This window comes from Streptomyces sp. NPDC037288 (genome assembly GCF_055603265.1).
Map to the genome: position 1 here is coordinate 1 of NZ_JBVJVY010000022.1, position 113,063 is coordinate 113,063.

The window sequence follows — 113,063 nt, forward strand, 5'->3', positions numbered from 1 at the left end:
AGGGCGATCTGGACGATCTCGAGCCAGACGTTGTTCTGGGCGGTGTCGTGCAGGGGAAGGTTGCGCAGGCCGGTCGAACGCGCGGCCCGGATGCGGTCCTCCGCGCGGGCCCGCAGCCGGTGGCGGAGTTCAAGCTCGGCGATCGGCCGGCCGGGGGTGTTGGTGGCGAAGCAGGTGATCCGCGTGCCGTCCGCGTCCGTGATTCTCAACTGGGCGCCGGGATGGGGCCGTTCCTTTCGGACGATCAGCCGCATGCCCTTGGGCCAGCCCATGAGCAGATCGCCGGTGAGTTCGGCGACCCAGGCACCGTCGCGGACCTCTCCGTCCGTCTCGACGGCTCGGGTCGAGGCCGATGCCGGGATCTTCAGAGCGTGGCTGTGGATGGCCTCGGTGATCACCATGCCGACTGAGTAGGACAGCCATCGGCCTCGCTTCGCGAGCCAGGACACGAAGTCGTGGGTGCCGCCCGCGGAGTCCGTGCGGATCAGCGTCCGCCGCCCCCGCCGGTAGCGTTTTGGTAGTTGAGCCAGGGCCAGTTGGGCGGTGGTGATGTGGTCAGCTGCCGTGTTCGAGCCCGCGTTTCCCGGTCGGAGGAGAGCGGCGACCGGCTCTCCGGTTCCGCCAGGGCCGTGGTCGACGAAGGCCGTCAGGGGGTGATGGCCGTAGGTCTTCTTCCAGGTCGCGGCCGCGTCCTGCTTGTCGGAGTGCGCGATCATGAGGACGCCGTCGAGGCCGACCGTGACCTGTCCGCCGGTGGCCGGGGCGTTCTTGCCCGCCAGAGACCAGACCAGACCCGGCTGCGGACTTCGGCCCGTGCCGACCGGATGGCGTGCAGGGCCTTCTCGCCGGAGGCGGCGAGGGTTTCGATCAGACGGGAGACCGTCGGGTCGGAGGCGACCGGGCCGAAGACGGCCGGCTCACACCGCAGCATCGCAACATCCGCGAGGCAGTCCCCGCCGAGCGCGACCGCCAGAGCAAGGTCCACAAAGACTTTCCCGGGATCGTGGACGGCCCGCGGCTTTCGCCACGGAGCCAGAGCTGCGGATATGGCCTGGCCAAGGCCAGTCTTGCGAACTGTTTCGACAAGCAGGACCGCACCGGCCTGCGTGACCACCCGTCGACCGTCTCCCTGGACACGGACACTGGGATCCGACTTGCTGGGATCCGACATGCTGGGGCGGGTGTCTGGGGCGGGTGCTGTCTTGTCCCCTGGGACGGGGCGAACGACGTTTGACATGGCGTATGGGTAAACGAGACGGGCGCTGAGATCGAGTGGCCCGGCCGACGGGTGCCCTGACCTGCATGTAGCCGGTCGTGCGACCCTTGGCTCGTGCGATGGAGCGAGGCGAAGGGAGCCGAAGTGCCGGAGGCCAGTCCGCGCGGAACCTACCTGATCATTGCGGAAGCGCTACGGAAAGAGATCGAAGAGGGGGAGCACCTGCCGTCTGAAGCGGCGCTGATGCGTTCGCACGACGTCTCGCGCAACACCATCCGTCGCGCGCTCAAGGTCCTCGAAGCCGACGGCCTGATCGAGTCCGCGCCCGGTATCGGATGGCGCGCCGCCCGGAGCGGCGATCGGCGATCCCTGGACGAACGCATGGTGGACGTGATCAAAGAAGACTCACTCTCGGTGGGCGACCCGTACCCATCGGAGGCGAAGCTGTGCGAGCGGTTCGGCACTTCCCGAACTGCCGTACGGCGTGTCTTGGCGCAGATGGAAGGGAACGGCTTGCTCGCCACTGTTCATGGAAAGGGGCGCACGGTCCGTGCCCTCCCGACTCCCACCGTGCGGCCGTAGCCTTGGCAGACATGGGACTGACTGAGTGGGCCTACGCGCTCTCCGAGACGATGCTGTCCGAACCCTTGCCGCGCCGTTGGGTGCACTCTCTCGGGGTGGCAAAGCGCGCTCGCTCCCTGAGCCCCCTCCTGGGCGCCGACGCAGAGCTGTTGGAAGCCGCCGCTGTGCTGCATGACGTTGGATACTCGCCAGCTATCGCCATCACGGGCTTCCACCCGTTGGACGGCGCTCGCTTCCTCCGGAACCAAGAACGAGCAGACGAACGGGTCGTTCGTCTCGTGGCCCACCACTCTTGTGCTCTCTTGGAAGCCGAGGAGCGGGGGCTGAGGCATGAGCTGGAGGACGAGTTCCAGCTCGAACGTCCGGACCTGGTCGACGCGCTCCTCTACTGCGACATGACCACAACGCCGGACGGGACGCAGACCACGCCGGCCGCACGACTGGATGAGATCGTGCAACGATACGGCCCGGACACGATCGTGGGGCGGTTCATCCAACGGGCCGCCCCCAAGATCCATGCGGCGGCCGGCCGCGTGGAGAAGCGGTTGGCGCAAGTCTCTGCCAGCGATCAGCCGATGTAGGGCTCTCGCCGCGTCTCGTCTAGCCCGTGCTGGATGCGGAGCATCATGGACGGGTGGATGTCCAAGCTGTCGAGGTCCGCTGGGTCCACCCAGCGGACCTCTTTTGATTCGCTGCTCGTACGCAGGGAACCGCTCAAGGGGTGAGCCCGGAAGCAGATGGAGAACTGCTGTCGAACCTCTCCGTCGTCGTAAGCGAGCACATGCTCAGGGTCGGTGTAGAGCCCGACGATGTCGTCGACCTCGACCTGAATCCCGGTCTCCTCCAAGACCTCGCGGACGACCGTGTCACCGATGCGCTCGCCGATGTCGTGACCGCCTCCCGGCAGCGCCCACAGATCGTTGTCTGTCTTGTGGATGAGCAGCAGTCGTCCTGAGTCGTCCCGGACGATCGCAGTGACCGAGGGCACGACTGAGTTGGCCTTCGGGGCGTTCGGGTCGCGGAAGTAGTCGATACGGCTCATCAGCGCGTGCCTTCCCAGTCGGCGGGTGAGGAGATCGGCCGGGCAGATTCCCAGACCCGTTCCACACTCTCAGCGTAGGCGTCAAAGAGTTCGCCGCCTGGCACACGCCGTAGGTGCAGCACAGGGGCCATGTAGGCGCCGACGCCGTAGATATGGCCGTTCGCCAGCATCTCGTCATCGGCCCGGTAAATCGAGTTGTAGAGGGTGGTGTCGTGAAGACGGAACTCGACACCGGGGAGGCCGAAGAGCGGGCCGTAGTTGACGAGGGCATTTCGGATCTTCGCTGCCATCGCTGGGCCGATCCCCTCGTCGTCCCCCCGTACAGCGACCGCTTGCGACGCGGGCTCCCCCAACAGGAAACGGATCGGTACTCCCTCGGCTGACTTCTCCTTCACTATGCGGTGGAACGTTGCGTCTTCGGTCAGCCAGAACCCGGAGTACACCAGCACGTCGAACCTTTGGCGCGCCTTGGAGTACAGGTCGGTCCAGAGGGTCTGCATCACCACGGAGCGGTGTGGATAGGGCCTGACCAACTCTGCGTTGCCAGAGGCGGTGACTTCTGCGGATGTCCGCTCGTCTGGCCACAGGTACGACACTTCGCACTTCAACAGCGAAGCTGTCGCGTACTGGAAGCGGCGGTATGGCTTGCGTTCAGGATCGTTGATCCACCGTTCGACCGTCTTGGACGCCACGCCGAGCCGTTGGGCCACCTCGTCGAGCGTCAGGCCCGAGTCCACGATGGCGCCCCTCAGTCGCTCGTTCGCCACACCAACCTCCGCCTGAGTAGGACGACTTGGTACGACTTCACGCTAGCTAAGAGCGACCCAAGTCGTACAGGTACGGGGTCGCTCGTCGTCTGCGCCAGCGCCAGTCTGTAGGTACATCGAGCGCGAGGGTCTCGCTGAACTCCACAAAGCCGAAGGGCTTGACGGGGCGAACCTTCCTCTGCAAGATGAGGAACACGTAATACATGTTCCTCATGTAGGACCCGGAGAGCTAGGCCCGGATTCCGTCCTGCGAAAAACTGAACAGTGATCGTGCGGGGCTGACGCGAGTCGGCGGTCGTGGTAGGTGCCTAGGGCGAGGGTCCGGGGGCAAACCGCCTTGCGATGCACGTCGGCTCTCCCCTACGCGCCTGGCAGGCGCCACCCGATCCCCGGGTGTGGGGAAGTGCAGCGGGGCCCCAACGCACGTGGCGGTAAGAGTGAGACCGCCCCCGCGGCGACCGGGTGATGTCGTCGGCGGCACGCCGCTCTGTACCGATTCGTGCAGGCCGCCCTGCTGGCGTCAGAGCAGTGACGATGACGCGTCCGATTTTCCCGGCTCGGGGCCGGTGCGCTGTGGCAACGGTGCGCCGGTGAAGCCGTGTCCCTGCGATCTGCAGGAGGTCGGTGTGATCCGACGACATACCTGAGGCGCCGCCGAGACCGGACCAGTTGGCGTCGCCTGAGCAACTTGCCGGTCCACCTTTCTGGCTTCGCAGCGCCCGCTCGCTGCGACCGGCTGCCTCTCCCGCCCGTACGGGCCGCCTTGCGCGGGACCGGACGGACGGGAGCGCGGGGAGCCGGATGTTCCGACCCCAACGGCGCGCGGCTCCCGGGGTGCCACCCGGGACCCGCTGTTCGGGCCGTTCCACGCTTCGAGAGGAACACGACCCATGAAGATTCTCTCCCTTCCCGTGCTGTCCGCGATCGACGCGGACGAGCTGGACCGCGAGCCGACGGTCGCGGAGCTGAACGCCATCAGCGCCGAGACGCCGCTGATCGACGCGGAAGTCGAGCTGCTGGACGTGCGGATCGCTTTGATGGACTGCACGCCGAACGAGCTGGACAAGCTGCGGTTGCGCAAGGCGCTGCACCGGGTGCTGAGTGCGCGAGCGGCGCTGGCCAACCGCGCCGTCTCGGGGGAGGCGGCATGAGCGAGGGGCTGATGCTGGACGACCTGTCCGTGCCGCTGGGGGCGCTGCGCCTGCTCTCGGTGGACTTCGGGCACTTGCCGGCACCTGTGCTGGAGGTGACCGACATCTTCCCGAACCGGCTCAAGCTGCGCTTTCACGACGGCTTGGGGACGTTCGAGTCGTGGCGTGCGGCGCTGGGCATCGCCCCCGACGCCGTGACCCACGGCACGCAGAACAGCGGCCGCACACGAGTCCTCCAGGCGTCGGTCGAGTACGCGGGCGCCACGCTGGAGCTGGTGGCCTTCGGCCAGATTCCTGCCCTGGAGACGGACGGGGGTGCGGCATGATCCGCCTGGTTACCGCCGGGCGTCTGCGCCGGCTGAGTGAGGACGTCGAACAGGCCCGCATTGGCGCCCGTGAGGTGCAGGGGCAGGCGGATGCCGCCTGGTCCCAGCACGTGCGGGAGCTGTACGCCGTCACCGACCGCGCGGAGCGGGCTGAAGCGGCCACGTCCGAGGTGGGCGCCATCCTTGCTTGCGCGATGGAGGAGCTGTCCGCCGCGCAGCAGGAACTCCTCTTGAAGGACATCGAGATCCGCCGTCTGCGCGAGGAGTTGAAGGGCGGGCCGGCGGAGGGGCGGACGCTGACGGTGCTGCTGCACCACGGCGAGCCGCACACCGTCTACGCCTCGCGCGAGGACGCCTACGCCGATACCGCCACCCATGGCGCGCCGACGGATCATGTGTGGCAGCGGTGCGATGAACGTCCGGCCGCCGCGTTCACGTGGCGCTGTGAGGCGTTCATCTACGACCCCGTCTCCAACGGTTTCCGCCGCGCTCACATGCCCGTGTCGAGGCCGGCGGAGGGTGCGGCATGAACAGCGTTCAGACTCGTTCAGCAGAACGCGCGCTGTCGGGCGGCACGTGGCTGATCGTGTGCGGGGCGATGCTCTACTCCATCCTCACCGTGACGCCGCTGATGGCTGAGCACACGGCGGATGAGTGGGCGTGGACGGCGCCGATCCTGCCGCTCGTGGTGGATGCCGCGGTGGTCATCGTGGTCAAGCTCGATGACGTGCTGGCCCGTCTGGGCGGGCACGGTGGCGGCTGGCCGATGACGCTGCGGTGGATGACCGGTCTGATGACGCTGGCGCTGAACACAGCGGACTCTGCGTTGAAGAAAGACCTGGTGGGCGTAGCTGTCCACTCGGTGGCACCGCTGTTGCTGATCGTCACAGCAGAGACCAGCTTGGCCTATAGGCGGGCGATCGCGGCGGCGGTGGCGCGGCTGGAAGAGCAGCGGCGCACCGAGCGTGAGGCAGCCGAGCAGGCGGCACGCGAGCGGGAGGAAGCCGCCCGCCACCAAGCCCGCGAGGAACGCGAGCACGCCGCGATGTTGGCGCGTGAACAGCGTGAGTACGAAGCGGCTTTGGCCCGTGAACAGGCCGAGCGGGAAGAGCGGCGCTGGCGCGAGGAACAGGAGCGCAGGGCCGCTCTGGAGATGGCCGAGCGGGCTGAGCGTGAACGCCGTGAACGCGAGCGTGAACAGCGCGAGCGGGAACGTGAACAGGCCGAGCGGGAAGCCATCGCCCGCCGTGCGCGTGAGCGTGCGGAGCAGGAGGCGCGTGAACGCCGTGAACAGCAAGAGCGTGAGGAGCGGGCCGAGCGTAAACGCGCCACGCTGCTTGCGCGGGGTCCGGCCGCGAGCAAGCTGCCCGAGGACGAGGCGCGCGCCATTGTGGCCGCCGCGTTCGGTGCGGAGCTGTCGGTGCGGTCCGCGGCGGAGCTGTGCGGCTGGTCGGTGGGTTGGGTCTCTGCCCGCTACGCCGAACACCGAGACCCGGCCACGGGCGGGGCTGAGCTGGTCATTGCGAGCCGCTGATGGCCGCCTTACCCGTCTACCCGTGGCGGCTTGCCCCTGACGGGCTGGCCACCCGCCGCCAGCTGCGCGCGAAGGGGCTTCGGCCGGGCGGGCAGGAAGTGGCCGCCCAGTTGGAGCGTCCGCGGCGCCGCCGCAGGCCGCTGGTGGCCTACCTGTACTCGATCGAGCACGCCAAGCCGGTCCGGCCGATGACGCCCGCGAAGCGGGCCGCCCTGGCCAAGGCGAACACCGCGCGCCGCACCTGCCCGCAGTGCCGGCGGGATGCCGGATACGTCATCCCCGCTTCGCTCGGCATGTGCGTGCCCTGCGCGTACCCCGAGGAACAGCGCGCCGCCTGAACCCCTCCTACCGATTGGAGAGTCGAGCGTGAACCTCAGTTCATCCCCGCGCCGCCGTCTGGTCCTGTCCGGCATCGTCGCCGCCTGCGCCGTGCTGGCCGTGGCGGTCGGCGTGCGGCTGTCCCGGTACGGCGTGCCCGCCGTGCTGCTGGTGGCCTGCTCGGCTTCGTGCCTGGCCACCTTCACCAGCCTGGCCTTTCGCTGCGCCGAGGCGCTGTCCACCCGGACGCACCAGTGCATGCAGCCGGGCTGTGACTTTCAGGTGCGGCTGACCAACGCCGACGCCGCTGAGAACCGGCGTTGGCAGGAGATCGCAGCTCAGCACCCGCACCGCACCGTGTGACCTTCGGCCTGCCCCTCATAGGCGGGCCCGGCCGGCACTTTCCACGGCCCCGGCCGGGCCCTACTCCACCAAGGAGTGCTCTCAGCATGACCGAACTCAGCACCGAGCCGGTAGCCGTCGAGGCTGCCGCACCCGAGACGTCCCCGCCCGCCCCGGCGCCGCCCGAGCAGACGTCGGCCGCGGCCGAGGTGGAGCACACGCCCGGCGGCTGGCCGGTCGTCCCCCTCGCCTTGTCGGGGGCGAACGCCACCGTCGGCACGGTCGCCGCCGCCTCCCTGGCCGGCGGCCCCGTCGCCGCGATCGTCGCCGCGACGGGCGTCGTCGTCCTGGGCACGTTCGCCACAACCCGTTCCCGCACCCCCAGCCCTCGGCGTGAGGCGCGGCGGGCCGCAGCACGCGCCGCCGGCCGGGCCGCGGCCTCCCGTACAACGTCCCGTAGGGCGACTGGCGGGGCCGGCCGTGCCGCGGGCCGCTCCGGGTCTTCCCGCGCGGGCGGCACGGGTGGCCGCTCCGGCCGGGTGCCCGGCCAGCACCGACGCGGCACCGGTGCCGCGTTCCGTCACGGCACCACCGTCGTGGGCGGGAAAACTCGCACCGGCACTGGTCACGGCCTGTCCGGCCGTGCGACTGGCGCTGCAGGCCGGGGCCTGGGCCGAGTGGGACAGGTGCGGGCCCTGCGGACGCAGCAGCGAGCCGCGGCCGGTTCGCGTGCGGACAGGCGGGCGCAGACCACAGCGGCCCGTCGCGCGGTCGCCGATGCCCGCCGCAACGGCCGCGCCACCAACGCCGCACGCCGCCCCGGCGGCACCGGTGGTCCCCGCGGTCTCGGCCGGCGGATGCTCGCAGGTGCCGCGGGCCGGGCCCGTGCCACGCGGGACGCTGCGATCGCCCGGAACCGGGCCCGGCGGGACGCCCGTACCGGTGCCGCCGTCGGCACCCAGCGCGCTGCGGTACGCCGGGCACCGGCCCGCAGGACAGCCCGCCGGGCGCTGCGGCGGTCCGCCGCGCGCTTCCAGCGTCGTCGGCTCCTTGCCGGCCTGCTCGCTCTGCCCGTCGGCCTGCTGGGCTGCCTGACCACCTGGATTGGCCGCAGGCTCAATATCCCGTGGCTGATCCACCCCGGCCGCCGTCTGTACCGGCGGATCGTGGGCGCCGCCGCCGAGCAGCGCGCCGAGCAGGACGCCGAGATCCGCGAACGCCTGCAGGAGCAGGAGGCCGCGGCGGATGCCGCCGCCGAGCAGGACGGCACCGACGGTATCGCCGACCGCGTCGAGCGGCCGGCCACTCACACCCCCGCCCCCGCCACACCCGACGTTGAGGAAGGAACACCGGTGTCAACCGCTTCCGGTTTCAGGTTCGAGGACCACGCCACCGAGATGCAGGCCGCCGCGATGCTCTACGAGCCCGACGGCTGCATGGAGATCCTCGCCATGGTCGAGGGCCTGCCCGAGGCCCTGAACATGGTCGCCCACGTGATGCAGATCCTCGCCGAGCGCTCCGACAGTGAGTTCCCGCTGGAGAAGGAGGTCGCCAACGGCTTCAACGACATCTACGAGCTGCTGCGCAAGGCCGCCGAGGGGGCCGAGGAGCTGCCCGGCATCTTCCGCCGCGTCCACGAGCAGGACATCGCCCGTCACGAGGACCCCCGCAACGGCACCGAGGCCGAGAAGGGATGGAACGTCTGACATGGCCAGCACCGCCACCGCCAACAACAGCAGTGGTCCGGTGCTGGACTGGAGCGCCGGTCACGGACCCGTGACCGGCGCCCTGTCCGCCACCACCGGAGCCTTCGCCGTCGCCACCACCGGCGCCGCAACCTCCATGCCGCCCGGGTGGGCGCTCGCCGTCGGCGCCGCCGGGGCCCTCGGACACACCGTCGCCGGCCTGCGGGTACGCAACGCCGGCCGCACCCTGGCCACCCGCGCCGCCTGCTGGCTCGTCGGCGCAGGCTGGACCACCTGGGCCATGACCCACGGCCCGCTGACCTGGGCCGCTCTCGGATCCCTCGCCGTCATCGGTGTCGGCATCGGCACCGCCGCCCGCTCCGCTGCCCTGCATGAGGAGGCGCGGGAGGAGGAAGCCATCGCAGCCGAGCAGCGGCAGATCGCCAGGGAGCTGTCCGCGGACCGGCGGGCGATCGCCGCGGAGTGGGCGGACCGGATCCAGCGGGTGTGCGGGATCACCGTGCGCGTCCTCGCGGTGGAGGCGTGGGCGACCGGGGCCGGGTTCTCCATCGACGCCGAACTCCCGTCCGGCGGCGCCACCTACACCAAGATCGCAGCCGAGTCGGCGAAGCTGTCGGCCGATGCCCACCTGCCGCACGGCTGCACCGCCACCGCCTCACCCGGCATCCACCAGGGCCGGGTCATCATCGACGTGACCACCGTCAACGTCCTGGAAGAAGAGCGCACCTACCCCACCGACTACACCACGCTGTCCGTGCTGACCGGGATCCCGTGGGGGTACCGCACCAACGCCGAACCCATCCCGGTCTACCTGCGCGAGCAGTGCGCATTGGTGGTCGGCCCGACCGGTTCGGGTAAGACCAACCTGGTCCACGGCATCCTCGCCGGGTTCGCCCGTGCCGAGGACGTCCTGACCTGGGTGATCGACCTCAACGCCGGAAGCGCGGGCCTGCCCTGGGTCCTCCCCGCGCTCAACGGCGAGATCAAAGCCCTGGACGGCGGCCCGGCGCGGCCGGGCATCGACTGGCTCGCCGGAACGTATGACGAGGCGATGCTCATGTTGGAGACCGCCGTACGGGTCGCCAAGCACCGCAAGATGGCCTACCAGGACCTGCTCGCCCGCCACAACACCGACCTGCTCCCCATCGGCTGGACCATTCCGCAGATCATGCTCGTGATCGATGAGGGCGCGGAGATCCTGGTCAGCACCGACCGGCAGATGCGCAAGCTGGCCGAGAAGATCCTCGAAGTCATCCGGATCGCCCGCGCCATGGGCCTGCGCACCGTCCTGACCGCGCTGGGAGCCACCGGCAGCGTGCTGGGCAACCTGATGATCCGCCGGGAAGGCAAGGTGCGCGTCGCGCTGACCGGTGGTGAGACCGAGGGCATGGACCTGGGCAAGATGTTCCCCAGCTCCCGCGGCCTGCGCGTCGAGCAAGCCCCGTACAAGGGCTCGGGGTTCATGGGCACCCCGGAGTCCCCGGCCGCCCTGTTCAAGGCGTGGCGGATCAAGCCGAACCAGATCCGCGAGATCATCGCCGCCACCTCCGACCGGCACCCCTGCCTGGACGACATCTCCGTCAAGGCCGCCGGACCGGCCTACGTCCGCCGCTGGGACGCCGACCGCACCGCCTGGATGCGCGACCACACCCCCGACAACGATGCTGCCCAGAACGAACCGACGCCGGGGCCGGGTAGCTCGGGGCTGAACCTGTCCGCGCTCCGGGGTGAGCCGGCACGGGATCCGGTCGAGGAGGAACTGGCCCGGTTCCGCGAGCAGATCGACGCCCAGTTCCCCACCGCCCCCGATCCGCACACCCCCCGCCCGACCAATGCGCCGGACCGGCGGGACGGGCTGAACCTGTCCGCGCTGCGCGAGGAGCGCGACAGCACCCCGGAGCCGCCGGCCGGGCGGGAGGACGGGCCGGACTGGCTGCCGGACGCGATCACCGCCATCCACGGGGCGGGGGCGGCCGGTATGAAACCGTCCGCTGTCGCTGACCGGGTCGGCCGGAGTCGGCAGGCCGTGCGCGATGCCCTCAAGGCCGCAGCCGCACGGGGCGAGTTGGTCTACCGGGACAACGGACCGCACTCGGTCTACGTCCACCCCGACCACGCCTGAACGCTCACAGACGGCTACCGGCTACTGCCTACCGGCAACTTGCCACTAGGCACTAGAACGGCCCGCTACCGGCCAACAGGGCCCCTCAACAGCCCTTTCCTGATCGCCAGTAGCCACTAGCCGGTAGCCACTACAACCACACACCGTAACTAAGCGGGCGGGCGGCATCACTCCGGATGCCGCCCGCTTCTCGTTCTCCGGGAGGCCGCTCGTGATCGTGACCCTGTCCGCCGTCGCCCTCTTCGGAGTGCTGACTTTCGTCCTCCTGCGCGGTCGTTACGTCGGCCCGTTCAGCGCCCTCGTGCTGTTCCTGTTCGGCTTCTTCACCGCCGGCAGCGGCGCCGCCGGTCCCGTGCGCGCCGTATGCGCCGCGCTCGCCGACGCCGCCCGCCACCTCACCTGACCCCGGCAGGAGATCCGCCATGCCCGACCACGACGCCGCGGCCTGGCAGCCGCGCATGAGCGACGCCGAAGCCACTGCGGAGGCCCGCCGGATCATCGCGGAGGCCTACAGGTCCGTGCCGCAGATACCGACCGCCTACCGCGATGACACCCCGCTGCCCGCCTACGGCAGCACACCCCCGGTCGCGCAGCCGGACCGCCGGATCGTCCCCGCCTGGGCCGCCGGGATGGCCGTCGCCGGAATCGGGGTCGGCGCCACCTGCGTCGGCATCGGCTGCGGCATCTGGCTCGCCTGCAAGGGATTCGCCGCCGTGACCCTGACCAGCGTCCTGTTCGTCACCCTCCCCATCGCCGCCGTGGCCGCGGTCGCCGCCGCCATCGGCTCCGCGGTGCGCTCGGTCAAGGCCACGCACACCGTCACCCATCACCACTACTCCGGCCAGGTCCGGCTGGAGAACAACACGATCACCGCGCCCGCGTACGGGCTGATCGCCCGCAACCGCAACGAACTCAACCGCTGAACCCGGAAGGAACCCCATGTCGTTCGGAGAGACCCCGATCACCCTCGTAGGCAACCTGACCGACGACCCGGAACTGAAGTTCACCGAGGGCGGCGCCGCTCTGGCGAAGTTCACCATCGCCGTCACCCCGCGCAGCTTCGACCGCAACACCAACCAGTGGAAGGACGGCACCACCGCCTTCTACCGCTGCGCCGCCTGGCGCACCCTCGCAGAACACGTCGCCGACAGCCTCAGCAAGGGCTCCCGCGTCGTCGCCATGGGCCGGATGCGGCAGCACGACTGGACCACCGAGCAGGGCGAGAAGCGCTCGATGCTCGCCGTCGAGGTCGATGACATCGGCGCGTCCGTCCGCTTCACCACCGTCCAGATCAACGCCAAGCGCACCACCGGTGGTGCCCCGTCCGGCGACCCGTGGAACACCGGGGACAACCGGCCTGAGCCGGGCAACGAGCCGCCGTTCTAACTGCGCCCGGGGCGACCGGCTCTCTCGCCAAAGACACGCGGTCGCCCCGGCAATCCAGTCCCATCCAAGAGATCTGGAGAACTCCAGCATGACTCATCCCTCGGGGGGCACGCTATGACCCCCATCAGCGTCACCGACATGCCGCTGGTCGACCTGGACAGCCTGCACCTTCTGGCCTCCGCCCTCCGCTCAGCCGAGCGCTGCTGGCCCGTCATCCCGCTCCACCCTGGCAGCAAGCGCCCGGCCGGGCACCCGGAGCGTTCCTGCCCCGGAACGGGGCGCTGTGCGGGCGGACACCGCACCCCGGAGCAGCGCGCCACCACCGACCCGGACCTGATCCATGCCGCGTGGGCGCGCACCCCGTACAACGTGGGGATCGCGACCGGTCCGGCCGGGCTGCTGGTGGTGGATCTGGACGTGTGCAAGCCGGGAGAGGAAGAAGGAGCGCCTGACGGCGCCGCTTCTTTGATCGCGCTCTGCGAGCGCGCCGACGAGGAACTTCCGCCCACGTACCAGGTGCGGACTCCCCGCGGGGGACGCCACCTGTACTTCACCGCCCCGCCTGACGGGAGGCTGCCCAGCAGTGTCAATCGGCTTGGGCCGCACATCGACACCCGCGCGTGGGGCGGCTACGTCGTCGCCCCCGGCAGCGCCACCGCCGACGGCGCCTACGAGCTGCTGGAGGACGCGCCGGTTGCCGCACTGCCCAACTGGCTAACGTCACTGCTCATTGAGCCGTCCCGACCCGCTACGGCGGCGTCCGCGCCGCTGCTCGTGCCAGGTTCGGTCACCCGGCGGGCCAGGGTCGCTCTTGACCGTGAGGTGGCCGCGGTCGCCGAGACCGGCGAGGGCGGCCGAAACACGCGGCTGCTGGAGGGCGCCCGCGCGCTGGGGCGGTTCGTCGCGTGGGGCGAGATCCCGCGGGATGTGGTGGAGGAGGCGTTTCAGGCGGGGGGAGAGGCGGCCGGACTGCCGGCGGCCGAGTGCCGTGCCACCATCCGAAGCGCCCTGGACTGGTCCATCCGCACCTGCCGGCCCAGGGACGCCGCATGACCCCCCGCCCTGAAAAGCCCACCCGATCCACCCCACCCGGTTCGCGCCCGGCCCAGGGCGGCGCTGATGGGGGCCGTGGCACGAAGAGCGACGGCCGCCAGGCCGTCCTTTCAGTTCTTCGTTCTGACCCGCACCCGACCGATCAGCCTCGCCGCACCCCCGACGACCCGACACCAGACAGGCCGGGCATCCGCATCTCCGCCCCGCCCGTCTACCGCCACCACTACGACGGCACCCGCTGGTCCAAGCGCTACGGCGCCACCCCCACCGCCGCCTACGCCTGTGCCTGCGGCCAGACCGGGACCGCCGTCGGACAACACGCCGTGGCCGCTCTGGTCACCGAGTACGAGGCGCACAGGGACTCCTGCACCAGCACGCCCGGCCAGCACACCGAAAGGAGGAACGCCGCATGACCAGCGTCAAGCCGCTTGCCTCGTCCATCGACGGCGCCGCCCTGCTCGATGAAGTCGAAGCGTTCCACCGCCGCTTCAACATCTTCCCCACCGAGGCCGCCTACGTCGCCGTCACCCTGTGGGACGCGCACGCCCACCTGATTGACGCATTCGACGGCACCGCCCGCCTCGCCTTCCTCTCCCCGGAGCCCGGATCGGGCAAGTCCCGCGCCCTGGAGATCGTGGAGACCCTCACCCCGCGTGCGGCCACCACCGTCAACGCCTCCGCCAACGCCCTGTTCCGGCTCGTGGAGGCTGAGGGCGGAACACCGACGCTGCTGTTCGATGAGATCGACACCGTCTTCGGACCCAAAGCCGGGGGCAACGAAGAGGTCCGCGGATTCCTGAACTCCGGCTACCGGCGCGGCGCCAAGTCCCTGCGCTGCGTCGGGGACGGCTCGAACCAGTCCACCGAGTGGTTCTCCTCGTTCTGCGCGGTCGCCATGGCCGGACTCGGCTCTCTGCCGGACACGATCCTGACCCGCTCGGTCATCATCCGGATGCGCAAGAAGGCCCCCAACGAGAAAGCCGAACCGTACCGCCGGCGCATCCACGAAAAGCAGGGCCACGTCCTGCGAGACCGGCTCGCCGACTGGGCCACCACCGTGCACGACCAGATTGCCGAAGCCTGGCCGGAAATGCCCGACGGGGTCTCCGACCGGCCCGCCGACGTGTGGGAACCGCTCCTCGCGGTCGCTGACGCAGCCGGCGGCCACTGGCCCAAGCGCGCCCGCGCCGCCTGCGTCGAACTCATCAAAGCCGCAGGAGAAGGCCACGAAGCCTCCCTCGGCGTCCGCCTGCTCAAAGACCTGCGGGACAAGGTGTTCTGCGGCGCCGACCGCATGCCCACCGCCGCCATCCTCGAAGTCCTCCTCGGACTCGATGACGCCCCCTGGGCCGACCTGAACGACGACGGCAAACCACTCACGACCCGCGGCCTGTCCAAGCTTCTGAAGCAGTACGTCCGCCCCGACAACACCCCCATCAAGCCCCGGAGTATCCGCATCGGCAGCGGCACCCCGAAGGGCTACTACGCGGACGACCTGACCGACGCCTGGGCCCGCTACTGCCCCCCTCCCCCCGAGAAGTCCGCAACAGCCGCAACAGCCGCAACACAGCAGGCCAGCGGGGGTGAATCTGTGGCGGAAGAGCCCCTCGAAAGCCGCCGCATGCACGCGGAAACCGACACACGCCAACTCCGCATGGCAGGCTGACCGCCCCACCAACCCAGAGTGCCGCCGCGCACCACGCGGCGGCACCTATCCGCAACACAACCGGCATCCGCAACAGATCCAAGCCGCTGACCTGCGATGTTGCGGCGTGGCGGATGTTGCGGACTCCCCGAGGGCTTACACAGCGAGCGATCTATGAGGGAGGAACCCATGGATTCGGCTGCCACCGCCTCTCCGGCACAGCGCCGTCTTCACAGCGTGGAAGCCGCAGCCGCGCTCATCGGGATCGGCCGCACCACGACCTACGACGAGATACGGCTCGGGCGACTTCGCACGGTCCGCTGTGGTCGCCGGCGTCTGGTCCCCAGCGAGTGGATCGACGAATACGTCGAACTACTCAAGCGCGAGGCTGAAGCCGCCGCTTAGCTCCAGCAACAACACAGGGCCACACCTCCGGGTGTGGCCCTGTTCTTCTTGGAAGGCGAGAGCGCATGACTGAGACGCCCAAGGGGCGTACCAGGGCCGGGCACGGCGACGACTCGATCTACTGGGACAAGTCCAAGAACAGGTACATCGGCGCCGTATCTCTGGGCTACACCCCAGCTGGCAAACGCAATCGGCCCAAGGTGTCGGGCAAGACGAAAGCCGAAGTTCGTCAGAAGCTCCGCCAGCTGAGAAAGGAGCTGGCTGCTGGCGTCAAGACGCCGGCCAATTACACCGTTGCTCAAGCAGTGACCGACTGGCTTGCCCAAGGACTTAAGGGGAGGGAAGTAACCAGCGTCGACACCTACAAGAGCCTCGCCGAGAACCACATCATCCCTCAGCTGGGCAAGGGCAAGCTGTGCGACCTCGAAGCTGACCATCTGGATGAGTGGTTGGAGGCTGAGGCCGAGGTTCTCGCAACCCAGTCCTTGAAGATGGTGCACTCTGTCCTTCGACGGTCGATCAGCCATGCTCAGAGGCGAGGTAGGGCCGTGCGCAACGTCGCTGAATTGGTCGAGGTACCGGAAGGGCGAGCCGGGCGGCCGAGTAAGTCGCTCTCCTTGGAGCAAGGTGCGGCTGTTCTTCGCGCGAAGCAAGGCACCTGGATCCACGCCTACGTGGTCCTCTCCCTGCTCGTGGGGGTTCGGCCGGAAGAGGCACGGCCCCTGACCTGGTCGCACGTTCATCTGACATGCTCCGGAAAGCAGAAGCCGCACGTGGACGTGTGGCGCTCGGTACGACGGCATGGCGACACGAAGACCCGGAGGAGCAGACGCTCGCTGGCGATGCCGCAGCAGACCGTCACCGTAATGAGGGCTCACAAGCGTCGCGAACAGGCTGCTTGCCTCGCGGCCGGCGATGAGTGGACCGATGAGCGACTGGTCTTCCCGACGGAGACAGGTGAACTCCGCAGTGCCTTGAACGTGCGCCGGAACTTCAGGACTCTGCTCAAGGAGGCTGGTTTCGAGAACCCGATGGAGTGGACCCCGCGTGAGCTACGGACAAGCTTCGTGTCCGTGCTGTCGGACCACGGGATCCCTATCGAAGTCATCTCTCGCCTCGTTGGACACAACGGCAGCGGAACGACCGAGAGGGTCTATCGGAAGCAACTGCGACCGGTCATCTCCGAGGGTGCGGAAGCCATGGATGACATCTTTGGGGACGACGACGATGTGATCGAGGACGAGACCCCAGACAGCCTCTGATTTCGGCGCCATGGCTCCCCGTTTGGCTCCCCCAAGGCTGGAAGAGCCCCCAAGGCCCCCCGCTGAACTGCAGAAACGCTGTTCCGATGGGCCTTTGGGATCTTACGGCGCCGGTATGACCACCGCCTGTGCGCCCATCCCGCTCCCCCACAAGAGTCCTCGGCTGATCCAGCGGCCGTGGACGGAGGCGGATGCCGAGACTCGTCGTGCGCTCGTCGCCGAGCGGGGCCGTGCGCAGGGGCGCGGCCATGCGACCGAGGCGGCCTCCGCCGTGCTCGACGCGGCTGTCGCGACCGGGCGGCGCCGGCTGTGGGCGACGGTGCGGACCTGGAACGCGCCGTCGTTCCGGGTCCTGGAGAAGAAGGTCGGCTTCCAGCGTGACCGCGTCTCCACGGACGACCGCGGCGCGTCGGCGTGGCCCACCGGGCGCGCCGCCGTGACGAACCGGCCCCGCGCGGCCGAGCCGCCGGTCACCCGGGTGAGGGCGCGGAGCGGGCACGCCGGTGGGCCGCGACCCGCTCGCGGGTCGCGCAGCGCCGGGAGCAGTAGCGGCGTTCGGGGCCCGGCCCTTGGGTGATGAAGACGTTCCGGCAGGCGCCCGACGCGCAGATCCTGCCGGGCGGGAGCTGGCGGTCCCACACGAGAACGGTCAGGGCCAGGCAGGACGAGGCGAGGAACCACTCGTCCCAGGGGGCGTCGTCGTCATGGTCGAGGTGGGGATGCCAGGGCGTGCCGCCCCCGTGTGAGGTCAGGCGGAGCCGACTGGTGTGGGCACCCAGGAGGCGGTTGAGGGCGACGGCCGCGTCGTCGGCGTGCTCGGCGGCGAAGACCTCCCGCAGCCGGTCGGCGGCGTCCCGCATCCGCGCGACCTCACCGGCCGTGAGGTCGGCAGGGCCCCTCTCGCCGTACGCGCGCAGGACCTCCGCCACGTCGCCGGGGGCGGGGCGGTCCTCGGCGAGGGCGTTGACGAGGGCGGCGGTGCGGCGAGCCATGGCCAGGACGGAGTGCCGGGTGGCCCAGTCGCCGTCGGCGGCGTTACGGGAGGACACCAGCGCAATGTAACGCATATTGCGAAGATTTGAGTTACCTCCGTAACGTCAAGTGCATGATTCGGCGTTACGCGATGGCTTCGTACTGCGCGGGGGCAGGGGTGGCCCGGGCCGGGGACGAGATGTCCGGACCGGCGCTCATGCTGGCGGGATTCGCCGTCGCCGGGTCGGTCTCCGAAGCGTCGGCGCTGCTCGCGGGTATCACGGTCGCGGCGGCAGCGGGGGGCCCGGTGCTCGGGGCGGCGCTCGACCGGCACCAGTGGCCGGGACGGCTGCTCGCCGTGGCGCTCGTCCTGTATGCGACCGGGCTGGTGGCGATCCTCGTGGGGCTCGGCCGGCTTCCGCCCACGGTCACGGTCGTCATCGCCGTACTGACCGGATCGCTGGGACCCGCGCTGTCGGGCGGCTGGACGGGGCAGCTGCCGCGCGTGGCGGCGGGTGACCGGCTGCCACGCGCCAACGCCCTCGATGCCATGACCTTCGGCATGGCGAGCCTGGCCGGTCCGAGTCTTGCCGGTGGCGTGGCCGAGGCCCTGGGCGCGTCAGCGGCCGTCGTGGTCTCGGCGGCACTCATCGGCGTGGCGGCGCCCGCCGCGTGGACCCTGCCGGGACGTCCTGAGCGGGTGCGGGAAGGGGAGCGGGGCTCGCTGGTCGGCGACCTGGCCGCCGGAATGCGGGTCATCGTCAGGAAACGCCGGCTGGCGCGGGCGACCCTGCTCTCGGTCCTGTGCTGTGCGGCGCAGGGCATGCTGACGGCCTGCGTCCCGCTGCTGGGTGAACGTGTTCTCGGCGGAGCGGGCCGAGGTGCGCTGCTGCTGTCCTGTGCGGCCGTCTCGGCTCTGACGGCCAACGCCGTACTGGCCCGGTTCCCTCAGGCCATGGCCCCCGACTCGATCATCTGGGCCGGCGCCCTGCTCCAGGCCGGCGCGCTCGCCCTGGCGGCGACGGCCCGGCCCGCCGTGCTCGTCCTGGCCCTGCTGCTGGCCGGAATCGGCGAAGGACCGCAGCTCACCGCCCTGTTCGCGGTACGCCACCGGGAGGCTCCGGACCGTCTGCGCGGCCAGATCTTCACCACCGGTGCCAGCCTGAAGATCACCGGTTTCGCATCGGGCGCGGCGATCGCCGGCCCGCTCACGGCCTGGTCCCTCCCCGGCGCCCTGGCAACCGCGGCGGGCGTGGCGGTCGCGGCGGCGCTGGTCTTCCGCGCCGTACCGCTGCACGCCGCCGGATCGCAGTCATCCGCCTCCTGTCCGGCACCAGGAATTGCGGCAACACGACCCTCGCCCGGACGGATGCCGGATGATACGTGTAAACCATAACGATCTCGGCCCAGCCCTTGTGTCCTCACCGATTCGCCCTAGCCTCCGGCCATGGCATTTCTTTCAAGTCGCCGCAGAAAAGCCCGCCTCGCTCCGGAGCTCGACGACCAGGAGCTGGGCAAGCTGCTGAAGTCTCTCGCGGCGACGACCAGGACCGGCACCTTCGGCACCACCGAGCTGTGTGTGGCGCAGATGTCCCGGCTCCTGGAGCAGGACCCGGGGGACTGGGACCGCCGGGCGCATCGCGTGGACGTCCTCGCGGGCTACCTCGCCGGATCCCATCTGCCGCGGTCCTGGGTCACGCGGGAGCCCCACAGCGCGAACGCGCTCGTCCTGCATGCCTGGACCCAGGTGGCGCAGGGCCGCGCCCAGGGGCGCCTGGAAGACCCCGACGGCACCATCGAGGCCTGTCTGCGGGCCGCCGAACTCGCTCCGGACGACCCCACTCCCTGGGTGGCTCTGCTCGCGGTGGCACGCCTGGAGCGCCGGGAGCAGTCCCAGGTCTTCGGGGTGTGGAACGAGGTGCTCGCACGCGATCGCTGGAACCGCGAGGCCTATCTGAGCATGCTGGCCTACCTCAGCCCACAGGAGGCGGGGTCGCGTATCCAGGTCCTGGAGTTCGTGGACAGCCTGGGCGCCCGCATGCCCGCCAACGCGCCGTGTGTCGCGACCGAACTCACCGCCCAGGTCCTCCAGTACCACTCCATCCTGGACCGCGGCGGATTCGAGGCACTGGTCGCGCGCAACCACTGGTCCCAGGCGATGGCCGCGCAGGCGCTCGACCGCGTGGCACACACATGGGGCCAGCCCGGCTTCCTCCGTCACGCCAAGGCGCTCGCCGACCTCAACCTCCTCGCCTACGCGCTGATGGCCGCGGACCGGCGCGCCGAGGCGCGCTCCGTCTTCGAGGTGATCAGTGGCGTCGTCACCACATGGCCCTGGCAGACCGCGGGCGACCCGGTGAACGAGTTCGACCAGACGCGACAGAGGGCCGGCGCCGGCCAGTGAGCCGCAGGCAGCGCCGACCATGTCTGACACTACGTCAGTTGGACCGGCTTCATGCGGGGCGCGGGGCGTACGGCCGTGCCGGACCGGCCCCGTCCCCGCGACTCGGCGACACCCTTCGATGCCGACCGGAACCCGCCCCGAGCGGGCTGAGGGCCGAGGTACCTCAACCGCGCTCAGATACGGTCAGGACGGGGCGAGGGGAACGCGGTCACTCGGCAGCGTCGGGCTGGGGCTCCTCCGCGTTCGCCGCCGTCGGCTCCGAACCGGCGGGAAAGGTGTAGAAGACGGACGAGCCCTGCTTGGTGCGCTGGGCGCTGTTGCGGGCCACGAGGTTCTCCAGAGTGGTGCGGATGACCTTGGTCTGGATCGCCCGGTCGGGATGTGCCTTCTCGAGCGCCTCGGTGACCTCCGCGGCGGAGCGCGGCTCCTGCTGGTCCGCGAGATGGCGCCGGACGAGCTCGACGAGCGTGGGCTGAGCCGTCTGAGTGGCCGCCTTCTTCGCCGCGGGCTTGGTCGCGGCGGGCTTGGTCACCGTGGGCTTGCTCACCGTCGGCTTGGTCGCCGCAGGCTTCTTGGCGGACCGCTTCCTCGGTTCGGACTGTTCCTTACGGGACTCGGACTGCTCCGCCGTCGCCTTCTTCGGCGCCCGGCGTGCGCCGGAGGTGGCGGTGGTCTGCTGCCGCGGGCCGGGCACCACGGCGCCGTCGGTGGTGGTGGGTGCGCCCACCGAGGTCACGCCGAGTGCCTGCTGCATGCTCGTGAGAATGGTGTGATCATGCTGCAGGGCCGTCAACTGTTCCTGCAGCGCCACGATTTCGGCGGAGATGCGCTCCTGCTCCTTGACGTTGCGCTCGAGGTCGTTGGTCACCTGGCTGACGTACTGCGAGGTCAACTCGGTGACGGGGGTGGTGGGCTCAGGCATCTGTCGCTCCGACGGTATGAGTGGGGTGCGCTCCTTTGCCTCCGGTTGCGGCAAGTGGGGAGCGGGAGTTGTACTGCGGGTTCCCCGGCAGAGCGGGGAGGCTTCCTGTGGGGGGTGTCCCGACACATGGATGATACGGGTGGGCCAACCTGTTTCTACTGAGTGAACCCTGTGCGTTGCGCCGAGGTGTGCCACTCCTCCTCGAGGACGCAGGCGAGCACCTCCCTGTCATCGCCCCCCTCTCCTGCGGCCGTTGGGGCGATGCGGCCCGGGCACTCAATGCCGCTCAGGAGGAACAGGTGGACCGGGACATCGCGGCTGGACGTCGCCGAGCGGACGGTACGACACGCACCGGGTGCGCCAGCGGCTGCGGGACGGGTTCGCGCCGGCGTACACCGAGGCGATCGAGGTGGACGGTGTCCTGGCCGCATGTGTGGCGCCGCGGCCGACGCACGAGCCCACTGGCGTGAGCACTTCTGCCTGGACCCGGAACACCACTGGAAGCCGACGGTCTCGCGCTCGTGACGGGGCTCAGCGCGGGGCGGAGGACCGGTTCGCGGAGCATGACACGTCCACCGGGTCCTCGCTGTCCTGCGGTGGCCGACCCGGTCAACAGTTGTATCCGAGCGGGTATCGCTGGTTACGCTGCCCGGTGTGAATCCCGTGATCGATGTTCTGGCGTCTCCTGACGTCGACCGCTTGGAGTTCCTCTGGAGGCAGTTGCTCGACCATCACAGCAGCAAGGCGGGACATCTGGCGAGTCTGGGGGCTGTTCGCTCACCCGCGGACTCATGGCGACTGCGGCGCGGGCAGTACCTCCGGTGGATGGGGGAGCCGCTCACCAGGGTGCTGGTCGCGCGGGACGTGGATCGTCTGCTCGGCTATGCGGTCGTGCGCGTCGTCGAGGGGGCCGGCTCGTGGCAGTGGGGAGATCAGGTCGGCGTGCTGGAAACCCTCGTGGTCGATGACGGGGCTCGCGACGCCGGCGTGGGGCGGGCCCTCATCGGCGCGGCGCGCGAGCATCTTGCCGAGTCGGGCGTCCAGGTCATGAAGATCTCCGTCATCGCGGGCAACGAGGACGCCGTGCGCTTCTACCAGCGAGAAGGCGCCGTCGACTTCGTGCAGACGTTGATCATGCCCGTCTGAGCCGACGACGGAAGGGCCGGGCCGCTGTCCGTGGCTCGTCGCGCAGCCCTGGGCGGGTGGGTCGAGGCAGCGCAGGGCCGCGAACCCGGACTCGGTCCATCGACGCGGGAGTCACTGTCGTCCAGCGGCTCAGGCAGAGCTGCGGGACAGCCGCTGGAGGACCTCCATGGCCCGCTCGGTGTCGTCGTAGGGCACGAAGAGGTGGTCGTGATGGAAACCGGCGACCACATTGCAGCTCAGGCCCGCGTCGGCGAGGGCGCGGGCGACGGCCGCGGTCAGCCCCACCGCGGCCAGCGCGGAGTGCACCCGCAAGGTGATCCATCCGGCCACGTAGTCGTACGCCATCCCCGCCGCGTCCGCCTCCGCCCGCGGAACGACGAGGGCCAGGCCCTCCTGCTCGGCGACCGTCACCACGGGGGTGACACCGGACGGCACGCCTCCCTCGGCCATGGTGAAGACATAGTGGCCCGGATTCAGTTCCGGACGCATGCCGCTGAGCAGTGTCTGCAGATCAGTCTCGCCGGTCACGGACCCAGCCTAGGGGGCGACCGGCCGTACGCGGTCAAACAGGAAGGCAGCAGCGGGCGTGTCGGTCGGGAAGGCCGGTTCAACGGGCGGCGCGCCGGGCCGTTCACGCGGCATGGGCCTTTCGGCGGTTGTGTGCATGGGCATCGTCATGCCGCGTGCGCGGCCCGGCGGCGCGGGCTCCGGTCCTCCTGCCGCGTCAGGTGTGTGCGGGTGTGCCCGCGGTCATGCCGTCGCTGATGTGCAGGACCGCGTCCACCGCGCCGAGGGTCGGCCGGTCGAGTGGGAAGTAGCCCTGCCTCGGCTGTGTGTCCGTGCGTGTGCGGGCGGACGGGTCCGCGGTGGCCGGTTCCAGGCCCCACGTGGTGATACGCCTCTGGAGGCGACCCTCATGGGTGTCCGGAGCGGGGTCCCGCAGTCCCAGAGCCTCACTGCGGCCCAGGCTGCCGGCGACGCAGACATACCGCTCGCCCAGCAGAGCGGCCACGATGGCGCCGGCACCGGACCACTGCGCGCCCAGGTCCCCCGGACGCCAGGCACTCGCGTTGCGCTGCAGGTGGAAGTTGTGCGTGAAGACCAGCGTCGCGCCCCGTTCCTCCTCGATGGCCCGTATGTCCAGGAGGTTCTGGGCCATGAGCGCGTCGCGGGTGGCGAGCAGGCAGGCTTCCCGGGAACCCGGTTCGAGGGGCTGCGCCGACTGCCTGTGGTAGCGCAGCAGGCCCAGGCCGGCGGTGAGATGTGTCCTGGCCCCGACCCAGTCCTCGCGGGATGTCGCCGCGATCAGTTCCGGGGCCCGTCCGTAGAGCGCGAGGTGCATGTCGTCGGCGATCGACCGCAGTCGCCCGGCCTCGGCCGTGGCGCCGGGTGACATGGTGTGGTCCAGGACCGCGTCCGGCCGGCTCCACCGTGTGTCGTCGCCGGTGAGTGCCGCGAGGTCGAGGTCGAGTCCCAGGTAGTCGCGGGCGTGTTCCAGATAGGTCCGGGGGCTGGGTGCGCTGAAGTTCTCCAGCGGCGCGTCGAAACCGTGGAAGGCCAGGCGCTCTTCCGGCGGCCGGTTCCTGTTGTGGTCGCGCATCCAGCTGACCAGCCGCCTGTTGGGCTCCTGGCCCCCGAAGCCGTGGGAGAAGCCTTCGCGCATGACCGCGTCGAGGTCTCCGGTTCCGTCCTGGACGTAGTCGTTCACGGCGAGGGCCGCCACGCGATCGGTTTCGAGGGCGATCGAGCGGAAGCCACGGTCGGCCAGCTGGGCGAACAGTTCGTTGCGGACCCGGGCGAACGCCGGTTCCCGGTGTGTGGGCTCACCGAGCGCCAAGAGGTCGCATGCCGGGGTCACGAAGTCTCGGATGTCCTGACTCATGGACCTCAATCGTATCTTTGAAAGAACAGTTGAGGCTTTGGCAGGCTGTTGCGCTCGGATCGGGCTGTTTCGGGGGCGACAGCTGGGATAAAGTCTCAACCGGTGATCACCTTGCGACCGACCGATCTCGCGCGCGAGCACGGCATCTCCACCCAGGCCGTGCGCAACTACGAGCGGCACGGATTCATCCCGCCCGCCGAGCGCACGCCCAGCGGCTACCGGATCTACACCGAGGTGCACGCGGCAGCACTGCACGCCTACCTCTCGCTGGTCCCGGCGTACGGGTACGCCGCCGCCGGCCAGATCATGAACGCCGTCCACCGGGACGAACGCGACGACGCCCTGACGATCATCGACCGCGGCCACGCCCAGCTGCTCCGCGACCGGGAGACCCTCGAAGCCGTGCGCGCAGCGGTGAACCACCTGACAGCAAAGCCCCCGGCTGCCGCAGATCCCGCACCCGGCCCCGGAACCCGCACCGTGGGCGAACTCGCGCACCAACTCGACGTCACCCCGGCGACCTTGCGCAACTGGGAAAGCGCCGGCATCCTCACGCCCGCCCGGGACCCGGCGACCGGATACCGTGTCTTCCACGCCGACGACATCCGTGACGCCGAACTGGCACACCTCCTGCGGCGCGGGGGTCATCTCCTCGACCACATCGCCACCGTGGTCCAGCAGATCCGCACGGCCGGCGGCACGGAGGCGCTGGCCGCCTCCCTGGACACCTGGCAACGAAAACTCACCGCCCAGGGCCTCGCCATGCTGCACGCCGCCACACGTCTCAGTGCCTACCTGACCCACCTCGACAGCGAGAACGGGGAACTCCACCCCTGCCCGCCGGAGAAGGCATGAAGGACGGGTACCGGCGGAGCCCTCGGAGATGCCCGGCGCCTGATAGTGCCGGGGCCCCGGTATGCCGACGAGGCCGCCGGGCACCCCGCCTCGGTCCGCCCGTCGCATCGCAGCCGCGTACGTGGGACCGGGGCCGCGCTCTGCGTTCCAGTTCCTGCGGGTGGGGAGGTGTGGGTGGCCGTCGCAGAGACCGGCGATCGCGGTTACGGCCGTGGCGCCGAGCCGGGTGATGTGGCGATCGCCCCTGTCCAGCCGTAGAGCCGCCGTCTTCTGCCGTGACGCCCCCGTCGTCCCGGTCGTCCCGCCCTGGCCGACGGCCCGGCCGTAGCGTGCCTGCTTCTCCTGGTCCGTCAGCCGGAGGTCATGTCAGGCGCCGGCGGCCGAGGCCTGGAAATAGTGCCCCTTCTCGAGGTCTTCGAGGAGGCCCGGCTGCGTCGGCTCCCAGTCCAGCAGTTCGCGGGTCAGGGTGCTCGACACCGGCGCGTCGAGGCCGAGGAAATCTGCCAGCCAGGTGAAGTGCCCGGCCGCGGCCTCGGGGGTCACGGAGGTCACCGGTACGTCGAGGTGCCGGGCGATCACCTCGGCGACGGCACGGATCGTGACGCCCTCCTCGGCGGCACCGTGCAGCACCGATCCGGCCGGGGCCCGTTCGACCGCCAGGCGGAAGAGGTGAGCGGCGTCGAGACGGTGGACGGCCGGCCAGCGGTTCGCGCCGTCGCCGATGTAGCCGGAGACGCCCTTTTCGCGGGCGAGCGCGACCAGCATGGTCATGAATCCGTTGTCTCCCTCGCCGTGACAGGTCGGCGCGAGCCGGACCACGGAGGAGCGGATGCCACGCGAGGCGAACGCGAGCACCTCCTGCGCGGTGACCGCCCGGATCGAGACCGGCGAGCCGTCGAACGAGGGCATGTCCCGCTCGGTCGCCACCCGTCCGGGCACGAGGCCTGCCACGCCGGAGGCGAGGACGAAGGGCCGGCCGGTACCGGCGAGCGCTTCCCCGAAGGCGTCGACGGCTCGGCGGTCCGCCTCGGCGGCGCCCTTGAAGTCGCCGCTGAAGGCGATGTCGTGCTTGAAGGCGAGGTGGATCACCCCGTCCGAGGCGGCGGCCGTGTCCCGCAGGACGTCGAGGTCGTCGACGGTGCCGCGGACGGCCTCGGCGCCCGCCGCGCCGAGCGCGGCGGCGGAGGCGTCGGAGCGGGCGAGCCCGGTGACCTGGTGCCCCGCCTCGATGAGTTCGGGTACGACGGCGGATCCGATCCAGCCGGAGGCGCCGGTGACGAAGATGCGCATGGGAGACCCCCCACTTGATGTCAGTGACTGTCATAGACGCTACACCTGATGTCAGCCCCTGTCATCACGTAGGATCTCCGCATGGGGAGATGGGAGCCGGACGCGCGTGGACGCCTGGCGAGGGCCGCACTGGCGCTCTACGCCGAGCGCGGGTACGAGCAGACCACCGTGGCGGAGATCGCCAAGAGTGCCGGGCTCACCGAGCGGACCTTCTTCCGGCACTACGCCGACAAGCGCGAGGTGCTGTTCGCCGGCGCCGGTGAGCTGGAGGACCTGTTCGTGGGGGCGGTGGCCGGTGCCCCCCGGTCCGCGGCGCCACTCGAGGCGCTGACGGTCGGGCTGGACGCCGTCGCGGAGATGTTCGCCGACCGGCGCGAGTTCGCCCGCCGACGGCATGCCGTGATCACGGCGAACGCGGAACTCCGGGAACGCGAACTGATCAAGCTCGCCTCATTGGCGGCGGCGCTCACCGGCACCCTGCGCGGCCGCGGCGTCGTGGAGCCGAACGCGAGCCTCGCCGCCGAGGCGGCGGTCGCCGTCTTCAAGGTCGCCTTCGAACGCTGGATCGCACCGGCCGAGGAACGCCCGATGGGGCAGCTGATCCGGGAGTCGCTGGCCGAACTCAAGACGGTGGCCTCGGGCGGCTAGACGACCGCACGGCAGGGCGTGACGTCCTCGGTGATGTCGGCGGTGTCGTCCGGGGCGGCCGGATGCGTCCCGTGCTTCGTGCGTCTGCCGATGAATGCGCAACCCCAATTTGACGTTCCGATAACGATCTCCCGGCTATCGGCACACGCTTTCATGGAACATCCATACGATCCCCTGCATGAACAGAGCTGTGAAGATCGGCCTCGCCGGTACGTGCACCGCGCTGCTCGCCCTCGGGGGAATCGGTACCTACAACATCATGCATGGCCTGACCTCCGGTTCAGCGGGTGACGACACGACCAAGGAAGCGCGCGGTTTCGACCCCTCGGCGGTGTCGGGTACGCCGCCGTCGGGCGCCGAGGCGAAGAACCTGACCCGCGCGTTCCTGGACAGCTGGTCCCAGCGGCACCTGGACGGCGCGGCGAGCGACACCGACGGACCGGACACCGCCTCGCAGGCGCTGCGGGCCTACGCCGACGGCCTGCACCTGAAGAAGCTGTCGTTCGATCACATCCTGTCCGCGGGGCCCTCATCCGTGACGCCGGGCGCCACCAAGGTCACCTTCGACGTCAGCGCCGAGGTCGCGGGCGGTACCTGGAGCTATCCGAGCGCGGTCGCGGTGCGCAAGAGCACGAACGGCCAGCTGGCGGTCCACTGGAACAACTCGGTGCTCTATCCGGGCCTGGGCGACGGCCAGTCGCTGACCGCGGGCAAGCTGCCGGCCGGCTCGACCAGCGCGAAGGTCGTCGCGAGCGACGGAAGGACCGACCTGTCCCGCTTCGCCTCGCTGCGGGACGCCGTGGCGACGATCGGCAAGAACGCGAAGCCCACGGGCGGCACCCCGGGAACGGGCGTGGCCGTGGTCGACGGCGGCGGCGCGGGTGTGAAGACGCTGAAGGTCTTCACCAAGGGCCGGCCGGCGATCGTCAGGACCACCATCGACGCCGGCCTGCAGGCGGTGGCCGAGCACGCCGTGGAGGACCCTCACCTCCAGCAGAAGCCCGCCGGGACCGTGGCGCTCGACTGGCGCAACGGTCACATCCTCGCGCTCGCGCACACGGGTGACGACGGCGACATCGCCATCAACGGCATCAAGTCCCCCGGCTCCACGATGAAGATCATCACGTCGGCGGCCCTCTTCGACAAGGCAGGCCTCACGCCGAACAGTCCCGCACCGTGCACGGACTCCCTGACGGCCAACAGCCAGCTCTTCCACAACGACTCCGGCGTGCGGGCCAACCCGGGCGCCTCCCTCGCGCAGGCGTTCACGGTGTCCTGCAACACCTCCTTCATCAAGGACGGTTTCCACCACCTCGTGCACGACGGCGACGCCTCCGCCCTGCACGACGAGGCCGTGAACGTCTTCGGCATGGGCAGCTGGTCCATCGGCGGCGGTGTCGCCACCACCGACCCGAGCATCCCGGCGGACGTGCAGGGCGGCGACCAGGCGGCCCAGTTCATCGGCCAGGGCAAGGTCACCGCCACGCCCCTGTTCATGGCATCCGTGGCGGCCACCGTCCGCAACACCGGCTTCGAGCAGCCGATCATCCTGCCGGGCCAGCACCAGGATCCCGCGCCCCGGCCCATCTCCGCCCGCACGGCCGGCTTTCTGCAGTCGATGATGCGCAACGTGGCCACCAGCGGTACGGCGGCTCCGCGGCTGGGCGGACTGGCGGGGGTCGGCGCCAAGACCGGCACCGCGGAGGAGGGGGACCACACCAACGGCTGGCTCACCGCCTACAACTCCCGCATCTCGGTCGCGGCCTTGGTCGAAGGAGGCAGCTCCGGTGTGGACTCTGCCGGATACGTGGTCCGGCGGCTGCTGACCGGCAGCTGACGGGGGAGTCGCCCGCGCGAGGGCCGATCCGGGGCTGGGGTCTGGCCCGTGTGAGCGCCGATGGCGTGCACGCGGGCCCGCCGATTCCCTCACCCGCCGATTCCCTCACCCCGTGACGAGGGCGAGGGTGAAGCCGTCGTAGCCCTTGGAGCCGACCGTCTGGAGTGTGGTGGCCGTCAACCGGGGATGTGCCGCGATGAGTTCGGTGAAGCGGCGCACGCCCTGGACACGGGGGTCGTCGCTGCCCGCGTCGGTGACGGCGCCGTCGCGGACGACGTTGTCGCCGACGATGACACTGCCCGGCCGGGTCAGCTTCAGGGACCACTCCAGGTACTCCGGGTTGGAGGGCTTGTCGGCGTCGATGAAGACCAGGTCGAACGGGCCCGCGGCTTCGGCTGCGAGCCGGGGCAGCGAGTCCCGGGCCTTGCCGACGCGGACGTCGACGACGTGCTCCAGGCCGGCGCGGGCGATGTTGGCGGCGGCGACGGCGGCGTAGTCCGGATCGCTCTCCAGCGTGACCAGGCGGCCGTCCTCGGGCAGGGCGCGCGCGAGCCAGATGGTGCTGTAGCCGCCGAGGGTGCCGATCTCCAGGATCCGGCGCGCGCCCTGGAGCCTGGCTAGCAGGTTCAGGAACTTGCCCTGGTTGGGGGCCACTTGTATCGCCGGGAGCCCGGCCGTGTCGCTGTTCTCGGCAGCCGCGAGCAGGGCGGTGTCCTCCTGAACGAGCAGGCCGTTGAAGTAGTCGTCGACCGCGGTCCACGTCTGCTGAGGCACAGTAGGTTCCCTTTCGGTACTCACCAAGTTCCGAAAGGGAACCTACTAGGGGAGTCCGGCAGCCTGTCAATGGCTTTCCCGGCAGTGTGCACATCGCCGATCCGCCGGACTCCGCCGCGCAGCGGGTGACGACGGCTTGGAGGCTGTCGGCGACGGCGCGCGAGGGCGGGTGCCGCGGTGCGGCGCCAAGGCGCCACAGCGGGCGCAGGGGCCGGCCCACGCGGCCGGTCGGACGGCGGTTCCGTCAGGTGCTGACCGCGTTGCTCCGCGGAGCCCGGCGGGCCGGTGGTGTCCGCCCCGGCACCGGCTCCGACGGCATCGCCGCGCTCGCCGCCGGCTGCCCGGCGACCCTCGCCGCCCACCGCGACCGGACGGCCGCGCCCAGGCTCGTCCGCCTGACGTCCGGCGCGCTGCTGCGGGGCGACCTCCGGCAAGGGGCCCGTCGGCGACGGCAGGCGGCCGACGGTCCCGAAGGAGCCGGTGGCGAGCCCGCACTATGCATGGGCATACGGAATGATGCATACTCTTCCTATGTCCAAGGTCCTCACTTCCCTTCCGGTCGGCGAGCGCGTTGGTATCGCCTTCTCCGGCGGTCTCGACACGTCGGTCGCCGTCGCGTGGATGCGCGACAAGGGTGCCGTCCCGTGCACCTACACCGCCGACATCGGCCAGTACGACGAGCCCGACATCGCCTCGGTGCCCGGCCGCGCAACGAGCTACGGTGCCGAGATCGCGCGCCTGGTCGACTGCCGCGCGGCCCTGGTCGAGGAGGGGCTGGCCGCGCTCGCCTGCGGCGCGTTCCACATTCGCTCGGGCGGTCGTTCCTACTTCAACACCACGCCCCTCGGCCGCGCCGTCACCGGGACCCTCCTGGTCCGGGCGATGCTCGAGGACGACGTACAGATCTGGGGCGACGGCTCCACCTTCAAGGGCAACGACATCGAGCGGTTCTACCGCTACGGCCTGCTCGCCAACCCGCACCTGCGCATCTACAAGCCGTGGCTGGACTCCGACTTCGTGACCGAGTTGGGCGGCCGCAAGGAGATGTCCGAGTGGCTGCTCGCGCACGGGCTGCCGTACCGCGACAGCACGGAGAAGGCGTACTCGACCGACGCCAACATCTGGGGCGCCACGCACGAGGCCAAGACCCTGGAGCACCTGGACACCGGCGTCGAGACGGTCGAGCCGATCATGGGCGTGCGGTTCTGGGACCCTTCGGTCGAGATCGCCCCCGAGGACGTGACGGTCGGCTTCGACCAGGGCCGTCCGGTGACGGTCAACGGCAAGGAGTTCGCCTCGCCGGTCGAACTGGTCATGGAGGCCAACGCCATCGGCGGCCGGCACGGCCTCGGCATGTCGGACCAGATCGAGAACCGGATCATCGAGGCCAAGAGCCGCGGCATCTACGAGGCGCCCGGCATGGCGCTGCTGCACGCGGCGTACGAGCGGCTGGTCAACGCCATCCACAACGAGGACACCCTCGCCCAGTACCACAACGAGGGCCGCAAGCTCGGCCGCCTCATGTACGAGGGCCGCTGGCTGGACCCGCAGGCGCTGATGATCCGGGAGTCGCTGCAGCGCTGGGTCGGCGCGGCGGTCACCGGCGAGGTGACGCTGCGGCTGCGGCGCGGTGAGGACTACTCGGTCCTCGACACCACGGGCCCGGCGTTCAGCTACCACCCGGACAAGCTGTCCATGGAGCGGACCGAGGACTCCGCGTTCGGTCCGTCCGACCGGATCGGCCAGCTCACCATGCGCAACCTCGACATCGCGGACTCCCGCGCGCGGCTGGAGCAGTACGCGGGGATCGGCATGGTCGGCACCGCGCACCCCGCCCTGATCGGCGCGGCCCAGGCGGCCTCCACCGGTCTGATCGGCGCCATGCCGCAGGGCGGCGCGGAGGCGATCGCCTCCCGCGGGGAGGTCTCGGACGAGGACGCGGCCCTGGACCGTGCCGCGATGGAGTCCGGCACGGACTGACACACCGACCGGCCACACGCCCTTGGGCAGCGGGCCCCGTCGGTTTCCCACCGGCGGGGCCCGTCGTCGTACGACGAAAGGGGCCCGCCGTCGTACGGCCCACTCTCGTACCCTGTGTCCCGTGCCGTCCCCCCGTCTGCAACGCGTCGCCGTCCTCGTGCTCGAAGGTGCCAAGCCGCTGGACGTCGGAATCCCGGCGCAGGTGTTCACGACGCGGGCCAGCATGCCGTACGAGGTGCGGGTGTGCGGGGCGGCGCCCGGGCTGGTGACGGGCGGTGACGGGCTGTCGTACCACGTCGCCCACGGCCTGGACGCGCTCGCGTGGGCGGACATCGTCTTCATCCCCGGGTACCGGTTTCCCGACCGTGAGGACCCGCCGCGGTCCGTCGTCGACGCGCTGCTCGCGGCCCACGCACGGGGCACGCGGCTCGCCGCCATCTCGACGGGGGCCTTCGCGCTCGCGGCCACGGGCCTGCTCGACGGCAAGCGCGCGACGACACACTGGCATTACGCGCGGGCCCTCGCGGCGAAGCACCCGCTCGTCCGGGTCGACGAGAACGTCCTCTTCGTCGACGAGGGCAGCGTCCTGACATCGGCAGGCGCCGCCTCCGGCATCGATCTGTGCCTGCACATCCTGCGCACGGACCTCGGTATCGCCGTGTCGAACCACGCGGCACGGCGCCTGGTCGCCGCCCCCTACCGCAGCGGAGGCCAGGCCCAGTACGTGCCGCGCAGCGTGCCCGAGCCGCTCGGCGAGCGGTTCGCCGCGACCCGCGAGTGGGCCCTGCACCGCCTCGGCGAGCACCTCACCCTCACGGTGCTCGCCCGGCACGCCGCGGTCTCACCGCGCACGCTCTCCCGGCGTTTCGTCGAGGACACCGGGTACACGCCGATGCAGTGGGTGATGCGGGCGCGAATCGACCTGGCCCGCGAACTGCTCGAGCGTTCGGAGCGCAGCATCGAGCAGATCGCCGCCGACGTCGGCCTCGGCACCGGCACGAATCTGCGGACCCACTTCCAGCGGATCCTCGGCACCACCCCGAGCGAGTACCGGCGCACCTTCAGCCAGGGCGAATAGCCGCCTGTACCCGCTGGCGCGATCCTTGCGAACCATGGCGCTCGCGACACGGTCATGAGCGCGGGCGGCACGCGACGCTGGTGGCGCACCGAAGGAACCGGCAGACGCCGGCGCAAGCCCGCGGAAACCCAGGGGAGACCACTCATGACTCGCATCGCCATCAATGGTTTCGGCCGTATCGGACGCAATGTGCTGCGCGCGCTGCTCGAACGCGGCAGCGCCCTGGAGGTCGTCGCCGTGAACGACCTCACGGAACCCGCCACCCTCGCGCGGCTGCTCGCCTACGACACCACAGCCGGCCGGCTCGGCCGTCCCGTGACCGTCGACGGGGACGCCCTCGTCGTCGACGGCCGCCGCATCACCGTCCTCGCCGAGCGCGAGCCCGCTCAGCTGCCGTGGGCCGAACTCGGTGTGGACATCGTCCTCGAGGCGACCGGCCGCTTCACGTCGGCGAAGGCCGCCCGCGCACACCTCGACGCAGGCGCGCGCAAGGTGCTCGTGAGCGCGCCGTCCGACGGAGCCGACGTCACGCTCGCGTACGGGGTCAACACCGACGCGTACGACCCGGACCTGCACACGATCGTCTCGAACGCCTCCTGCACCACGAACGCGCTCGCCCCGCTGGCCGCCGTGCTGGACGAACTCGCCGGGATCGAGCACGGGTTCATGACCACCGTGCACGCCTACACGCAGGAGCAGAACCTGCAGGACGGTCCGCACCGGGACGCCCGCCGGGCCCGCGCCGCCGCCGTCAACATCGTGCCGACCACGACGGGCGCGGCCAAGGCGATCGGTCTTGTGCTGCCGAACCTCGACGGCAAGCTGTCGGGCGACTCGATCCGGGTGCCCGTTCCGGTGGGCTCGATCGTCGAACTCAACACGACCGTCGCACGCGAGGTGACCCGCGACGACGTGCTGGCGGCCTACCGCACCGCGGCGCAGGGAGCACTCGCCGGCATCCTGGAGTACTCGGACGACCCGCTCGTGTCCTCCGACATCACCGGCAATCCGGCCTCCTCGGTCTTCGACTCCGCCCTCACCCGAGTCGACGGCCGCCACGTCAAGGTGGTCGCCTGGTACGACAACGAATGGGGCTTCTCCCACCGCGTGATCGACACACTCGAACTGCTCGCCGCGCGCTGACCGGAGACGCCGCACGTCGACCGGGACCCAGGAGCCCGAGAACACGGAGGTCAGCGGCGTGGAGTAGTGACAACACCCTGGACGTCGTAGGGAAAGCCCCCCATGCGGTCCGGTGACTGGCTGGCTGTTCCGGGCGAACGGGCGTGCCGAGACTCGACGGCATGACGATCTCCCCTCATGCCTCGGTCGCGGCCGAGGCGCCGGCCCGTTCCCGTCCGTCCGGTTCCGCAGCCGGCAGCGACTTCGCCCGGCTGTCCCGGCGTATCGCCGAGGCGGGTCTGCTGAAGCGGCGCCCCGGCTACTACACGGCACGGCTCGGTCTGGTGATCGCGCTGACGGTGGCGGGCTGGGGGGCCTTCCTCGCGCTCGGCGACACCTGGTGGCAGCTGGCGGTGGCGGCCTTCCTGGCGTTCCTGTTCGGTCAAGTCGCCCTGGTGGCACATGACCTGGCGCACCGGCAGGTGTTCCGGCGCGGCCGGCCGAGCGAAACGTGGGGCCGGCTCTTCGGCAATCTCGGGATCGGCATGAGCTACGGCTGGTGGATGAACAAGCACACCCGCCACCACGCCAACCCCAACCACGAGGAACTCGACCCGGATGTCGCCCCGGACATCCTCGTGTGGTCCACCGCCCAGGCCCGCGACAGCCGTGGTCTGGCCCGCCTCATCGGCGGCCACCAGGCGTGGCTTTTCTTTCCGCTGCTGACCCTGGAGGGCTTCAACCTGCACGTCGCGAGCGTGCGCGCGCTGCGCTCGCCGGCCGTGAAGCACCGGCTGCTGGAAGGCGGTCTGCTCTTTCTGCACCTCGCCGCCTATGTGTCCGCGCTCTTCCTCGTGCTCTCGCCCGGCAAGGCGGTGGCGTTCCTCGCCGTGCACCAGTGCCTCTTCGGTGTCTACCTCGGCTGCACCTTCGCACCGAACCACAAGGGCATGCCCACGTTCAGCGGTGACGAACGGCCCGACTTCCTGCGCCGCCAGGTCCTCACCTCCCGCAACGTACGCGGCGGCCGGTTCACCGACGTGATGCTCGGCGGGCTCAACTACCAGATCGAGCACCACCTGTTCCCGAGCATGCCCACACCCCATCTGCGGCGGGCCCAGGCCATCGTCCGTGAGTACTGCGCGGAGATCGGCGTGCCGTACCACGAGACCGGCCTGCTCCGGTCCTACCGCGAGGCCCTCACACACATGCACCGAGTGGGAGAACCGATCAGGCGGCAGCGCAAGGCATCATGACGGCAGCCCCGGAGTCCTCAGTGTCCGCCGGCAGTTCGCCGTCCGCCGCGGGCCCGCCTCAGCCCGCGAACAGCATCGCGAGCTCCACGGCGCCGAGCAGCGCGAGATACGCCCAGGCATGGGCGCGGTCCGGGATCCGGGGCGGCCGGCGCCGCAGCACCGCGATGACGGGCAGGGCGCCGACGAGCAGCGCCCCGGCGGCGCGGAGATCGACGAGACCGACCAGGTGCGGATGTGTGTGTCCGGCGACGGCGCCGGCGTCCGTGCCGGTCAGCGAGAGCACGGTGGCGGGGAGGGCGATGGCGAGGGTGAGGGGGTTGGCCAGTGCGGTCGCCGCCCGCATCGGGTGCCCGGCGCGTCGTAGCGCGGGGACCGTCATGACGCTTCCGCCCACGCCGAGGAAGGCCGCCACCGCGCCGACCGGCGCGCCGAGGGCGGCGGGCAGGGGCCGAGGCACCTCGCGGATCGCCCCCGCCCGAGCCGGGTGGGTCTGCTCCACCCGCCCTGCGCGGGTCTGCTCCACCTGGGCCTCGCGGGTCTGCTCCACCTGGGCCTCGCGGGTCTGCTCCACCTGAGCCGCGCCGCTCTCCTCGGCCGGTGTGCGCCGCCGCAGGAAGCCGGGGCGCAGGAGCAGGTCGGCGATGGTGAGAGCGACGTACGCGACGAAGCCCCAGTGGGCCTGGCCGGCCGGGGCGTGGCGGGTGGCGAGCGCACCGGCCGCGGCCCCGACCGCCAGCAGGAGCAGCAGCGTGCCGCTGCCGCGCAGGGCGGACAGGACGCGCCGGGGCGTGAGGGCCGTGGCGAGCCCCGCGTTCACCGTCATCACCAGGGCCGAGGTGGCGGTCGCCACCCGTATCGCGTCCGCGCCGAGTGCCGCGTTCGCCCACACCACGACCGGGACCGCGACGAAGCCGCCGCCGAACCCGAACAGGACCGTCGTGACCCCGGTGAGGAGCCCGACGCCGAGAAGTGCCAAGTCGTTCACAGAGCCACCTCACCAGCCGCGGTGAGCTTCCCGCATGCGATGCCCGGCACCATTCCTTCGAGACTCGGCCCCTACAGTGGCCGCGTGAAGAACGTCTCCCTGGACGACCTCGACCATGTGGACCGGGCCGTCCTGCCCATCGGCACCGACTACCCTCCCGGCCATGTGCTCGACTGGCACCAGCACCGGCGCGCGCAGTTCCTGTACGGCGCGACGGGTGTGATGGTCGTCGACACGCCCGAGGGCACCTGGACCGTTCCGCCGGAGCGGGCCGTGCTGATCCCGGCCACCACCCGGCACCGGGTCCGCATGCTGGAGGTGAGCACCCGAAGCCTCTACATCGAGCCGGACGCCGTGCCCTGGTGGCCGGCCACCTGCACGGTCGTGGACGTTCCGCCGCTGCTGCGTGAACTCCTCCTGGCCGCCGTCGAGTTCGAAGCCGACTACAGCCTCTCCGGCCGGGAAGGCTGCGTCGTGGCGCTCCTCCTGCACGAGATCGCCGCGCGCACCCCGCTCCCGTTCCACGTGGCGATCCCCGCCGCCGCGGACCTCGCGTCGATCTGCCGGGAGTACCTGGCCGCCCCGGACGCCGGCGTCACCAACGCGGCATGGGCCGCGCGGACCGCCATGAGCGAACGGGCCTTCACCCGGCGTTTCCGCGCCGAGACCGGGGAGAGTCCGGCGGTCTGGCGCACCCGCGCGCGTCTGCTCGCCGCCGTGCCGCTGCTGCGTACGGCCTCGGTCACCGAAGTCTCCGGCCGCCTCGGCTACGCCTCTCCCGCCGCGCTGACCGCCGCCTTCACCCGCGCTTTCGGCATGCCTCCGTCCCGTTTCACCGCGAGCCACCGCAACGGGGGTGGCGCGCCCCGCGAGGCTAGGCAGGCCTGAGCCGTCCCACTCCCGGCACTTGGCCGTGCCGCGCGTGACGTCTCCTCCGCACCCGCGGTTCGTCCAGATCGCCTTCGCCTTCGCCTTCGCCTTCGCCTTCGCCTTCGCCCGCATACCCGGAGCCGTCGCGGGACGGCTGCGGCCGCACGCGGGCGGCGCCTCGGCGGCGTACCCGTGCGTCCACGCCGTACACCCGCCGGTCCTCTCCCCATCGCTCTGCGTGACCGGCTCGGCGCCGAGCTGTGCCGCCCGCACCCCATCGCCACCCTCCGCTCCCGGTATCTCCGCACGCACCGCTCGTCACGCCGTCCCGGGCGGAGAACAATGTGTCCCAGAGGCAGACGGACCGCCGGGAGGCGTCATGAGCACATCAGCTGAGCCAAGGGTGTCCGGCCTCGAGGTCCGGTCCATCGACTACGTTCCCCTGAACGAGCGGCACGGCAAGCTCTGGCATCTGGGCCCGCTGTGGTTCATGTCCAACGCCCAGATCGCGACCCTGGCCGTGGGACTGATCAGCATCACCGAGGGCGGCAACCTGATCTGGTCCCTGCTGGCCATCGTCGCCGGCACCGTCATCGGCACCTTCTTCATGGCCTTCCACTCGGCTCAGGGACCCCAGCTGGGCCTGCCGCAGATGATCCAGTCGCGTCCCCAGTTCGGCTACGTCGGCGCCCTCCTGGTGTGGCTCTTCGCCTATGTGCAGTACGCCGGGTTCAACGTCTTCAACAGCATCCTCGCCGCGGACTCCCTGCACACCACCCTGCACGGCGGCGTCAAACTGTGGGTGGTCGTGGTCACCGTGGTCGCGCTCGTCATCGCGCTGGTCGGCTACGACGTCATCCACAAGGCCGAGCGGTTCCTGACGTACACCTTCCTGGTCATCTTCGGCGTCTTCACGGTCGGGGTCCTCGTCACCCTGCACTATCCGGCGGGCTCCTTCGACCTCGGCGCCTTCAAGTGGACCCCGTTCCTCGCACAGTTCGGTGTGGTCGCCGGCTACCAGATCAGCTGGGCCATCTACGTCTCCGACTACTCGCGCTACCTCCCGCCCGATGTGACGGTCCGCAAGACCTTCTACTGGACGTACTTCGGCTCCGCGCTCGGCGGCATCTGGCTGATGGTCCTCGGCTCGCTGCTGGCCGCCTGGGCGGGTACGAGCTTCGACACCATCACGTCGATCAACGCGGCCGGCGACAAGGTGTTCGACGGCTTCGGCGCGATCGTGCTGCTCTTCTCGGCCCTGGGCCTGGTGTCCGTCACCGCCCTGAACATGTACGGCGGTTCGCTGACCCTCATCAGCGGCATCGACTCGTTCAAACGGGTCCGGCCGACGCTGGCCGTACGACTGCTCAGCCTCGGCCTGACCGCGGCGCTCTCCCTGATCGGCGCACTGGCCGCGACCGCCAACTTCCTCACGAACTTCAACAACTTCCTGCTGCTGGTGCTCTACCTGTTCATCCCGTGGACCGCCGTGAACCTGATGGACTACTACGTCGTACGCCGCGGGCACTACGCCATCGCCGAGATCTTCAACCCGCACGGCATCTACGGCCGGTGGGGCTGGCACGGCATCATCTCCTACCTGGTCGGCTTCGCCGTCATGGTCCCCTTCTTCTCCGTCGGCACCCTGTACGTCGGCCCCGCCGCCAAGGCGCTGGGCGGCGCCGACATCTCGCTGTTCATCGGCCTTCCGGTCTCCGCGCTGCTGTACTGGTGGCTGACCCGCTCGATCGACGTGGCCGCCGAGACACGGCTGGCCGAGGCCGAGGCGGAGGCGCTGGAGCAGGCGGCACACGAACACCGCGAGCCCTGACCACGGGCCGGAGCGCCGGGGCAGGTCGGAGCGCAGGGCGACCGCCCGGAGCAGGGCCTCCCGGCAGGCGAGGACCGCGGCGTGCCGCCTGCGGCCACGGCGTACGACGGTGAAGACGCGGCGAGTGCGTTGCCCGCGGGGGAGCCGCCGCAGGGCCGGGGTCGGAGCCCGGCGATCGGGTTCGGCCGGGTCGTCGCGACCACGGCGGGCTGCCCCGCCCACCCGGCGCGCCGCCCGTGTCCGGCGCGGGCCGACGGCGACCCCGGATAGCGAATGCGGCACATGGGTATGTGGATGCCGTCCTGGCCGTCGCAGTCGTAGGCGAGCGGTACGACGGCCGCCCCGGCCAGAGCCCGGGCGCTGCGCCTCCTGATCCCGAAGCCCGGTTCCGTTGATGACCGCTCAGCTCGTTTCCGGCAGGCGGTGATCGCCGTCTCCCGGGCAGGCAGCCCACCCGTTTCCCTCGCCCATGTCACAGTCGGCCGGGCTGTCTCGTCTCAGATTCCGGAGAACGGCTCGGGATCAAGGAGGCGATGGTCATGCGGGTGTTCCTGGCGGACGGAGCCGGGGTTGCTCCGGCGGGGTGCGCGGGCTTCGGACAGGTGCTCGCGTGAGCCGGGCCGCGGAGTTCGAGCGACTGCGACCGCTGCTGTTCTCCATCGCCTACCGCATCCTGGGCAGCGTGACCGAGGCCGAGGACGCGGTCCAGGAGACCTGGCTGCGCTACGACCTCTCCCGGACCCGGCCTGCTTCGACCAGGGCGTTCCTCTCGGCCACGGTCACCCGGATCTCGATCGACGTGCTGCGCTCGGCCCGTGTGCGGCGCGAGCAGTACGTCGGGCCGTGGTTCCCCGAGCCACTGCTCACCGACCCCTATCAGGATCCGGAGCACGCGGCGGAGCTCGCCGACTCCCTGTCGATGGCGTCCCTGCTCCTGCTGGAGCGGCTCACCCCGCTCGAACGGGCGGTCTTCGTACTGCGCGAGGTGTTCTCCTTCGGCTTCCCCGAGATCGCCTCGGCGGTGGGGCGCTCCGAGTCGGCCTGCCGCCAGCTCGCCGTACGCGCACGCCGCCACATGGACGCGGGCAGGCCCCGGTTCGAGGCGGATCGCAAGGAACGCGATGAACTCGCCGAACGGTTCTTCGACGCCTTGCAGGACGGCAACGTCGACGCGCTGCGGGACCTGCTCGCCGCCGACGTCCGGATGGTCGCGGACAGCGGCGGCAAGGCCCCGCACTGGTCCGGTGGACTCTTCGGCACCGACCAGGTGTCCCGCATGCTCGCCATGCTGCTCCCACCGTTCGCCGCGATCGGCGGCGTCATGGCGCCACGCCAGGTGAACGGCCAGCCCGGCGCGGTCTTCCGCGACCGCAACGGCAAGGTCCTCAACACCTGGACACTCGACATCCTCGACGGGCGGATCCAGACGATCCGCACGGTCAGCAACCCCGACAAGCTCACTCACATGGGTCCCGTAGCGGACGCCTGGGCTCTCCTGCGCGCCACGCACCAGGCTCGCCTGGACATGGGCTTCCAGGAACCGGCAGACCCGTTCACCACGCACGAGCACGCACCGGAAGCAGATCAGGAGAATCGGACATGATCAGGGTCGGCATCATCATCGGCAGCACCCGTCCCGGCCGCAACGGCGACCGGGTGGCCGCATGGGTACGGCACTTGGCGGCCGGACACGCGGGCGACACCGCCGACTTCGAACTCGTGGACCTGAACGACTACGCGCTGCCGCTGCTCGACGAGGCGGTACCGGCACGCGTGGCACCGGGCGGACGGCCGCACACCCGGCGCTGGGCCGAGCGGATCGGCTCGTGCGACGCCTTCGTCGTCGTCACGCCCGAGTACAACACCGCCCCGCCGGCCGCCCTGACGAACGCCATCGACTACCTCTACGAGGAGTGGGGCGGCAAACCCGTCGGCTACGTCGGCTACGGCGTCTTCGGCGCGGTCATGGCGGTGCAGAAGCTGCGCGCCCAGGCGGGTGTGCTGCGCATGGCCGACATCGGACCGCAGGTGGCGCTGACGCTGCGCGAGGACTTCGAGAACTTCACCGAGTTCCGTCCGCGGGGGCTGCACGCGCCCGAAGTGCAGGGTCTGGTCGACGAGTTGCTGGCCTGGGCGCAGGCGCTGGCCCCGCTGCGCGAGCGGTGCCAGGCCACGGTCTGAACGGCGTCCGGAGCGCCTGCGCCGGCACCGTGGACCGAGCGGTGAGCGCGAGCCGTTCATCGGCTTCGGCCCGCACGGTGTCGGCGTTGTCCGGTGCGGTAACGGTGGAACGCAAGATCACGAGGAGGAGTCGTAGTGCCCACAGAAGAGACCACCCGCAACAAGGAGATCTCCCGCCGCTTTCATGACGCCGTGAACAGCGGCGATCCGCAGATCATCTCGAAGGCGATCGATGAGTTCGTCGCGCCGGACGTGCTGTTCCACGCGCCGGTACCGATGGGCATGACGGGGGTGCAGGCACTCAAGCAGGTGTGGACGGTGCTGCTCGGCGCGTTTCCCGACATCCACGTCGCGGTCGAGGATGTGATCGCCGAGGGGGACAAGGTCGTGGCGAGGAACACGGTGACCGGGACCCACCGGGGCGAATTCCGTGGTGTGCCGCCGACCGGCAGGTCCGTCAGCTACGGCGAGATCTTCATCTTCCGTTTCCAGAGCGGCCGGATCACCGAGATCTGGGGCGTCGTCGATGTCTTCTCGCAGATGCGGCAACTGGGCGCCCCGTGAGGACCACTTCTACCGGCCCGCCGCGGCCACACCGTCGGTCTCGACGCGCACGCCACCGCCGCGAACGTGACCGCGCGCGCCCTGCGCGGGGCCCGCCTCACGGGTGTGGAAATCTCTTTGCCCGCGCGCCGAGGAACCAGCCGTCCGGCAGGGCTGCTGCCGCCTGCTCGACCACCTGCTCGACACCGAGTCGATGGGTGAACTCGTCGCCATGGCCGGCGATCCCGACGCTCGCGTCAGGATCGCCGCGTTCCATGCCCTGGCCTGCGACCGGTGCAAGGGCGACACCTGCGCACCGGGGCCGGACCGGGCCCCCGAACCCGCGCTGCACCACCTGGCGGCAGACCCCGACCCCACGTCCGGGCCATGGCCGCGGAACTCGCTGGCAAGGTCGCCCACTTCGACGCACGTGCCGCAGCCGCCTTGACGGAATCCCACGCGAACGACCCGAGCCCTGCGGTGCGGAAGAAGGCGGGCCGGTTCGCACCGGGAGGGACCGTCTACGAACGGACGCTCCCGCCCCCGTTCAGCGATGACTCAGCACGTTGACCACCCGGCCGTCGGGATCACGGACGAAGAATCGCCGCACACCCCACTCCTCGTCCTGCAGGGGATGAACGATCTCCGCGCCGCTCTCCCGCACGACCGCGTAGACGGCGTCCACGTCATCCACTTCGACGCTCATGTCGGGGATGACCCGGGCGGTCTCGTCGTGGGTCATCAAACTGACCTGCGCCGCCGGCGCCGAAGGGGAGGCGAGCGTCATGATCCAGCCGTGGTTCATGACCTCCTCGAACCCCAGCAGGCCGTAGAACTCCCGGCTCTCCCGCACGGCTTCCGACCGGACCACGGGCACGACACGGCGAACGGACATCGACGCACTCCAGGTGGGAACGGGCGATCAGCGGCGCGCGGAGGCGAGCCTAGCGGTGGTCGGCGAGGGCCTCCAGCATGGTCTGTGCGGTGACCGCCGCGTCGTAGTCCTCGCTCACGCCCGGCACCAGGATGATGTCCCCCTCGATGTGCCGGGAACGCAGCGGGGCGATGGCCTGGTACGCGTCGGAGTCCCACCAGGCCCGTGCCTGGGCGATCGACGGGAAGCCGATCACGACGACATGCCCGGGCCAGGAGCCCTCCTTCACCTCGTGCGCAGCGCCGTGCACGAGGAACCGGCCGCCGTACGGCTCGAAGGTGGCGGTGACCCGGGCGATGTACTCGGCGATCTCCGGGTGCGGGGCGGCTTCCTGGAGGTGAGCTATCGCGTACGCGGACATGGGGTCCTTCCCGGTCGGTCGGTTGCTGATGTCCACATCCTGCCCTCTGGGCGCACTGTGGGCGATGACTTTTCAGGTAACCCTGACGCCCCGGGCGGAGACCGCGTACTCCGAGGCGGGCAGCGGTGAGACCGTCGTGTTCGTGCACGCGGACAGCACGAACCGGCGTATGGGGGACGCCGGTTCACCGGCCCGGCGGCGGGCAACCAGGTGATCCGCTACGACTGGCGGGGCCGGGGCGCCTCCGCGGACGCGGCCCGGGCGTCCGGCCGCCATCTCGATCTGATCGCCCTGATGGACGAGTGCGGTGTCCAGTCCGGACCGGTTGCGGGCGCTCGTCCTGGTCGCCTCCGGCCTCTCGGGGCACCGGTGACCGCGGCCGATGGCGGACCGGGCCCGGCGACGCCCGCACGCCGCGGTCCCGGCGGAGCGGCTGCGGCCCCGGGAGACGGGCACCGCCGAGTGGATCGAACCCGCCGGCCCGGACGCCGTCGCGGCGGCGGACGCGGAGTTCCTCGTGGTCGGCAAGGGCCGGAACCACACGGCGCTGTGCCCCGGGGGCGGCGGCGCGCCGTGGAGACGGGCCGGCTGAACAGCCTGGCACCTCGTCCGGGAAGGCCCCGACGTCCCCCCGGCCCGCGTGCCGCCGTCACCCAGGGCCCGGGCCCGACATGCCCGCACGCCCACAGCGCGGGCCCCCTGTCGAGGCCGCTCCCCGAGGCGATGCCGTCGCTGCCCGCCCCGGACCCGGTGTCGCTCCCCCTCTCCCTCGCGTCGAACACGGGCGCGGGATCCAGCCACCGGTGCCGTATCCCGGCCAGCTCCTGACATGGTGTTTTACAGTGGCTGGCATCAGTTTCCGGCGATAACACCTGTGAGGAATGCGCGAACATGCCGACTGAAACACTTGAGTTTCAGGTAGAGGCCCGTCAGCTGCTGCAGCTGATGATCCACTCGGTCTACTCGAACAAGGATGTCTTCCTGCGGGAGCTCGTCTCCAACGCCTCCGACGCGCTCGACAAGCTGCGTCTCGAAAAGCTGCGGGACGACTCGCTGGACGCCGACGTGTCCGATCTGCACATCGAGATCGACATCGACAACGACGCCCGTACCCTCACCGTGCGGGACAACGGCATCGGGATGTCGTACGACGAGGTCGGGCAGCTCATCGGCACGATCGCCAACTCCGGCACCGCGAAGTTCCTCCAGGAGCTGCGCGAGGCCAAGGACGCGGCCGGTGCGGAGGGGCTCATCGGTCAGTTCGGCGTCGGCTTCTACTCCGGCTTCATGGTGGCCGACGAGGTCACCCTGGTGACCCGGCGCGCCGGCGAGAGCCAGGGCACCCGGTGGACGTCGCGCGGCGAGGACACCTACACCCTCGAGCCGGCCGACGACGCGCCGCAGGGCACCTCGGTCACGCTCCACCTGAAGCCCGCCGACCCGGAGAACCAGCTCCACGACTACACCTCCCCGTGGAAGATCCGGGAGATCGTCAAGCGTTACTCGGACTTCATCACCTGGCCGATCCGGATGGTCCCGGCGAGCTCTTCCGGCCAGGGTGACGAGGCACCCGAGCCCGAGACGCTGAACTCGATGAAGGCCCTGTGGGCGCGCTCGCGCGACGAGGTGTCCGACGACGAGTACCACGAGCTGTACAAGCACATCGGCCACGACTGGCGCGACCCGCTGGAGACGATCCGGCTCCAGGCCGAGGGCACCTTCGAGTACCAGGCCCTGCTGTTCCTCCCCGAGCACGCGCCCCACGACCTGTTCACCCGGGACTTCAGGCGTGGCCTGCAGCTCTACGTCCGGCGCGTGCTGATCATGGACGAGTGCGAGGCCCTGCTGCCGCCGTACCTCCGCTTCGTCAAGGGCGTCGTCGACGCGGCCGACCTCTCGCTCAACGTGTCCCGTGAAATCCTCCAGCAGGACCGCCACATCGAGATGATCCGGCGACGGCTGACGAAGAAGGTCCTGTCCACGGTCAAGGACATGATGGCCAAGGACCAGGAGCGATACGCCACGTTCTGGCGGGAGTTCGGCACCGTCCTGAAGGAGGGACTGGTCACCGACGCCGAGAACCGCGACGCCGTCCTCGCCGTCGCGTCCTTCGCGAGCACGCACCACGACACCGAGCCGACCACGCTCGGGAGTTACGTGGAACGGATGAAGGACGGGCAGGAGGACATCTACTACCTCACCGGCGAGTCCCGCCAGAGCATCGAGAACTCCCCGCACATGGAGGCCTTCCGCGACCGGGGCATCGAGGTGCTGCTGCTCACCGATGCCGTCGACGAGGTGTGGGCCGACGCCGTCGGCGAGTACGAGGGCAAGAAGCTGCGGTCCGTCGCCAAGGGGCAGATCGACCTCGACGCCACGGGCGAGGACGAGGGCGACGGCGAGCGGGAGAAGCGGAGCGAGGAGTACGCCGGGCTGCTCGACTGGATGAAGGAGCAGCTGGACGAGGACATCAAGGAGGTGCGCCTGTCCTCCCGCCTCACGGTCTCCCCGGCCTGCGTGGTCTCCGACGCGAACGACCTGACCCCGGCGCTGGAGAACATGTACCGCGCGATGGGCCAGGAGGTACCCCGCGCCAAGCGGATCCTGGAACTCAACCCGGACCACCAGCTGGTGAAGGGTCTCAACCGGGCGTACAAGGAGCGCGAGGACCGCACCGAGCTGACCGAGACCGCCGAAGTCCTGCACGGCCTGGCGGTGCTCGCCGAGGGTGGCCAGCCGAAGGACCCGGCCCGCTTCGTCAAGCTGATGGCGGACCGCCTGGAACGCGCCCTGTAACCCCGATCCGCCCGACATCGGCGGCCCGCCCGGCTCCCCGGGCGGGCCGCCGACCGCGTATCGCCCCGGCGGCTGGACAAACCCGGGGTCTTGTCTAGACTGCTCATCCAGAGATGGACAATCGGTCTAAGATCTTGGTGGAGGGCTTCCCGTGGACGAGGTGGTACCCGGTGCGGCAGCCTCCGCCGACGCCGACGAGCATCTGATCCGCGAGGCCGAGAAGATCGCCGTAGCGCTGGGCCGCATGTTCCCGGGGCTGTGCGAAGTCGTCCTGCACGACCTGCGGGACCCGCGGCATGCGATCCGGGCGATCGAGAACAACCTCTCCGGCCGCCGGGTCGGAGACTCCGCCACGGAGCTGGGGCTGGCCCGTATCGAGGACCCCGGCTACCCCAGCGTCATCCAGAACTACCCCAACCAGTTCCCCGACGGCCGCCCGGCCAAGAGCACGTCCATCGGCATCAAGAACGCCGCGGGGCAGTACATCGCGGCCCTCTGCCTGAACCTGGACGTGTCCGTGCTGTCCCCGGTGACCCTCGCGTTGTCCAACCTGGTGGCCACGGAGACCGAACACCGCGAGCAGCCGCTGGAGACCCTCCGGGACCGCACCGCGCGCGAACTGCGCCAGGCGGTGGAGGCCCGCGCCGCGGAGCGCGCCGCGACCCCCAGGTCGCTGAGCCGCGAGGACAAGAAGGAACTCGTACGGCAGTTGCAGCGTGACGGCTACTTCGACTCCCGCGATGCCGCCCAGACCATCGCGGACCTGCTGGGCGTGTCCCGGGCCACTGTCTACAACTACGCCAAGTAACGGCGGCACTTCATGACCACCGAGCGTGCGGCGCGACCCGTCCGACCCTGAAGAAGCGGGATCCCACCGTGAACACTGCTGTGCACACCCCAGTGACCCTGGCCGACCCGGACACCCCGTTCGCCGTCGTCGACATCCACACCGTGCGGCGCAACATCGCACGCCTCAAGGACCGGGCCGACCGGCTCGGGGTCACCCTGCGGCCGCACGTGAAGACGGCCAAGAGTCTCGGCGTCGCCGCCCTCCTGCACTCCGGCACGCCCTGCCCGGTGACGGTCTCCACGCTGGCGGAGGCCGAGGCGTTCGCCGACGGCGGCTACACCGACATCACCTATGCCGTCGGCATCGATCCCCGCAAACTCCCGCGCGTCGTCGCCCTGTTGCGCCGAGGCGTCACCCTGCGCATCCTCCTGGACAGCGCCGAGCAGGCGGCGTTCGTCGCCGAAGCCTCCCGCCGGGCGGGCATCCCGCTGCCCGCCCAGATCGAGATCGACTGCGACGGCCACCGAGGCGGACTGAGGCCCGAGGATCCCGCCCTCCCCGAGATCGGCCGCGTCCTGCACGACGCGGGCTGTCTGGACGGCGTCCTGACCCACGCGGGCGAGTCCTACTTCGCCCACACCGCCGAGGAACAGCGCCTGGCGGCGAAGAACGAACGCGACACCGCCGTCTCCGCCGCGGAGCGGCTGCGCGCGGCCGGCCTGCCCGTGCACACCGTCAGCGTGGGCTCCACGCCCACCGCCCACGCCGCCGAGGACCTCACCGGCGTCACCGAACTGCGCGCGGGCAACTACGTCTTCTTCGACCTGGTCATGGCCGGGCTGGGGGTCTGCCGGGTCGAGGACATCGCCCTGTCGGTGGTCGTGACCGTCATCGGTCACCGCCCCGAGTACGGATGGATCATGACCGACGGCGGCTGGATGGCCATGTCGCGCGACCGCGGCACCGCCGCGCAGGCACAGGACCAGGGCTACGGCCTGGTCGCCGACCTCGCCGGCCACCTCATCCCGGGCCTGGTCATGACGGCCGCGAGCCAGGAGCACGGCACCCTCACGGCCCGCGACGGCGCCGACCTGCCCCACCTGCCGGTGGGCACCCGCCTGCGCATCCTGCCCAACCACGCCTGCGCCACCGCGGCCCAGCACCGCGGCTACCACGTCGTCGACGGCACCCGCCGCGCCGGCCCGGCACCGGCGATCGAGCAGGTCTGGGAACGTGTCAGCGGCTGGTGAGCACCGGCTGCGCACCGCCGTCGCGACGGTGACACCGGTGAGTGGTGCGACACCGTCGCGCCCCCGAAAACCGGTGTCATGGGCAGCACCGCCTGCGCTAGCGTCGGCGTCGTGACTCCAGCAGATCTCGCAACCGTCGTCTCCGACGGCATCCACACGGCCATCCAGTCCGGACGCATCTCGGCGCAGGTGCCCGAGGAGATCCGCGTGGAGCGCCCCCGTCACCGCGGCCACGGCGACTACTCGACCAACGTCGCCCTGCACCTCGCGCAGTCGGCGGGCCTGCCCGCCCGCGCCGTCGCGGAGGTACTGGCGCCGCTGGTGAGCGCGGCCGCGGGAGTCGCGAAGGCCGAGGTCGCCGGCCCCGGCTTTCTGAACATCACGCTGGAAAGCGCGGCGATCGGCGCCCTGGCCCGGGACATCGTCCTGGCCGGCGACGCCTACGGCCGCACCGACCGGCTGGGCGGCCTGCGGCTCAACCTGGAGTTCGTCTCCGCGAATCCCACCGGGCCGGTACACATCGGCGGAGCCCGCTGGGCGGTCGTGGGCGACGTCCTCGCCCGGCTGCTCGAGGCCGCGGGCGCGGACGTGTCCCGGGAGTACTACTTCAACGACGCCGGAGTGCAGATCGACCGCTTCGTCCGCTCACTGCTCGCCGCGGCGCACGGCTCGCCGGTGCCCGAGGACGGCTACAGCGGCGCGTACATCGAGGAGATCGCGGCCGCCGTGCTGCGCCGGCGGCCCGACGCCCTGGACCTGCCCGAGACGGAGTCCTTCGCCGTGTTCCGGACGGTGGGTACGGAGCTGATGTTCGACGAGATCAAGACATCGCTCGACGCCTTCGGAACCCACTTCGACACCTACTTCAACGAGAAGGTCCTGCACGACCAGGGGGACTTGGACGCCGCCGTCAGCCGACTGCGCGACGGCGGCCACGTCTTCGAGGACGAGGGCGCGGTCTGGCTGCGCACCACGGACTTCGGCGACGACAAGGACCGGGTCCTGGTCAAGACCGACGGATCCTGGACCTACTTCACCGCGGACTGCGCGTACTACCTGAACAAGCGGTCCCGGGGCTTCGAACGGGTGGTCATCATGCTCGGCGCCGACCACGCCGGCTACGTGGGCCGGATGCGGGCCATGGCGGCCTGTTTCGGCGACGATCCCGACCGGCACCTGGAGATCCTGATCGGCCAGCTGGTCAACCTGGTCAGGGACGGCACACCGGTCCGGATGAGCAAACGGGCGGGTACGGTCCTCACCCTGGACGACCTGACCGAGGCGGTCGGCGTCGACGCCGCCCGGTACGCACTGGCGCGGGCCAGCGTGGACACGATGATCGACCTCGACATCGACCTGCTCACCCGGAAGTCGAACGACAACCCGGTCTATTACGTCCAGTACGCGCACACCCGGCTGTGCTCCGTCCTGCGCAAGGCGAAGGAAGCCGGCCTCACCAGGGGCACCCCGGAGGACTTCGACCCCGCCCAGCTCAGCCATGGGCGGGAAGTCGACCTGCTGGGCACGCTGGCGGAGTTCCCGCAGGTCGTGGCCACCGCGGCCACCCTGCGCGAGCCACACCGGGTGGCGTACTACCTGGAGGCGCTGGCCGGCACGTACCACCGCTTCTACGACGCCTGCCGGGTCCTGCCACGGGCCGGCGAGGCCCCGGACGACCGGACACGGGCCCGGCTGTGGCTGACGGACGCGAGCAGGCTGGTGCTGCGCAACGGGCTGCGGCTGCTCGGCGTCTCGGCACCGGAACGGATGTAGCCGCGCCCGGAGCCGACGCTACGAGGTGGGCCGGAAGAGGCCCGCGACGGCATCGTCCCCAGTCGCCGCGCGGGCCTCGACGAACCATTCCCTGCCGAGCAGCCATCCGAAGACGGGCACCGGCAGACGCACCAGCACCCTCATCACAGCAGCGAGCCGACCCGTGCCCGAGACCTGCGAACGATGGGCGGCCAGAGCGGCCCGCTTCCGGGCGGCGAAGCGTCGGACATCGACGGTGTGGGTGATGGCCGCGCGCGGGGTGTAGCAGGTGCGCACCGCGTCCGGGCCGAACCGCAGAGGGATCCTCAGCGCACGCACCAGCTTCACCAGGCGCGCGACCCCGTCGCGCGGCATGGTCGCCTCCAGCACACGGGGCACCCCGGCCAGCTCGGCGGCGCGTTGGCCGACCTCGTGCACCTTGACGTGGTCGCGGTGGCCGTATCCGCCGCGTGCGTCATAGCTGAGGAGCAGACCCACGCCTTCCTCGCGGAGGATGGCGGCCAGCCGTTCGGCCGCCTCCTGCGTGTCCGCCCGCACGAAGCGCGGCCGGTCCGGCGGATCGGGATAGAGGATCGGACCGTGGCCGCTGTTCGCGTACCCCAGATGCACCACGCGCTGCACGCCCAACACGGCGGCGCTGGCGCGGAGTTCGGTCAGACGTGGCGCTTCGCCGTCCGGCGCGGCGTCCATGAGGCCGTCCGTGGCGACCACGACCACCACGCGATGTCCCTCGGCCGCGGCCCGCGCGAGCGTACCGCCCGTCAGGAGCACCTCGTCGTCGGGGTGGGCGTGAAAAGCCAAGAGGGTGGTCATGAACCCATTCTGACGCCGTTATCTTGTGCTGCATGAGCAAGTGGCTGCCGCTGTCCGCGGTTCCCAGGCTGGCCGGCGCGGTGGTCCTCGGTGCGGCGGTCGGTGCGGCCGTCGGCGTGGCGACGCGCCCCCCGCTGGGGATCCTCGCCGGCATCGCGGCGACGGAAGCCGTCTTCGTCGTGACGGGCTGGCTGGTGCTCTGGCCGATGGACGCCGCCGCGACCCACCGCAACGCCCGGCGTGAGGACCTGCGGCCCGTCGTGGAGGAGCTGGTGGTGGTGGCCACCTCGCTGGGCGGACTGGTCGGGATCGTGCTGCTGCTCCTCCTGAACGGGTCCGGGTCCGGTCATGCCGCTGCCCCGACCGCGCTCGCCGGTGTGTTCCTGGCATGGGCGGCACTGCATCTGATGTACGCCACCCGCTACGCCCGCCTCTACTACGACGCGTCCGCCGGCGGGATCGACTTCAACAACGACCAGCCGCCCGCCTACCGGGACTTCCTCTACTTCAGCTACAACCTCGGCATGGCCTACCAGGTCTCCGACACCGCCGTCGGCAGCCCGGTGATCCGCGCCATCGTGCTACGGCACACACTGCTGTCCTACGTGTTCGGCACCGGCATCCTGGCCACCACCCTCAACCTGGTCGCGAGCATGGTCACCGGCTGACCGGCCCAAGGGCGTTGCAGCCGGCGCCCGGCGGCCGAGCACCTGCCGCCGGCCCCGGGACACAGCCTGACTCAGCGGGCGCCGGAGTCGATTTCCGCCTGGGAGGCGGCCATGAGACGGCGCGATCTCCTCGTGCGACCTCACGGTCTGCGGCCACTGCGGCCACTGCGGCCCGACGCTCACCTCTCCGTCCGGAGCGAACCCGATCCCGCCGGCCGATGTGTGCATGGTGGATGGCACAGCAGTGACCAGTGTGTCTGTCCCGAGACCAAGCCATGTATCCGGCAGGACCGCCTGCAGGCCGGACTGCACCCTCCTCGGGTACCGCCCAGTTACCCAAACACCGACCGCACGACCCGGCCGCCTCCTTGTGTGCCACGGGTGGGAGGCCACCGGCCGGCTCACCTGACGGTCACGGTCATGTCCGAATCTGGCCAGCGCCGGGACCGGCTGATCGCCTAGAAAGGGGACATGACGACTTACTCGGCCGTGGTCACCACCGGCATCTACTGCCGGCCGGGCTGCGGGTCGAACCCGCTGGCGGAGAACGTGCGCACGTTCGAGCACCCGGCGGCGGCCGAGGCGAACGGCTTCCGGGCGTGTCTGCGGTGCCGGCCCTACCGGGTGGCCGGGCCGATCGCCGCGGACGTTCCCGAACTGCTGTGCAGGGCCGTGCAGTTGATCATCGGGGGAGCGCTGGACACGGGGACCGAGGCCGCGCTCGGTGCCCGGCTCGCCGTGTCGCCCCGGCATCTGCGGCGGCTGTTCACCCAACACCTCGGGGTGACCCCGGACCAGCTCGCCCGCTCGCGCCGCGCGCACTTCGCGCGCCGCCTGCTGGACGACACGGAGCTGCCGGTGGCCGATGTGGCGTTCGCGTCCGGCTTCGGCAGCGTACGGCAGTTCAACCGGGACATGCGGTCCGTGTTCCGGGCCTCGCCGCTGGAACTGCGCAGCCGGCGCCGGCGGGCGGACCGGCTGGTGGCGGACGGCGGGCTGGTGATGCGGTTGCCGTTCGCTCCGCCCCTGCACTGGCCGGCACTGCTGGCGTTCCTGGCCGAGCGGGCCGTGCCGGGCGTGGAGTCGGTGCGGGAGGGCGTGTACCGGCGCACGATCAGCCTGGACGGCGAGGCCGGGCTGCTGGAGGTGCGCGCGGGCGGCGAGGACCATCTGCTGCTGCGGGCTCACCTGCCGTTCTGGGAAGGGCTGATCCATGTCGTCGAGCGCGTCGGCCGGATCTTCGGCGTGGACGCGGACATCGCCCCGGCGGAGTCCGCCCTGGCCGCAGATCCACTGATCGGCCCGCTGATCGCGGCCCGACGGGGGCTGCGGGTGCCCGGCGCCTGGGGAGCTTTCGAGATCGCCGTGGACGCCGTGCTCGGTCAGTACGCCGCACGGCCGCGGGCGCGCGAGCAGCTGGCGGCCCTGGTGAGGGCCGCCGGACAGCCGGTTCCCGGGCTCGGCCACGGCCTGACGCACCTCTTCCCGTCCGCCCGGACGGTGGCCTCGACCGACCTGAAGGGCGCCGGACTGCCGCGGGACACGGCGGACACACTCGGCGCCCTGGCCCGCGCCGCCGCACAGGACGACACGCTGTTCGACGGGGGCTCCTGCCTGGCGGACTTCGTGCGTGCCGTGGGGACCGTCCCCCGGCGTCACCGACGACACCGCACACCGGATCGCGCTGCGACTGGGCTACGACGACGCCTTCCCGGCCGTCGGCCGCACCGTCGCGCGGACGCCGGGCGAGGCGGACGCCGGGGCAGCCGCCGCATGGCGCCCCTGGCGCGCCTTCGCCGCGACCCACCTCGCCGTGGCGGAACTCCCCACGGCGAACGCCTGACCGAACCGACTCAACAGCCGTCAGTACCGAAGGGATCGATCATGCAGACTGCCCAGCGAGAACTGGCCGACGCCCTGCGCGCGCTGCACCGGGCCTCCGACGGGCGCGCACTGGTGCTGCCCAACGCGTGGGACGCCGCGAGCGCGGCGCTCATCGCACAGGCGGGTGCCCGGGCCATCGCCACGACCAGCGGGGGTGTCGCCTGGTCGGCCGGCCGGCCCGACGGCCACGGCCTGACCCGGCAGGAGATGGCCGCGGCCGTACGGCGGATCGCCGACTCGGTCGACGTGCCGGTGAGCGCCGACATCGAGGGCGGTTACGGACCCGGCGCCGACGATGTCGCGGCGACCGTCCGCGCGGTGATCGCGGCCGGTGCGGTCGGTGTCAACCTCGAGGACTCGCAGGCGCCGGGCGGGCCGCTGTACGCCGTGTCCGATCAAGCCGTACGCCTGCGCGCGGCCCGCTCCGCCGCCGAGGAAGCGAGCTTGCCCGGTCTGTGGATCAACGCGCGCACGGATGTGTTCCTCTTCGGCATCGGCGCCGCGGAGGAGCGCGTGGAGCATGTGCTGACCCGGGCGAAGGCCTATGCCGACGCGGGCGCCGACAGCCTGTTCGTCCCCGGCCTCGTCGACCTGGACACGGTGGCCGGACTGGTCCGCCGCAGCCCCCTGCCGGTCAACGTGATGGCGGGTCCGGGCGCACCGCCGGTGGCGGCGTTCGAGGCGGTCGGCGTCCGCCGTGTCAGCGTGGGCACCGCGCTCGCCCAGACCGCGTACGGGACCGTCCAGCGCGCGGCCGCCGAACTGCTGGACGCGGGCACCTACGACGCGCTGCGGGGTGCGGCCGACTTCGGCACCGTCAACGACGCCGTCACGACGCAACGGACATAACCTGGGCGGCTGGGCACCGGCCGACTGCACACCGGTGCCGGCAAGCACACCAAGGCCGACCTCTGCCAGGACCGCCGCACGCGCGTGTCGCCACTGATCCCCGCCCTTCCGACAGCCGCACGTGGGAGTCCGGCCCCGGACGGCGCCCTTGCCGACCGGGGCTGTCTCCTTTCCGCGGAGCGGAGCCAGCCCCTGCTCACACCCGCCTCCCAGACCCTGTGCGGTGCGCGTAACCCCTGATGATCGGGGGTGGAGACACCCACGTAATGAGCGGTTCGTACGGTCACGGAAGGTGAGACCAGGTCGAGCACAGCAGAGGGGAGGCGCCCGTGGCCGCGCCGGGCTCGCGGAGCGAGGGCACGACGAAGGTGCGGACGGTCTGCTCCTACTGCGGGGTGGGCTGCGGGCTGGTCCTCGACGTCGGCACGGGACCGGACGGGCGGCGTACGGTCCTGAAGGCGTCCGGGGACAAGGAGCACCCGGCGAACTTCGGCCGGCTGTGCACCAAGGGCGCGACCACCGCGGACATGCTCGCGGCCCCGGGCCGGCTGACCACCGCCCTCGTCCGGCCGGACCGGGGCGAGGAACCGCAGCCGGCGCCCGTGGCGGACGCCGTCGCCGAGACCGCCCGCCGCCTGCGCGCGATCGTCGACGAGCACGGCCCGGACGCGGTCGCGTTCTATGTCTCCGGACAGATGAGCCTGGAGGCGCAGTACCTGGCGAACAAGCTGGCCAAGGGCTTCGTGCGCACCAACCAGATCGAGTCGAACTCCCGGCTGTGCATGGCGAGCGCGGGCACCGGATACAAGCTGTCGCTGGGTGCGGACGGGCCGCCCGGCTCGTACCAGGACTTCGACAAGGCCGACCTCTTCTTCGTCATCGGCTCGAACATGGCCGACTGCCATCCCATCCTCTTCCTGCGGATGATGGACCGGGTGAAAAGCGCAGGCGCCAAGCTGATCGTCGTGGACCCGCGCCGTACCGCCACCGCCGCCAAGGCCGACCTGTTCCTTCAGCTCAGGCCCGGCACGGACCTCGCCCTGCTGAACGGGCTGCTGCACCTGCTGCACGAGAACGGCCACACCGACGCCGGCTTCATCGCCGCCCACACCGAGGGCTGGGAGGCGATGCCCGCGTTCCTCGCCGACTACCCGCCCGCCGCCGTCGCCGAGATCACCGGCGTCCCGGAGGACGACCTCCGCGAGGCGGCCCGGCTGATCGGCGAGGCGGGGGAGTGGACGAGCTGCTGGACGATGGGCCTCAACCAGTCCACGCACGGCACCTGGAACACCAACGCCCTGGTCAACCTGCACCTGGCCACCGGCGCGCTGTGCCGCCCCGGCAGCGGACCCTTCTCGCTGACCGGGCAGCCCAACGCCATGGGCGGCCGGGAGATGGGCTACATGGGGCCGGGGCTGCCCGGACAGCGCTCGGTCCTGGTCGACGCCGACCGGGCCTTCGTCGAGGAGCTGTGGGAGCTGGAGCCGGGCACCCTGCGCGCCGACGGCGTCGGCAGGGGAACGGTCGAGATGTTCCGGAAGATGGCCGACGGGGACATCAAGGCGTGCTGGATCATCTGCACCAACCCGGTCGCCTCCGTCGCGAACCGCAAGACCGTCATCGAGGGCCTGGAGGCAGCCGAGTTCGTCGTCACCCAGGACGTGTTCACGGAGACGGAGACCAACGCGTACGCCGATGTCGTCCTGCCGGGGGCCCTGTGGACCGAGACCGAGGGTGTCCTGACCAACAGCGAGCGCAACCTCACCCTGGCCCGGCCGGCCGCCGATCCGCCCGGCGAGGCGACGGCGGACTGGCGGATCATCGCCGCCGTGGCCCGTCGGATGGGCTACGAGAAGGGCTTCGCGTACGACAGCGCCGAGGAGGTCTTCGAGGAGATCAGGCGCGCCTGGAACCCGGCGACCGGCTGGGACCTGCGCGGTGTGAGCTACGAGCGGCTGCGGCGGACGCCCGTGCAGTGGCCGGCCCCGACCGCCGACGGCCCCGACCGCAACCCCGTCCGGTACCTCGGCGAGGACGGCTCGCCGGCCTTCCCGACGGCAAGCGGACGTGCCGTCTTCTATGCCCGTCCGCACATCCCGCCGGCGGAGATGCCCGACGACGACTACCCGTACGTCCTCAACACCGGCCGCCTCCAGCACCAGTGGCACACCCTGACCAAGACGGCCAAGGTGGCCAAGCTCAACAAGCTGAACCCCGGCCCCTTCGTCGAGGTGCACCCGCAGGACGCGGCCGAACTCGGCCTCGTCGAGGGGGACTCGGTGGAGGTCGCCTCGCGGCGCGGACGGGCCGTGCTGCCGGCGGTCGTCACGGACCGGGTGCGGCCGGGCTGCTGTTTCGCGCCGTTCCACTGGAACGACCTGTTCGGTGAGTATCTGAGCGTCAACGCGGTGACCAGCGACGCCGTCGACCCGCTGTCGTTCCAGCCCGAGTTCAAGGTGTGCGCGGTGTCGCTGGCCAAGGTGGCCGCCCCGGTGACGGTGCGGGCTCCTGTCCCGGCGGGCACGGCGGCCACGATCCCGGCGGCCGTAGAGGCCACGGCACCGCCCCCCGCCGCCCTTCCCGCCCCGTCCGCTTCCGGCCCGTTCGGGCTGGAGCCCGCACCGCCCCCGGTCCTGGCCGAACACGAACGCCGCTATCTGACCGGCTTCCTCGCCGGCATCCCCTCCGGCTTCCCGGGCGTACCGGTACTGCCGCCGGACGCCCCGTTCAGCCCGGAGCACGCCCTGTGGGTGAACGGCGTACTGGCCGGGATGTACTCCAGGACCGAGGCGACCCGTCCCACGGCGTACAGCCCTGACGGCTCCCCACCAACCTCCGCTCCCTCCCCGGACGCCGTACGCCGCCAGGTCGTGATCCTCTGGGCGTCACAGACCGGGAACGCGGAGGACTTCGCGACCACGGCGGCGGAGCGCCTCACGGCGGACGGTCATCCCGCCGCCCTCCTCCCCATGGCGGAGACGGACCCCGCCGCCCTGCCGTCCGACGCCGACCTGCTGCTGATCACGAGCACCTTCGGCGACGGCGACGCACCGGACAACGGCGCCGGATTCTGGGACGCCCTCGCCGCGCCCGAGGCCCCCCGCCTGAAGGGCAGGCGGTACGCCGTCCTGGCCTTCGGTGACTCCTCCTACGACGACTTCTGCGGCCACGGCCGGCGCCTGGACCGGCGTATGGAGGAACTGGACGCGGTGCGGCTGGCACCGCGCACCGACTGCGAACCGGACTACGAGACCGCCGCCGGGGCCTGGCTGGACCAGGTGCTCACCGCATTGCAGACGGGCGGGCAGCCAACCCCTGCCGTTCCCCCTGCCCCGCTGTCTTCCGCCCCTGCGCCTCCCCGGCCGCACCGTCCCGCCCCCGTCACCGCCCACCTCACCGGCAACCGCCTGCTCAGCATGCCCGGCGCGGGCAAGGAGGTCCGGCGCTTCACCTTCGACACCCGCGACAGCGACACGCCGTTGGCCTACGAGGCCGGGGACGCCCTGGCGGTGCACCCGGTCAACCGGCCGGAGCTCGTCACGGAGTGGCTGGCCGTCACCGGCCTGGACGCCGACGCGACCGTACAGGTCAAGAACGGGGGAGACGTGCCGTTCGCCGAGGCCCTGCTGCGCCGTCTGGACATCACCCGCATCACTCCCGGCCTGCTGCGCTTCGTTGCCGAGCGCGCCCGCGACCCGCGCGAGCTGCGCAAGCTGCTACGGCCGGACAACAAGGGGGAGTTGGCGCAGTGGTCCTGGGGACGCCAGGCCGTCGACGTGGTCGCCGAGTTCGGCATCCGGGCCGGGGCGCAGGAGTGGGCCGACGTGCTGGGCCGCCTGCAACCCCGCCTGTACTCCATATCCTCCAGCCCGCTGACGGACCCCCACCTGGTGTCGCTGACCGTCTCCGTCATCCGCTACGAGAACCTGGCCGGCCGCCCCCGCCAGGGCGTGTGCTCCCCTTTTCTCGCCGACGCGGAGCCGGGCACGCCGGTGCCGGTCCGCGTCCAGCGGGCCCCGCACTTCCGCCCGCCCGCCGACCCGGCCGCACCGGCCGTGATGGTGGGCCCCGGCACGGGCATCGCGCCCTTCATCGGCTTCCTCGAGGAACGCCGGGCCCGCGGCCACCGCGCCCCGAACTGGCTGTTCTTCGGGGAACAGCACCGCGCGACGGACTTCTACTACGAGGAGGAGCTGGCCGGGTTCCTGGCCGAGGGCACGCTCACCCGCCTGGACACCGCCTTCTCCCGCGACCAGCGCGCCAAGGTCTACGTCCAGGACCGGATGCGCGAACACGGCCCCCTGCTGTGGTCCTGGCTCCAGGACGGCGCCCACTTCTACGTCTGCGGCGACGCCTCCCGCATGGCCAAGGACGTCGACCGGGCCCTGCGGGACATCGCGGTGATCCACGGAGGCCTGGACGAGAGGGAGGCGGCGACGTACGTCAAGCAACTCGCCGCCGACAAGCGCTATGTGCGGGACGTGTACTGACCGTCGCACCGGTGCCCTCGTGGCGTGGGGTCAGGTCTGCCGGGCGTGCACCGGGTCGTTGGCGACGTCGTCGGGGCACTTCCGGTGCGGCGGGCGGATCCGCCGGTCGTGCTGCCAGTCGAACGCCGCCAGTCCCAGCGACGCCGCCATGCCGACGAGGGCGGCGCCCAGCGCGGTGACGAGGGCACCGCGGTAGTCGTCGCCTGTGCCGAGCACCAGATAGAAGAGGCCGGGCAGAGCGGCGGTCCCCACCGCGGCGCCGAGCCGCTGCCCGGTCTGCAGGGCACCGCCCGCCGCGCCCGCCATGCGCACCGGTACGTCCCGCAGCGTCATGGTGATGTTGGGGGAGACCACGAAGCCGCCCCCGACGCCACCGAGGAACAGGACGGGGGCGGCGGCCCAGGGAGCGACGCCGAGGGGCGCGAAGCGGAGCAACAGCGCGGTCGCGCCCAGTCCTGCGATCACACCCGCGAGACCGCACACGGTGAGCAGGCGGCCGAACCGGTCCACCAGCCGGCCGGCGACCACGGACGCGCCCGCCGAGCCCAGGGCGAAGGGGGTCACGGCGAGGCCGGAGCGGAGCGGGGAGAATCCCAGGCCGTGCTGGTAGAAGAGGGCGAAGACCAGCCAGATGCCGCTGAAGCCGACGAAGTACAGCGTGCCGACGCCGGCGCCGACGGCGTAGCCACGCACGGTGCTGAACAGCCGCGGGTCGAGCAGCGGCTGGATTCCGTGGCCGACGAGCCGGCGCTGCCACCAGGTGAAGACGGCGAGGACCGCGCCGCCGACGGGGAACAGCCACCAGAGGCTGCCGATGCCGCCGGAGTCCGCCTGGACCAGCGGGTACATCAGCGCGAGCACGCCGAGTCCGAGGAGCAGCACGCCGGGCAGGTCCACGTGGCCCCGCCCGGACCGCCGGGTGCGGGGCAGCAGCCGTCGGCCGAGCAGCACGGCGAGGATGCCGATGGGGACGTTGACGTAGAAGATCCACCGCCAGCCCTGGTCGCCGGAGGCGAGGGCGAGGACGGCGCCGCCGGTGAGAGGGCCGACGGCGGACGAGATGCCCACCGTGGTGCCGAAGAATCCGAAGGCACGGCCGCGTTCCGCGCCGCGGAACATCTGCTGGATCAGCGCGGAGTTCTGGGGCGCCATGAACCCGGCCGCCAGGCCCTGGGCGAGGCGGGCCACCACCAGCAGGGTGATGTCGGGGGCCGCTCCGCACGCCGCGCTGAAGACCACGAAGCCGCTGAGGGCCAGCAGGAAGATACGGCGCCGGTCCAGGGCGTCGCCGAGCCGGCCGGCGGTGACGAGGGCCAGGGCGAAACTGAGGGCGTATCCGGAGACCACCCACTGGACCTGGGCGGGGGAGGCGTGCAGGTCCCGTTGGACGGTGGGCAGGGCGACCGCCACGATCGTCACGTCCAGCAGGCTCATGAAGCCGGCCACCAGGGTGACCCACAGGGCCCGCCACCGCTGCGGATCCGGTTCGTACCCGTCCTCCCGGGCGCCCGTGTTCCGGCCGTCTGCGGCTGACGCTGTCACCTGGGCTCCTCTCACCGGGCCGGTACTCGAGGCGCCGGGACCGCACCCGGCTCACCAGGACCGCGCCCGGGCGAACCAAGTTCCCGCGCCACGGCGTGAGCACACCTCCCGGACGGCGACCGGACGTCTTGAGCGCACGAGAACTGTGCAGACGTGGGTGACACGACCGGCGAAAGGACATTCGGTCATGGCGGCGACCGACCGGGACGAGTCGGTGGACCCGCTGCGGTACGGCGCCTCCGGGTGCTGTTCCGCGCGATCGGGAAGCGACGCCACCCGAAGCTGCGCCGCAGCGACATCCTCAGCAGCTTCCGCGGTGAGGACCAGACGCTGCACCGCGGCTGGCGCATCCCCTTCCTGGTCGCGGCGGGATGCTCGGCTTCCTCTTCCTGTCCGTTCCCCGCCACGGCCGCCGCCGTCGTGGGCGTCGTCGCCGTGCAACTCGTCCGGGTGCGGTTCCCCGGCCCCAGGTTCTGATCAGTCCTCGGCGGCCGGTCCCGGCAGCACACCGGTGCCGAGGAGCCGTGCGGTGAACCCCGCCAGCCGTCCGCGCATCTCCGCGCGGGGCAGACCCTCCTCGCCGGCCAGGTGTTCGACGAGGTCGGCCCGGGTGGCGGCGAGCAGGGCGTGGGCGGTGAAGTCGCTGTCGGGCAGACCCGCAATCCGGTCCAGCAAGGTGCGCAGCAGGGTGTGCCACCGCTCGTAGTGTTCCGTGCGGTAAGGGCTGTCGCTGCCGGTCCGCTCCAGGGCCAGCGCAAGGTGGCGGTTGTCGAGCTTGAAGCACAGGACGGCGTCGAGCAGGGCCGGTACCCGCTCCAGCGGCGGGGCGGCGGGCCCCAGCGGGGGCGGGCCGTCTTCGACGGCGTTCCTGATCGGTTCGAGGCGCGCCTCGTACAGCGCGCGGATCAGGCTGGTGCGATCACCGAACGCGCGGAAGAGGGTGGCCTTGCCGACGCCGGCCGCAGCGGCGATGTCGGCCATGGTGACGCTGTCGGGGCTCTCGCACTGAGCGAAGAGCGCGTCGGCCGCCGCGAAGACGGCCGCCCGGTTGCGCATCGCGTCCTTGCGGGGGCTGCGCTCGGCCACGTGGTTCCTCCCTTGCGATCCGGACCCGTGGTCCGTGTCGTCGCAACAGAAACGGACCGCTGGTCCGTATCGTATGCGACGGAGGATCCGATGCCCACGCACCCCTCACCGGAAGAGCTCTACCGCCACAGCCTGCGCCTGCTCCTCGACAAGGACCGCCTGGCCGCCTCCATGCCGCGTGAGTTCGCCGCCGTGCTGGCCGGCCTGGACCGCGCCATCGCCCAGGGCGCCGAGGACCGGACCACCGACACCGTCCAGCGCGTGACCGGCCGCCCGCCCCGCAGCTTCCGGACGGTCGCCGAACGGGAGCTGACACGAGGCGGCTGAGACAGCACGTACCCTGGCCGGGCGATGAGGGAGGGCGCATGAGGGACAACGCGTGCCCCGGTGCGGTGCTGGTCGTCGACGACGACGCGGCGATCCGCCGGTCGCTGGAACGTGGCCTGAGGCTGAACGGCTTCATGGTGCGGACCGCGGCCGACGGACCCGGGGCGCTCACCGCGGTCGAGGAGGAACCACCGGACGTCCTGGTGCTCGACGTGTCGATGCCCGGTATGAGCGGCATCGAGGTGTGCACACGGCTGCGCGACTCGGGCCGGGACCTGCCGGTCCTGATGCTCTCCGCCCTCGACGAGACCGCCGACCGGATCGCCGGACTCCAGGCGGGCGGCGACGACTACCTGGTCAAGCCGTTCGCCCTGCAGGAGCTGGTGCTCCGACTGCACGCCCAGCTGCGCCGCCGGCCGCCCGCCGACCGCGCGGTGCTGCGGGTGGCGGGCCTGGTCATCGACCCGGCGGCGCGCACCGCCGGGCGGGACGGCCACCCGCTGGATCTGACCCGTCGCGAGTTCGAACTCCTCGAGGTGCTCGCCCGCAACGCCGGACTCGTCCTGACCCGCGACCAGCTCCTGGAACGCGTGTGGGGCTACGACTTCGACGTGCGCACCGACGCCGTCGACACCTTCGTCAGCTATCTACGGCGCAAGCTCGAGGCGGACGGCGGCCCGCGGCTGATCCACACCGTGCGCGGAGTCGGCTTCGTGCTCAGGGAGGCCGGGAACGCGCCGTGAGACTCTCGACCCGTATCGGCCTCGCCGTCGGCTGCACCGTCCCGTTGCTGGTCCTGGCCTCCGGCTGGCTGCTGCTGCACCTGGTCGCCCGGGACCTGCACCGCACCGAGGACCAGCATCTGCGCGAGCGGGCCGCGGCCATCGCCCCGGACGCCCGGTCGCTGCTGAGGGCCTCGGAGAACGGCCGGCCCAAGGCCGCCGACACCAGGGAACGAAGGCTGTTCAGCGCGGCCCTCGACGTCGGCGTACGCGTCGTCGGACCGGACGCCGACTTCCGCGGCGGACCTCAGCCCGGTCCGTCCGCGAGCCTCCCGCCGCGGCCCGCCGGCCCGGTCACCGTCCGCGACGGCACCCGCAGCTGGCGGGCCCTGGCCCGGCCCCTCCGGGGCACCAACGGCACTCTGTGGGTCTTCTCGACCGACACCGCCGACCGCGCCCAACTCGGGCTCGTGCGGCGCCGCGTGCTCCTCGCCGCACTCCTCGCCGCGCCCCTGTCCGGTCTGCTCGCCTGGGGCCTGGCCAGCGGTGTGAGCGCCCCGCTGCGCCGCCTCACCCGCCGCACCGCCGGCCTGGACCCGCGCACCGGCAGCGCCCGGCCGGACGACCGGCGCACCGGGGTGACCGAGGTCGACGAGCTGGCCGCCACCCTGCGGACCGTCCTCGCCCGCTACGACGAACAGGCCGTCCGCACCGCCGAGGCCCTGGACACCGCCCGGTCCTTCTCCGCCGCCGCGGCGCACGAACTGCGCACGCCGCTGATGAGCATGGGCACCAACCTCGACATCCTCGCCGACCACCCGGGCCTGCCGGCACCCGACCGCGCCGAGGTCCTCGCCGACCTGCGGCGTGAACACGCCCGGCTGCTCGGCCTGTTGGTGATGCTGCGCGAGCTGGGCCGCGGGGACCTGGTGGAGGCGGACGCGTTCCGCCCCGTCGACCTCGCCGACGTGGCGGACGCGGCCGTCGCCGAGGCCCGCCGCCGGGCCCCCGACGCCGAGATCGTGCTGGACGCCGCCCCCGGGCTCACCGTGCACGGCTGGGAGCCCGGCCTCAGGCTGCTGCTGGACAACCTGCTCGGCAACGCCCTGGCGCACGGGCGGGACGCGCGCGGCCGGGCGTGGGTCCGGGTGGGCGCGAGCGCAACCGCGGACCAGGTCGCGATCACGGTGGACGACCACGGGCCCGGCGTGCCGCCCGCCGCCCGGGACAGGATCTTCGAGCGGTTCCAGCGGGGCCCGGACAGCGCGGGCTCCGGACTCGGCCTGACCCTCGTCGCCCAGCAGGCGGCGCTGCACCGGGGGAGCGTCACGGTGACGGACGGACCCGACGGGATCGGCGCCCGCTTCGACGTACGGCTGCCCCCGGGCGGTGGCGGGCTGCCCCACCGGCGGGACTGGCTCATCGGTACAGCCGGGGCAAACCGGTCACAGAGTTTCCCCAAAGACACTCCCTAGCCTCGCCGGCGGCGGACGGCGGACCTGGCCGTCCGCCGGAAGAGAACGGAGAGGCAGATGGACGTACGACGACGCACGCGCACGCTGCTCGCGGGGCTCGCCGTGACAGCGGTCCTGGCGGGCGCGGCGGGGACCGCCTCGGCGGCCGACAGCACACCCACCGCCAAACCGGCCGGTGACGGGGCCCACGCACTGTGCAAGCGGGTGCCGAAGATCGACCGCCGGATCGCACGGGCCCTGAAGCGGCTCGACGCCGGAGCCGGAACGCGCGGCTCGGTGGCACGGCTGCAGAAGCGGGTCGACAACGCGAAGAAGGCGGGCCACACCGAGATCGCCGGCTACCTCCAGGACCGGCTGGACTTCCGCACGTCACTGCGGACCAACCTGGAACAGCGCCAGAAGGATCTGGCGGCCGTGAAGACGTGGTGCGCGGCCAACGGCGACGGGAAGGCGGCGGACTGATGCGGGTCCGGCGCCGCCACCTGACGCTGACCGCGGCCACCGCTCTGGTGGTGGTGCTCGGCGCGGGCTGCGCCCACCAGGACGGCGCCTCCCCGAAGGCCACGCCCGACGCCGCGTCCGCCACGGCGTCGTCCGGCGGGCCCTCGCAACTGGCCGAGATGCAGAAGAAGGTGAACGCGGCCGAATCCGCGGCGGCCGCGGCCGACCGGGACGCGGCGGGCACCGCCGACCGCTGACCCGCGCGGGGAGCGCCGCACGGCGCTCCCCGTCCGGCATCTGCGTATGTCCACCCCCCGTCCACCCCCCGTCCGCCCCTCGGCAGCCCGCGCTCATGTGCCGGGCGCCCCCGCGCGCAGGCCGTCCATGACCAGGTCGAGGAGCCGGGTGGCGCGTGTCCGCCAGTCGTCGTGCGGGTCGAGCTGCCACAGGCCCGCGATGGCGAGGAGGAAGTCGTCCGCGGTGACTCCGGGCCGGATGGTGCCTGCTTCGTCGTTGGCGCGCAGCAGGAGTTCCGCCGCGGCCGTCACCGGCGTGGGGGGCGGCTTGCGGGGGCCGCCCGGGGCGCTGGTGGCCTGCCGGATCGCCTCGGCCAGCCCGGCCTTGGTCATGGCGAACTCGGAGAGCCGGTCCATCCAGGCGCGCAGGGCCTCTTCGGGTGCCCGGGTCCGCAGCAGACGGGCCGCCGCGTCGGCGACCTGCTGCATCTCGTGGCGGTAGATCTCGAGGACGAGCGATTCCCGGTTGGGGAAGTTCCGGTAGAAGGTGCCCTGTCCGACACCGGCCTTCCTGGCGATGGCGCTGAGCGGGGCGTCCGCGCAGCGCGACAGTTCGGTGACCGCCACTTCCAGGATGCGCTCGCGGTTTCGCTGTGCGTCCGAGCGCCGGGGTGATTCCTTCTGCTGCGGCACTCGTCCTCCTCGAGGGTCGTGGCCGAACCTCGCCCTTGCTAAGCGGACAGCTGTCCGTTACGTTTCCAGTTACCGGACAGTTGTCCGGTTGCGTTCCACCATAGCCGCGGACGCCGTCCTACGGCAGTCGCCGGCTGCCTCGGTTCCGTCCCAGCGCCCCGCGCACGTGCGGCAGCCGGACCCCTCCCGACCTCCCTGGAAACGCGAAAGAAGCAGCTCATGGCCTCATCGACGTCCAGTGTCATCACCTTGAAGATCAACGGCGAGAAGCACACACTGCCTGTCGACCACCGCACCACCCTGCTCGACGCACTGCGCGAGCGTCTCGATCTGACCGGCACCAAGAAGGGTTGTGACCAGGGACAATGCGGTGCCTGTACGGTCCTGCTGGACGGGCGCCGGGCCGTCGCCTGCCTGCAACTGGCCGTGGCGGCCGAGGGCCGCGAGATCACCACCATCGAAGGCGTGGCCGACGGTGACCGGTTGCACCCCGTGCAGCAGGCCTTCCTCGATCTGGACGGCTACCAGTGCGGCTACTGCACGCCAGGGCAAATCTGTTCGGCGATCGGGGTGATAGAGGAACACGCGGCGGGCTGGCCGAGCGCCGTCACCGACGACGTCCGGCCCGAAGCGGGGCCACCGCCCCTGACAGCCGACGAGATCCGGGAGCGGATGAGCGGCAACCTGTGCCGTTGCGGTGCGTACGTCTCCATCGTCGAGGCGGTGGCCCGGGCCGCCGAAGAAACGGCGGACAAGGGACGCACGACCCCCATGGCGGACGCGGCGGAGGTGGCGGCATGAAGGAGTTCGCCTATCAGCGGGCGTCCGACGTCGCCGGCGCCGTCGCGCTGCTCGGCGCCGATCCGGACACCCGCTTCCTCGGCGGCGGCACCAACCTCGTCGACCTCATGAAGACCGGTGTCGAGCGGCCCGCCCGGCTCGTCGACATCCGCGAACTCCCGCTCGACGACATCGAGTCGACCCCGCGGGGCGGTCTGCGCATCGGTGCCACCGTCACCAACGGCGACCTGGCCGCCCACCCCGAGGTCCGGCGCCGTTACCCGGCGCTGGCTCAGGCGGTGCTGGCCGGCGCGTCCGGGCAGCTGCGCAACATGGCCACGGTCGGCGGGAACCTGCTGCAGCGCACCCGCTGCGGCTACTTCACCGACGTCACCAACCCCTGCAACAAGCGGGCCCCCGGCAGCGGTTGCCCCGCGATCGAGGGTGAGCACCACAACCACGCGATCCTGGGCGCCTCCGGCCACTGCGTGGCCGTACACCCCTCGGACATGGCCGTGGCCCTGAGCGCGTTCGACGCCGTCGTCCACTTCGAAACGGCGGACGGGCCCGGGGAGTTGCCGCTCACCGCGTTCTACCTGCCCGTCGGTGACACCCCGCACCGCGAGACCTCCCTGCCGCGGGGCGCGCTGATCACCGGCGTCACTCTGCCGCCCGCCCCGGTGGCCGCCACCTCCCGCTACCGCAAGGTGCGCGAGCGTGCCTCGTACGCGTTCGCCATCGGCTCGGTCGCCGCCGCGGTCGACGTCCGGGACGGCATCGTCCGCGACGCGCGCCTGGCCTTCGGCGCCGTCGCCTCACGTCCGTGGCGGGCCGTCGCCGCCGAACGCGTGCTGACCGGTGCGACGGCCGACGCCGCGACCTACGCCGCCGCGGCGGACGCCGAGCTGGCGGCGGCCCGGCCGCTGCCGCACAACGGATACAAGGTGGATCTCATGCGCAACCTGGTGGTGGCCGTCCTGTCCGAACTCGCCGAGGAGTGCGCCCGATGACCACCGCCACCACCGGAACACACACCCACACGCCCTCCGTCGGCACCGCCCGCACCCGCGTGGAGGGCAGGGACAAGGTCACCGGAGCGGCGCGCTACGCGGGAGAGGTGCCCTTCGCCGACCTCGCCCACGGCTGGCTCGTGCTGTCCACGGTCGCCCGCGGCCGTATCCGCGCCCTCGACACCGGCCCCGTCCTCGCCATGCCGGGTGTTCTCGCCGTCCTGGACCACCGCAACGCCCCGCGCGTCGACACCGACTACACCGGCCTGCTGGGCACGCGCCCGGACCCGACCTGCGCGGTCTTCCAGCACGACCGCGTGCCCCACCTGGGCTGGCCGGTGGCCCTGGTGGTGGCCGAGACGTCCGAACAGGCCAGGGAGGCCGCCGAAGCCCTCGTGGTGCACTACGAACAGGAGCCCCACGACACGGACTTCACCGGCGAGCACCCGGACGCCCGCCCGGTGGACGGCCACATGCCCGCCGTGACGGAGAAGGGCGACCTCGACGCCGAACTGGCCGCCTCGGCCGTCGTCCTGGACGCCGAGTACACCACGCCCGAAGAGCACCACAACCCGATGGAACCGCACGCGGCGACCGCCCGCTGGGACGGCGGCCGGCTCGAGGTGATCGACTCCAACCAGGGCGCCACCTGGGTCGTCGGCGAACTCGCGAAGCTCTTCTCGCTCGACCCTGCCTCGGTGCGCGTACGCTCCGAACACGTCGGCGGCGGTTTCGGCAGCAAGGGCCCCCGCGCCCACCAGGTGGCCGCCGTGATGGCCGCGACCCTCCTTCAGCGGCCCGTACGCGTGGTCCTGACCCGCCGCCAGATGTTCTCGCTGACCGGCTACCGCAGCCCTACCACCCAGCGCGTCCGGCTCGGCGCCGACGCCGACGGACGGCTGCGCGCACTGGAACACCGCTCCGTCAGCGTCACCTCCACGGTGCACGAGTTCGTCGAACCGAGCGCCGGGGTGGCCCGGGTGATGTACGACGCCGACGCCCACCACACCGCCAACCGCGTCGTACGGCTCGACGTGCCGACCCCGACATGGATGCGCGCGCCGGGTGAGGCGCCCGGGTCCTTCGCGCTGGAGGCGGCGCTCGACGAACTCGCCGAGCAGTGCGCGATCGACCCGATCGAGCTGCGCCTGCGCAACGAACCCGAGAAGGGCCCCGTGTCCGGCCTGCCGTTCGCCGGCCGCAATCTGGCCGCCTGCTTCCGGGAGGGCGCCCGCAGGTTCGGCTGGGCGGACCGGGACCCGCGTCCCGGGCTGCGCCGGGACGGCCGCTGGCTGCTCGGCACCGGTACGGCGGCGGCCTCCTTCCCCTCGGGCGCCGCACCGTCCACCGCGACGGCGACCGCGCACCCGGACGGCACGTTCACCGTCCGGATCTCCGCGGCCGACATCGGCACCGGGGCCCGCACGGCACTCACCCTGGTCGCCGCGGACGCGCTCCAGGTGCCGCCGGAGCGCGTCCTGGTGCGCATCGGCGACAGCGACTTCGGCCCGGCGATGATCGCGGGCGGCTCCATGGGCACCCGCTCCTGGTCCTGGGCCGTCACGGCCGCGGCCGGCGAACTGCGCGAACGGCTGGCGCTCGGTGCCGACATCCCCGCGGAGGGCATCACGGTACGGTCCGACACCGCCGCCGCCATCGGCGCCCTCACCCCCGCCGAACGGCACTCCTTCGGCGCGCAGTTCGCCGAGGTCGCCGTGGACGCCGCCACCGGCGAGGTGCGGGTGCGGCGCATGCTCGGCGTCTTCGCGGCGGGCCGGATCGTCAACCCGCTCACCGCACGCAACCAGCTTCGGGGCGGCATGATCTGGGGCATCTCCATGGCCCTGCACGAGGAGGCCGTCCGGGACCGCGCCTCGGGCGGGGTCCTCGGCGCCGACCTCGCGGGCTACCACGTGGCGACGCACGCCGACGTACCCGCCGTCGAGGCCGACTGGATCGACGACACGGACCCGAACGACCCGGTCGGGATCAAGGGCATCGGCGAGATCGGCGTCGTCGGCGCCGCGGCCGCCATTGCCAACGCGGTCTGGCACGCGACCGGCGTACGCCACCGGAGCCTGCCCATCCGCCCCGACCGCATCCTGTCGGCCGCCGCGGAGGCGCCGGATGCTTGACCTCGCCGAGGAACTGCACCGCTGGACCGAGGAGGGCCGGGAGTTCGCCGTCGCCACCGTGGTGTCCGTCGGCGGCAGTGCGCCCCGCGGTCCAGGCGCCGCCCTCGCCGTCGACCGCGCGGGCACCGTCATCGGCTCGGTCTCCGGCGGCTGCGTCGAGGGCGCGGTGTATGACCTGTGCGTCGAGTCGCTGCGGACCGGTGAGAGCGTGCTCGAACGCTTCGGCTACAGCGACGAGGACGCCTTCGCCGTGGGGCTGACCTGCGGCGGGACGATCGAGGTGCTGGTCACGCCCGTGGCCGGACAGGCCGGGACGGTCCTGGCCTCGGCCCTGTCGGCCGCCGCGCGGAACGCGCCGGCGGCCCTGGCCCGCGTCGCCCGCGGCCCGGCCGAACTCCTCGGCCGCGCCCTGCTGGTCGGCCCCGACGGCACCCACGAGGGCGGCCTCGGCGGCCATCCGGACCTGGACCGGACGGCGGCGGCCGAGGCCCGGGCCCTGCTGGAGGCGGGCCGCACCGGCACGGTTTACGTCTCGGCGAGCGGAGCGGGACGGGGGTCCCCCCGGACGGAGTCCGGGGGAGGCTCCCACTGCCCCGGCGGCCTCACCCTGCTCGTCGAGTCGAACGTGCCGCCGCCCCGCATGGTGGTTTTCGGCGCGGTCGACTTCGCGGCGGCGCTGGCGCGGGCCGGAAAGTTCCTCGGCTACCACGTGACCGTGTGCGACGCCCGCCCCGTCTTCGCCACGCGGGCCCGATTCCCCGACGCCGACGAGGTGGTGGTCGACTGGCCGCACCGCTACCTGCGGCGCACCGGCACCGACGCGCGTACGGTCCTGTGCGTGCTCACCCACGACGCGAAGTTCGACGTCCCCCTGCTGAAGGAGGCCCTGCGCAGGCCGGCGGCGTTCGTCGGCGCGATGGGCTCGCGCCGCACGCACGAGGACCGCAACCGGCGGCTGCGGGCGGAAGGCGTGAGCGAACGGGAACTGGCCCGGCTGCGCTCACCGATCGGCCTCGACCTGGGCGCCCGGACTCCGGAGGAGACCGCCCTGTCGATCGCGGCGGAGATCGTCGCCGCGCGGCGGGGCGGCACGGGCGTTCCCCTCACCGGCTCCGGGACGCCGATCCACCGCGAGAGTATAGTATTCAGCAGCTGATGAATTACTGCTCTCGTGAAGGGCAGGACTGCCATGGAACAGAGGGAACGGACCACCTGCTGTGTGGTGGGCGGCGGCCCCGCGGGCCTGGTGCTCGCCCTGCTGCTGGCCCGGGCCGGCGTCGAGGTGACGGTCCTGGAGAAGCACGGCGACTTCCTGCGCGACTTCCGCGGCGACACCGTCCACCCGTCCACGCTGGCGCTGCTGGACGATCTGGGACTGGCCGAGCGCTTCGCCCGGCTGCCGCAGCGCCGCGTACGCACCGTCCAGCTGCCGATCGGAGCCGGCCGCTCGGCGGTCACGGTCGCGGACCTCTCGGTGCTGCGCGGTCCCTACAACTACGTGGCGATGGTCCCCCAGTGGGACCTGCTGGACCTGCTCGCGGACGAGGCCCGCCGCGAGCCGTCCTTCCACCTGCGCATGAACACCGAGGCGACCGACTTCCTGATCGAGTCCGGACGGGTGACCGGAGTGCGCTACCGCACCTCCGACGGCCGCGCCGGGGAGTTGCGCGCCGTGCTCACCGTCGCCTGCGACGGCCGGGGATCACTGGCCCGTGCCCGGCCGGAACTGGGACTGCACGGCTTCGCCTGCCCGATGGACGCCTGGTGGTTCCGGCTGCCGCGCAAGGAGGGCGACCCGCAGGGACTCGTCGGCGCCGTCGGAGACCGCTTCCTGACCGCGATGATCGACCGCGGCGACTACTGGCAGTGCGCCGGGCTCATCCCCAAGGGCACGAACGCCCGGCGCCGCGCCGCAGGCCTCGACCGGTTCCTGGCCGAGTTCGCCGCCGCTGCTCCCTGGACGGCCGACCGCGTGCACGCCGTGCGCTCGTGGGACGAGGTCAAGCTCCTCGACGTGCGCCTGGACCGGCTGCGCCGCTGGCACCGCCCCGGCCTGCTGTGCATCGGCGACGCCGCGCACGCCATGTCCCCGGTCTTCGGCATCGGCATCAACCTCGCGGTGCAGGACGCCGTGGCCGCCGCCCGCTGTCTCACCGAGCCGCTGCGCCGCGGAACCGTGGGCCTGCGCGACGTACACCGGGTGCAGCGCCGCCGCCGTCCCACCACGGTCGCCACCCAGGCCCTCCAGCGGACGGCCCACGCCCGCTTCATCGCTCCGGTCCTGCAGGGCCGGCCGCCCCTCGGGAGCGCGGACCGGGCCCGGCGCGTGGCACGACTGCTCGCCGAGTCACGGTGGCTTCGCCGGCTGCCCGCGTACTTCGTCGCCTACGGCGCGCTCCGGGAGCGCCCACCCGCCACGGCGGTCCGGTAGCGGGTCAGGCTCGTACTGACCGACCCCGCGAACCGGCCCCGGTGGGCCGTGGTCAACGTCCGGTCCGTCGAGCCCACCGACGACCCCGACTGATGGCGCATGTCCACTCCGCTGGGCCCCGCCAGGCTGCGCCTGCGTGCCAACGACGAGTACGGCATCCCCGATCACGACCACGTCGCCGACGCCACCTCCTGGCAGGTACCGGCCCGTCACAGCATGACGTGCTTGACCTGCGTGTAGTCCAGCAGACTGGTGAGGGAGAGGCCGCTGCCGTAGCCGGAGTGGCGCACACCGCCGTGCGGCATCTCCGAGACCGTCGTGCCATGCGCGTTGACCCGGACGAGGGCGTCCCTGTCCTGTCGGCGCCGGCTCGAGTGGTTCGGGAAGTGCCACGCGGACGGGAGGATCGTCGGCGTCAAGTCCCGTCCACAGTACGGTCGTCGCGTCGCAGGCGAGCCGTGAGCAGGGAGCGCTCGGCGGGGTTCGCGGTGAGGTGGAGGGCCTGGCGGTCGGCCCGCCTCCTCCCGGCAGGCCCGCTCGGTCAGCGACCTGGTCTCCCGGGCGCCGACCGGGTCAGCGCTCGGCGACCGGACGCACCTCCGCCTTGCCGTCGGGCACCGGGAAGCTCGCCGCCGGCTCCAGCGCGCTGTCCGGCACCTCGACGGTCGCGTAGCCGCCGATCGCCTCCTCGGCCTCCGGCAGAGGGCGGTCGATCATGTCGACCACCCCGTGGGCGCGTGCCCGGGTTCGCGGAGCTGGTCGGCCGCTCAGGAGCGGCGTCCGGAGCAGGGGGATCAGTACCTGGGAGTCGCTGGAACGCTAGCCGGCTCCGCGGCCCAGGACACGGCGGGCCGCCTCGGCCTCGGCCGCGGGAGGGGACAGTTCGTCGAGCGTGTCGAGCTCGTCATCCGCTTCCAGTTCCCGTTCCCAGGCCGCCGCGAGCCTCTCCTGCTCCTGGCGCGGCCGGGCGCCGATCGTCTCCCGGTGATCCGGGTCGAGGGCTGCCAGGAATCGTCCTACCGGATCCGTCGGCATTCCGTGCTCCTTGTCGCATGGAGGGGTGCCACTCTGGGTCAGTATGGCCGAATATGCGTGCACCGGCCGCCCGAGTCCGCCGGGGGCACTCCGTGGCCTACTCGACGGCCGGGTCCTCCTGGGCGTGCCGTACCGCCTGCTTCACGGCCTGCTCCACCTCGAACCGGCTGGCCTCGGTGGCCGCGGCGTGCGCGGTGATGGCCGCCTGTACCGCCTCGGACGCCTCGCGCCAGCGGCGCAACTGGGCGTCGTACTCGTCACCGGTCAGGCCCGCGAGCTTCGCGCGCTCTACTTCGGCGGATCGTTCCAGCTTGATCAACTCATCGGGGACCTCTGCCACGGGCACGGATCCTAGACGGCGGGTGTGCCGCGTCGGCCGGAGGACCTACCGGCCGATCGGGTAGAGCCCGTCGTCGGTCTCGCACGGGCGGCGTCCCACCTCTACGTCCCCGCACGCCGCAGTGCGCACTCCAGGAGCGCTCCCGCCGCCCAGCGCATGACCTCCTTCGCCTCGTCGGCGTCGAGTCCGCACGCGTCGCGGGTCGAGACGAGCGCTTCCACGCCGTACACCAGCATGACCGCCATGGTCAGGCGACGGTGCTCGGCGGGCGGGAGGACGTCGGCCAGGGGTTCCAGGGCGCTGTGGGTCAGGTCCAGACGGGTGCGGTTGCGGAAGGGGAGGTCGCCGGCCCGCTCGCCCTTGTCGACCTGCTGCCAGCGGTCCAGGCCGGCCCGCAGCACCGCCCGCCACATGGCCTCGTCACCGAGTCGTTCGTCCGCGATCCGGGAGACGACCGCATCGAGCCGCTCGGCCGGCTCCTCCGGAAGGTCGGCCAGGACGTCCGGCGCCCGCATGAATGTGCGGGCCTCCTGCAGCAGGTCCGAGGGGCGGGAGAAGGAACGATACGCCGTGGCCGTGGAGACCCGGGCCGTCTCGGCGGCCTCCGCGATCGTGACCGTCCTGCCCTCGCGCAGCAGCGCGACCGCGGCGTCGCGGCGGACGAGCGGGTGGACTCGGTGATGCCGGCGGTGCGCGACGGCGTGACCATCGCCCGCCGCCGCTGACACCCGGGCACGCACGCGGCCAACGGGGCCCGACGACGCATGAACGCGCCGCGGGCCAGGCGTACAGCCGTCCCAGCCGGTGCACACGACGCGTCCGGCCGGGATCCGAGGGAGCAGGTCCGCGTCAAGTCACACCAATCGCTCCACTGACAACCAGTCCCTCTGTCAGGATGACCGTGTAAAGGGCGGGACTGACGGGAGGTCTTCGTGGACGAGTGGTTAGTGGTCGAAGTCGCCGGTGACCGGGCCGCCGACGAGCTTCGGTCGCTGCGTGACTGGCTGGTCGCCGAGGAGGAACTGCGCGGACGGGTGCGGCTGGAACTGCCCCCGCCGGCGCCGGGTGCCCTGGGCTCGCTCGTGGCGGCACTGACGGTCGCGCTCGGCCCCGGAGGCGTGGCGACAGCCGCCGCCAGCGTACTGATCTCCTGGCTGCGCCGCCGTACCGGCAACATCTCGGTCAAGGTGGTCCGGCCGGACGGGACATCGGCGGAGTTCAGCGCCACCAACGTGCTCAGCCTGGACGCGGCGGAGGTACAGCGGATCACCGCTGAACTCTCCCGTTCCCTCGGCCCCGCCGGCGATCGGGAAACCGGTGACGCGGGCTGAGCCGCCGGGCGCGTCCCCGGCGACCGGGTTCAGTTCGCCCGGATCGCGCGCCCTGCTCATCGGCACCGGACGTCACCTCCCCGGCTCTCAACTGCCCGACGTGCCCGCGGTGTCGGCCACCATCCGGGAGCTCGGCCGCACCCTCGTCGACACCTGCGGGCTGCGGCCGGAGAACCTTCTCCCGCCGCTCCTCGATCCCAAGGACCCGATCGAGTTCGGCAACGCCGTCGTCACGGCCGCCAAGCAGGCCGAGGACGTCCTCCTGCTCTACTACGTCGGCCATGGACTGGTCAGCCCGGGCAACGAGCTCTACCTGGCCACGGCCGCGACGGACGACCTGGCCGAGGGTCTGGCGTTCAAGGCGCTGCCGTATCAGGCGGTGCGCGACGCGTTCAGCAACTGCCGGGCGCGCTCCATCGTCGTGGTGCTGGACTGCTGCTTCGCCGGACGCGCACACGGCTCCTTCGGCACGGCCGCGACCGACGCGTTCGCGCTGGCCTCGCTCAGCGGCAGCTACGTGCTGGCTTCCGCCTCGCGGGACGAACAGGCACTGGCACTGCCGGACGAGCCGTACACGGCGTTCACCGGAGAGTTGCTGCGCTTTCTGCACGAAGGCGACCCGGGCGGCCCACCGGGACTCACCATCGAGGGCGCCTACCGGCACCTGCGCCGCGTCCTGCCGCTCCGGCACCTGCCCGCACCGGAGCGGCACCTCAGCGGCCGGGCCGGGGACCTGGTGCTGGCGGCCAACCCGGCCGCCGCACCCCGGCACACGCCGCCGGCCACCCCCGCACGGCCCGAGCAGACCGACGAACAGATCTGCCCCTATCCGGGCCTCGATCCGTTCACCGCCGACGACGCCAGGTTCTTCTTCGGCCGGGCCCAGGTCACCGCCGAGTTGCTCACGAACCTGGCCGACTGGTCGCAGGACGACGGGCCGGTCGCCCTGGTGGGGCTGTCCGGCGCGGGAAAGTCCTCACTGCTGCGGGCGGGGCTGCTGCCCGCCGTCAAACGCGGTGAACTCCCGCTGCCCGGCGCCGGTACCTGGCCGCAGTTCATCCTCACCCCCGGCGAACACCCGCTGGACAGCCTGGCCGGTCAACTGGCCGGCCCCACCGGACACCCGAAAGCCGAGCTGATCGCCGAGCTGCGCGCCGACCCGACCCGCTCGGCCGACCTGGTGCGCCGCGCCCTGCACCGGTGGAGCGGCGGCCAGGACGTACCGGGCGGCCGGCTGCTGCTCGTGGTGGACCAGTTCGAGGAAGCGTTCACCGCGTGCCAGGACGAGCAGGAGCGCCGGAGCTTCATCAGCGCGATCTGCTCGGCCGCGACGGGCGATCAGGCCACCGCCGCCGCACCGGCCCTGGTCGTACTCGGCATCCGCGCGGACTTCTACGCCTCGTGTCTGGCCCACCCCGAGCTGGTCGACGTGCTCAAACACCGCCAGTTCCCGGTCGAGCCCATGACGCCGGAGCAACTGCGCGAGGCGATCGAGAAACCCGCCGAAGTGGCCGGTCTGGAGCTCGAAACCGGCCTGGCCGACACACTGTTGCGCGATCTGCGGGCCGACCGTGAGTTCGCCGGCGGCACCCTCCCCCTGCTGGCCTACGCGCTCTGGCTGACCTGGGGCTGCCGCGAGGGCCGCACCCTGACCCTCGCCGGGTACGGCGCGACCGGCGGCATCTGGGACGCGATCACCCAACAGGCCGACCTCACCTACGACAGCCTGGCCCCGGACGCCCAACGGGCCGCCAAGCTGATGCTGCTGCGCATGGTCCGGATCAGCGAGAGCACCGAGGACACCCGCCGACGGCTCGATCTGACCGACCTGCTGGCCCAACGACCGCCCGACGAAGCCGCCGCCATCGCCGCCGCCCGCGACGCGCTGGCCGGCGCACGCCTGATCACCGTCGACGGCACCAGCGCCCAGATCGCCCACGAGGCACTGCTGCGCGCCTGGGAGCGGTTGCGCGGCTGGATCGACACCAGCCGCGCCGGCCTGCTGGTCCAGCAGAAGCTGCTCGACGCGGCCGAGTCCTGGGAGAGAGACGGACGCGACCCGAGCGGTCTCTACCGTGGCAGCCAACTGGAACTCGTCCGCGACCAGTTCGGTGACACCGGTCGGCACGGTGGCCACGACGGCCAACTCGGCGAGCTGGCGGCCGAGTTCTTCGCCGCCAGCGTACGAGCCGACCGTCGGCGCCGCCGCGTCCGGACGGGCACAGCCGTCACGCTGATCCTGTTGGTGGTGGCCTCACTGATCGCGACCGGTTTCGCCGTGCAGGGCCGCAAGCAAGCGCAGAGACAGCAGCGCTCGGCGATCGCGGAGGCGCTGGTGCGCGACGCGGACTCCGCCCGAGCCAACGATCCCAGGCTGGCCCTGCAACTCGGCATCGCGGCCGACCGCCTGGACCACACCCCCGCGACCACCGCGAACCTCCTCAGCAGCCTGTTCACGCCCTACGCCAGTACCCTGGCGGGTCACAGCGGCGCGGTGACCGGTGCCGCGTTCACGCCCGGCGGGCGGACCCTGGCCACCGCAAGCCAGGACGGCACCGTCATCCTGTGGGACACCAGCGACCCGCAGCACGCCACGCAGCTCGGCCGGCTGCGGGGCCCCAGCTACGGCGTGTTCAGCGTGGCGTTCAGCCCGGACGGGCGTGTTCTCGCGGCCGGCGGCAGCGACCGAGCCGGACTCACCGTGCAGATGTGGGACGTGAGTTCGCCGGGACGACCACGCCGCCTCGGTGAGCCGTTGACCGGGCCGGTCAACGTCCACACGCTGGCCTTCACACCGGACGGACGCACTTTGGCCGCCGGCGAACAGGACGGCAGGGTCTGGCTGTGGGACACCGGCGAATCCGAACACCCCCACCGGCTCGGCCAGCCCCTGACCGTCCAGAACACGGACGTCTCGGCCCTGGCGTTCAGGCCCGACGGGCATCTGCTCGTCACCGGCGGCCTCAACGGCACCGCGGTTCTGTGGGACATCACCGACCGCGCTCACCCCCGGCGGCTCAAGAACCCGGTCAGCCACCCGGACGGGGTGACCGCCCTCGGCTTCACCCCCGACGGTCGTACGCTCGTCACCGGCGGCGGAGACGGAAAGGCCAACCTCTGGAACGCCGGTGATCCGGACCACCCCACCTGGGTGAGCCAGATCCCCGTCGGAGACGCCCCGGTGAAGGCACTGGAAGTGTTCCGGCACGAGATCGACGTGGCACTGGCCGACCATTACACGACTGTGTGGAACACCGCGCAGCCGACCGCTCCCCGCATGGTCAACAGTTCCATCACCGGGGCGTCCAACTGGACTGGCGCGGTGGCGTTCGCCCCGCACGGCGACCTGCTCGCCACCGGGAGCGCCGACAACACGGTGATCTTGTGGCAGGGCAAGAGCGACAACGGAAGCGTTCCGCTCTCCGCCCGTATCGGAGGCATCGGTGCTGTGCAGTCGATGGCCCTGCGCTCGGACGGCCACGCGGTGGCCACGGGCGGAGTGGACGGCAAGGTGACCCTGTGGGACCTGACCGATCAGAAGCATCCCAGCGGTACCACACGCAAGACCGTGCGCCACAAAGGCAGTGTGTTCGGGGTGGCCTTCAGTCCCGACGGGCGCGTCCTGGCCAGCGGCAGCCTGGACCACACCGTGATCCTCTGGGACGCCGGTGACCTCCACCACCTCCGCAAGATCACACAGTTCACCGCCAACAACGGCGGAGTCGACGGGCTGGCCTTCAGTCCCGTCGGCCATACCCTCGCCACCGTGGGCGGGGATGCCGCGATCACGCTCTGGGACACATCCGACCCCTCCCGTCCCCGGCGCATCGGCCGGCCGATCACGGGCCACCGTGCGGGTGTGGACACGGTGGCCTTCAGCCCCGACGGACACACCCTGGCCACCGGAAGCTGGGACGGTACGGCCAGACTGTGGAACATCGACGACCCGGCCCGGCCGCGTCCCCTGGGCAAGCCACTCGCCGGCCACACCAACTGGGTCTCCTCCGTGGCCTTCAGCCCCGACGGACACACCCTGGCAACGGGCAGCCTGGACTCCAGCATCATCCTGTGGGACATCACCGACCCGGCCAGGGCCCAGCACCTCGGCCCGCCGCTCGTCCAGCACAACAGCTGGGTCCTCGGGCTGGCCTTCGGCCCTGACGGCCACACCCTGGTGTCCGGCAGCGCTGACCACACAGCGATCCTCTGGGACGTCACCGACCCCGTCCACCCCTATGACCTCGGCGTGGTGGGCAGCAACCACACCGAATCGGTCACGTCCGTGGCGATCAGCGCCGACAACAAGACGCTGCTGACCGCTTCCGCGGACGGCATCGTCAACCTGAACAGCCTGGCAAGGCTCAACAACGCGCGCACCCACGCCCGCGACCTCGCCTGTGCCCGGGTCGGTCATGAACTCAAGGAGCAATGGGCCCGCTATATCCACGATCTGAGATTCCAGCACACCTGCTGACGGGGACAGGACGACCGCGCGTGCGCCCCGTCCACCGATGCCGGTTCAGCGACCGGCGTCGGTGGGCGAGGTGGGCGGCCTGCGGCGAAAGATCTCGGCCACCGCCGTGTTGGCGACCACGATGACCGCCACGACTACGGCGGCAACAGGATGCCCGGCTCCGTACAAGGCCGCTGCCCCGCCACCCAGCACCACCGCCTTGACGGCGAGCACGAGGGGCAGCCGTGGCCGCAGCCGGGCCTTGGGAGCCGCGAACAACGACCACAGCACGATCGCCAGCAGGGGCGTTCCCAGGCCGAGCAGGAGACGAAGGGCTCCGCCGTCGCCGACGGTGAAGCCCCACCAGCTCAGACATGCCAGCGCAGCGAGCTCCAGCAGGAACGCCAGGAGTTCGTTGGCGGTGTACCAGCCCCGCTCATCGATCACTGCCATGGCGTCGGGGCGTTGTGACATGGAGTCCTCTCGATGCGCCGGGACCCCAGCATGACAGGGTGGCGGCGCGTGCAGCGCCCTTTCGCGGAACCGCGGACAGACCCCCGGAATCGGCCGGGGGCGTTCCCCGACTAGGTTGGCGGCATGGATAACGACTGGCGGTCGGACCGGATCGGGTCTGCGCTGCGGGATGAGAACCCGACGGTGCTGCGGCGGCTCGAGTCGGGGTTCGCGGTGATCGGCGACATTCAGTTCTTGCCGGGTTACTCGGTCCTCCTCGCGGACGAACCGGGAGTTCAACGGTTGTCCGACCTGCCGAGGGCCAAGCGGCTGGCGTTTCTGTCCGACATGGACCGGCTCGGAGAGGCGGTCGAGCGGGCCTGCCGGCGCGTGGACCCCGCCTTCCGCCGGGTCAACCTGGAGATCCTGGGAAACACGGATTCGTTCCTGCACGCGCATGTGTGGCCGCGGTTCGAGTGGGAGCCGCCCGAGTTGGTGGGCAAGCCGGTGTGGCTGTATCCGCCTGACCGGTGGCGAGACGAGCGGTTCCGGCTCGGTCCGCAGCACGATGTACTGCGGGAGACGATCAGCGGCGAATTGGACAGGCTGGGTTCGACGACCTGACGTGCCCGGGGCCCCGCGGGAGCGGTTGGACCGGAGCCGCCGGCACCGGAGCGTCCCCCGCCGCCACCGCAGCGCCGCGGACTCGGGTATGCGCCTCCTCCGTTCTCGGAAGCGACTGCAAGGTCACCCGATGGAACGAGGACCACCGGCGTGACATGGGGCTGTCCGAGGTCGTTGACCAGGCTATGAAGAAGATCACCGCACTCGCCGCGCTCACCGTGGCGGGTTTCTCCCTCGCCACCCCGGCCCACGCCGCCAGCGACGGCGACCACCCCAACCACGGCCGCATCAACGTCGCCGGCCGGCCCTTCACCGGCGCCAACCTCTGCAAGCAGGCGCTCGGACTCGTCCCCTTCGCCGCACCGTGGACCGGTGACTCGGTGGACGACGCCTGCAACAACCGCGACCACACCGAGCGGGCCCGCACTTGGTCCGAACAGCCCGGCTCCCTCTCCGGTCAGCGGTGAACGCACGCCGGTACCTGCCGGCGGAGTGCGTCACCCTGCTCCTCAGGCTGTGGGCGGCCCCGCTCGCGAGGTTCAGCGGCGAACCTCCGAGCGGGGCCGCGGTGTCCGCGCATCAGACGCGGACGTCCACACCTCGCCTTGTGTCCGGTCCGGCCCGCCTGTCGTGGACGGGCGGCCACCGGGGCTGGCCCGCGCCTGCGGCCGGGCCGGCGGGCTGACGCGGACCGGGAGGTTCTGCCCCGGCAGTCAGGAAGGGCCGGCCGCCTACCAGTAGTGCCGTCGGCCGGCGACCGCGTGCCCCATCGAGCCGAGGATCCAGAAGATCGCGCCGATGACCACGAGGATGATCCCGATGGTCCACAGGATCGACAGACCCGTGACGAAACCGACGACGAGCAGGATGATACCGAGGGCGATCATGACGCGCCTCCTGTTGACGAACTCGCTCCTATCCCTGCGGGTGCCCCGAAGCGGACGGTGTCATCATCCGGAGGCCGGAAATCTGCAGAAATCCCACACAGGCATGAACGGCCAGGACAGCGGACCGCAGCGGGGAGCGCCGGCTCAGGGAAGTCGCCGGGAAGCCTCGCTCGGGAGTTGCTGCTCCGCCCAGATGGTCTTGCCCGTGGCGGTGTACCGCGTGCCCCAGCGCTGGGCGACCTGCGCGACCAGGAAGAGACCGCGCCCTCCCTCGTCGGTGCTGTGGGCACGGCGCAGGTGCGGAGAGGTGTTGCTGGCGTCCGACACCTCACAGATGAGATTCCGTTCGTGGATCAGACGCAGACTGATCGGTCCGCAGGCATGCGTGATGGCGTTGGTGATGAGTTCGCTCACGATCAGCTCGGTGGTGAAGGCGATGTCCTCCAGCCCCCAAGCGGCCAACTGACAGGCGGCGTTGTCGCGGGCCTCGTGCACCGTCCGGGGATCGGCCGGCACCTCCCAGGAGGCCACGCGGTCGGGGGCGAGGGCGCGCGTCCGGGCGATGAGGAAGGCCACGTCGTCGTGCGGGTGGTCCGGCAGCAGAATGCGGACCATCGTGTCGCAGATCTCCTCCAGCGGCCGGTCGGGGTGGGCCAGGGCGAAGCAGAGCCGCTCGAAGCCGACATCGACGTCGCGGTCCGAGGCCTCGATCAGGCCGTCGGTGTAGAGGGCAACGACACTGCCCTCCTCCAGTTCGATCTCGGCCGACTCGAAGGGGAGACCGCCCAGGCCCAGCGGGGGGCCGGCGGGGATGTCGGGCAGTTCGACGGGTTCGCTGAGGTGGGCGATGGCGGGCGTGGGATGCCCGGCGCGCGCCACGCTGAGTTTCCGCGAGATCGGGTCGTAGACCACGTAGACGCAGGTCGCACCGATCACCACCGGTCCGTCCGTGGCCGCCTCCGCCTCGTCCGCCAGGCGCACGACGAGGTCGTCGAGGCGGGCGAGCAGCTCGTCGGGGGGCAGGTCCAGGTCGGCGAGTGTCTGTACGGCCGCACGCAGCCGGCCCATGCTGGCCGCCGCGTGGATGCCGTGGCCGACGACGTCCCCGACGACCAGGGCGACGCGGGCGCCGGACAGCGGGATGACGTCGAACCAGTCGCCGCCCACGCCGGCCTCGGCATCGGTCGGCAGATAGCGGTAGGCGACGTCGACGGCACAGTGATCGGGCAGATCGGGAGGGAGGAGACTGGTCTGCAGGGCGAGGGCCGCGTGGTGCTCACGGACGAAACGCCGGGCGTTGTCCACGCACACCGCGGCCCGCGCCACCAGCTCCTCCACGAGCAGTAGGTCGTCCTCGTCGAACGGGTTGGGGTTCTCCCAGCGCAGCAGCGTGACCACCCCCATGGTCACGCCCCGGGCCCGGAGCGGCACCACCAGGTGCGTGTGCACACCGAGGGAGACGATCTTGGCCAGGCGCTCCTGATCACCGGCCAGCCACCATGTCGTCGGTTCCAGTACCGGATCGAGGATCGGCCGGCCCGTGGTCAGGCACCGCCGTTGCGGGGACACGGCCGGGTACCCGGTGGGCTCCCCGACGGGAACGATCGCCTCCGGAACCTCCTCGCGGATCGACCGGTGCACCGCCCGCTGCAGCGTGCCGCCGGCGACCGGTCCAGGGGCGAGATCCCGGGCCGCGAGGACGCTCTGGAAGAGGTCGATCGCCACGAATTCGGCGAGCTGCGGTACGAGGACCTCGGCCAGTTCCTGCACCGTGCGGTCGAGGTCCAGGGTGGTGCCGATGCGCTGTGCCGCCTCGTTGACCAGGGCGAGCCGCTCACGTGCCCGGTCCTGTGCGGTGAAGTCGACGGCGGTGTGACACACCCCGAGTGTCCGGCCGCCGATGTCCCTCAGCGGGAACGACGAGCGGAGCCTGAGGTGGCCCTGCGCGTTCCGGCGGGACCTGCCGTGCGGGGGTGGCACGTGCTCGACGGCGGGCGTCACCCGGCCCGACAGCAGCGCCTGGCGCGCCTGCCAGTCCACGGCCGACGGCACCTGTCCCGGTCCTGGGGGCGCGGCGGCGTGCTCGGCCCCGAGCTGAGCCGGCAGGCCCTCCATGGCGACCAGTGCCTGGTTCACCCACTGGAAGCGCAGGTCACTGTCGAGGACGGCGATGCCGATCGGGGACTCCTCCAGCAGGCCGCGCACCACCGCCTGATCGAGTTCCCACCGGCGGGAGTCGGAGACCTCGCAAGCCACGGCGAGCCAGGCGGAGCCCTGCTCCGCGCTCAGCGGACACGCCCGCAGAGCCAGCTCCACCGGGTGACCCGCACGGTGACGCGCGGTGATCAGGCCCTCCCAGCCCTCGCCGACCCGCTGCGCCGCGGACAGCGCGGACGTCGGCGAGTCCTCGCTCATGAGCACGGAGGTCGCGGGCCGCCCCAGCACGCTGGGGGCCGGATACCCGAGGAGGTCCTCCGCCCGCTGATTCCAGTAGCGGATCAGGCCGTGTCCGTCCACGAGGACGACGGCGGCAGAGGTGATGCCGAACGGATCGTCCTGGTGCTTGTTGTCCAGATCCCTCAGACCCATGGTGTCGGCCGCATCCGCAGGCGGGTTTTCTCACACCACGGTCTCACATGGGCCCGGGTGTGTCTTCGGGCCGACCACCCGGGCCTGCGCACATCCCGCGATCCGCGGGGCGGCTCCGTGACCGCTACCCGCGCGGGCGCTCGAACGTCAGCAGCAGCCCCTCCACGGCTCCGGGCCCTATGCGGCCCTTGACGTCGGCGGAGGTGATGGCCTTCAGGCCCCAGCCGTCCTCGGCGTGCTTGTTCAGGACCTTCTCCAGCTTGTCGCTGTCCAGCGCGTCGCCGATCAGCGACTCCCGGAATGTGACGACCTTGTACTCGTACGTGTAGCCGCTGCTCATGTGCGGAGTCCTCCTGAACCCGGGCCGGGTGCTCGTCTCATGGCCGGGGCAAGCTAATCATCAACGGGCCGCACAGCAGAAGCCCGTAGGTGTCCACTGGGTGGCATGGTCGCGCGAGAGCTTCGCAGGGCCCCGCCTCAGTGCGGAAGCGCCGAGGCGTCGTTGAGGCGGACCGCGCACTCCAGCAGGAGGGCGTGGACGAAGGCCTGGGGCAAGTTGCCGCGCAGCTGGCGCTGGCGCACGTCGTACTCCTCCGCGAACAGCCCGGACGGCCCGCAGGCCGCCCGGGTTCGTTCGAACCAGCGCAGCGCGCCGGCGCGGTCACCGAGGTGGTCGGTGGCCAGCGCCATGGTGAACCCGCACAGCAGGAAGGCCCCTTCGGCCTCGCCCAGCGGGATTCCCTGGTGAACGAAGCGATAGAGGTACCCGTCATCGGCCAGCTGCTCCTCGATGAAGCGGCGGGTGACCGCATTGCTCGGGTCGTCGGTGGAAGGAAAGCCGCGGGCCAGAGGCATCAGCAGAGCGGCCTCCGGCCCGTCGTCGTCGGCCGCCCGCCGCCAGCGGCCGTCCTCCCGCAGGCAGCGGTGCCGGGTCTCCGCGAAGACGGCCTCGGCGAGGTCGGTGCACCGCTGTCCCGTCCGCCCCGGCAGTACCTCGGCCACGCGTCGCAGACCACAGACCACACTCAGCCGGGACTGGGTCCACCACCGTTCGTCCAGTTCCCACAGCCCTGCGTCGGGCCGCCGCCAGTTGCGTTCCACCGCCTGGACCGCGACCGTGACCGCCCGCTCGGCCTCGGGTGTGAGCCGGTCGTGGTGAGCGGCGGCGGCGAACAGCTGCAGCACCTCTCCGAACGCGTCGAGCTGGAACTGATCGGCCGCACGGTTCCCGATCCGGTCCTGGCCTCCCGGGTAACCGGGAAGCGGAAGCCCCCGTTCGTCCGGTACGGGTCCGCCGTCGACGGTGTACGCCGGGTGCAGGCCCGCACCGTCGGCGAGAACGCGTTCGGCGGTGAAACGCACCGCGGTGTCGAGCAGGTCGTGCGGCCCGTGTGCGGCGACCGCGAGGCCGGCGTAGCTCTGGTCGCGCAGCCAGGCGAAGCGGTAGTCGTAGCTGCGGCCGGTGTTCGCGCGTTCCGGCAACGAGGTGGTGACGGCCGCGACCATACCGCCGGAGGAACTCGTCAGGCCGCGCAGGACGGCGTAGGCGTGCCGGGCGTCGCGCGGTGCGGCCAGGCCGGAGCAGTCGGGCACGGCCCGCCCCCACTCCTGCTCCGTCCGCGCCCACAGCCGCTCCGGATCCAGCCGGGCCGTGCTCTCCTTCTGCGACAACTCCAGGACCAGGTCGTGCTGCTCGCCCTTGCGCAGGCGGAACCCACCGCGCAGGACGGACTCGCCGTCCCACGCGGCCTGCTGCGCTCCGCGCAGCCGCAGCCGCAGACCGTCGGCGTGCGCGGTCCACGTGTCGCCCTCGAGGCGAGGGCCGCGCATCCCGCCCGCGCCGAAACCCGGACGCGCGTCGAGGGTCAGCCGCAGGCGTGCCTCGCCCTCTTCGACGCGCATCCGGCGCAACAGCACGAGACGGTCCACAGAGCCCGGCATCCCCAGCGCGTCGCGGCACTCGATCACGGAGTCGGCGGTCACCCACCGGCTGACCCGGATCAGCGTGCCGTCCTCGTAGTACCCGCCCCATACGTGCCAGCGGTCCTCCGGTTCGACGCCGAAGTACCCGCCGCCGCCGATCAGGGAGGAGAACACCGCGTCACTGTGCCAGCGAGGAGCGCACAGCCACACGATCCGGCCCTCCGGGTCCACCACGGCGCCGCGTTCGCCGTCGGCGAGGACGGCGTAGGCCCGCAGCACCCACGGCGGGCAGACGTCGGTCGGCGCATGTGCCGGCTTGTCCGCTGTGTCACCCATGGCACTGCAGTTTTCCCGGCCGCCCCGCCGGGAAACGCCCACTGTGCCGGCGGAGGCCCGACACGGCATCTTCAAGGGGCCCGGTGCGCCTGGCCCTCGGGCGTTCCTCGGCAGCGCGAACGGCAGCGCGGACGACAGGCCGAGGAGCGCGGCCCGAGGGCCGCCCCCCGTCAGCCGGGCGGCCGTCCCAACACCGCGACAGTGGGCCCGACCGCCTCGGCGGTGACCGGGGTCCTGCACGACGGCTCGGGGGCGGGCACGAGGCCTGAGCGGACGGTGCCGCCGCTCGCGCCGCACCCCGGTCCGCGGTCCCGGCCACCCACCGCCGTAGCCGGCACCGGCTGAGCGTGAGGCCGGCTACGAGGCGCCGTCGTACACCAGGAGCCCGTCCTCGCGCAGGCGTGCGCCGGGCGTCACGGTGTGCGCGCTGAGGCGGCCGTTGTGCATGAGGTGGTAGGCCGGTACCCCGCGCGCGAGGACCGCGAAATCCGCGATGAGGCGTCGGTGGCAGCGCCACCAGACCGCCTCCCGGCACATCACGGCGGTGCGGACGTCGGCGGCCTGGAGCAGTAGCTCGTCCGCGGCGGTGACGAACTCGTCGGAGCGGGTGTGGGCCGCGTAGCCGCGGAAGGAGACGTTGCGCCAGACGGTGTCGGGACTGTCCGGAGGGGGTCTGCGGAACCCGCCGAGGTCGGGCTCCCACCGGTACGCGATCCCGTGCTGCGGCAGCCACTCGGCCAGCCGCTGCCGGGAGAAGTGCGGGTAGCGGCGGCTGCCGGGGGCGGTGCGCACGTCCACGACGGCCGCCACGTCGGCCTGGCGCAGCAAGGAGACGATCCGCTCGCACTCGGCGGTGCTGTGCCCGAAAGTGAGCAGAACCCCGGCCATGAGGCCAGAGTCTCCATTTTTCCCGGACCCAGGCGTGACCGACAGGAGCGGTGCGGTGCGCCGGCGAGGCGAAGCCGCACGGCTACGCGGCGCGGCCACCGGGCTTCGCCGCGTCGAGCCGCGCACGGTGGGCAGGGGTCAGTAGCCGATGACGTCCGTGTATCCGTGTCCGGTGATGTCCTGTCCTGCCAGGGTGCCGGTCACGTGACATGCGCCGGTGTAGGCCGTTTCGGAGCCGGGCAGCCCACGATGGGTGATTTCGAGGGACGCGTCGAGGGCGGGGACGGTCAGGAGCCAGTGTCCCTCGTGGTCGGTCCGCCGGGCGTGGGTGATCAGGTGTGAGCCGTCGGTCTGAAGTTCCGTGAGCCAGGAGGAACCGTCCCCCACGGTGTCCCAGACGCTCAGGTACCGGCCCGCGCCGAGGTCCAGTCCGAGCCATGTGAAGCGCGGTGGCTGGGTGGCCCCGGAGACCCACTGACGGTCGAGCCAGGTGGGTCCGCTGACTCGGTACGTGACCCCCTCGACGGTCAGGGTTCCAGACGCGGTCAGACCGGGCAGCGCGTACTGCCCCGTCGTGCCGCCGAAGAAGGGGAACACCCCGCTGCCGCCGCTGTAGAGGACGGGTCCCTCCCGTCGAAGGGCGAGCCGCGCCGAGGCGGTGTCCGTCGCTCCCGAGATGTCGAGCCGGTCCAGATCTCCGCTCACGGCGAGGACCGAGGTCCGCACGTCGAGCGAGTCCGCGGCCACTTTCACGTCGCCCACGGCTTCGACGGCGTACGTGCCGCTGCTGTGGCCGTCTCCTTCCTGGAGCACCGCGACCGTGCTGTGACAGGCGCCCTGCATCAGCATGGTGTGGATCTTCACCCAGAAGACGTGCTCCCGGTCGTGCAGCCTGGCGCAGAACCACCAGGAGTCCGCGTTGTCGGGTGAGGTGGGGGCGAGGTCCTCGGCGGCGTTGACCAATGTGGGGCGGGTCGAGGTCATCGGATCTCCTGTCAGAGGGCGGCCGTTGCCGCATGAACGCGTGGAACGAAGGTGGTGGTGTTGGCCAGTTGGCCAGTTGGCCAGTTTGTCAGGGCGAGGGCTGAACCACCCTGTCGGGGTTGCCGGTCGTCCTCGCCGTACTGCCGGACGCTCGCGGTGCGTTCAGGCCGTTCCCCTGCCCGGCGCCCCGCTGACCGGCAGTGGCCCTGCGGGACGGGCCGAGGTGTGGCTGACCGGGTGCCGCCGCTGTGCCGGGACGGCTGATGGTGAAGTGTGCGGTGCCGCGTGGACCCTGTGTTGACGTGACGTCAGATCGCTGGTTCGGCCCAGACGTCGGGCGGGACGATGCCGGTGGACCGGCCGTACGGATCGAGCAGGCGCCCGAGGAGCTTGTCGTGGCGCAGGGTGATGACGCGGTCGACGATGTCGAGGCTGGGGTGGGTGGTGGCGAGCTGGGTCTCCAGGCGCAGGGCGTCGTCCACGGAGTGCAGACTGGCCTGCACGACGAGGTTGTGCGGGCCGGTGACGGCGGCGCAGTTGCGGGTTTCGGGCAGGCGGATCAGGGCGTGGCCGACGGCGGGCAGGTCGGTGGGCGGAACCCTGGCCCAGAAGGTGATGGCGACGGGCCAGCCGCCGAGGGGGCGGGCGAAGTCGCAGCGGAAGCGCAGGACGTCGAGTCGGGTCAGTTGCTCGATGCGGCGTTTGGCGGTGGACAGGCTGACGCCCAGGGCGGTGGCCAGCGCCTGGTAGGAGGCGCGGCCGTCGTGGACCAGCCGGCCCAGGAGGGCGCGGTCGAAGGCGCTGAGGTCACTGGGCCCGGGCCGGGGCGACCGGGTGGCGGGTGGTGCGGTGAGCCGGGCGCGCTGGTCGGGAGCGAGGGCGGCGATGCGCCAACGGCCGCCCTCGGTGAACATGTGGGTGACGATCCGGGCGTGGACGGCGGTGATGCCGGGGACGTGCGGGAGCAGGTCGAGGGTGTAGCGGGACAGGGCGTGCAGGTCGCGGGTGGCGACGGTGGCGAGGATGTCGTGGCCGCCGGCCGAGCGCTCGAGGGTGAGCATGTGCGGATGGCCGCCGAGGGCCTGGGCGACCGAGGCGGTGGCCCCCGGGGCGCAGTCGATCTGGGCGTAGGAAAGGCATATCCGGTCCAGCAACCGCGGGCCGGGTGAGAGCGCGACCCAGGCCGTGCCCTGCTCGCTGAGGCGGTTGAAGCGACGGGCGACGGTGACCGGGTCCACCCCGAGGGCGCGGCCGAGCTCGGTCCACGAGGCTCTCGGCCGCAGTTGCAGCGCGTGGATCAGCGCAAGGTCGTCCTCACTCAGCTGTTTGGCATCTTCCTGCATCAGCACCGGCCCCTTGGCGAGAATCCTGCGCTTCCACCGCCCTCAGTGGCCAGTCTCGCACTGTGGAAGGGGCACAGGCTCGCACGGGGCGGGCGGAGCAGGAGGACCGGGACATGGCGTTCGCCGACTACCAGAACGAGATCTACCTCGCCGGGCTGCACGGGGTGGCACCGCGGCTGCCGATGACCTACGCGGAGCTGGAGCCGCCGGCCCTTGCCGCGCTGACACCGTCGGTGCGCTCCTACGTCGCGGGCGGCGCCGGGGACGAGTACACCCAGCGAGCCAATGTCACCGCCTTCGCACAGTGGGGTCTCGTCCCGCGCATGCTGGTCGGCGCGAGGGAACGGGACCTGTCGGTCGACCTGTTCGGCATGCGCCTGCCCGCGCCGCTGTTCATGGCTCCGATCGGCGTGGTCGGGCTGTGCGCCCAGGACGGCCACGGCGACCTCGCCACCGCACGCGCCGCCGCCCGAACCGGTGTGCCGATGGTCGCCTCCACGCTGACCGTCGACCCGATGGAGCAGGTGGCCGCCGAGTTCGGCGACACGCCGGGCTTCTTCCAGCTCTACACCCCCACCGACCGGGAACTGGCCGAGAGCCTCGTCCACCGTGCCGAAAAGGCCGGGTTCAAGGGCATCGTGGTCACCCTGGACACCTGGATCACCGGCTGGCGCCCCCGCGACCTCGCCGTCAGCAATTTCCCCCAGCTGCGCGGACACTGCCTGGCCAACTACACCAGCGACCCGGTCTTCCGCTCCCGCCTCGCCAAGTCCCCCGAGGACGACCCGGCAGCCGCGGTGATGCGCTGGGCGCAGACCTTCGGCAATCCCCTCACCTGGGACGACCTGCCCTGGCTGCGGTCGATGACCGACCTGCCGCTGATCCTCAAGGGCATCTGCCACCCCGACGACGCCCGCCGCGCCGGGGACGCCGGCGTGGACGGCATCTACTGCTCCAACCACGGCGGACGCCAGGCCAACGGCGGACTGCCCGCGCTGCACTGCCTGCCCGGGGTCGTCGAGGCCGCCGGGGACCTGCCGGTCCTGTTCGACTCCGGCATCCGCTCCGGAGCCGACATCGTCAAGGCCCTCGCCCTGGGCGCGACCGCCGTCGGCATCGGCCGCCCCTACGCCTACGGCCTGGCCCTCGACGGCACCGACGGCATCGTCCACGTCCTGCGCTCCCTGCTTGCCGAGGCCGACCTCCTCATGGCCGTCGACGGCTACCCCACCCTGGCCGACCTCACGCCCGACACCCTCCGCCGCCTCCGCTGACACGAGACGGTACTTGCGCCCCTGACGCCCGACGCGGCCGGCGCCCGCGGAGCTCGGCGCCGGGCGGCGTGGGCCGCGCGGCACACGCCGTGCTCGTGTGAGCCCTGTACGCGCCCCCGCCCAGACGAGAAGACTGCCTTGGCGGTGGGTGGTTGGCCAGAACATCACCCACCGACATGGGTCCGAGTTCTCCGGAAGGCAGGTCGGCTGCTGTGCTGTTGAGGCTGCCCACATCCGTGTCCGAAGCCCAGGAGTGCCTGGCCGAGGGAGCCGTGCCGATCGGCGGGGCGACCCTCGTCTGGGCCACCTGGCAGCGGGACGGGTTCCCCGAACGGGCCATGTCGTTGCGGGAGTTGCCGGAAGCCAACGTGCTGGGGCGCGAGACGGTGGGCGGCGCGGTGGTCCTGCACCGGATCGACGAGCGGGTACCGGACGTGCTCCGCCTGGCGGCCGCCATGGTGGGCACCGGGGCCGTGCGGCGGACGGCGACGGTCGGCGGCAACCTCGTCGGCAGTACGCTGCGCTGTCTGCTGCCCGCGGCGCTCGTCCTGGACGCCCGGGCGACGGTGCTGGAATCCGACGGCGTCCAGGAGACGGACATGGCCGAACTGGTGGCCAAGCGTCCTGTCCTCGTCAGCCTGCGCTGGCGTGCACCGATCGCCTCCTCTTACCGCAAACTGGCCGGCGAGGCAGGCGGACCGCCACCCCTCGTCGTCGCCTCGGCGATCCACGCCGGCAGCGGCGGCAACCGCCTGCGGGTCGCCGTCCGTGACGGTCATGACGTACTCAGCGGCAGCGTCACGTACGACACCGATGCCGATGCCGATGCCGATGCCGATGCCGAGCAGACCCTGCACGCGCTGAGCGAGACGGCCCTCGCTGACCTGCCGCCCTTCGCATGGCAAGCCGTCCACTCACAGGTCACCGGCCTCCTCGGCGATCGCGGCACGGCCTGATGTGACGGATGGCCGACCGCTTCGTCCCTCGCCCTCTGCTCCGTCGTGCAGCACCCGCCGCCGAACACGCGGTGTGCGTGCCCTGAGGGTGGCTTGGCAATCGCTTGCAGCGGCCTCGGCCGAAGGCGCAGCATGGCGGTTCCCACCCGTTGTCCGGCAGGGAGCGGCCCCATGCGCCCGAGCTCGTCAGCAATGAGCGCGAGACGCGCACAGCCCGCGACGAGCGATGCCGGTGTCCCGTGTCTCCCGAAGGGGATGGACGTGCCAGAGCCGCTTGATGCCGTGACTCGTGTTGCCGCCGGCGGGCCCGGGTTCCCGCCGGAGGCGACCGCACCGCCGACGGTCGGTGTGGAGGAGGAGTTCGTCCTGGCCGACCGGCACAGCAGGTCGGCTGTGTACAGGTCCCCGTCCGTCGTACGCGCCGCCCGTACGCGCCTCGGTGCGCCGCATGCCACACCCGAACTCTCCCAGTCGCAGGTGGAGACCGTCAGCGCGGTGTGCCGCACGGCCGTCGAACTGGAGGCGGAGATCCTGCGATTACGCGCGGGTGCGGCCGCCGCGGCCGCCGAGTACGACTGCCTGCTGGTGCCCAGCGGCACGGCGGTCCTCGGCCGCTCCGGGCCACCACCCCTCCTCGACCAGCCGCGTTACCTCGCCCTCGCCCGCCGCTTCGGGCCTCTGGTCCACGATCAGGGCGTCAACGCCTGCCACGTGCACGTCGGCGTGACCGACCGGGAAGAAGCCGTGGAGGCGGTCAACCACCTGCGCGGCTGGATGCCCCTGCTGCTGGCCCTCACCGCCAACTCCCCGTACATCGGCGGGTCGGACACCGGATACGCGAGCTGGCGCTCCATGGTCTGGAGCCGGTGGCCCGCCGCGGGTCCGCCACCCTATCTGCGGGGCGCGGCCCACTACGCCCGGGTCGTCGACCAACTCGTGGCCACCGGGGCGGCGATGGACCCGGGCATGATCTACTGGCACGTCCGGCCCTCTGCGCATCTTCCCACCATCGAGATACGCATCGCGGACGTGCTGCCCGGCGCCGGGGCCACCACCGCGTACGCGCTGCTCGTCCGCGGCCTCGTCGGGCACGCCATCGAGGCGGCACGCGCCGGCGAATACGCGCCCGAGGCCCCCGACCTGCTGTTGCGGGCGGCATGCTGGCAGGCCGCCCGGCACGGTCCGGCCGGCACCCTGCCCGCCACCCACACCCGCGAGTGCGCCGCCACGCCCGTCGGCCGGCTGGTCGAGGAGCTGTGGAAACGGGCCGAACCGCACCTCAGCCGGTACGGCGACGACCAGTTCGTCGGCGACTGGCTGAGCGATGTCCAGCTCAACGGGACCGGCTCCGCGCGCCAGAGGCGGGTCGCGGAACAGTACGCAGGTCACCTGGAGGCCGTGGTGGACGACCTCGCTGTCGAGCTTCCCGGATGACGCGCTCGGCACTCTCCTCGGGTGCTGTTGCGGTCGCCGGCGTCGCAGAAGTCGTTCGCCGGCCGTATCACCGCTCCGGCTCCCGCTGGGTGCTACCGGGGTGCGTCCTCGTGCGACAGTTCCAGGTCGTGGTCGGTGACGCCGCTCGGGTCCACGCGCAGTGACGCGGCGACCGGCGCGTAGCCGCTGGCGATGACCGTGTACTCGCCGCCGGCCAGGTCGGTGAACCGGTAGGCGCCGTCAGGGCCGGTGACCGCTGTGCCGACCACGTTCCCGGCCGCGTCCAGCAGGGTGACCTTGGCGTCGGCGAGCACGTTGCCGGCGGCGGTGCTGACCACGCCGTTGAGCCGGGCGCCGGGTTCGAGGCGGACCTCGTAGGCCTCCGTCGCTCCCGGGGTGACCTCGACCGGGAGGGCGGCAGGGCGGTGTCCGGGCGCGTTCACCGCGAGCGTGTAGCTGCCGGGGGCCAGATCGGCGAGCACGAAGGCGCCGTCGGCCGTCGAGGTGCCGGAGGAGACGACCTCGCCGCGTACGTCGGTGGCCACCAGCAGAGCGCCTGGCAGCGGGTCCCCGTCGACGGCGTCCCGGACGGATCCGGTGAGGGCGGCGGCGCCGCTCAGCGCGAGGTCGCACCCGACTGGCTTCTCGCCGACGAGCACCGTGACGGCCTGCGGCTGCCGCGCGCCGGCGGCGCCGATCAGCACATACGTGCCGGGGCGGGGAACGGCCACCGCATAGCCCCCGTCCTCGCCGCTGACGGCGCGGTCGAGCTGCCGCCCGCCGATGTCGATCAAGGTGATCACGGCCTGCGGCACCGGCGCCCCCGCGCCGTCCAGCACCCGGCCGCGGACGCCGTACGCCGGGGCGCCCTGAGCGGGTCCGCCTCCCTCGGCGGGGGCTCCGGCAACGGACCCGGCCCGGACAACGGACCCGGTGGCGGCTGTCTCGCCGACGGCTGCCTCCACGGCAGCTGACCCCGCGGCGGTGCTCGCGGCCGGCTCCACAGCCGGGCCGGGCTCCACAGCCGGGCCGGGCTCCCCAGCCGGGGCGGGCTCCACAACCGGGGCGGGCTCCGCGGCCGTGCCGCCGCTCTCCTCGGCGGCACGCGCCTCCAGGCCGGACACCTTGCGCAGCGGCACCTCCTTGGTCCACAGCGCGACCAGGAAGCCCAGGATCATCACGGCCGCCGCGATCAGGAACACGAGTTGCATCGAGTCGGTGAAGCCGGCCTTGAACGGCTGGGCCAGGCGCGGGTCGAGCCGCTGGATGAACGAGGAGTCGTTCAGCACCCCCGAGCCGCCCCCGCCGCCCGCCCGGGGGTGCTTGAACATCTCCAGCACCGGTGCGTTCGCCGGGTTTGAACGGACGGCCGGGTCATGGAGTGCGGCTTGGAAGCCGGGCGTTTCGTACGCGGCCCGGAAGGCCGAGCCGATCTTGTCGCCGACGGTGCTGAACAGCACCGAGAGGAAGACCGCGGTACCGGCGGTGCCGCCCATCTGCCGGAAGAAGGTGGCCGACGCGGTCGCCACACCCATGTCCTTGGGCTCTACGGCGTTCTGCACGGCCAGCGTCAGGATCTGCATGCATCCGCTGAGGCCGATGCCGAACAGCGCCATGTACGCCATGGTCTCCGGCAGCGCGGTGTTCCACTGCACCCGGTAGTGGAACAGCAGCATGGCCGCGATGATCAGCGCGGTGCCGATGACCGGGAAGACCTTGTACTTGCCGGTCCGCTGGATGATGCGTCCGACCACGACGGTCCCGGCGATCATCCCGACCATCAACGGCAGCATCAGCAGGCCGGACTTGGTGGGGCTGACGCCCTTCACGATCTGCAGGTACAGCGGAACCATCATCATCCCGCCGAACATGCCCATACCGACGAGCACGGACAGCAGGCTCATCTTGCTGAACACCGGGCTGCGGAACAGCCGCATCGGGATCAGCGCCTCCTCTCCCATGGCCCGCTCGACGAGGACCCACACCACCAGGCCGACCACGCCGACCGCGTAGCAGACACAGGCCTTCGTGGACGTCCAGCCCCAGTCCTGACCCTGCTCGGCCACGAGCAGCAGCGGCACCACGCCGACGGCGATGGTGAGCGCACCCCACCAGTCGATGCGGTGCTCGCGCCGGGTGTGCGGGAGGTTCAGCACCTTGGCGACGACGAACAGGGCGATGATGCCGACCGGCACGTTGACCAGGAACACCCAGCGCCAGCCGGCGATGGCCAGGATGCTGCTGCGGCCCGCCAGGAAACCGCCGATCAGCGGGCCGAGCACGCTGGAGGAGCCGAACACGGCGAGCATGTAGCCCTGGTAGCGGGCCCGCTCGCGGGGCGGCACGATGTCACCGATGATCGCCAGCGCCAGTGACATCAGACCACCCGCGCCGATGCCCTGGAAGGCCCGGAACGCGGCCAGCTCGGTCATCGAGGTGGCGAACGAGCAGGCCGCCGAGCCGGCGATGAAGATGCTGATGGCAGCCAGGAAGAAGGGCTTGCGGCCGTAGAGGTCGGACAGCTTGCCGTATAGCGGCGTGCTGATGGTGGACGTGATCAGATACGCGGTGGTGACCCACGCCTGCGAGCTGAGTCCGTGCAGATCGTCGGCGATCGTGCGGATCGAGGTGCTGACGATGGTCTGGTCGAGCGCCGCGAGGAACATCCCCAGCATCAGGCCGCTGAGGATCGTCATGATCTGGCGGTGCGTCAGTCGGCCGGCCGGTACGGCCGACGGAGCTATCGCGGCGGCTTCCCCGCGGGGCGGGGACGCGGGCGTCGTCATGCGTGCGGATCTCCTTGCCTCGCCCCGCCACCCGGGCACTGCCCGGCCGGGAGGCTACCCGTGTCGATCATCACTCACTATCCGTTGCTTGCGGCTACCAAGTGAGTCTAGATCCCCGTCGGAGGAGGCCGCATCATGCCTGTACGGTCTCAGGTGCCGTCTTCCTGCGGGCGCGGTACGCGGCCGCCTGTTTACGGTGACGCGCGGGAGGAGGGGGTGCGGCGTCTCCCGCTCGGCGGGGTGAGCAGTTCGTCGGTCGCACGCAGGGCTGCCTCGCCCGTGTCGCGGAGGAACGGGGGGCCGTTCCAGGTCGCCCACCTGGCCGACGGTCGCGCTCGGGTCGTTACCGCGCCCGGCGCTCAACTCGCTCTGTCCCGCCGGGATCAGGAATTCCTTCGTGGCCGGCTGTGCGTGCGGTCATGACAGAGTGCCCCGCTCGCAGACCCGGCGGGCGACCTCCCGGAGCTTGATGTTGTTCTCCTGCGAGTAACGGCGCAGCACGTCGAACGCCCGCTCCTCGGTGAGGTGGTGGCTCCCCATGAGGATGCCCATCGCCTCGCCGATCATGTGGCGGGTGGCGACGGCGTGCTCCATCTGGGCGTGTGTGCGGGCGCTGGAGAACGCGACCGCCGCATGCGAGGCCAGCAGCCAGCCGGCCAGTTCACTGGCCTCCGTGAAGGCCCCGGGCCTGCGCGAGTAGACGTTCAGCGCGCCCAGTTCCTCGTCCTCGGTGTACAGCAGGAACCCCATCATGCTGCCCATGCCCAGCTGACGGGCCATGGGGGCGTAGGAGGGCCAGCGCGGCTGCTCCCGGGTGAAGTCGGCGATACGGAACACCCGCTCCTCTGCCTGGTTGCGGACCGCATCGAAGCACGGCCCCTCACCCAACCGCTCCTGCAGCCGGTCACTGTCGACGACGAGCTGCTGGGTGGGCGCGAGCGTCTGCACCTTCGTGCCGTGCAGCACGAGAATGCCGGCCGCGTCGCAGCCCTCGACCAGCTCGGTGGCCGAGCCGGTGATCCGTTCCAGGGTGGTGGCCACCGACTTCTGCGCCAGAAGATCCCGCGCCATCGACGCCATCTGCTGTGCGAACCGAGCCCAGTCCATCGCGTCCTCCGCCTCTCGGTCCGTCTCGGCCAGGCCGTCTCCCAGCATTCCACGCAAGGCTTACCGCGCGTGCGTGAGAGATCCCCGTTCCCCCCGGCCTGTCCAGCCCATATGCCGGCGGAACTGCTCACTGCCCCACCCCGGCGCACTCGCCGGGATGGGACGGCTGCCCGCCGGCGGAGGACCACGGCGGCGGGCCGATCGGCTGGTCGTCGGCCGACGGTGCCGAAACGGAACCGGCGTGGAGGTTACTCGCGGGGGCCGATCTCCCTCCCGTCCGCGTCCCGGACGGTGATGGCCAGCATCGGGCAGATGTCAGCGGCCTCCAGGGCGCGGTCGTCCTCCTCCGCGATGCGCTCGCGCACGGGACGCGCATGGTCGTCGTCAAGGGCGAACAGGTCCGGTGCGGCCCCGGCGCACATCCCGGAGCCGATACAGCGGTCGGAGGCGATGTGCAGCTGCCAGCTCATGGCCGCCTCACCAGCCCACCGGCATGACGCGGGGGCCACGCACCAGCATCTCGGTCTTCCAGGTGACGTCCCCGGCGACGTGCAGCCGGGGGAACCGGGCCACCAGCGCGCCGACGGCCTCCTGCAGTTCCAGGCGGGCCAGGGGGGCGCCGAGGCAGTGGTGGACGCCGTGGCCGAAGCCCAGATGGGCGTTGCCGCTCCGGGAGAGGTCGAGGGTGCCGGCCGCGGTGAAGCGCAGCGCGTCCCGGTTGGCCGCGCCGATGGCGACCAGCACCGGTTCCCCGGCCCGCACCAGGGTGCCACCGACCTCGATGTCCTCCTTGGCGTAGCGGGGCTGCGCTGCGCCGCTGCCCAGCGGCACGAAGCGCAGCAGTTCCTCGATCGCGCCGGTGATGAGCGCGGGCTCGGCACGCAGGCGGGACAGCGCCTGCGGATGGTCGAGGAGGGTGAGCACGAAGTTGGGGACCTGGGTGGCGGTGGTCTCGTGGCCGGCGACGAGGATGCCGACGCACAGGTCGACGAGCTCCAGCTCGGACAGTCTGTCGTCGTGATCGCGCGCCTCGATCAGCGCCGTCATCAGGTCGTCCCGGGGCTGCTCGCGATGGGCGGTGATCAGCTGGGCCATGTACGCGCGCAACTCCTCACGGTTGCGGTCGAACTCCTCGGCGGTGAGCGAGCTCGTGGACAGCGCCGCGTCGCTCCACGTGCGGAACTTCGGGCGGTCCTCCTCCGGTACCCCGAGGAGCCGGCAGATCACCGCGACCGGAATGGGCAGGGCGTAGCGGTCGACCAGGTCGACCGGCGGCCCTGCCGCTTCCATCCCGTCCAGCAGCGAGGACGTCAGTTCCCTGATTCCGGGCCGGAGTTTCTCGACCTGGCGCGCGGTGAAGGCCTTGGCGACCAGCGAGCGCAGCCGGGTGTGGTCGGGCGGATCCATGCTGAGGATCCCGCTGTACCGCCTGGCCTCGGAGGCGCGCGGTTCGTCGTGTTCGAGGCCCAGAGCCCGGCTGAAGCGCTGGTCGCCGAGGACCAGCCGGGCGTCCGCGTAGCGGGTGGCGAGCCACGCCGGCTCCCCGTACGGCAGCTGGATGCGTAACAGCCCCGGCGTGTCACGGGCTCGTTCGTACGCATCGGACAGGGCCAGGTCGTGGCTGGAGTTGAAGGGATAGGCGAGGGGTTCGCGGTCCGTTTCCGTCACTGCTGTCTCCCTTGTGTAAGCACGCGCTTACAACGCTACGAGGCGCTCACCGAGCGGTCAACGACGCTAACCGGCCGTTACCCTGACGGCTCCCGGCAGGCGTGGAGCGGGCTCACGGCGGACGGCAGAAGGAGCAGAGAGTGGACATCAGCGAACACACGCGGCAGCAGGTCCGGCCCGGCGGCGGCTCCGCGAACGAGGGATCCCCACAGCGCCCGCGGGACGCCCGCGGGACCCGCCTGCGCATCCTCCACGCGGCCGGCACGGTCTTCGCCGAGCGCGGATACGAGGCAGCGACCGTCCGTGACATCGCCGGACGTGCCGGGGTGAACCAGGCACTCATATTCCGCTACTTCGGATCCAAACGAGCCCTGCTCACCGAGGTCATGGCCCAGGGCGGCAAGGAGCAGCTGATGAGCACGCCCACGGACCGGCTGTTCGAGACCGCGCTGCGCGGTGTCCTGGCCGAAGGCGGCAAACCCGGTGCGGACCGGCTGCTGGCCGTCTACCTGCGCTCCATCGGCAGCGCCGACGCCGCCCCGGACACCGTGCGCGCGCTGGGGGACGAGTACGCCGCCGCCCTCGCCGCCCTCTCCTCCGCGGACGACAGCAAGCTGCGCGCGCAGCTCGCCATGGCCTGGCTGCTCGGCATCGGCCTGATGCGGGTCGTGGTCGGCCAGGAGCCGCTGGCGAGCGCGGAACCGGACGAGATCTGCGGCCACGTACTCGCGGCACTCGAAGGACTCCTGCACGACGAGAAGACACCCGGGGGCCGAGCAGTGGACCAACTCCCGGACGGGCGCCGCTGATCCGCGCCGGGGTCCGCGGCCGTCCCGGCCGGCCCCAGACCCTGCAGCCGTGTCAGGCTGCTCTGTGCCAGGGTGGTCGCATGGCCGGTGAGGTGGAGTTCGAGCGCGATCTGTACCGGGGAACGGCCGGATACTACGAACGGTTCCGGCTGCCCTACCCCGACGCGATGGTCGCCGACCTCGCACAGCGGGCGGCACCGTCTCGGGCGCCGGGAGTCTCGCAACACCGCCTGGTCCACGGCGTGTTCGGCGCGGGGTCCATGCTGGCGGTCGGTTCGTCCAGCAGCAGCACCGGCGCGTTCTTGTACAGGCCGCGGGCGACGGCGATCTTCGCCCACTGGCCGGCCGACAGTTCCTGGCCGCCGCGGAACCGCTTGGACAGCAGCGCCTCCCACCCGCCGGGCAGGCCGGCGATGACCTGCCCGGCACCGGCGGCCCGCGCGGCATCCAGGGCTCGGTGCGGTTCGGCGTCGGTGAGGGTGCCCCGGGAGATGGTGAGGTTGGCCAGCGCACTGAACGGGACCCCGTAACAGCCGGATCCGGGGCAGATCGTGGACGTATGTTCTATTGAACGGTCGAGGCCAAGGGGGCCCTGCAGGGGGGTGCGTCTGCGTCGCTCGAACAGCTCGGATCACCCTCGAGGTATTGCCGGTGGGCTCTTCGATCGCGGTGTACGGGCATGGCGGCGAGGCGCAGCCCGCACCCCGACCGGGCTCGGCACGTCCATGAGCGGCTGATCCCGAATGGCCGGTGCTGCGGAACGCCAACCGCTATCCGGTCAGTTGCGAGGGGCCGGCCCTCCGGGTCCGGCGCGGCCGACGCCGCCGTGCATCCCCGCCGTGTCGTCCTGAACGGCGTGGACGGCCAGAAAATTTGAAAACGTCACGACGGCCGAAAAACGCCCGCGGCGGGCGCACCAGAGGTTTTGACAGGCCATGCTGTGAAACATTCGGGCGAGATCGCATAACGCACACCGGTTGCGTAACCCCCTTGAAAGGGAAACGAATTGCCCCTGCACGTTCTCACCGCGTCCAGTGATCATTCCCTGATCGCCGAATGGGCCGGTGGAAAAGCCAGGAACCTCCATACCCTGACCAGGTCCGGTTTTCACGTACCGCGCTGGTCCGTCCTCGGTCTGGACGTCTTCGCGGAATTCTGCCGCGGCAGCGGACTGGACGAGCACCTGGCAGGGTTGCTCGCCGACGGCCGGCGGGCGCAGGCCCGCCAGGTCGCCGAGAAGGCCGCGCGCCTGATCGAAGCCGCGCCGCTCGGCCCCCGCGTCACCGAAGCCATCGCCCTGGCCTACCGGCAGGCCGGCGGCGGTGCGGTGGCCGTCCGCTCGTCCGGCGCGGAGGAGGACGGCACACGGCATTCCTTCGCCGGCCAGTTCGACAGCTTCCTCAATGTCCGGGGCTTGGACGACGTCACCGCCCATGTCCGCCGCTGCTGGGCCTCCGGCTTCTCCGAGCGCGCCCTGCGCTACCGCGCCCAGCGGCGGCTGCCGCCCGGCACCGGCGGTGTCGCCGTGATCGTTCAGCGCATGGTGCCGGCCGAGCGCAGCGGCGTGCTGTTCACCGCCGACCCGACGACCGGCCGCACCGACCGCCAGGTGGTCAGCGCCGTCCACGGGCTGGGGGAGGGGCTGGTCTCGGGCGCGGTCGACGCGGACACCGTCGTCCTGGACGCCGCCACCGGCCGGCCCCTCACCACGGTGGTCGGCGACAAGCAGGAGCGCTACGACGCCGGATCCGGACCCGGCTGCCGGGTGTCACCCGTCGCCGCCGAGGACCGCGCCGCACCGGCCCTGGCCGCCGCCGACCTGGCCCTGTTGCACAAGACCGGGCGCCGTGTCACCGCGCACTACGGCGCCCCGCAGGACATCGAGTGGGCCATTGCCGGGGGCACCCTGTGGATCCTGCAGAGCCGCCCGGTCACCACCCCGGGCCCCGCCCCAGAGCCCGGGGGAGAGCTGCGGATCTGGGACAACTCCAACATCATCGAGAGCTTCAGCGGTGTCGTCTCCCCCCTCACCTTCAGCTTCGCCGCCGACACCTACGCCAAGGTGTACGACGGCTACGCCCGCGCCCTGGGCGTGCGCGGCGACCAACTGCGCGAGGTGGGGGAGTGGACCCCGCACCTGCTCGGATACCTCCACGGCCGGGTTTACTACAACCTGCTCCACTGGTACCGCATGGTGCGCCTGGCTCCGCTGTACCCGCTCAACCGGCGCGTATTGGAGAAGTCTCTCGGGGTCGCCGAGAGCATTCCCGACGAGACCGCCGACGCATTGCATCCGTTCACCCCTCGATCCGGGCTGCGCGCCCGGGTGTCGCGCCTCGCCCGCACGATCGTCTTCGCCTGGAGATTCCTCACCATCCGGAAATCCGTGAATGCCTTCCACCGGGATTTCCACCGGGCGTACGCGGTCTTCAACAATGTCGATTACGACACCCTGCCCGGCGACGAGACCTACCGCCGTTTCCGTCGGCTGCAGCGGGAACTCATCGAGAAATGGGGCCCGATGCAGGTCCTGGACGCGACCATCCTGCTCTCCGTGGGACTGCTGGCCCTGCTCACCCGCAGATGGCTGCCGGACGCCCCCGAGTGGTTCACCTGGGCCGCGTCCGCCCCCGGTGGCACCGTGGAATCGGCTGAACCGGTGCGGGCACTGCGCGAGCTGGCCGCCCGGGCACACGCCGACCCCGAGATCCCGCACCTGCTGGAGCACACCCCCGACTCCGAAGCCCACCGGGCGCTGCACGAGGCCGGCCACACCCGGTTCCTGGCCGCCGTCGACGCCTACATCGCCGACTACGGCTGTCGCAGCCCCGACGAACTCAAGCTGGAGGTCCCGGACCTGCACGAGGACCCGGCAGGACTGTTCCGGCTGCTGCGCGACGCGTTGCAGGACACCGCGAAGGGCGGCGCCCCGGACCGGGGCGGTGAGGCCGACGCCTACCTCGACGAGCACCTGCGCGGCCCGCGCCGCCTGCTGTACGAGCGGGTGCGGGGCAAGGCCCGGGCGGCGCTCGCCGACCGGGAACGGCTCAGGTTCTGCCGTACCCGGGCCTTCGGCACGGCCAAGCGCATGCTGCGCGCCCTGGGCCGCGACCTGGCGCGCACCGATGCCGTCGATGCCTGGGACGACGTGTTCATGCTGCGTCTGGAGGAGATCGAAGGGGCCTACGAGGGCATGATCGTGCACACCGAACTGCGCGAGCTGGCCGCGCTGCGCCGCAGGCAGCTCGCCGCCGACACCGCCCTGCACGCACCGTCCCGCTTCACCACCCATGGCGCGCCGTACTGGTCGGGCAACCTGGAGCGGGCCGGCTGGGCCGGCGGCCCCGCCGCCCGCAGCGGTGCCCGCGAGTTGCGCGGCACCCCCTGCGGCCCCGGCGTCGCCGAAGGGGCCGCCGTCGTCACCGACCACCCGCACGACATCGGGGGCGGCATCCTGGTCACCTACCGGACCGACCCCGGCTGGGTCGCCGCGCTGCCTTCGGCCGCCGCCCTCGTCATCGAACGCGGCAGCCCGCTCACCCATGTCGCCGTCGTCGCACGGGAGCTGGGCATCCCGACCGTGGTCCAGGTCAGGGACGCCACCACCGAGATCCGCACCGGCACCCGGCTGCGCGTCGACGGCGCCGCCGGGACCGTCACCGTACTCACCGACCCGCCCGACGACGCGACCGTCACCGAGGACGGCGCGACCGCCGCCCCGAAGGGCCCCCGAAAGGAGGCACACCTGTGATCCTCACCGAGGACCAGCTGCAGGACCTGCTCGACAAGTCCCTCGCCGAGCTTCCGGGCGGCGTCGACTGGGCCGTGACCCTCGAGGGCTCGATCGCGGAAGGGTTCGGCAACCCCTCCTCCGACATCGACTTCCTGCTCGTCGGCCGCTGCGCGGACGAGCCGCCGACCATGCCGTCACTGCTCTTCGTGGACGGCCGGCGGGTGGAGATCCGCACCCGCTCGGTACGGCAACTCGCCGACCAGTTCCACGCGGTGGAGAAGGCGGCCGAACGGCCCGGCCGGCTCTCCGAGGACCTCCTCAACCGCTGCCAGCGCCTGCTGCACAGCCACCCGCTGCGCGGTCACGCCCTGGTCGAGGAGGTGAAGGCGACGCTGCCCGTCGAACGGTTCCGGCGGATCGCCGCCGACTGGTGGGCGCACCGTGCCCGCCAGTCCCTCAGGCAGGCGATGGCGCTGCTGTGCCTCGGTGAGAGCGACGAGGCGGTCGACTGGACCCGCGCCGGACTCCTCCAGAGCGTCAAGTCCTGGGCGGCCGGCCTGGGCGAGACCTACCTCGAACCCAAGTGGCTGTCCCTGCAACTGGACCGGACCGGCCGTACGGACGTACGCGACCGCTACTGGGAGCTGGAAGCCGTCGCCCCCGCATCCGGCGACACGGATGCCGCCCGCGACCACCTGAGCGCCTGCCTCGCCTTCGCCACGGATCTCGGCCTCACCGGCGTCCCCCGGCGCCCCGAGCGGCTCACCGTCGAACGTGCGGCCGGGGTGACCACCTGGCAGGCCGGCGAACGGGTCCACGTCATCCGCGGCCGGCGTGACGTGTTCGCCCTGGGCGACGACGCCGGTGCCGTCTGGCGCTCCCTCGTCCTGGGCCGGCCGCTGCCCCGCGTGCTGGCCACGGCCGCCGACACCGGTGTCGCCGACCCCGGCCCGCTGCTGGCCGCCTTCCTGCGCTACGGGCTGGTCCGCCTCGCGTGGAAGGGCGGCGGCACCGTCACCCCCTCGCTGCCGCTCGCCGCCCCGCCCGGTCCCGTCACCCCGCCGCCCTCCACCGCACAGCCGCTGCTGACGGTGTACGGCGCCGCCGTCCGCGGGCCCCGCGGCGTCGACCTGATGCCGCTGCCCGCCGACCGGTTCGCCGCCGCGGCCATGGCGCTGGTGTGGTCCAACGTGGTCGTCGAGAACGCCGTCGAGGATCTGACCGGTGCCCTGCGACGCAGCCAGTGGCGGGTCGCCGCACTCACCGCCCGCCGCGCCGTGCACGCCGCGCTGCGCGGCCTGTTCAGCGCCCACGGCGTCCATCCGCTGCCCGCCGACCCCGACCTCGTACGCCGCCTGGAGCTGCTGCCACCGCCCATCCGGCCGATCGGGGAACGAGCCGGTGAACTGCTGCGGCTCGGCGTCGACTCGGCGGAACACGGCGACCGCCTGCACGCGGAGGTGCGCGCCTTCATCGCCCAGGTCCGCGGTGCCGTGGGCGCCGGCTCCTTCCCGCTGTCCTTCGACTCCGCGGACACCTGGCGGGCCACCCTCCAGCTCGGCTACGACTGGTTGCGCATCGGCGCCCACCTCGACGCGGAACTGCCCATCGAAGAGGCCCGCGACCTGCTGGCCGGCCACGGCACCCGGCCCCGCCCGGCCCTGCCGGGGCGCCAGGACCCGTGAGAGTCCCCCGTCCGACCTTCCGTCCTGAGGAGCCACCGATGTCCGACCCGATGACGGTGCTGGTGACCGGCGCCGGCGGTTTCGTGGGCGCGGAGGTGACCGCCCGGCTCACCGCCGAGGGCCACACCGTGCTGGCACTGCTGCACCACACCCCCGACATCGTCCGCAACAACGGCAGAAAACTCACCCCCGGCCCGGGCACCCTGACCCGGATCACCGGCGACATCACCCGCCCCGGCCTGGGGATGACCTGCGACGACCGGCGGCTCGCCGCCATCGCCGACCGGATCGTGCACTGCGCCGCCGTCACCGACTTCGGGCTGCCGGACGAACGCTACGACCGCATCAACGTCGTCGGCACCCGGCACGTCCTGGACCTCGCCCTCGCCGTCCGCACCCCGCTGGTGCACCTGAGCACCGCCTATGTGTGCGGGGAACGCGACGGAACGGCCCGCGAGGACGAACTCGACGTCGGCCAGCACCCCGGCAACGGCTACGAGAAGAGCAAACTCACCGCCGAGACCATGGTCCGCACAGCCGCGGCGGACGGCCTGCCGGTGTCCGTGGTGCGCCCGAGCATCGTCACCGGCGCCACCCGCAGCGGCCGCGTCCGCGACTTCAGGACCATCTACCCCGTGCTCCGGATCCTCACCCAGGGCCTGGTACGGACCGTGCCCGGTCACTACGACGCCGTCCTCGACCTGGTCCCGGTCGACCGCGTCGCCGCCCTGGTCACCGAGGCCGCCACCCGCGCGAAGGACGCCGAGGGCCGCACCCTGCACGCCGTCGGCCACGAGCTGTCCCTGCGGGACTTCTCCGACGTGCTCGCCGAATACCCCTGTTTCCAGGTGCCGCGCTTCGTCCCGCCGTCCGCGTTCTGCGCCGGGTCCCTGTCGGACCGCGAACGCGTCTACTACGACCGCGTCATCTCCCTGTACGACACCTACTTCCGGCGGCGCGTCCACTTCGACGACTCCCAGGCCGCGGCCTTCAGCGGCCGTCCGGCGCGCACGGGGGCACGGCCGTACCTGCGCCGCCTCCTCGACCACTGCCTCGCGACCGGCTATCTCGGCCCGGCCCCGCGCCGGGCGCCGGCCGCCGCAGTCCGACCCGACGGGAGCACCCACCCATGACGCCCGCCCACCCCGCCCGGACCGCGCACGGCATACCCGTGTCCCCGCTGCTGACCTGCCACCCCGCCAAACAGCGGCTGTACGGCGCGGACACCTACTTCCAGGAGAGCCACGACCAGCTCGCCGCCCTCACCGACGACGTCACCGGATTCGCCCACCGGCACGCCGCGCTGCTGCTGAAGCCGGACGCCGTGGTGGCCCGCAGGCTGGAGGCGGCCGTGGACTGGGTGACCGGGCGGGGCTTCAGGATCGTCGGAGCGGCGGTCACCCGGCTGACCCGCACCATGATCCGCGCCCTGTGGTACTTCCAGTGGAACCTCGCCACCCCCTACCGCAGAAGGCTCGCCGCCCTGTTCCTGGAGGACGCCGACGCCCTGGTGCTGCTCGTCCGCCCCGACCACGACCTGGACGTCCCCGCGTCGGTCGAACTCACCCGGCTCAAGGGGCCCACGGACCCCGACGCCCGCCGGCCGGGCCAGCTGCGGCACCTCCTCGGCCGCCACAGCTACCTGCTGAACCTGGTGCACACCCCCGACGAGCCCGCCGACGTGCTGCGCGAGCTGGCCGTCCACTTTGACGACACCGCACGCGACCGCCTCTTCCGCTCCGCCCTCGCCGACGAGGACCGCACCGCGGACGCCCTGCGGCTGACCGGCCGGCTGTACGCGGCCACCAAGCCCCGGGACCTCGACTTCGCCCCCGCCCTCGAAAGGCTGCGCGACACCGTGTCCCGGCACTCCGCCACCGATCCGGCGGCGGCCCCGCGCCTGCTGCTGGAGACCGCGTGGGAGCACGGCATCGGCCTCGACCCGTGGGACACCGTCATCGTCGGCTCCAAGGTGCTCCCCATGCGGCAGCCGGGCCGCGTTCCCGTGCTGGACGGGGCCGACGCCGGGACCTGGCGCCGCCACCTGTACACCCTGAAGTGAGGAGCCGTCCATGCGGTTCACCCGGACACTCGCCAAGGAACTGGTGCACCGTGCGGCGGTCGCCGAGGTCTTCCTGACCGACGCCGAGCGCCACGGCGAGGACGAGCTGCTGCTGGCCGCGCAGCTTCCCCGCCGCCACGCCTACTACCACGACACCCTCGGCCCCCGTGCCCGCCACGATCCACTGCTGCTGCTCGAAGCGTGCAGGCAGGGCATCTTCGTGGTGGCCCACCGCTACCTCGACGTCCCCCTCGGCCACAAGTTCCTGCTGCGCGCGGTCGAGTTCGAGGTGCCCGACCCGTCGGCCCTCACCTGCGGTGGCCTTCCCACCGAAGCCGTCATCGCCGTCCGGATCGAGCACCGGTTCCGTACCCGGGCCGCGGTGACGGGACTGCGGTTGCGCTTCACCTGCACCATCGGCACCCAGGAGGCCCTGCTGGCCCGCATCGACTACTCCTGGATGCCCCCCGAGGACTGGACGCGCCTGCGGGCCCGTCAACGGGGCGCACTCGGCCTGCCGGACGTGCCCGTCGCCCTGCCCGGCCCACGCGTCGATCCCGCCCTCGTCGGGCGGCGTGACCCGGCCAACGCGGCCATCTCCCCACCGTGCACCGCAGGCGACGGCACCCGCACAGCCCACCTGATCGTCGACACCACGCATCCGGCCCTGTACGACCACTGGGTCGACCACGTGCCCGGCATGCTGGAGCTGGAGGCCTTGCGCCAGCTGGCCCTGACCGCGGCCGTCGCCGCCGGCGCCGTCCGCACACCCACGGCGCTGCCGGTGGGCCTGACCGCGCGGTTCCGCTGTTTCGCCGAGATGGACCTGCCGCTCCGGTGCCGGACCGCTCCGGTGCTGCCCGGCGCCGACATCGAGTGCACCCTGCGTCAGCCCGGCGCCGTCGCCGCCGAGGCCCGGATCCGGCTGGCCGATCCGCACCGATCCGGCGGCGCGGGAGTCCTCGCGGGCCGGGCAGCCCCCGGAGCCGTATGACGTCCTTTCCGCCGGCCCCGGCCAGACTGGGCCGTTTCGTGCTGCACAGGTTCCGTCCGCACCTCTACGTCACCTACGGGCTGCTGTGGGTTCTGGCCCTGGAGGGTACGGCGGTCGCGGCCACCGGCACGGCCTGGCGGCCCTCCGGCGCCACCTGGGTGCGGGTAGCGAGCGTCGTACTGGCGCTGCTGTTCCTGCGGATGCTGGACGAGCAGAAGGACCTCGCCCACGACCGCGTGCACCACCCGGACCGGCCGCTCGTCACCGGCGCGATCACCGCGGCCGAACTGCGCGGCGCGATGACGGTGATCACCGTCGGGGCGACGGCCCTGAACGCCGCCCTCTCGGCCACGGCCGCCCTGCTGCTCCTCGCGGCCCTCGGGTACGGGCTGCTCCTCGCCGTGCTGGAACGGCTGTCATCCGCGGTCCGCGACCGGCAGCTGCTCGGCCTGGCGGTCACCTACCCGGTACAGGCGCTGCTCGGCGCCTATGTCTACGGCTCGCTCGTCGCCGCCGGGACCGTCACCGCCGACTGGCGCGGCGCCGCGCTGCTCGCCCTGAGCGCCTGCGTGTTCCTGCACTTCGAGTTCGCCCGCAAGACGGCCTGGGAGACGCCGCCCGGTGCCCGTCTGTACGCGGCGGATCTCGGGCCGCGTCGCTGCGCGGCGGTGACCGCGGGGCTCGCGGCCGGTGCGGTCGGCTGCCAGGTGCTGCTGTGCGCGCCGGACGGCCCGCTCGGGCTGCTGCCCTGCCTCGCGGCGGCCCTGCCCGCCTGGGGCACGCGGCGGTTCCTGTCCGCGCGGCACGGAGGCTGGCCGATGCCGGCCGCGACCGGCTTCGTCGTGGCCACGTACCTCGCGCTGACCATGCGGGCGGTGCTATACCCGTGACCGATGAACTCGCGCTCTCCTGCGAGGAGTTGCTGACCACCACGCGGTGCGTGCGGCGCGGTCTGGACCTGGACCGGCCGGTGGATCCGGAACGCGTCAAGGACTGCCTGCGCATCGCCCTGCAGGCGCCCAACGGCAACAACCGGCAGAACTGGCGCTGGATCCTGCTCACCGACCCGCGGCTGCGCGCGCGGGTGGCCGAGGTGTACCGGGCCGCCTTCTACGACCGCAACGCCGCCGGACTGGAGCGGCCGGCGCAGCTGCCCCGAGCCACGCGCTCCGTGCTCACCGCCGCACGGTTGCTGGCCGACCGGCTCCATCGGGTCCCCGTCCTGGTCATCCCGTGTCTCGAACTGGCCGACGGACGGCTGCCCCCGGGCAACCAGGCCGGTCTGTGGGCGTCGTTGCTGCCCGCCGCCTGGAGCTATGCGCTGGCCGCCCGCAGCCGTGGTCTGGTCACCGCCTGGACGACGGTCCATCTGGACCGCGAGCAGGAGATCGCCGGCCTGCTGGGCCTGCCTCCCACCGTCCGGCAGGGCGCGCTGCTGCCGACGGCGTACCCGCTGCGCGCCACCTTCCGGCCGGGGCCGCGACTGCCGCTGGAGCAGGTCCTGCACCACGACGGCTGGCAGGGCACCTGACCGGCGTGCAGCCGTGAACAGGTGCTCACGGGGGTGTCTGCGCCCTCTCGTCGTCCTGCTGAGGCGTCGCCCGGGGCGCCGTGGTCGCCCGCGGGACCAACTGGGTGGGCAGGACGACGTGCCGGGTGTGGTCGGCTGTGGTGTCGTCGATGAGTCGGAGGGCGAGTTCTCCCGCGAGGCGGCCCATGTCGGTGGGTGACTGGGCGACGGTGGACAGGTCGAACCACTGGGCGACCTGGTGGTCGTCGAATCCGATGACGGACATCCGCTCGGGTACCTGGATCCCGGCCCGGCGCAGCGTGTGGATGACGGCCACGGCCAGCTCGTCCTGTTCGGCGAAGAGGGCGGTGGGCGGCTCGCGCAGGCTCAGCAGCTGTCCTATACCGGTGACGAGGCCGCGTGTGTCGTCGGCCGCCATGGTGACCACGAGTTCGTCGTCGACGGGGATGCCCGCCTCGGTCAGCGCCTGCTGGTAGCCGAGCAGGCGTTCGCGCGAGCTGAAGCTGAAGCCGGTGGCCCCCGTGGTCGGCGCGAACGCGATGCGGCGGTGGCCGAGGTTGAGCAGGTGCCGGGTGGCCTTCAGGGCACCGGCGACGTCGTCGACGTACACACTGGGCCGGCCCTCGGCGTGCTGGCTGACGTAGATGACCGGCATCCCGAGGTCGTCCAGGCGCGCGGTCTCCTCGTCGGTGAGGTCGAAGCCGAAGACCAGCAGCGCGTCGGCGTTCCGGCGGGCCGGGAGACGCTCGAAGAACGACATGCGCTCGGCCATGTCGGGGATGAGGTAGACGTTCAGTTCCCGGCCGGCCGCGCGCAGCAGGGGGCCCAGGCTGGACAGCGCCGATCCCATGAACCACGAGTTGAGTGTCGGTACGAGCACCGCCACGACCCCGGTCTTTCCCGTGACGAGGCTCGCCGCCTGGCGTGAGACCGCGAAGTTCAGCTCGCGGGCGGCCTGTTCGACCCGGTCCCGCACCTCCGGCGACACGGTCGGAAGGCCGCGCAGGGTGCGCGAGACGGTGGACGGGGAGACGCCGGCCCGTTCGGCGACGTCGGTCATCGTGGGGTGCCGTTGAGCGGGTGACATGAGCGGAAGTTAGCACAGGCGCGGGTCGCGTTGTCCATTCTTCGTGACAGCGCTGTCACGACGTCCCGCATGTGCTGAGTATGTCCCAGTTTGTCTAGTAAACAGCTGCGCATGGCATCCAAATTCGTTCGAGATACCGGCGAGTTACGGATTGACTTCACCCAGGTGCACTCCTAGCGTGCAAGCGTTGTCACGGCGGGGTCGACGCCGTCGTCATGGAATCCTCATCCAAGGCTTTGACCTGGGCATTCAATGCGCAGAACGCCGTGACAGCACAGTCTCACACGGGCGACCAGTCGCGCCTTCGGTTCCGCATGACCAGGAGAGAGACAGTGAAGACCCAGACCACCAGAGCCGTTCAGTGCTCGTCGGCGCTCGCCGCCGCCGCGCTCCTCCTCACCGCCTGCGGCTCCGGCGGTGGCAGTGGCTCCGGGGAGCAGGCCGGGAGCATGTCCTTCAAGGGGCGCGGCCCCATCACATATGTGGCAGGCAAGGACACCTCCGGCGTTGTCCAGAAGGTCATCGACCGCTGGAACACGCTGCACCCGAAGGAGAAGGTCACCTTCGTCCAGTTGCCCACGGACGCGGATTCGCAGCGACAGCAGATGATCCAGAACGCGGAGACGAAGTCCGATGCCTACACGGTGCTCTCCCTGGACGTCGTGTGGACGTCGGAGTTCGCCGCCCACCAGTGGATCGACCGACTGCCGGAGAAGCAGTTCCCGCTGCAGCGCATGCTCAAGCCCGTGGTGGAGACGGCGAGGTACCGCGGCGGCCTGTACGCGGCCCCGGCCAGCTCGGACGGCGGACTGCTGTACTACCGCACCGACCTGCTGAAGAAGGCCGGCATCGCCAAGCCCCCCGCCACCTGGTCGCAGATGACGGCCGACTGCGCCGAGGTGAAGAAGCTGCCCGAGGCCAAGGGCATGTCCTGCTACGCCGGCCAGTTCCAGAAGTACGAGGGCCTGACGGTCAACTTCGCCGAGGCCGTGAACTCCGCGGGCGGTGTCGTCACCGACGCGAGCGGCAAGCCGGACGTCGACACCCCCGAGGCCAGGAAGGGCCTGGACTTCCTCGCCGGTGCCGTCAGGAAGGGCACGATCCCCAAGGAGGCCGTCACCTATCAGGAAGAGGACAGCCGCCAGGCGTTCCAGTCCGGCAAGCTGGTGTTCCTGCGCAACTGGCCGTACGTGTACGCGCTCGCCGGGAAGAGCGAGCTCGCGGGGAAGTTCGCGGTCGCGCCGCTGCCCGGCCTCAACGGCCCCGGGTCCTCCAGCCTGGGCGGTCACAACCTGGCCCTGTCGTCCTTCGCGAAGAACAAGGCCACCGCCCTGGACTTCATGAAGTTCTTCAGCGGCGAGGACAGCGCGAGCACGTTCCTGAAGGACGCCTCCCTCGCCCCGCCGTACGCGGACCTGTACGACGAGGCCTCACTGGTCAAGCAGTATCCGTACCTGCCCGTCCTCAAGCAGTCCATCCTGCGCGCCGTGCCCCGTCCGCGGGTCGTGGGTTACGGCGATGTGACCTCGGCGATCCAGCAGGAGGCGTACGCCGCGCTGACCGGAAGCAAGAGCAGCGCGCAGGCGCTCAAGGACCTGCAGAGCACCCTGCAGAAGTCCACCGGGCAGTGAGGGACCGGATCATGACCGACACGACGACCCCACCCGACACCACGGTGCCCGAACGCCGCGACACTTCCGGGAAGGAGTCCGTGCCGGCGAGCCCGCGCCGCCGTACGCGCGCCCGGGCGACGGCCGGTTCGGGCCGGATGGCGGCCCTGCTGGTCTCGCCGACGCTCCTGGTGCTGGCCATCGTGGTGCTCTACCCGACCCTCATGGCGGTGCACGAGTCGCTCTACGGGCCCAAGGGCCTCGATCCCAGGACCGGATTCATCCGTACGACCGAGCCGTTCGTCGGGCTGCACAACTACGCCGACATCCTCGGCGCCGCCGGCGACCGGTTCTGGAACGCCTTCTGGAACACCACCTTCTTCACGGTCGTCACGGTGGGCCTGGAGACGGTGATCGGCGTGGCGATGGCACTGATCATGCACCAGGCCTTCAGGGGCCGCGCCCTGGTACGGGCAGGCATCCTCGTGCCCTGGGCGGTGCCCACGGCCATCTCCGGCCTGCTGTGGCGGTGGATCTTCAACAGCGACGGTGTGGCCAACGCGATCCTCGGACGCCAGATCCTGTGGACCACCGAAGGCTTCCACGCCAAGGTCGCGGTCATCGTCGCCGAGGTGTGGAAGACCGCCCCCTTCATCGGGCTGCTGGTCCTGGCCGGCCTGCAGGTGATCCCCAAGGAGGTCTACGAGTCCGCCCGCATCGACGGGGCCAGCGCCCCGCGCCGGTTCTGGCACGTCACCCTGCCCCTCGTGAAACCCGCGCTGCTGGTGGCGGTGCTGTTCCGCTGCCTGGACGCGCTGCGGATGTTCGACCTGCCCTACATCCTCGTCGGCGCGCAGAAGACCTCGGTGGAAACCCTGTCCATGCTCGCGCAGAACGAGGCCTCCAACGTCCGCTTCGGACCGGCTTCCGCCTACGCCGTGATCCTCTTCCTCTACGTCCTGCTCATCGCGCTCGCCTTCGTCCGGCTGCTCGGCGCGGACCTCGCCGGCGACCGTGACGGCAGGAAGGCGAACCGGAGGCGGCTGAGGCTGCGGGGCGTTTCGGCGCCGCGCCGGACGGAGGTGGCGGCATGACCCGCACGGCGACCTGGCGCACCCGGCTGCTGTACCTGGGGGTCGGCGCGGTGGTGGCCTACTGCCTGGCCCCGTTCTACTGGATGCTGGTCTCCAGCCTGCGACGCACCTCCGACATCTTCGACACCTCGCTGCTGCCCGCCCCGGTGTCGTTCGAGAACTACCGGGCGGTGTTCGACCCGTCCCAGGGGTTCACCCGCGCGCTGCTCAACAGCCTGGTGGTCGCCGGTGTCACCACGGCACTGGCGCTGCTGCTGGCCACGTTCACCGCCTACGCGATGGCCCGGCTGGAGTTCCGGTTCAAGCGGCTGATCCTCACGCTGATCATCGCCACCTCGATGTTCCCGGTGGTGTCGATCGTGGTTCCGCTGCTGAAGCTGTTCACCGACATCGGCTGGATCAACACCTACCAGGCGATGATCGTGCCCAGCATGTCGTTCGCGCTGCCCCTGGCCGTGTGGAACCTCACCACGTTCTTCCGGCAGATGCCGGACGAACTGGAGCACGCCGCGATGATCGACGGCTGCACCCGCGGCCAGGCGTTCCGCAAGGTCATCATCCCGCTCGCCGCGCCGGGCATCTTCACCACCGCGATCATCACGTTCATCGCCGCCTGGAACGAGTTCCTCATCGCCCTGTCGATGACCAACAAGTCCGCCATGCAGACGGCACCGGTCGCCATCTCCAAGTTCGCCGGCGCGACCCAGTTCGAGACCCCGTTCGGCAGCCAGATGGCGGCGGGCGTGCTGGTCACCGTCCCGCTGGTGGTGATGGTGCTGCTCTTCCAGCGCCGTATCGTCGCCGGACTCACCGCCGGCGCAGCCAAGTAGACACCCGACCGTCCCAGACACCCGAAGGGCCCACTCCACACCATGCCCAGCACCGCGCCGTGGTGGCGCAGCGCAGTCATCTACCAGGTCTACATCCGCAGTTTCGCCGACGCCAACGGTGACGGGGTCGGTGACATCGCCGGCATCCGCTCCCGCCTGCCGTACCTCAAGTCCCTCGGGATCGACGCCATCTGGATCAACCCGTGGTACAAGTCGCCGATGGCGGACCACGGTTACGACGTGGCGGACTACCGTGCGATCGACGCGCTGTTCGGCACGGTGGCCGAGGCCGAGCAGC

108 protein-coding genes and 3 pseudogenes (1 of these 111 running past the window's edge) are annotated in these 113,063 nt (G+C 71.6%); 75 read left to right on the plus strand and 36 right to left on the minus strand.

The features are described 5' to 3' along the window. Positions 1-818 (minus strand): annotated as a pseudogene (locus tag ACZ7GZ_RS23655) (IS1380 family transposase); the annotation flags it as partial. Beyond that, the gene (locus ACZ7GZ_RS23660) at positions 713-1,237 is read right to left on the minus strand and encodes a transposase (RefSeq protein ID WP_471027144.1); all 525 of its coding nucleotides are present in this window, start codon (positions 1,235-1,237) and stop codon (positions 713-715) included. The gene ACZ7GZ_RS23660 and the pseudogene ACZ7GZ_RS23655, both read right to left, overlap by 106 nt. A gap of 123 nt (positions 1,238-1,360) precedes the next feature. Here ACZ7GZ_RS23660 and ACZ7GZ_RS23665 point away from each other — a divergent pair, with 123 nt between their 5' ends. Both ACZ7GZ_RS23665 and ACZ7GZ_RS23670 read left to right on the plus strand, forming a co-directional pair. Further along, positions 1,361-1,798, plus strand: coding sequence for a GntR family transcriptional regulator (locus tag ACZ7GZ_RS23665; protein WP_471027145.1), 438 nt, complete (start codon positions 1,361-1,363; stop codon positions 1,796-1,798). A gap of 11 nt (positions 1,799-1,809) precedes the next feature. Then, positions 1,810-2,379, plus strand: a complete 570-nt coding sequence (locus tag ACZ7GZ_RS23670; RefSeq protein WP_471027147.1) for an HD domain-containing protein — start codon at positions 1,810-1,812, stop codon at positions 2,377-2,379. On the opposite strand, the gene ACZ7GZ_RS23675 is transcribed toward ACZ7GZ_RS23670, so the two are convergent. Next, positions 2,367-2,840, minus strand: coding sequence for an NUDIX domain-containing protein (locus ACZ7GZ_RS23675; protein ID WP_471027148.1), 474 nt, complete (start codon positions 2,838-2,840; stop codon positions 2,367-2,369). The two genes, ACZ7GZ_RS23670 and ACZ7GZ_RS23675, sit on opposite strands and share 13 nt — an antisense overlap. Further along, positions 2,840-3,607, minus strand: a complete 768-nt coding sequence (locus tag ACZ7GZ_RS23680) for a helix-turn-helix domain-containing protein (RefSeq protein WP_471027149.1) — start codon at positions 3,605-3,607, stop codon at positions 2,840-2,842. The genes ACZ7GZ_RS23675 and ACZ7GZ_RS23680 overlap by 1 nt, the downstream gene beginning before the upstream one ends. An 890-nt stretch (positions 3,608-4,497) precedes the next feature. Here ACZ7GZ_RS23680 and ACZ7GZ_RS23685 point away from each other — a divergent pair. From ACZ7GZ_RS23685 to ACZ7GZ_RS23765, 17 genes are all read left to right on the plus strand, one after another. Continuing rightward, the gene (locus ACZ7GZ_RS23685; RefSeq protein WP_471027150.1) at positions 4,498-4,758 is read left to right on the plus strand and encodes a DUF6284 family protein; all 261 of its coding nucleotides are present in this window, start codon (positions 4,498-4,500) and stop codon (positions 4,756-4,758) included. Further along, positions 4,755-5,084 carry a hypothetical protein gene (locus ACZ7GZ_RS23690; RefSeq protein WP_471027152.1) on the plus strand — a complete coding sequence of 110 codons (330 nt, stop codon included), beginning with the start codon at positions 4,755-4,757 and terminating at the stop codon, positions 5,082-5,084. The genes ACZ7GZ_RS23685 and ACZ7GZ_RS23690 overlap by 4 nt, the downstream gene beginning before the upstream one ends. Further along, the gene (locus ACZ7GZ_RS23695; protein WP_471027154.1) at positions 5,081-5,614 is read left to right on the plus strand and encodes a hypothetical protein; all 534 of its coding nucleotides are present in this window, start codon (positions 5,081-5,083) and stop codon (positions 5,612-5,614) included. Before ACZ7GZ_RS23690 ends, ACZ7GZ_RS23695 begins: the two co-directional genes overlap by 4 nt. Then, on the plus strand, positions 5,611-6,618 hold the full coding sequence (locus ACZ7GZ_RS23700; RefSeq protein ID WP_471027155.1) for a DUF2637 domain-containing protein: 1,008 nt from the start codon (positions 5,611-5,613) through the stop codon (positions 6,616-6,618). Before ACZ7GZ_RS23695 ends, ACZ7GZ_RS23700 begins: the two co-directional genes overlap by 4 nt. Then, positions 6,618-6,956, plus strand: coding sequence for an RRQRL motif-containing zinc-binding protein (locus ACZ7GZ_RS23705; protein ID WP_471027157.1), 339 nt, complete (start codon positions 6,618-6,620; stop codon positions 6,954-6,956). The genes ACZ7GZ_RS23700 and ACZ7GZ_RS23705 overlap by 1 nt, the downstream gene beginning before the upstream one ends. 28 nt (positions 6,957-6,984) lie before the next feature. Next, positions 6,985-7,299, plus strand: coding sequence for a hypothetical protein (locus ACZ7GZ_RS23710; protein ID WP_471027159.1), 315 nt, complete (start codon positions 6,985-6,987; stop codon positions 7,297-7,299). Between the two features lie 86 nt (positions 7,300-7,385). Continuing rightward, positions 7,386-8,984, plus strand: coding sequence for a hypothetical protein (locus tag ACZ7GZ_RS23715; RefSeq protein ID WP_471027160.1), 1,599 nt, complete (start codon positions 7,386-7,388; stop codon positions 8,982-8,984). A gap of 1 nt (position 8,985) precedes the next feature. Beyond that, entirely contained in the window at positions 8,986-11,106 is a 2,121-nt protein-coding gene (locus ACZ7GZ_RS23720; protein ID WP_471027162.1) for a hypothetical protein, read from the plus strand. Between the two features lie 211 nt (positions 11,107-11,317). Then, entirely contained in the window at positions 11,318-11,509 is a 192-nt protein-coding gene (locus ACZ7GZ_RS23725; protein ID WP_471027163.1) for a hypothetical protein, read from the plus strand. 19 nt (positions 11,510-11,528) lie between these two features. Further along, entirely contained in the window at positions 11,529-12,029 is a 501-nt protein-coding gene (locus tag ACZ7GZ_RS23730; protein ID WP_471027165.1) for a hypothetical protein, read from the plus strand. 16 nt (positions 12,030-12,045) lie between these two features. Then, positions 12,046-12,492 (plus strand): single-stranded DNA-binding protein, encoded by a 447-nt coding sequence (ssb, locus tag ACZ7GZ_RS23735; RefSeq protein WP_471027166.1) that lies wholly within the window; start codon positions 12,046-12,048, stop codon positions 12,490-12,492. A 114-nt stretch (positions 12,493-12,606) separates the two neighbouring features. Continuing rightward, positions 12,607-13,545 (plus strand): bifunctional DNA primase/polymerase, encoded by a 939-nt coding sequence (locus ACZ7GZ_RS23740; protein WP_471027167.1) that lies wholly within the window; start codon positions 12,607-12,609, stop codon positions 13,543-13,545. Next, positions 13,542-13,958, plus strand: coding sequence for a hypothetical protein (locus tag ACZ7GZ_RS23745; RefSeq protein WP_471027169.1), 417 nt, complete (start codon positions 13,542-13,544; stop codon positions 13,956-13,958). The genes ACZ7GZ_RS23740 and ACZ7GZ_RS23745 overlap by 4 nt, the downstream gene beginning before the upstream one ends. After that, positions 13,955-15,211: a DUF3631 domain-containing protein gene (locus ACZ7GZ_RS23750; RefSeq protein WP_471027171.1), complete on the plus strand. Its 1,257-nt coding sequence runs from the start codon at positions 13,955-13,957 to the stop codon at positions 15,209-15,211. The genes ACZ7GZ_RS23745 and ACZ7GZ_RS23750 overlap by 4 nt, the downstream gene beginning before the upstream one ends. A gap of 168 nt (positions 15,212-15,379) precedes the next feature. Next, the gene (locus ACZ7GZ_RS23755; protein ID WP_471027173.1) at positions 15,380-15,595 is read left to right on the plus strand and encodes an excisionase family DNA-binding protein; all 216 of its coding nucleotides are present in this window, start codon (positions 15,380-15,382) and stop codon (positions 15,593-15,595) included. A 65-nt stretch (positions 15,596-15,660) separates the two neighbouring features. Beyond that, positions 15,661-16,857: a site-specific integrase gene (locus ACZ7GZ_RS23760; RefSeq protein WP_471027175.1), complete on the plus strand. Its 1,197-nt coding sequence runs from the start codon at positions 15,661-15,663 to the stop codon at positions 16,855-16,857. A 115-nt stretch (positions 16,858-16,972) separates the two neighbouring features. Then, positions 16,973-17,434: a GNAT family N-acetyltransferase gene (locus ACZ7GZ_RS23765; RefSeq protein WP_471027177.1), complete on the plus strand. Its 462-nt coding sequence runs from the start codon at positions 16,973-16,975 to the stop codon at positions 17,432-17,434. Here the strand turns inward: ACZ7GZ_RS23765 and ACZ7GZ_RS23770 are convergent. Continuing rightward, positions 17,328-17,924, minus strand: coding sequence for a CGNR zinc finger domain-containing protein (locus tag ACZ7GZ_RS23770; protein ID WP_471027178.1), 597 nt, complete (start codon positions 17,922-17,924; stop codon positions 17,328-17,330). The two genes, ACZ7GZ_RS23765 and ACZ7GZ_RS23770, sit on opposite strands and share 107 nt — an antisense overlap. Before the next feature lie 38 nt (positions 17,925-17,962). On the opposite strand from ACZ7GZ_RS23770, the gene ACZ7GZ_RS23775 reads away from it, so the two are divergent. Beyond that, positions 17,963-19,225 (plus strand): MFS transporter, encoded by a 1,263-nt coding sequence (locus ACZ7GZ_RS23775; RefSeq protein ID WP_471027180.1) that lies wholly within the window; start codon positions 17,963-17,965, stop codon positions 19,223-19,225. Positions 19,226-19,276: 51 nt separating this feature from the next. Beyond that, positions 19,277-20,233: a hypothetical protein gene (locus ACZ7GZ_RS23780; protein WP_471027182.1), complete on the plus strand. Its 957-nt coding sequence runs from the start codon at positions 19,277-19,279 to the stop codon at positions 20,231-20,233. A 208-nt stretch (positions 20,234-20,441) separates the two neighbouring features. Here ACZ7GZ_RS23780 and ACZ7GZ_RS23785 read toward each other — a convergent pair whose 3' ends face one another. Then, positions 20,442-21,155, minus strand: a complete 714-nt coding sequence (locus ACZ7GZ_RS23785; protein WP_471027183.1) for a hypothetical protein — start codon at positions 21,153-21,155, stop codon at positions 20,442-20,444. Positions 21,156-21,809: 654 nt separating this feature from the next. Between ACZ7GZ_RS23785 and ACZ7GZ_RS23790 the strand changes: the two genes are divergently transcribed. Beyond that, positions 21,810-22,301, plus strand: a complete 492-nt coding sequence (locus ACZ7GZ_RS23790; RefSeq protein WP_471027185.1) for a GNAT family N-acetyltransferase — start codon at positions 21,810-21,812, stop codon at positions 22,299-22,301. Positions 22,302-22,430: 129 nt separating this feature from the next. Here ACZ7GZ_RS23790 and ACZ7GZ_RS23795 read toward each other — a convergent pair whose 3' ends face one another. Together ACZ7GZ_RS23795 and ACZ7GZ_RS23800 are read right to left on the minus strand one after the other, a co-directional pair. Then, positions 22,431-22,829: an ACT domain-containing protein gene (locus ACZ7GZ_RS23795; protein WP_471027187.1), complete on the minus strand. Its 399-nt coding sequence runs from the start codon at positions 22,827-22,829 to the stop codon at positions 22,431-22,433. 196 nt (positions 22,830-23,025) lie between these two features. Next, a complete protein-coding gene (locus tag ACZ7GZ_RS23800) occupies positions 23,026-24,183 on the minus strand; it encodes an erythromycin esterase family protein (protein WP_471027188.1) in 1,158 nt (385 codons plus the stop codon). A 102-nt stretch (positions 24,184-24,285) separates the two neighbouring features. Here ACZ7GZ_RS23800 and ACZ7GZ_RS23805 point away from each other — a divergent pair, with 102 nt between their 5' ends. Then, complete coding sequence (locus tag ACZ7GZ_RS23805; protein ID WP_471027190.1) at positions 24,286-25,038, plus strand: TioE family transcriptional regulator; 753 nt, start codon at positions 24,286-24,288, stop codon at positions 25,036-25,038. Positions 25,039-25,404: 366 nt separating this feature from the next. On the opposite strand, the gene ACZ7GZ_RS23810 is transcribed toward ACZ7GZ_RS23805, so the two are convergent. Continuing rightward, positions 25,405-26,328: an SDR family oxidoreductase gene (locus tag ACZ7GZ_RS23810; RefSeq protein ID WP_471027192.1), complete on the minus strand. Its 924-nt coding sequence runs from the start codon at positions 26,326-26,328 to the stop codon at positions 25,405-25,407. Positions 26,329-26,409: 81 nt separating this feature from the next. On the opposite strand from ACZ7GZ_RS23810, the gene ACZ7GZ_RS23815 reads away from it, so the two are divergent. Together ACZ7GZ_RS23815 and ACZ7GZ_RS23820 are read left to right on the plus strand one after the other, a co-directional pair. Further along, positions 26,410-26,976 carry a TetR/AcrR family transcriptional regulator gene (locus ACZ7GZ_RS23815; protein WP_471027194.1) on the plus strand — a complete coding sequence of 189 codons (567 nt, stop codon included), beginning with the start codon at positions 26,410-26,412 and terminating at the stop codon, positions 26,974-26,976. Positions 26,977-27,154: 178 nt separating this feature from the next. After that, positions 27,155-28,813 (plus strand): penicillin-binding transpeptidase domain-containing protein, encoded by a 1,659-nt coding sequence (locus tag ACZ7GZ_RS23820; protein WP_471027196.1) that lies wholly within the window; start codon positions 27,155-27,157, stop codon positions 28,811-28,813. Between the two features lie 105 nt (positions 28,814-28,918). Here ACZ7GZ_RS23820 and ACZ7GZ_RS23825 read toward each other — a convergent pair whose 3' ends face one another. Beyond that, positions 28,919-29,587 (minus strand): O-methyltransferase, encoded by a 669-nt coding sequence (locus tag ACZ7GZ_RS23825; protein ID WP_471027198.1) that lies wholly within the window; start codon positions 29,585-29,587, stop codon positions 28,919-28,921. 531 nt (positions 29,588-30,118) lie between these two features. Between ACZ7GZ_RS23825 and argG the strand changes: the two genes are divergently transcribed. From argG to ACZ7GZ_RS23845, 4 genes are all read left to right on the plus strand, one after another. Then, positions 30,119-31,567 (plus strand): argininosuccinate synthase, encoded by a 1,449-nt coding sequence (gene argG / locus ACZ7GZ_RS23830; RefSeq protein ID WP_471027199.1) that lies wholly within the window; start codon positions 30,119-30,121, stop codon positions 31,565-31,567. A gap of 121 nt (positions 31,568-31,688) precedes the next feature. After that, a complete protein-coding gene (locus ACZ7GZ_RS23835; protein ID WP_471027200.1) occupies positions 31,689-32,645 on the plus strand; it encodes a GlxA family transcriptional regulator in 957 nt (318 codons plus the stop codon). 144 nt (positions 32,646-32,789) lie between these two features. Further along, the gene (gene gap / locus ACZ7GZ_RS23840) at positions 32,790-33,788 is read left to right on the plus strand and encodes a type I glyceraldehyde-3-phosphate dehydrogenase (RefSeq protein WP_471027201.1); all 999 of its coding nucleotides are present in this window, start codon (positions 32,790-32,792) and stop codon (positions 33,786-33,788) included. 161 nt (positions 33,789-33,949) lie between these two features. Continuing rightward, on the plus strand, positions 33,950-35,023 hold the full coding sequence (locus ACZ7GZ_RS23845) for a fatty acid desaturase family protein (protein WP_471027203.1): 1,074 nt from the start codon (positions 33,950-33,952) through the stop codon (positions 35,021-35,023). Between the two features lie 58 nt (positions 35,024-35,081). Here ACZ7GZ_RS23845 and ACZ7GZ_RS23850 read toward each other — a convergent pair whose 3' ends face one another. Beyond that, positions 35,082-35,999, minus strand: coding sequence for a TSUP family transporter (locus ACZ7GZ_RS23850; RefSeq protein ID WP_471027346.1), 918 nt, complete (start codon positions 35,997-35,999; stop codon positions 35,082-35,084). 93 nt (positions 36,000-36,092) lie between these two features. Here ACZ7GZ_RS23850 and ACZ7GZ_RS23855 point away from each other — a divergent pair, with 93 nt between their 5' ends. From ACZ7GZ_RS23855 to ACZ7GZ_RS23880, 6 genes are all read left to right on the plus strand, one after another. Continuing rightward, entirely contained in the window at positions 36,093-36,896 is an 804-nt protein-coding gene (locus ACZ7GZ_RS23855; RefSeq protein WP_471027205.1) for an AraC family transcriptional regulator, read from the plus strand. 361 nt (positions 36,897-37,257) lie between these two features. After that, positions 37,258-38,709, plus strand: a complete 1,452-nt coding sequence (locus ACZ7GZ_RS23860; protein ID WP_471027207.1) for a purine-cytosine permease family protein — start codon at positions 37,258-37,260, stop codon at positions 38,707-38,709. Positions 38,710-39,319: 610 nt separating this feature from the next. Further along, the gene (locus ACZ7GZ_RS23865) at positions 39,320-40,312 is read left to right on the plus strand and encodes an RNA polymerase sigma-70 factor (protein WP_471027209.1); all 993 of its coding nucleotides are present in this window, start codon (positions 39,320-39,322) and stop codon (positions 40,310-40,312) included. Next, positions 40,309-40,890: an NADPH-dependent FMN reductase gene (locus ACZ7GZ_RS23870; RefSeq protein ID WP_471027210.1), complete on the plus strand. Its 582-nt coding sequence runs from the start codon at positions 40,309-40,311 to the stop codon at positions 40,888-40,890. The genes ACZ7GZ_RS23865 and ACZ7GZ_RS23870 overlap by 4 nt, the downstream gene beginning before the upstream one ends. A gap of 135 nt (positions 40,891-41,025) precedes the next feature. Beyond that, positions 41,026-41,454, plus strand: a complete 429-nt coding sequence (locus ACZ7GZ_RS23875; protein WP_471027211.1) for an ester cyclase — start codon at positions 41,026-41,028, stop codon at positions 41,452-41,454. Positions 41,455-41,557: 103 nt separating this feature from the next. Further along, positions 41,558-41,881, plus strand: coding sequence for a HEAT repeat domain-containing protein (locus tag ACZ7GZ_RS23880; RefSeq protein ID WP_471027212.1), 324 nt, complete (start codon positions 41,558-41,560; stop codon positions 41,879-41,881). Positions 41,882-41,980: 99 nt separating this feature from the next. Here ACZ7GZ_RS23880 and ACZ7GZ_RS23885 read toward each other — a convergent pair whose 3' ends face one another. Continuing rightward, a complete protein-coding gene (locus ACZ7GZ_RS23885; protein ID WP_471027213.1) occupies positions 41,981-42,328 on the minus strand; it encodes a VOC family protein in 348 nt (115 codons plus the stop codon). Positions 42,329-42,377: 49 nt separating this feature from the next. Then, entirely contained in the window at positions 42,378-42,728 is a 351-nt protein-coding gene (locus tag ACZ7GZ_RS23890; RefSeq protein ID WP_471027214.1) for a DUF1330 domain-containing protein, read from the minus strand. A gap of 64 nt (positions 42,729-42,792) precedes the next feature. Between ACZ7GZ_RS23890 and ACZ7GZ_RS23895 the strand changes: the two genes are divergently transcribed. From ACZ7GZ_RS23895 to argS, 6 genes are all read left to right on the plus strand, one after another. Further along, the gene (locus ACZ7GZ_RS23895; RefSeq protein ID WP_471027215.1) at positions 42,793-42,942 is read left to right on the plus strand and encodes a hypothetical protein; all 150 of its coding nucleotides are present in this window, start codon (positions 42,793-42,795) and stop codon (positions 42,940-42,942) included. Positions 42,943-43,110: 168 nt separating this feature from the next. Next, positions 43,111-43,320 carry a hypothetical protein gene (locus tag ACZ7GZ_RS23900; RefSeq protein WP_471027216.1) on the plus strand — a complete coding sequence of 70 codons (210 nt, stop codon included), beginning with the start codon at positions 43,111-43,113 and terminating at the stop codon, positions 43,318-43,320. A 299-nt stretch (positions 43,321-43,619) separates the two neighbouring features. Next, positions 43,620-45,524, plus strand: coding sequence for a molecular chaperone HtpG (htpG, locus tag ACZ7GZ_RS23905; protein ID WP_471027218.1), 1,905 nt, complete (start codon positions 43,620-43,622; stop codon positions 45,522-45,524). A gap of 151 nt (positions 45,525-45,675) precedes the next feature. After that, complete coding sequence (locus ACZ7GZ_RS23910) at positions 45,676-46,332, plus strand: helix-turn-helix transcriptional regulator (RefSeq protein WP_471027220.1); 657 nt, start codon at positions 45,676-45,678, stop codon at positions 46,330-46,332. Positions 46,333-46,400: 68 nt separating this feature from the next. Further along, the gene (locus tag ACZ7GZ_RS23915; RefSeq protein ID WP_471027222.1) at positions 46,401-47,564 is read left to right on the plus strand and encodes a DSD1 family PLP-dependent enzyme; all 1,164 of its coding nucleotides are present in this window, start codon (positions 46,401-46,403) and stop codon (positions 47,562-47,564) included. Positions 47,565-47,675: 111 nt separating this feature from the next. Continuing rightward, positions 47,676-49,337, plus strand: coding sequence for an arginine--tRNA ligase (argS, locus tag ACZ7GZ_RS23920; protein ID WP_471027224.1), 1,662 nt, complete (start codon positions 47,676-47,678; stop codon positions 49,335-49,337). Between the two features lie 18 nt (positions 49,338-49,355). Here argS and ACZ7GZ_RS23925 read toward each other — a convergent pair whose 3' ends face one another. Further along, positions 49,356-50,150 (minus strand): PIG-L deacetylase family protein, encoded by a 795-nt coding sequence (locus tag ACZ7GZ_RS23925; RefSeq protein ID WP_471027226.1) that lies wholly within the window; start codon positions 50,148-50,150, stop codon positions 49,356-49,358. A gap of 32 nt (positions 50,151-50,182) precedes the next feature. On the opposite strand from ACZ7GZ_RS23925, the gene ACZ7GZ_RS23930 reads away from it, so the two are divergent. The 4 genes and pseudogenes from ACZ7GZ_RS23930 (at position 50,183) to ACZ7GZ_RS23945 (ending at position 58,041) form a co-directional block, all read left to right on the plus strand. Further along, the gene (locus ACZ7GZ_RS23930) at positions 50,183-50,818 is read left to right on the plus strand and encodes a DUF1345 domain-containing protein (protein ID WP_471027227.1); all 636 of its coding nucleotides are present in this window, start codon (positions 50,183-50,185) and stop codon (positions 50,816-50,818) included. Between the two features lie 471 nt (positions 50,819-51,289). Beyond that, positions 51,290-52,153, plus strand: a pseudogene (locus ACZ7GZ_RS23935) (bifunctional transcriptional activator/DNA repair enzyme AdaA); the annotation flags it as partial. A 549-nt stretch (positions 52,154-52,702) separates the two neighbouring features. Further along, entirely contained in the window at positions 52,703-53,551 is an 849-nt protein-coding gene (locus ACZ7GZ_RS23940) for an isocitrate lyase/PEP mutase family protein (protein WP_471027348.1), read from the plus strand. A 329-nt stretch (positions 53,552-53,880) separates the two neighbouring features. After that, positions 53,881-58,041, plus strand: a complete 4,161-nt coding sequence (locus tag ACZ7GZ_RS23945; RefSeq protein ID WP_471027229.1) for a molybdopterin-dependent oxidoreductase — start codon at positions 53,881-53,883, stop codon at positions 58,039-58,041. A gap of 30 nt (positions 58,042-58,071) precedes the next feature. Here the strand turns inward: ACZ7GZ_RS23945 and ACZ7GZ_RS23950 are convergent, their stop codons facing one another. Next, a complete protein-coding gene (locus ACZ7GZ_RS23950) occupies positions 58,072-59,583 on the minus strand; it encodes an MFS transporter (RefSeq protein WP_471027231.1) in 1,512 nt (503 codons plus the stop codon). Between the two features lie 243 nt (positions 59,584-59,826). Here ACZ7GZ_RS23950 and ACZ7GZ_RS23955 point away from each other — a divergent pair, with 243 nt between their 5' ends. Then, positions 59,827-60,060, plus strand: coding sequence for a hypothetical protein (locus tag ACZ7GZ_RS23955; protein ID WP_471027232.1), 234 nt, complete (start codon positions 59,827-59,829; stop codon positions 60,058-60,060). Here the strand turns inward: ACZ7GZ_RS23955 and ACZ7GZ_RS23960 are convergent, their stop codons facing one another. Further along, positions 60,061-60,669 (minus strand): TetR/AcrR family transcriptional regulator, encoded by a 609-nt coding sequence (locus ACZ7GZ_RS23960; protein ID WP_471027234.1) that lies wholly within the window; start codon positions 60,667-60,669, stop codon positions 60,061-60,063. Positions 60,670-60,819: 150 nt separating this feature from the next. Here ACZ7GZ_RS23960 and ACZ7GZ_RS23965 point away from each other — a divergent pair. The 5 genes and pseudogenes from ACZ7GZ_RS23965 to ACZ7GZ_RS23985 all read left to right on the plus strand — a co-directional run. Next, a pseudogene (locus ACZ7GZ_RS23965) lies at positions 60,820-60,996 on the plus strand (ergot alkaloid biosynthesis protein); the annotation flags it as partial. A 38-nt stretch (positions 60,997-61,034) separates the two neighbouring features. Further along, positions 61,035-61,739 carry a response regulator transcription factor gene (locus tag ACZ7GZ_RS23970; protein ID WP_471027235.1) on the plus strand — a complete coding sequence of 235 codons (705 nt, stop codon included), beginning with the start codon at positions 61,035-61,037 and terminating at the stop codon, positions 61,737-61,739. After that, entirely contained in the window at positions 61,736-63,193 is a 1,458-nt protein-coding gene (locus ACZ7GZ_RS23975; RefSeq protein WP_471027237.1) for a sensor histidine kinase, read from the plus strand. The genes ACZ7GZ_RS23970 and ACZ7GZ_RS23975 overlap by 4 nt, the downstream gene beginning before the upstream one ends. 57 nt (positions 63,194-63,250) lie before the next feature. Next, positions 63,251-63,655: a hypothetical protein gene (locus tag ACZ7GZ_RS23980; RefSeq protein ID WP_471027239.1), complete on the plus strand. Its 405-nt coding sequence runs from the start codon at positions 63,251-63,253 to the stop codon at positions 63,653-63,655. Beyond that, positions 63,655-63,891: a hypothetical protein gene (locus ACZ7GZ_RS23985; RefSeq protein WP_471027240.1), complete on the plus strand. Its 237-nt coding sequence runs from the start codon at positions 63,655-63,657 to the stop codon at positions 63,889-63,891. Before ACZ7GZ_RS23980 ends, ACZ7GZ_RS23985 begins: the two co-directional genes overlap by 1 nt. 93 nt (positions 63,892-63,984) lie before the next feature. Here the strand turns inward: ACZ7GZ_RS23985 and ACZ7GZ_RS23990 are convergent, their stop codons facing one another. Further along, on the minus strand, positions 63,985-64,563 hold the full coding sequence (locus tag ACZ7GZ_RS23990) for a TetR/AcrR family transcriptional regulator (protein WP_471027242.1): 579 nt from the start codon (positions 64,561-64,563) through the stop codon (positions 63,985-63,987). A 219-nt stretch (positions 64,564-64,782) separates the two neighbouring features. On the opposite strand from ACZ7GZ_RS23990, the gene ACZ7GZ_RS23995 reads away from it, so the two are divergent. From ACZ7GZ_RS23995 to ACZ7GZ_RS24015, 5 genes are read left to right on the plus strand one after another with little or no spacing between them, the layout of a single operon-like run. Further along, entirely contained in the window at positions 64,783-65,364 is a 582-nt protein-coding gene (locus tag ACZ7GZ_RS23995) for a (2Fe-2S)-binding protein (protein WP_471027243.1), read from the plus strand. Then, a complete protein-coding gene (locus tag ACZ7GZ_RS24000; RefSeq protein WP_471027245.1) occupies positions 65,361-66,353 on the plus strand; it encodes an FAD binding domain-containing protein in 993 nt (330 codons plus the stop codon). The genes ACZ7GZ_RS23995 and ACZ7GZ_RS24000 overlap by 4 nt, the downstream gene beginning before the upstream one ends. Next, positions 66,350-68,488, plus strand: a complete 2,139-nt coding sequence (locus ACZ7GZ_RS24005; protein WP_471027246.1) for a xanthine dehydrogenase family protein molybdopterin-binding subunit — start codon at positions 66,350-66,352, stop codon at positions 68,486-68,488. The genes ACZ7GZ_RS24000 and ACZ7GZ_RS24005 overlap by 4 nt, the downstream gene beginning before the upstream one ends. Beyond that, complete coding sequence (locus tag ACZ7GZ_RS24010; protein WP_471027247.1) at positions 68,481-69,644, plus strand: XdhC family protein; 1,164 nt, start codon at positions 68,481-68,483, stop codon at positions 69,642-69,644. Before ACZ7GZ_RS24005 ends, ACZ7GZ_RS24010 begins: the two co-directional genes overlap by 8 nt. 33 nt (positions 69,645-69,677) lie before the next feature. Beyond that, a complete protein-coding gene (locus ACZ7GZ_RS24015) occupies positions 69,678-70,919 on the plus strand; it encodes an FAD-dependent oxidoreductase (RefSeq protein WP_471027249.1) in 1,242 nt (413 codons plus the stop codon). A 209-nt stretch (positions 70,920-71,128) separates the two neighbouring features. Here ACZ7GZ_RS24015 and ACZ7GZ_RS24020 read toward each other — a convergent pair whose 3' ends face one another. The 5 genes from ACZ7GZ_RS24020 to ACZ7GZ_RS24040 form a co-directional block, all read right to left on the minus strand. Next, positions 71,129-71,338: an aldehyde dehydrogenase family protein gene (locus tag ACZ7GZ_RS24020; RefSeq protein ID WP_471027251.1), complete on the minus strand. Its 210-nt coding sequence runs from the start codon at positions 71,336-71,338 to the stop codon at positions 71,129-71,131. A 154-nt stretch (positions 71,339-71,492) separates the two neighbouring features. Further along, complete coding sequence (locus ACZ7GZ_RS24025; protein WP_471027252.1) at positions 71,493-71,636, minus strand: YciI family protein; 144 nt, start codon at positions 71,634-71,636, stop codon at positions 71,493-71,495. Between the two features lie 102 nt (positions 71,637-71,738). Beyond that, positions 71,739-71,954, minus strand: coding sequence for a hypothetical protein (locus ACZ7GZ_RS24030; RefSeq protein ID WP_471027253.1), 216 nt, complete (start codon positions 71,952-71,954; stop codon positions 71,739-71,741). Positions 71,955-72,051: 97 nt separating this feature from the next. After that, the gene (locus ACZ7GZ_RS24035; protein WP_471027255.1) at positions 72,052-72,294 is read right to left on the minus strand and encodes a hypothetical protein; all 243 of its coding nucleotides are present in this window, start codon (positions 72,292-72,294) and stop codon (positions 72,052-72,054) included. Between the two features lie 101 nt (positions 72,295-72,395). Beyond that, complete coding sequence (locus tag ACZ7GZ_RS24040; RefSeq protein ID WP_471027256.1) at positions 72,396-73,034, minus strand: TetR/AcrR family transcriptional regulator; 639 nt, start codon at positions 73,032-73,034, stop codon at positions 72,396-72,398. 192 nt (positions 73,035-73,226) lie between these two features. Between ACZ7GZ_RS24040 and ACZ7GZ_RS24045 the strand changes: the two genes are divergently transcribed. Both ACZ7GZ_RS24045 and ACZ7GZ_RS24050 read left to right on the plus strand, forming a co-directional pair. Continuing rightward, entirely contained in the window at positions 73,227-73,625 is a 399-nt protein-coding gene (locus ACZ7GZ_RS24045) for an effector-associated constant component EACC1 (protein ID WP_471027257.1), read from the plus strand. Beyond that, entirely contained in the window at positions 73,612-78,099 is a 4,488-nt protein-coding gene (locus ACZ7GZ_RS24050; RefSeq protein WP_471027258.1) for a caspase, EACC1-associated type, read from the plus strand. The genes ACZ7GZ_RS24045 and ACZ7GZ_RS24050 overlap by 14 nt, the downstream gene beginning before the upstream one ends. A gap of 45 nt (positions 78,100-78,144) precedes the next feature. Here ACZ7GZ_RS24050 and ACZ7GZ_RS24055 read toward each other — a convergent pair whose 3' ends face one another. After that, on the minus strand, positions 78,145-78,531 hold the full coding sequence (locus ACZ7GZ_RS24055) for a DUF2568 domain-containing protein (RefSeq protein WP_471027259.1): 387 nt from the start codon (positions 78,529-78,531) through the stop codon (positions 78,145-78,147). 144 nt (positions 78,532-78,675) lie between these two features. Here ACZ7GZ_RS24055 and ACZ7GZ_RS24060 point away from each other — a divergent pair, with 144 nt between their 5' ends. Together ACZ7GZ_RS24060 and ACZ7GZ_RS24065 are read left to right on the plus strand one after the other, a co-directional pair. After that, positions 78,676-79,155, plus strand: a complete 480-nt coding sequence (locus ACZ7GZ_RS24060; protein ID WP_471027261.1) for an HIT family protein — start codon at positions 78,676-78,678, stop codon at positions 79,153-79,155. A gap of 155 nt (positions 79,156-79,310) precedes the next feature. Beyond that, complete coding sequence (locus ACZ7GZ_RS24065; RefSeq protein WP_471027262.1) at positions 79,311-79,622, plus strand: hypothetical protein; 312 nt, start codon at positions 79,311-79,313, stop codon at positions 79,620-79,622. Positions 79,623-79,886: 264 nt separating this feature from the next. On the opposite strand, the gene ACZ7GZ_RS24070 is transcribed toward ACZ7GZ_RS24065, so the two are convergent. The 7 genes from ACZ7GZ_RS24070 to ACZ7GZ_RS24100 all read right to left on the minus strand — a co-directional run bounded on the left by ACZ7GZ_RS24070 (position 79,887) and on the right by ACZ7GZ_RS24100 (position 88,105). Further along, complete coding sequence (locus ACZ7GZ_RS24070) at positions 79,887-80,042, minus strand: DUF6131 family protein (protein WP_360081858.1); 156 nt, start codon at positions 80,040-80,042, stop codon at positions 79,887-79,889. A gap of 144 nt (positions 80,043-80,186) precedes the next feature. Beyond that, a complete protein-coding gene (locus ACZ7GZ_RS24075) occupies positions 80,187-82,631 on the minus strand; it encodes a SpoIIE family protein phosphatase (RefSeq protein ID WP_471027264.1) in 2,445 nt (814 codons plus the stop codon). 124 nt (positions 82,632-82,755) lie between these two features. Further along, positions 82,756-82,971: a DUF4177 domain-containing protein gene (locus tag ACZ7GZ_RS24080; protein WP_031168938.1), complete on the minus strand. Its 216-nt coding sequence runs from the start codon at positions 82,969-82,971 to the stop codon at positions 82,756-82,758. Between the two features lie 137 nt (positions 82,972-83,108). After that, complete coding sequence (locus tag ACZ7GZ_RS24085) at positions 83,109-84,890, minus strand: glycoside hydrolase family 15 protein (protein WP_471027266.1); 1,782 nt, start codon at positions 84,888-84,890, stop codon at positions 83,109-83,111. Between the two features lie 357 nt (positions 84,891-85,247). Next, positions 85,248-85,778 carry a DUF488 domain-containing protein gene (locus ACZ7GZ_RS24090; protein WP_471027267.1) on the minus strand — a complete coding sequence of 177 codons (531 nt, stop codon included), beginning with the start codon at positions 85,776-85,778 and terminating at the stop codon, positions 85,248-85,250. Between the two features lie 138 nt (positions 85,779-85,916). Continuing rightward, positions 85,917-86,762: a lipocalin-like domain-containing protein gene (locus tag ACZ7GZ_RS24095; RefSeq protein ID WP_471027268.1), complete on the minus strand. Its 846-nt coding sequence runs from the start codon at positions 86,760-86,762 to the stop codon at positions 85,917-85,919. A 308-nt stretch (positions 86,763-87,070) separates the two neighbouring features. Further along, positions 87,071-88,105 (minus strand): Lrp/AsnC family transcriptional regulator, encoded by a 1,035-nt coding sequence (locus ACZ7GZ_RS24100; RefSeq protein WP_471027270.1) that lies wholly within the window; start codon positions 88,103-88,105, stop codon positions 87,071-87,073. Between the two features lie 113 nt (positions 88,106-88,218). Here ACZ7GZ_RS24100 and ACZ7GZ_RS24105 point away from each other — a divergent pair, with 113 nt between their 5' ends. The 3 genes from ACZ7GZ_RS24105 to ACZ7GZ_RS24115 all read left to right on the plus strand — a co-directional run bounded on the left by ACZ7GZ_RS24105 (position 88,219) and on the right by ACZ7GZ_RS24115 (position 91,769). Beyond that, the gene (locus ACZ7GZ_RS24105) at positions 88,219-89,379 is read left to right on the plus strand and encodes a lactate 2-monooxygenase (protein WP_471027272.1); all 1,161 of its coding nucleotides are present in this window, start codon (positions 88,219-88,221) and stop codon (positions 89,377-89,379) included. A 212-nt stretch (positions 89,380-89,591) separates the two neighbouring features. Further along, positions 89,592-90,335 carry an FAD binding domain-containing protein gene (locus ACZ7GZ_RS24110; RefSeq protein ID WP_471027274.1) on the plus strand — a complete coding sequence of 248 codons (744 nt, stop codon included), beginning with the start codon at positions 89,592-89,594 and terminating at the stop codon, positions 90,333-90,335. A 282-nt stretch (positions 90,336-90,617) separates the two neighbouring features. Further along, entirely contained in the window at positions 90,618-91,769 is a 1,152-nt protein-coding gene (locus ACZ7GZ_RS24115; protein WP_471027276.1) for a carboxylate-amine ligase, read from the plus strand. Positions 91,770-91,861: 92 nt separating this feature from the next. Here ACZ7GZ_RS24115 and ACZ7GZ_RS24120 read toward each other — a convergent pair whose 3' ends face one another. The 4 genes from ACZ7GZ_RS24120 to ACZ7GZ_RS24135 all read right to left on the minus strand — a co-directional run bounded on the left by ACZ7GZ_RS24120 (position 91,862) and on the right by ACZ7GZ_RS24135 (position 97,330). After that, positions 91,862-94,555 (minus strand): MFS transporter, encoded by a 2,694-nt coding sequence (locus tag ACZ7GZ_RS24120; RefSeq protein ID WP_471027277.1) that lies wholly within the window; start codon positions 94,553-94,555, stop codon positions 91,862-91,864. 417 nt (positions 94,556-94,972) lie between these two features. Next, positions 94,973-95,662, minus strand: a complete 690-nt coding sequence (locus ACZ7GZ_RS24125; protein ID WP_471027349.1) for a GAF and ANTAR domain-containing protein — start codon at positions 95,660-95,662, stop codon at positions 94,973-94,975. 248 nt (positions 95,663-95,910) lie between these two features. Continuing rightward, positions 95,911-96,132 (minus strand): ferredoxin, encoded by a 222-nt coding sequence (locus tag ACZ7GZ_RS24130; protein ID WP_471027278.1) that lies wholly within the window; start codon positions 96,130-96,132, stop codon positions 95,911-95,913. Positions 96,133-96,139: 7 nt separating this feature from the next. Further along, positions 96,140-97,330 carry a cytochrome P450 gene (locus ACZ7GZ_RS24135; protein ID WP_471027280.1) on the minus strand — a complete coding sequence of 397 codons (1,191 nt, stop codon included), beginning with the start codon at positions 97,328-97,330 and terminating at the stop codon, positions 96,140-96,142. Positions 97,331-97,470: 140 nt separating this feature from the next. On the opposite strand from ACZ7GZ_RS24135, the gene ACZ7GZ_RS24140 reads away from it, so the two are divergent. Then, the gene (locus ACZ7GZ_RS24140; protein ID WP_471027281.1) at positions 97,471-98,139 is read left to right on the plus strand and encodes a TetR/AcrR family transcriptional regulator; all 669 of its coding nucleotides are present in this window, start codon (positions 97,471-97,473) and stop codon (positions 98,137-98,139) included. A gap of 154 nt (positions 98,140-98,293) precedes the next feature. Here ACZ7GZ_RS24140 and ACZ7GZ_RS24145 read toward each other — a convergent pair whose 3' ends face one another. After that, positions 98,294-98,764, minus strand: coding sequence for an ATP-binding cassette domain-containing protein (locus tag ACZ7GZ_RS24145; protein WP_471027350.1), 471 nt, complete (start codon positions 98,762-98,764; stop codon positions 98,294-98,296). Between the two features lie 381 nt (positions 98,765-99,145). Here ACZ7GZ_RS24145 and ACZ7GZ_RS24150 point away from each other — a divergent pair, with 381 nt between their 5' ends. The 7 genes from ACZ7GZ_RS24150 to ACZ7GZ_RS24180 are packed head-to-tail and all read left to right on the plus strand — an operon-like array spanning position 99,146 to position 108,144. Beyond that, positions 99,146-101,890, plus strand: coding sequence for a phosphoenolpyruvate synthase (locus tag ACZ7GZ_RS24150; protein WP_471027282.1), 2,745 nt, complete (start codon positions 99,146-99,148; stop codon positions 101,888-101,890). Then, on the plus strand, positions 101,887-103,557 hold the full coding sequence (locus tag ACZ7GZ_RS24155) for a nucleotidyltransferase family protein (RefSeq protein WP_471027284.1): 1,671 nt from the start codon (positions 101,887-101,889) through the stop codon (positions 103,555-103,557). The genes ACZ7GZ_RS24150 and ACZ7GZ_RS24155 overlap by 4 nt, the downstream gene beginning before the upstream one ends. A 38-nt stretch (positions 103,558-103,595) precedes the next feature. Then, complete coding sequence (locus ACZ7GZ_RS24160; protein ID WP_471027286.1) at positions 103,596-104,690, plus strand: SDR family oxidoreductase; 1,095 nt, start codon at positions 103,596-103,598, stop codon at positions 104,688-104,690. Then, positions 104,687-105,619 carry a nucleoside-diphosphate kinase gene (locus ACZ7GZ_RS24165; RefSeq protein ID WP_471027287.1) on the plus strand — a complete coding sequence of 311 codons (933 nt, stop codon included), beginning with the start codon at positions 104,687-104,689 and terminating at the stop codon, positions 105,617-105,619. The genes ACZ7GZ_RS24160 and ACZ7GZ_RS24165 overlap by 4 nt, the downstream gene beginning before the upstream one ends. Positions 105,620-105,629: 10 nt before the next feature. Continuing rightward, positions 105,630-106,613 (plus strand): ScbA/BarX family gamma-butyrolactone biosynthesis protein, encoded by a 984-nt coding sequence (locus ACZ7GZ_RS24170; RefSeq protein ID WP_471027289.1) that lies wholly within the window; start codon positions 105,630-105,632, stop codon positions 106,611-106,613. Beyond that, the gene (locus ACZ7GZ_RS24175) at positions 106,610-107,503 is read left to right on the plus strand and encodes a hypothetical protein (RefSeq protein WP_471027291.1); all 894 of its coding nucleotides are present in this window, start codon (positions 106,610-106,612) and stop codon (positions 107,501-107,503) included. The genes ACZ7GZ_RS24170 and ACZ7GZ_RS24175 overlap by 4 nt, the downstream gene beginning before the upstream one ends. Further along, a complete protein-coding gene (locus ACZ7GZ_RS24180) occupies positions 107,500-108,144 on the plus strand; it encodes a nitroreductase family protein (RefSeq protein WP_471027292.1) in 645 nt (214 codons plus the stop codon). Before ACZ7GZ_RS24175 ends, ACZ7GZ_RS24180 begins: the two co-directional genes overlap by 4 nt. A gap of 25 nt (positions 108,145-108,169) precedes the next feature. On the opposite strand, the gene ACZ7GZ_RS24185 is transcribed toward ACZ7GZ_RS24180, so the two are convergent. Then, positions 108,170-109,231: a LacI family DNA-binding transcriptional regulator gene (locus ACZ7GZ_RS24185; protein WP_471027294.1), complete on the minus strand. Its 1,062-nt coding sequence runs from the start codon at positions 109,229-109,231 to the stop codon at positions 108,170-108,172. A gap of 332 nt (positions 109,232-109,563) precedes the next feature. Between ACZ7GZ_RS24185 and ACZ7GZ_RS24190 the strand changes: the two genes are divergently transcribed. The 4 genes in view from ACZ7GZ_RS24190 to ACZ7GZ_RS24205 are tightly spaced (at most 42 nt apart) and all read left to right on the plus strand, a layout consistent with a single transcriptional unit that may run on beyond the window. Continuing rightward, positions 109,564-110,862: an ABC transporter substrate-binding protein gene (locus tag ACZ7GZ_RS24190; RefSeq protein WP_471027295.1), complete on the plus strand. Its 1,299-nt coding sequence runs from the start codon at positions 109,564-109,566 to the stop codon at positions 110,860-110,862. An 11-nt stretch (positions 110,863-110,873) separates the two neighbouring features. Continuing rightward, positions 110,874-111,935 carry a carbohydrate ABC transporter permease gene (locus ACZ7GZ_RS24195; RefSeq protein ID WP_471027296.1) on the plus strand — a complete coding sequence of 354 codons (1,062 nt, stop codon included), beginning with the start codon at positions 110,874-110,876 and terminating at the stop codon, positions 111,933-111,935. After that, positions 111,932-112,765 carry a carbohydrate ABC transporter permease gene (locus ACZ7GZ_RS24200; protein ID WP_471027297.1) on the plus strand — a complete coding sequence of 278 codons (834 nt, stop codon included), beginning with the start codon at positions 111,932-111,934 and terminating at the stop codon, positions 112,763-112,765. Before ACZ7GZ_RS24195 ends, ACZ7GZ_RS24200 begins: the two co-directional genes overlap by 4 nt. A gap of 42 nt (positions 112,766-112,807) precedes the next feature. Next, positions 112,808-113,063 carry the 5' end (the start) of a glycoside hydrolase family 13 protein gene (locus tag ACZ7GZ_RS24205; RefSeq protein WP_471027299.1) on the plus strand. 1,418 nt of this gene lie beyond the right edge of the window, so the window shows 256 of its 1,674 coding nt (coding positions 1-256); the start codon lies at positions 112,808-112,810; its stop codon lies off the right edge, out of view.

Coding starts and splice junctions, on each gene's coding strand:
- ACZ7GZ_RS23660 (WP_471027144.1), bottom strand. CDS start 1,237: ATGTCAAACGTCGTTCGCCCCGTCCCAGGGGACAAGACAGCACCCGCC.
- ACZ7GZ_RS23670 (WP_471027147.1), top strand. CDS start 1,810: ATGGGACTGACTGAGTGGGCCTACGCGCTCTCCGAGACGATGCTGTCC.
- ACZ7GZ_RS23675 (WP_471027148.1), bottom strand. CDS start 2,840: ATGAGCCGTATCGACTACTTCCGCGACCCGAACGCCCCGAAGGCCAAC.
- ACZ7GZ_RS23685 (WP_471027150.1), top strand. CDS start 4,498: ATGAAGATTCTCTCCCTTCCCGTGCTGTCCGCGATCGACGCGGACGAG.
- ACZ7GZ_RS23690 (WP_471027152.1), top strand. CDS start 4,755: ATGAGCGAGGGGCTGATGCTGGACGACCTGTCCGTGCCGCTGGGGGCG.
- ACZ7GZ_RS23695 (WP_471027154.1), top strand. CDS start 5,081: ATGATCCGCCTGGTTACCGCCGGGCGTCTGCGCCGGCTGAGTGAGGAC.
- ACZ7GZ_RS23700 (WP_471027155.1), top strand. CDS start 5,611: ATGAACAGCGTTCAGACTCGTTCAGCAGAACGCGCGCTGTCGGGCGGC.
- ACZ7GZ_RS23705 (WP_471027157.1), top strand. CDS start 6,618: ATGGCCGCCTTACCCGTCTACCCGTGGCGGCTTGCCCCTGACGGGCTG.
- ACZ7GZ_RS23715 (WP_471027160.1), top strand. CDS start 7,386: ATGACCGAACTCAGCACCGAGCCGGTAGCCGTCGAGGCTGCCGCACCC.
- ACZ7GZ_RS23720 (WP_471027162.1), top strand. CDS start 8,986: ATGGCCAGCACCGCCACCGCCAACAACAGCAGTGGTCCGGTGCTGGAC.
- ACZ7GZ_RS23730 (WP_471027165.1), top strand. CDS start 11,529: ATGCCCGACCACGACGCCGCGGCCTGGCAGCCGCGCATGAGCGACGCC.
- ssb (WP_471027166.1), top strand. CDS start 12,046: ATGTCGTTCGGAGAGACCCCGATCACCCTCGTAGGCAACCTGACCGAC.
- ACZ7GZ_RS23740 (WP_471027167.1), top strand. CDS start 12,607: ATGACCCCCATCAGCGTCACCGACATGCCGCTGGTCGACCTGGACAGC.
- ACZ7GZ_RS23745 (WP_471027169.1), top strand. CDS start 13,542: ATGACCCCCCGCCCTGAAAAGCCCACCCGATCCACCCCACCCGGTTCG.
- ACZ7GZ_RS23750 (WP_471027171.1), top strand. CDS start 13,955: ATGACCAGCGTCAAGCCGCTTGCCTCGTCCATCGACGGCGCCGCCCTG.
- ACZ7GZ_RS23755 (WP_471027173.1), top strand. CDS start 15,380: ATGGATTCGGCTGCCACCGCCTCTCCGGCACAGCGCCGTCTTCACAGC.
- ACZ7GZ_RS23760 (WP_471027175.1), top strand. CDS start 15,661: ATGACTGAGACGCCCAAGGGGCGTACCAGGGCCGGGCACGGCGACGAC.
- ACZ7GZ_RS23765 (WP_471027177.1), top strand. CDS start 16,973: ATGACCACCGCCTGTGCGCCCATCCCGCTCCCCCACAAGAGTCCTCGG.
- ACZ7GZ_RS23770 (WP_471027178.1), bottom strand. CDS start 17,924: ATGCGTTACATTGCGCTGGTGTCCTCCCGTAACGCCGCCGACGGCGAC.
- ACZ7GZ_RS23775 (WP_471027180.1), top strand. CDS start 17,963: ATGATTCGGCGTTACGCGATGGCTTCGTACTGCGCGGGGGCAGGGGTG.
- ACZ7GZ_RS23780 (WP_471027182.1), top strand. CDS start 19,277: ATGGCATTTCTTTCAAGTCGCCGCAGAAAAGCCCGCCTCGCTCCGGAG.
- ACZ7GZ_RS23785 (WP_471027183.1), bottom strand. CDS start 21,155: ATGCCTGAGCCCACCACCCCCGTCACCGAGTTGACCTCGCAGTACGTC.
- ACZ7GZ_RS23800 (WP_471027188.1), bottom strand. CDS start 24,183: ATGAGTCAGGACATCCGAGACTTCGTGACCCCGGCATGCGACCTCTTG.
- ACZ7GZ_RS23810 (WP_471027192.1), bottom strand. CDS start 26,328: ATGCGCATCTTCGTCACCGGCGCCTCCGGCTGGATCGGATCCGCCGTC.
- ACZ7GZ_RS23815 (WP_471027194.1), top strand. CDS start 26,410: ATGGGGAGATGGGAGCCGGACGCGCGTGGACGCCTGGCGAGGGCCGCA.
- ACZ7GZ_RS23820 (WP_471027196.1), top strand. CDS start 27,155: ATGAACAGAGCTGTGAAGATCGGCCTCGCCGGTACGTGCACCGCGCTG.
- argG (WP_471027199.1), top strand. CDS start 30,119: ATGTCCAAGGTCCTCACTTCCCTTCCGGTCGGCGAGCGCGTTGGTATC.
- gap (WP_471027201.1), top strand. CDS start 32,790: ATGACTCGCATCGCCATCAATGGTTTCGGCCGTATCGGACGCAATGTG.
- ACZ7GZ_RS23845 (WP_471027203.1), top strand. CDS start 33,950: ATGACGATCTCCCCTCATGCCTCGGTCGCGGCCGAGGCGCCGGCCCGT.
- ACZ7GZ_RS23860 (WP_471027207.1), top strand. CDS start 37,258: ATGAGCACATCAGCTGAGCCAAGGGTGTCCGGCCTCGAGGTCCGGTCC.
- ACZ7GZ_RS23870 (WP_471027210.1), top strand. CDS start 40,309: ATGATCAGGGTCGGCATCATCATCGGCAGCACCCGTCCCGGCCGCAAC.
- ACZ7GZ_RS23885 (WP_471027213.1), bottom strand. CDS start 42,328: ATGTCCGTTCGCCGTGTCGTGCCCGTGGTCCGGTCGGAAGCCGTGCGG.
- ACZ7GZ_RS23890 (WP_471027214.1), bottom strand. CDS start 42,728: ATGTCCGCGTACGCGATAGCTCACCTCCAGGAAGCCGCCCCGCACCCG.
- ACZ7GZ_RS23895 (WP_471027215.1), top strand. CDS start 42,793: ATGACTTTTCAGGTAACCCTGACGCCCCGGGCGGAGACCGCGTACTCC.
- ACZ7GZ_RS23900 (WP_471027216.1), top strand. CDS start 43,111: ATGGCGGACCGGGCCCGGCGACGCCCGCACGCCGCGGTCCCGGCGGAG.
- htpG (WP_471027218.1), top strand. CDS start 43,620: ATGCCGACTGAAACACTTGAGTTTCAGGTAGAGGCCCGTCAGCTGCTG.
- ACZ7GZ_RS23925 (WP_471027226.1), bottom strand. CDS start 50,150: ATGACCACCCTCTTGGCTTTTCACGCCCACCCCGACGACGAGGTGCTC.
- ACZ7GZ_RS23930 (WP_471027227.1), top strand. CDS start 50,183: ATGAGCAAGTGGCTGCCGCTGTCCGCGGTTCCCAGGCTGGCCGGCGCG.
- ACZ7GZ_RS23940 (WP_471027348.1), top strand. CDS start 52,703: ATGCAGACTGCCCAGCGAGAACTGGCCGACGCCCTGCGCGCGCTGCAC.
- ACZ7GZ_RS23970 (WP_471027235.1), top strand. CDS start 61,035: ATGAGGGACAACGCGTGCCCCGGTGCGGTGCTGGTCGTCGACGACGAC.
- ACZ7GZ_RS23980 (WP_471027239.1), top strand. CDS start 63,251: ATGGACGTACGACGACGCACGCGCACGCTGCTCGCGGGGCTCGCCGTG.
- ACZ7GZ_RS23985 (WP_471027240.1), top strand. CDS start 63,655: ATGCGGGTCCGGCGCCGCCACCTGACGCTGACCGCGGCCACCGCTCTG.
- ACZ7GZ_RS23995 (WP_471027243.1), top strand. CDS start 64,783: ATGGCCTCATCGACGTCCAGTGTCATCACCTTGAAGATCAACGGCGAG.
- ACZ7GZ_RS24000 (WP_471027245.1), top strand. CDS start 65,361: ATGAAGGAGTTCGCCTATCAGCGGGCGTCCGACGTCGCCGGCGCCGTC.
- ACZ7GZ_RS24005 (WP_471027246.1), top strand. CDS start 66,350: ATGACCACCGCCACCACCGGAACACACACCCACACGCCCTCCGTCGGC.
- ACZ7GZ_RS24010 (WP_471027247.1), top strand. CDS start 68,481: ATGCTTGACCTCGCCGAGGAACTGCACCGCTGGACCGAGGAGGGCCGG.
- ACZ7GZ_RS24015 (WP_471027249.1), top strand. CDS start 69,678: ATGGAACAGAGGGAACGGACCACCTGCTGTGTGGTGGGCGGCGGCCCC.
- ACZ7GZ_RS24025 (WP_471027252.1), bottom strand. CDS start 71,636: ATGATCGACCGCCCTCTGCCGGAGGCCGAGGAGGCGATCGGCGGCTAC.
- ACZ7GZ_RS24030 (WP_471027253.1), bottom strand. CDS start 71,954: ATGCCGACGGATCCGGTAGGACGATTCCTGGCAGCCCTCGACCCGGAT.
- ACZ7GZ_RS24055 (WP_471027259.1), bottom strand. CDS start 78,531: ATGGCAGTGATCGATGAGCGGGGCTGGTACACCGCCAACGAACTCCTG.
- ACZ7GZ_RS24060 (WP_471027261.1), top strand. CDS start 78,676: ATGGATAACGACTGGCGGTCGGACCGGATCGGGTCTGCGCTGCGGGAT.
- ACZ7GZ_RS24065 (WP_471027262.1), top strand. CDS start 79,311: ATGGGGCTGTCCGAGGTCGTTGACCAGGCTATGAAGAAGATCACCGCA.
- ACZ7GZ_RS24070 (WP_360081858.1), bottom strand. CDS start 80,042: ATGATCGCCCTCGGTATCATCCTGCTCGTCGTCGGTTTCGTCACGGGT.
- ACZ7GZ_RS24075 (WP_471027264.1), bottom strand. CDS start 82,631: ATGGGTCTGAGGGATCTGGACAACAAGCACCAGGACGATCCGTTCGGC.
- ACZ7GZ_RS24080 (WP_031168938.1), bottom strand. CDS start 82,971: ATGAGCAGCGGCTACACGTACGAGTACAAGGTCGTCACATTCCGGGAG.
- ACZ7GZ_RS24085 (WP_471027266.1), bottom strand. CDS start 84,890: ATGGGTGACACAGCGGACAAGCCGGCACATGCGCCGACCGACGTCTGC.
- ACZ7GZ_RS24090 (WP_471027267.1), bottom strand. CDS start 85,778: ATGGCCGGGGTTCTGCTCACTTTCGGGCACAGCACCGCCGAGTGCGAG.
- ACZ7GZ_RS24095 (WP_471027268.1), bottom strand. CDS start 86,762: ATGACCTCGACCCGCCCCACATTGGTCAACGCCGCCGAGGACCTCGCC.
- ACZ7GZ_RS24100 (WP_471027270.1), bottom strand. CDS start 88,105: ATGCAGGAAGATGCCAAACAGCTGAGTGAGGACGACCTTGCGCTGATC.
- ACZ7GZ_RS24105 (WP_471027272.1), top strand. CDS start 88,219: ATGGCGTTCGCCGACTACCAGAACGAGATCTACCTCGCCGGGCTGCAC.
- ACZ7GZ_RS24120 (WP_471027277.1), bottom strand. CDS start 94,555: ATGACGACGCCCGCGTCCCCGCCCCGCGGGGAAGCCGCCGCGATAGCT.
- ACZ7GZ_RS24125 (WP_471027349.1), bottom strand. CDS start 95,662: ATGGACTGGGCTCGGTTCGCACAGCAGATGGCGTCGATGGCGCGGGAT.
- ACZ7GZ_RS24130 (WP_471027278.1), bottom strand. CDS start 96,132: ATGAGCTGGCAGCTGCACATCGCCTCCGACCGCTGTATCGGCTCCGGG.
- ACZ7GZ_RS24160 (WP_471027286.1), top strand. CDS start 103,596: ATGTCCGACCCGATGACGGTGCTGGTGACCGGCGCCGGCGGTTTCGTG.
- ACZ7GZ_RS24165 (WP_471027287.1), top strand. CDS start 104,687: ATGACGCCCGCCCACCCCGCCCGGACCGCGCACGGCATACCCGTGTCC.
- ACZ7GZ_RS24170 (WP_471027289.1), top strand. CDS start 105,630: ATGCGGTTCACCCGGACACTCGCCAAGGAACTGGTGCACCGTGCGGCG.
- ACZ7GZ_RS24175 (WP_471027291.1), top strand. CDS start 106,610: ATGACGTCCTTTCCGCCGGCCCCGGCCAGACTGGGCCGTTTCGTGCTG.
- ACZ7GZ_RS24185 (WP_471027294.1), bottom strand. CDS start 109,231: ATGTCACCCGCTCAACGGCACCCCACGATGACCGACGTCGCCGAACGG.
- ACZ7GZ_RS24195 (WP_471027296.1), top strand. CDS start 110,874: ATGACCGACACGACGACCCCACCCGACACCACGGTGCCCGAACGCCGC.
- ACZ7GZ_RS24200 (WP_471027297.1), top strand. CDS start 111,932: ATGACCCGCACGGCGACCTGGCGCACCCGGCTGCTGTACCTGGGGGTC.